Consider the following 86,081-nt stretch of genomic DNA (forward strand, 5'->3'; position numbering starts at 1 on the left):
TGCGGTCGCAGGTGGGCGTATCCGGGTGGACATAGACCATGGAAGCAAGAACACCCCAACCACAACAAACAACGCCGCTTCCCCCCCCCAGGGCCTGGGTCCGGGCGGAGTGCGACCTCGGTCGTCGTCCTGCCTTTCCTCGTCCTGCAGTTCATCTCCGGTGTCTACATATCGGTCGACACGCTGCCCGGCTGGATGCTGAACCTCGGGGCGCTGTTCCCGCTGAAGTGGATGTGCCAGGGCTTCCGCGGCGTGTTCCTGCCCGAGTCGGCGGCCGTCCTCGAACAGGCCGGGAGCTGGGAGTACGGGAAGGTCGTACTGGTCCTCGGTTGCCTGGTGCGTCGGCGGTCTCGTGCTGTGCCTGCTGACCTTCCGGTGGAAGGACCGGCGCGAGGACTGACCGGGATGCGCGCGCCCCGGGGCGACCGGCAGGACGGGGCCTGCGGAGCTCCGGGGTAGCCGGCGGACGGGATTCCGCCCGCCGGCCGCCCCGGACACGCCCTAGGGCAGGCGCTCGCGGATCGCCTCGGCCACATCGGCCAGGGGAACGGGCGTCTGCTCGCCGGACTCCATGTCCTTGAGCTGCACGACGCCCTCGGCCAGGTCCCGCTCGCCCGCGACGACGGTGAAGCGGGCTCCCGACCGGTTCGCGCTCTTCATCGCGCCCTTGAGGCCCCGGTTCCCGTACGCGAAGTCCGCCGCCACACCCTCGCGGCGCAGCTGCGTGACGATGCCGAAGAGCACCCGGCGGGCCTCCTCGCCGAGCGGTACCGCGAAGACGCTGGTGGCCGCGGGCAGTTCGAGCTCGATGCCCTCCGCCTCCAGCGCGAGCACCGTACGGTCCACGCCGAGCGCCCAGCCGACCGACGGGAGCGCCGGTCCGCCGATCATCTCGGACAGACCGTCGTAGCGGCCGCCGCCGCCCACCGCGGACTGCGAGCCGAGCCCGTCGTGGACGAACTCGAAGGTGGTGCGGGTGTAGTAGTCGAGGCCGCGGACGAGCTTCTCGTCGTCCTCGTACACCACACCTGCCGCGGAGAGCAGGTCGCGCACCTCCTCGTGGTACGCCTTGCAGGCGTCGCAGAGATAGTCGCGCAGCACCGGGGCGCCGGTCAGCTGCTTCTGCACCTCGGGCCGCTTGTCGTCGAGGACCCGGAGCGGGTTGATCTCGATGCGGCGGCGGGTCTCCTCGTCCAGGTCGAGCTCGCGCAGGAAGCCCTGGAGCGCGTCCCGGTAGACGGGGCGGCACTCCTTGTCGCCCAGCGAGTTGAGCAGGATGCGAAAGTTCCGCAGGCCCAGCGCGCGGTACGCCTGGTCGGCCAGGATGATCAACTCGGCGTCCAGCGCCGGGTCCTCGGCCCCGATCGCCTCGGCACCGACCTGCGAGAAGTGGCGGTAGCGGCCCTTCTGCGGGCGCTCGTAGCGGTAGTACGAGCCGGAGTACCAGAGCTTCACGGGCAGGTTGCCGAGCTTGTGGAGGTTGGCCTCCAGTGCGGCGCGGAGCACGGAAGCGGTGCCCTCGGGGCGCAGTGCCAGCTGGGAGCCGCCCTTGGTGGTGAGGGTGTACATCTCCTTGGTCACGATGTCGGTGGACTCACCGACTCCGCGCGAGAAGAGGGCGACGTCCTCGAAGCCGGGTGTCTCGATGTAGCCGTAGCCGGAGTTCTTCAGGGGTGCGGAGATGGCCTCGCGCACCGCAAGGTACTTGGCGGAGTCGGGCGGGGTCAGGTCGTACGTGCCCTTGGGGGCCTTGAAAGTGCTCACGGGATGTCTCTCGTCACATTCCTCGTCGGGGCGCGTCCATACCGTGCAGATACGGATTCGAGGCGCGCTCGCGGCCGATGGTCGTCTGGGGGCCGTGGCCGGACAGCACCACGGTCGAGTCGTCGAGCGGCAGGCACACACGGGCCAGCGACTCGAGCAGCTCGGCGTGGTCGCCACCGGGCAGGTCGGTGCGTCCGACGGAGCCGGCGAAGAGCAGGTCGCCCGAGAAGAGGATCTGCGGAACATCCGCTGCCTCGGGCATCCTGAACGTCACCGACCCCTTGGTATGGCCGGGCGCATGCGCGACACCGAACTCCAGACCGGCCAGCTCCAGCCGGGCGCCGTCGCTCAGCTCCTTGACGTCGTCCGGCTCCCCGATCGTCAGCTCGCCCATGAGCGGCATCCCGATGGAGCGGCCGAGGGCCTTCTCCGGGTCGCTCATCATGTACCGGTCCTCCGGGTGGATCCAGGCGGGGACGTCATGCGCGCCGCACACCGGGACGACCGAGGCGACATGGTCGATGTGGCCGTGGGTCAGTACGACGGCGACGGGCTTCAGCCGATGCTTCTTCAGTGCTTCCTCGACTCCGGCCGCGGCCTGGTGGCCCGGGTCGATGATCACGCACTCCTCGCCTGCGGCCGGGGCGACCAGATAACAGTTGGTCCCCCAGGCCCCTGCGGGGAACCCGGCAATGAGCACGATCGTCCTTAATGGTCGTCCGACGGCGGATTGCGACTGAGAAGGTCGCGGCGGTTCAGAGCCTACCGGCGCTCCTCATTCCACAGCTAACCCATATACGGTACGGGGCAGCCAAGGCCCCATCACACGACCTATCAAGGAGATCACCCGGTGGTCAGCAGCGATCAGCGGCGGCGGCAGCTCGCCAGGGAGAAGTTCGAGCGGCAGCAGCAGCGCCGGGAGGAGGCCCGCCGCAGGACGAGGCGGCTGACGGTCGTCATCGCGTCCGCGGTGGCCGTGGTGGCGGTCGTAGGTGTGGGCTCGTACCTCGCCCTCGACGGCGACGACAAGAAGGACACGGCGGACGCCGCCGCCAGTTCGACCCCGTCGGACCCCGCGTCGCCGTCGCCGAGCGAGAGCAAGGCGCCCGAGCCCGCGATGAAGATCGACAAGAAGGCCGGGTACAAGATGTCGCTCAGTACGAGCCAGGGCGACATCGCGTTCACGATGGACGCGGCGAAGACCCCGCACACCACGAACTCCTTCAAGTCGCTGGCCGACAAGGGCTTCTTCGACGGCACCAAGTGTCACCGGCTGACCACGCAGGGCATCTTCGTCCTGCAGTGCGGCGATCCCAAGGGCAACGGTACGGGCGGTCCCGGCTACACGATCCCGGACGAGAACCTGACCGCGCTGGGCAAGGCGGGCAAGGACGGCAGGGTGACCTATCCGGCGGGCACGGTGGCGATGGCGAACACCGGCCAGGCGCACACCGGTGGCAGCCAGTTCTTCCTGGTGTACAAGGACAGCAAACTGCCGCCCACCTACACCCCGTTCGGCACCATGGACGACGCCTCGCTGAAGGCCGTCAAGGACATCGGCGCGGCGGGCGCGGCCGGCGGTGCGCCCGACGGTGCGCCGAAGAAGGCCGTGAAGATCTCGAAGGCCGCTGTCGACAAGTCGTGACCGGCTCGGGGCGGCCGGACCGGGCCGGCCGGTGACGACCGGGGTCTTTCGTTCGGATCAGGCCGGATCATGCCGGGCACGCGAGCCCGGCATGATCCGAACGAGAGGCCCTGGCGCGGGCCGGATTTTTTTCGGCCGCGCTGAGTGCGGACAGCCGGGCGGCCGGTCGCCTAGATTGGCGTTGTGCAGGGCGGGCGCTGCCCGCCCCAGGAAACTGTGGACGATGCCAGGGGGGCGAACCCCCTCGCGGGCATCAGGTGGAGGAGGCGCTGTGAGCAGCGACCCGTGGGGCCGTGTCGATGAGACCGGCACCGTGTACGTGCGGACAGCCGACGGCGAGCAGGTCGTCGGATCGTGGCAGGCGGGTTCCCCCGAGGAGGCTCTGGCCTACTTCGAGCGCAAGTACGAGGGCATTGTGGTCGAGATCGGCCTCCTCGAACGGCGGGTGAAGACCACCGATCTGTCGGCGAAGGACGCGACGACCGCCATCGAGCATCTGCGTCTGCAGGTGGACGAGCATCACGCCGTCGGTGACCTCGACGCGCTGCGCAAGCGGCTCGACGCGCTCGTCGCGACGGTCGACTCGCGGCGCGAGGAGCGCAAGGCCCAGAAGGCGAAGCAGACCGACGAGGCGAAGCACGCCAAGGAGGCCCTGGTCGCCGAGGCCGAGGAGCTGGCGCAGAGCGAGCAGTGGCGCTCCGCGGGCGAGCGGCTCCGTGCGCTCGTCGACACGTGGAAGGGCCTGCCGCGGCTCGACCGCAAGTCCGACGACGAGCTGTGGCACCGCTTCTCGCACGCCCGCTCGGCGTTCTCCAAGCGCCGCAAGGCCCACTTCGCATCGCTGGACGCCCAGCGCGAGGAGGCCCGCAAGGCCAAGGAGAAGCTGGTCGTCGAGGCGGAGTCGCTCTCCGGTTCCACCGACTGGGGGGCCACGGCCGCCCGCTACCGCGACCTGATGACGGAGTGGAAGGCGGCGGGCCGCGCCCAGCGCGAGGCCGAGGACGATCTGTGGAACCGCTTCCGCGGTGCTCAGGACGTCTTCTTCGCCGCCCGCAGCGGGGTCTTCGCCGAGCGGGACGCGGAGCAGGGCGAGAACCTCAAGCTCAAGGAGGAGCTCGCGGTCGAGGCCGAGAAGCTGGTGCCGGTGAAGGACCTGAAGGCGGCCAGGGCCGCGTTCCGGGCCATCAACGAGCGCTGGGAGGCCATCGGCCACGTTCCGCGTGACGCCCGCCCGAAGGTCGAGGGGCGGATGCAAGCGGTGGAGCGGGCGCTCCAGGAGGCCGAGGAGTCGGAGTGGCGGCGGACGAACCCTGAGGCGCGTGCGCGCGCAGCGGGTCTGACCGGTCAGCTCCAGGCGGCCGTGGACAAGCTGCGTACGCAGATCGACACGGCCCGCTCCTCGGGCAACAACGCCCGTGCCGACAAGCTGGCCAAGGAGCTCGAGGGCCGGCAGGCGCTGCTGGACCAGGCGCTCAAGGGCCTGGAGGAGTTCGGCGGCTGACAGTCGCACATGAGGAAGGGGCTCCCGTACGTGATGTACGGGAGCCCCTTCCTCATGTGCGTTCGTGGTACACCGTTACGGCCTGCGGGCCGAGGTCACCCGGTAGACGTCGTAGACGCCCTCCACGCCCCGGACCGCCTTCAGTACGTGGCCGAGGTGCTTCGGGTCGCCCATCTCGAAGGTGAAGCGTGAGGTGGCCACCCGGTCCCGGGAGGTCTGGACGGCCGCCGAGAGGATGTTGACGTGCTGGTCGGACAAGACGCGGGTGACGTCCGAGAGCAGCCGGGACCGGTCGAGGGCCTCGACCTGGATGGCGACCAGGAAGACCGAGGACTGGGTCGGCGCCCACTCGACCTCCAGGATCCGTTCCGGCTGCTGAGACAGCGAGTCGACGTTGACGCAGTCGGCGCGGTGCACGGAGACGCCACTGCCCCGGGTGACGAAGCCGATGATCGGATCGCCGGGGACGGGCGTGCAGCAGCGGGCCAGTTTGACCCAGACGTCCTCGACGCCCTTGACGACCACGCCCGGATCGGCGTTGGAACGGCGCTTGTTGCGGCTGCGCGACGGCGGCGAGCTCTCCGCGATGTCCTCGTTGGCCTCGTCCTCGCCGCCGAGCGCCTGGACCAGCTTCTGCACGACACCGGCGGCGGCGACATGGCCCTCGCCGATCGCCGCGTACAGCGACGAGATGTCGGGGTAGCGCATCTCGTGGGCGAGGGTGACCAGGGAGTCGCCGGTCAGGATGCGCTGGATCGGCAGGTTCTGCTTGCGCATGGCGCGCGCGATGGCGTCCTTGCCCTGCTCGATCGCCTCGTCGCGGCGCTCCTTGGAGAACCAGGCCCGGATCTTGTTGCGGGCGCGGGGCGACTTGACGAAGCCCAGCCAGTCCCGGGAGGGTCCGGCGCCGGCCGCCTTGGAGGTGAAGACCTCCACCAGGTCGCCGTTGTCGAGCGTCGATTCGAGCGGTACGAGCCGCCCGTTGACCCGTGCTCCTATGGTCCGGTGGCCGACCTCCGTGTGCACCGCGTATGCGAAGTCGACCGGGGTCGCCCCCGCGGGCAGCGCTATGACGTCGCCCTTGGGCGTGAAGACGAAGACCTCGTTGCGGGAGAGGTCGAAGCGCAGCGACTCCAGGAACTCGCTGGGGTCCTCGGTCTCCTTCTGCCAGTCCAGGAGCTGGCGCAGCCACGCCATGTCGTTGACGGTGTCCTGGCTGCGGCCGGTGTTCTTGGGGACGTCGGTACGCACCTTGGAGGCACCCGCGACGGCCTCCTGCTTGTACTTCCAGTGCGCGGCGATGCCGTACTCGGCGCGGCGGTGCATGTCGAAGGTGCGGATCTGCAGCTCGACGGGCTTGCCGCTGGGACCGATCACCGTGGTGTGCAGCGACTGGTACATGTTGAACTTGGGCATCGCGATGTAGTCCTTGAACCGGCCGGGGACCGGATTCCACCGCGCGTGGACGGTGCCGAGCGCCGCGTAGCAGTCGCGGACGGTGTCGACGAGGACCCTGATGCCCACCAGGTCGTAGATCTCGGCGAAGTCCCGGCCCCGCACGATCATCTTCTGGTAGACGCTGTAGTAGTGCTTCGGCCGGCCCGTGACGGTGGCCTTGATCCGGGCGGCGCGCAGGTCTGCCTGGACCTCGTCGGTCACTATGGCGAGGTATTCGTCGCGCTTGGGGGCCCGCTCGGCGACCAGACGCACGATCTCGTCGTACATCTTGGGGTAGAGGATCGCGAAGGCGAGGTCCTCCAGCTCCCACTTGATGGTGTTCATGCCCAGGCGGTGTGCCAGCGGGGCGTAGATCTCAAGAGTCTCGCGGGCCTTCTTCTCCTGCTTCTCCCGCTTGAGGTAGCGCATGGTGCGCATGTTGTGCAGCCGGTCGGCGAGCTTGATGACGAGGACCCGGGGGTCCTTGGCCATGGCGACGACCATCTTGCGTACGGTCTCGGCCTGGGCGGCCTCGCCGAACTTGACCTTGTCCAGCTTGGTGACGCCGTCGACGAGCAGGGCGACCTGGTCGCCGAAGTCGCGGCGCAGGGTGTCCAGGCCGTACTCGGTGTCCTCGACGGTGTCGTGCAGCAGTCCGGCCATCAGCGTCGCCGGGTCCATGCCCAGCTCGGCGAGGATCGTCGTCACCGCGAGCGGATGGGTGATGTACGGGTCGCCGCTCTTGCGCTTCTGGCCGCGGTGCCAGCGCTCGGCGACCTGGTAGGCCCGCTCGATCTGGCGCAGCGTGGCCGTCTCGATCTTGGTGTCGTTGCTCCGGACGATGCGCAGCAGCGGTTCGAGCACCGGGTTGTACGGGCTGGAGCGCTGCACCCCGAGCCGGGCCAGCCTGGCCCTCACCCGGTTGGACGAGCCGCCGGAGCGGGTCGTGGGGGCGGTCGACGGCACCGGCCTGGCCGCGGGCTTCGCGGGAGGCTTCGGGGCGGACGCGGCCGGGGAGGCGGGTGCGGCCGGCTGTGCGGGGGAAGCGGGCGCGGCCCCGGGCGCCGGAGCACTCGCCCGGTCCGGGCCCTTGCCGGGCTCGGGGGCCGGGGGCTTCGGCTTGTCCGCGGGCTGCGTCTTCCCGGGCGTGGCTGGGGCCGCCGCGGGCTTGTCGGGCTGCGGGGCGGCGACTGGCTGGGCCTCGTCTGGCAAGAGTGCTCCTCGTGCGGATCCGGGTACCCGGAGAGGCCATCGTATCGACCCTGCGGCCGGTCCTCCCCCGGGGACCGTGAGACTCCTGACAACGCGGAACGGGCACCCGCTTGTTCCCGGGTGCCCGTCCTGCTCGCATGTGCCGTTGCCACGTACGGTCGGTGCCGCTCAGACCGTGATCAGAACCTCCAGCGGAGCGCCTCGCAGCCCCTGCTCCAGTCGGGCCCGTCCGGGCAGGAAGCCGAGCTCCATGAGGACCGCGACGCCCACGACCTCGGCACCGGCCCGCCGGATCAGCTCCAGCGAGGCCTCGGCGGTGCCGCCGGTCGCGAGGACGTCGTCGATGACCATGATCCGGTCGTCGGCGGACAGGTCCTCCGCGTGGATCTCGATCTCGGCGGTGCCGTACTCCAGCTCGTACGACTGGCTGAGCGTGGCTCCGGGCAGCTTGCCCGCCTTGCGGACGGGGACGAAGCCGAGCCCGGCCCGGACCGCGACCGGGGCGGCCAGGATGAAGCCGCGGGCCTCCAGGCCGACGACCTTCGTGGCGCCGTGCCGTACGCACAGCTCCGCGAGAGTGTCGGTGAGGGCCGCGAACGCCGCCGGGTCCGCGAGCAGCGGGGTGATGTCCTTGAACAGCACTCCCGGCTTCGGGTAGTCCGGCACGTCGCGGATCCGGCTGAGCAGGAGCTCGCGGGTGCTCTCGGTGGTGCTGGTCATCGACGCTTCCCCGAGGTCCGGCCGTGGCCCCTGGGGGGCTGCTGGCGCTGGCCGACGACCGCGGCGGCGGGTGCGGCGTCCTGCGGGGAGTCGTCGTCCGACGGCTCGTCCTCGGCGGACTCGCCCTTGGCGGCGGCTGCCGCGCGCTTGGCGAGGATCCGCTTCTTCAGGGCCTTCATCTGCGGGTCGCGTTCCTTGAGGTCGGCGACGAGCGGCGTGGCGATGAAGATCGAGGAGTACGCACCGGCGGCGAGGCCGACGAAGAGCGCCAGGGAGATGTCGTTCAGCATGCCGGCGCCGAGGACACCGCCACCGATGAACAGCAGACCGGCGACCGGCAGCAGTGCCACGACGGTGGTGTTGATGGAACGGACCAGTGTGCCGTTGATGGAGCGGTTGGCGATCTCGCTGTACGTCCACCGGGTCTGCTTGGTGATCCCCTTCGTGCCCTCCTTGAGGCTGTCGAAGACGACGACCGTGTCGTAGAGGGAGTAACCGAGGATGGTCAGCAGACCGATCACGGTGCCCGGGGTGACCTCGAAGCCGACCAGGGCGTAGACGCCGACCGTGATGGTGATGTCGTGGATCAGTGCGACCAGGGCCGCGATGGCCATGCGCCACTCGAAGGCGATGGCCAGGTAGATCACGACGAGGACCATGAAGATGCCGAGGCCGGTCCAGGCCTTGTTGGCGATCTGCTCACCCCAGCTGGGGCCGACCAGGTCGGCGGCGATCTTCTCCGCCGGGACGTCGAGGTCCTTGGAGAGCCGGCTCTTGATCTCGTCGGACTTCGCGGTGTCGACCTCGGTGATCTGGATGCGCAGACCGCCGTTGCCGAGCTTCTGGACGATCGCCTGGTGGCCGGACGCCTCCGTGGCAAGGTCCTCCGCCTTGGCGACGGTGACGCTCGTCTTCGGGGTGGTGAAGACCGCGCCGCCCTTGAACTCGATGCCCATGTTCAGGCCGCTGACCGCCAGGCCGACGATGGCCGTGATGGTGATCAGGATCGAGATCCCGTACCAGATCTTGCGCTTGCCGATGAAGTCGTAGCCGACCTCGCCGCGGTAGAGACGGGCGCCGAGAGTGCCGAGTCGCGACATCTCACGCCTCCTTCGGGTCAGTGGGGGCGTTGACACGGCGCGAGCGGCGCAGCGGCGGCTTGGCACCGAGCCGCTTCGGGTCCAGACCGGACCACGGGTGACCGCTGGCGAAGAACTTCGTACGGGCCATCAGTGTCATGACGGGCTTGGTGAAGAGGAACACCACGACCACGTCGAGCAGGGTGGTGAGACCCAGCGTGAACGCGAAGCCCTGGACCTTGCCGACGGTGACGACGAAGAGCACCGCGGCGGCGAGGAACGACACGAAGTCGGAGACCAGGATGGTGCGCCGGGCGCGCGGCCAGGCCCGCTCGACGGCCGGGCGGAGCGTGCGGCCCTCGCGGATCTCGTCGCGGACCCGTTCGAAGTACACGATGAAGGAGTCCGCGGTGATACCGATGGCCACGATGGCGCCGCAGACCGCCGGGAGGTTCAGCGCGAAGCCGATGGCCGGGCCGAGCAGCGACATGATCGTGTAGGTCAGGATGCCGGAGACCAGGAGGCTCAGGAGCGCGATGAGCGCGAGGCCCCGGTAGTAGGCCACCAGGTAGATGACCACCAGGGCCAGACCGATGGCACCGGCGATCAGACCGGCCTGGAGCTGCTCGCCACCGAGCGCGGCGGTGACCGTGGTGACGCTCTGCTCCTTGAACGAGAGCGGGAGCGCACCGTAGGAGAGCACGTTGGCCAAGTCCTCGGCGGACTGCTGGGTGAAGCTGCCGGAGATCTCGGCGTTGGCGCTCAGTGCCGTGCGTACGGAGGGCGCCGAGACGACTTCACCGTCGAGCGCGATCGCGAACTGGTTCTGCGGCGACTGCTGCTGAGCGAGCTGGCCCGTGATCTTCTGGAACTTCTTGGCGCCACCCTTGGTGAACTCCATCTGAACGATCCACTGACCGTTCGTCTGGTCGATCGCCGCCTTGGCGCTGTCCACGTCGGTGCCGGACACCTGGGCCGGGCCGAGGACGTACTTCGCGTCGCCCTCGGAGCTGCACGCGACGACCGTGTCGGTGGGCTTGACGCCCTGGGCGGCCTTGGAGCGGGACGCCTTGCTGGAGCAGTCGAGCGCCGCGAACTGCTTCTGCAGCTTGGCGGCGGCGGCCTCGTCGGCGGCGGATGCCGACGGCGTAGTGTCGGCCTTGGGCTTGTTGCTCGCCTTCGGCGTGGGCGTGGAGTCGGCCTTGAGGGCGCCGGTGACCGCGCGGCCCTGAGTGGTGGCGCTCGCGCTCGGCGACGCCGAGCCCTTCCCCTTGTCAGCGGCGGGGGCGCTCGGGCTGCCGGACGGGCTGGGCTTGCCGGACGGCGAGGCGCTGGGCGTCGGGGTGGGCGTGCCCTGGGCCACGGTCAGTACCGGCCGGAAGTAGAGCTTGGCCGTGGTGCCGACCTGCTCCCGGGCCTGGGCGGAGTTCGTGCCCTTGGGGATGTTGACGATGATGTTGCGATCGCCCTGGGTCTGGACCTCGGCCTCGGAGACACCAAGACCATTGACACGGCGTTCCATGATCCGGACCGCGGTGTCCATGTTGGTCTTGTTGATCGCCGATTCCTGGCCCGGCTCGCTCTTCGCCTCGAGCGTGATCGAGGTACCGCCCGCCAGGTCGATGCCCAGCCGTGGGGTCGGCTGATCGGCCAGGAACATCCCGCCGGTGAGCGCGACCATGGCGATCAGGATCAGAGCCAGGGAACGCCCCGGCCTGCCCTGACCGCCGGCCGGTCCTCGGCTCTTCTTCGGTGCTGCCACCTTCTCGTTTCTCCCTGTCCAACCGCCTCGCGCCGGGTACGCGCCCGAGCGGCCACGAAGTGTAGTGGGGACCCGCCCCCGCAGAAGATCGCACGGACCGGGGAATGCCGGACGCCGGTGGGCTCACGGCATCCCCGGGCGTGGGTTACTTCGCGTCGGACTCGCCGTCGTCCTTGCCCTCGGACTTCTTGCCGGACTCATCGTCCTTCGGCTCGGCGTCCTCGGTCTTCTTGCCGAGGTCGATCCGGGCCTCGTCCGAGGCGTCCTTGTCGGCGTCGTCCTCGGTCAGCGAGGAGGCGTCGTCGGGGACGACGGTGCCGTCGAGGTCGAGGCCGTTCTCGTCGTCGCCGTGGACGATGCGGTTGTACTCCGCGTCGTCGAGGACGGCGCCGATGGCGTTCTTGGCGTAGATGGCGTGGACGCCGGGCGCGATCTCAAGGAGAACCGTGTCGTCGTGCAGCTCCTTGACGGTGGCGTACATGCCCCCGATCGTCCGGACGCCGGTGCCGGGCTGCGTCTCGTTGCGCATCTGGGCGGCGGCCGCCTGCTTCTTCTTGGCGGACCGCGTCATCAGGAACATGGCCCCGATGAGCACGATGAAGGGGAGGAGAGTCACGGGATTCACGGGACGAGTTTCCTTCGCACGACCGCGCTCGAAGGCGGCCTGTATCTACGGGGGTGGGTACACCGACCTGTAAGGGCGGCATCGGCGGAGTCTAAGCGAGTCCGCATCGATGGAACAACGCCCAGCGACGCCGTGTGGTTCCTGCTCCGGTCAAGCTGTGACAGATCACGCCCCGAACAGGCCCTGTTGTCCCTTTCCGCCTTGCTGTGGAGGTACGAGCCCCAGATGGGCCCAGGCCGCGGGGGTCGCGACCCGTCCCCGCGGCGTCCTGGCCAGCAAACCCTCCCGTACCAGGAAGGGCTCCGCGACCTCCTCGACGGTCTCGCGCTCCTCCCCCACGGCGACCGCGAGGGTGGACAGCCCGACGGGGCCGCCGCCGAAGAGCTTGAGCAGGGCACCGAGCACCGCGCGGTCGAGCCGGTCGAGGCCGCGGGCATCGACCTCGTACACCCTGAGGGCCGCGGCGGCGACCGGGCGGTCGATCCGCCCGTCGGCCTTGACCTGGGCGTAGTCCCGGACGCGGCGCAGCAGCCGGTTGGCGATACGGGGGGTGCCGCGGGAACGGCCGGCGATCTCGGCGGCGCCGTCCGCGTCTATCTCCACGTCGAGGAGGCGGGCGGAGCGGTGGATGACGCGTTCCAGCTCGGTGGGTGCGTAGAACTCCATGTGGCCGGTGAAGCCGAAGCGGTCGCGCAGCGGCGGCGGCAGCAGTCCGGCCCTGGTGGTGGCGCCGACCAGGGTGAAGGGCGGCAGTTCCAGCGGGATGGCGGTGGCGCCGGGGCCCTTGCCGACGATGACGTCGACCCGGAAGTCCTCCATCGCCATGTAGAGCATCTCCTCGGCCGGCCGCGACATGCGGTGGATCTCGTCGAGGAACAGGACCTCACCCTCCTGGAGGGAGGAGAGGATCGCGGCAAGATCACCCGCGTGCTGGATGGCGGGGCCGGAGGTGATCCGGATCGGCGCCCCCATCTCGGCCGCGATGATCATGGAGAGGGTGGTCTTGCCGAGGCCGGGGGCGCCGGAGAGCAGGACGTGGTCGGCGGTGGCGCCGCGGGCCAGAGCCGCCTTGAGGACCAGGTCGAGCTGTTCGCGCACCTTCTCCTGGCCGACGAATTCATCGAGATCCTTCGGCCGGAGCGCCGCCTCGACCGCGGTGTCCTCGCCGTCCGCGTCGGCCTGGACGAGGCGCTCGTCGAGCCGCTCGTCGGTGTCGGGTCCGGTCTCGTCCCAGTTCATTCAGTCTGTCCCGCCTCGGGTGTTTCGGTGCCGTGCGGTGCCCGGCCCGGCGTCGGGGTGTTCCCCCGGGGTGTCGCGCTCCGGTCAGCGCGCGCGGTTGAGGGTCTGCAGTGCGGCACGCAGCAGCAGCGGCACAGGGGCCTGCCTGCCCTCGGCGAGGGCTGCCTCGGCCTGGGGGGCGACGGCGGTGACCGCTTCGTCGGCCTCGCGAGTGGCGTAGCCGAGGCCGATCAGGGCGGCCTGGAGCTGGTCGCGCCAGGAGCTGGTGACGGCGGTACCGATGCCCTGGCGGCCGATGTGGGCGCCGACCGGCTCGCCGAGCCTGTCCTTCAGTTCGAGGAGGAGTTTCTGCGCGCCCTTCTTGCCGATGCCGGAAACGGCGGTGAGCGCCTTCTCGTCGCCGGTGGCGACCGCGGTGCGCAGGGCGTCCGGGCTGTGGGTGGCGAGCATCGCCTGGGCAAGCCGGGGCCCGACCCCGCTGGCCGTCTGGAGCAGCTCGAAGACCTGCCGCTCGTCGTCGTCGGCGAAGCCGTAGAGGGTGAGCGAGTCCTCCCGCACGACGAGGGAGGTGGCGAGCCTGGCCTCCTTGCCGATCCGGAGGCCGGCGAGGGTGTTCGGCGCGCACTGGACGGCCATGCCGATGCCGCCGACCTCGATCACGGCCATGGTCGGGGCGAGTGCGGCCACGGGGCCGCTGACGAAGGCGATCATCGGGGGACCTTCCGGACGGGGACTGCGGGTGTACGGGGAACGCGCCCGGCGCGGGCCGCGGCGGCTGCCGCGTGGGCCTGCTGGAGGCGGTTGACGGCGGGGGCGCGCCAGATGTGGCAGATGGCGAGGGCCAGGGCGTCGGCAGCGTCGGCCGGTTTCGGCGGGGCGTCGAGCCGCAGCAGCCGGGTGACCATCACGCCGACCTGTGCCTTGTCCGCACGGCCGGTGCCGGTGACGGCCGCCTTGACCTCGCTGGGGGTGTGCAGGGCGACGGGAATGCCGCGGCGCGACGCGCAGAGCATGGCGACGGCGCTGGCCTGGGCGGTGCCCATGACCGTACGGACGTTGTGCTGGCTGAACACCCGCTCCACGGCGACGCATTCGGGCCGGTGCTCGTCGAGCCATTCCTCGATGCCGCGCTCGATGGCGACCAGCCGGTGACCGAGCTCCGCGTCGGGCGGGGTGCGGACGACACCCACACCGAGCATCGTCAGGGGGCGGCCGGCGACGCCTTCGACGACGCCGACACCACACCGGGTCAGCCCCGGGTCCACACCCAGTACCCGCATGGGACGCCCCCTCCGTACCGATCGGTCAACTGTTCCCGCAGGCTATCGGCTCGCACTGACAATGCGACGGGCCGACAGGGTGTGTCCCCGTCGGCCCGTCCATGAAGGCTGCGCTGGGCGCGGCTCAGGCGTCGACCTTCTCCATGACCTCGTCCGAGACGTCGAAGTTGGCGAAGACGTTCTGCACGTCGTCGCTGTCCTCCAGCGCGTCGATCAGCTTGAAGATCTTGCGCGCGCCTTCCTCGTCCAGCTCGACCTGCATGGTGGGCAGGAAGTTGGCCTCGGCGGAGTCGTAGTCGATGCCGGCCTCCTGGAGCGCGGTGCGGACCGCGACCATGTCGGTGGCCTCGCTGACGACCTCGTACGTGTCACCGAGGTCGTTCACTTCCTCGGCACCCGCGTCGAGCACGGCACCCAGGACGTCGTCCTCGGTCAGCTCGTCCTTGGGGACGATGACGACGCCCTTGCGGTTGAAGAGGTACGAGACCGACCCCGGGTCGGCCATCGAACCCCCGTTGCGGGTCATCGCGACACGCACGTCGGAGGCGGCACGGTTGCGGTTGTCGGTGAGGCACTCGATGAGCACCGCGACACCGTTCGGGCCGTAACCCTCGTACATGATCGTCTGGTAGTCGACGCCGCCCGCTTCGAGACCGCCACCGCGCTTGACCGCGGAGTCGATGTTCTTGTTCGGTACGGAGCTCTTCTTCGCCTTCTGGATCGCGTCCACGAGGGTCGGGTTTCCCTCGGGGTCCACGCCTCCGGTGCGGGCCGCGACCTCGATGTTCTTGATCAGCTTCGCGAAGAGCTTGCCGCGCTTGGCGTCAATCACGGCCTTCTTGTGCTTCGTCGTAGCCCATTTAGAGTGGCCGGACATCTGCCTTCTCCTTCGCGTCACCAAAAACGATTCGAACCCGAGAGATCCTACCGGGATCGAGTCAGCCGACTGCGCGCACCATGTCCACGAACAGCGCGTGAACGCGATGGTCTCCGGTCAATTCCGGGTGGAACGACGTAGCCAGGGCGTTTCCCTGACGTACGGCGACGATGTGGCCGCCGTGCTCCGCCACTACCTTGGCCTGCGCGCCGACCGATTCCACCCAGGGGGCGCGGATGAACACGCCCTCCACGGGGCCGCTCTCGATGCCGGCGACCTCGACGGCCGCCTCGAAGGACTCGTTCTGCCGCCCGAAGGCATTGCGGCGCACGATCATGTCGATCCCGCCGACCGTCTCCTGGCCCGAGCGCGGGTCGAGGATCTTGTCGGCGAGCAGAATCATTCCGGCGCAGGTGCCGTAGACGGGCATTCCGTCCCGCACCCGCTCGCGCAGCGGTTCCAGCATGCCGAAGAGGGAGGCCAGCTTGGACATCGTGGTGGACTCGCCACCGGGAATGACCAGGCCGTCGACCTCGGCGAGTTCCTCGGGACGCCGGACCGGCCTGGCCAGGGCATCAGCCGAGGCCAGGGCGATCAGGTGTTCCCGTACGTCGCCCTGGAGGGCCAGGACTCCGATCACAGGGGTGTCGCTCATCAGTGATTACCAGCCACGGTTGGCGTAGCGCTCGGCCTCGGGCAGGGTGTCGCAGTTGATGCCGACCATGGCCTCGCCCAGGTTCCGGGAGGCGTCCGCGATGATCTTCGGGTCGTCGTAGAAGGTGGTGGCCTTCACGATCGCGGCGGCGCGCTTGGCCGGGTCGCCGGACTTGAAGATCCCGGAGCCGACGAAGACGCCCTCGGCGCCGAGCTGGCGCATCAGCGCGGCGTCGGCGGGGGTGGCGACACCGCCCGCGGAGAACAGCACGACGGGCAGCTTGCCGAGCTCCGAGACCTCCTTGACCAGCTCGTACGGGGCGCGGAGCTCCTTGGCGGCGGCGTACAGCTCGTTGTTGTCGTAGCCGCGCAGGCGGGCGATCTCGTTCTTGATCTGGCGCAGGTGACGGACCGCCTCGACGACGTTTCCGGTGCCGGCCTCGCCCTTCGAGCGGATCATGGCCGCGCCCTCGGCGATCCGGCGCAGGGCCTCGCCCAGGTTGGTGGCGCCGCAGACGAACGGGGTGGTGAAGGCGAACTTGTCGCTGTGGTTGACCTCGTCGGCCGGGGTGAGGACCTCGGACTCGTCGATGTAGTCGACCCCGAGGGACTGAAGGACCTGGGCCTCGACGAAGTGGCCGATACGGGACTTCGCCATCACCGGGATGGAGACGGCCTCGATGATCTCCTCGATCATGTTCGGGTCCGACATCCGGGCCACGCCGCCGTCCTTGCGGATGTCGGCCGGCACCCGCTCCAGGGCCATGACGGCCACGGCGCCCGCGTCCTCGGCGATCTTCGCCTGCTCGGCGTTGACGACGTCCATGATCACGCCGCCCTTGAGCTGCTCGGCCATGCCGCGCTTGACGCGCGCGGTGCCCGTGGCCGGGGAGTCGGCGGACTGCGGGGTGGTGGGAAGCGTGGACATGGATCGACCTCACTCGGAGAAAAAGTTGCTGAAAAGCGCTGGTTGATGCAGTGCTGAGCAAACTCTCCGGGAACAGTCCACTGCAAGGGCCAATGGAAGGCCGGTGGATCGTTTTGAACGCGTACGTGGCGGGATGTGGCCCCCGTCACGCGTGAATACGGCCGTCCGGTCAGCTGACGGGGCGGTCCGCCAGGGCCACCGGGGGTTCGTCGTCCATCTCGAAGGCCAACGGGAACGGGGCGTGCCCGGCCAGCCGGAACCACCGCACCTTGCGGTGCCGGCGCAGCGCGCGCGCCGCGCGCACCGCGTCGTTGTGGAACCGCCGGGCCATGGGCACGCGGCGCACGGCGGCGGCGAGTTCGAGCGCCGCCTCCTCACCGCCGGGGATCTCCTTCACGGCCTCCACCTGCGCCGGCTCGCCGAAGACCGCCCGCAGCGCGGTGCTCAGCTCACTCTCCGCGACCTCGCGGTGCTCCTCCTCCGCCTGGCGGGCGGCGTGCGCGGCCTCGTACAGGACGATGGAGGCGGCCGGATCGAGGACACCGGACGTGGCCAGTTCCTGGGTGACCGACGCACGGCGCAGGAGTTGCGCGTCGAGGGCGGCCCGGGCGGCGTCGATGCGGGTGTGCAGCCGGTCCAGCCGTCCGGCGGTCCAGCTGAGGTACATACCGATCGCGACGATCGCGACGGCGATCCAGATGAGGGTTTCGATCACGGGCGGCAAGGCTACCGGTGAGGCCCGGACGGCGTGGCCGCCCGGCCCCGGCTCCCCGGCCCCCGGCCGGCGGCCCTCACTCCCGCGCCAGTCCGAACCGGGCCCGCAGCCCCGTGCGTTCGTCGGCCGCCACCGAGGCCGCCCCGTCCGTCACCGTCTCGTACACCGCGAGGATGTCCGCCCCGACCGTCGACCAGTCGAACCGCCGCACATGCGCGGCGCCCCGCTCGCGCAGCTCCGCACGCCGCTCCGGGTCGCCGAGCAGCCGGATCGCCGCCGAGGCCAGCGCGTCCGCGTCCTCGTTGGCGAAGAGTTCGCCCGCCGCACCCTGGTCCAGCACCTGTGCGAAGGCGTCCAGATCGCTGGCGAGGACCGGGGCGCCGGCCGACATGGCCTCGACCAGGATGATCCCGAAGCTCTCGCCGCCCGTGTTGGGCGCGACATACACATCGACGCTGCGAAGCAGCCGCGCCTTGTCCTCGTCGCTCACCATGCCGAGGAACTCGACGCGTTCGCGCATCGCCCTGGGCAGCGAGGCGACGGCCTCCTCCTCGTCGCCCCGGCCGGCGACCAGCAGCCTGGTGTCCGGGCGGGCGGCGAGGATCGCGGGCAGCGCCCTCATCAGGACGGGCAGGCCCTTGCGGGGCTCGTCGATGCGCCCGATGAAGCCGATCGTCCCGCCCTCCCGTCTCCCACCGCTGCCCTCGACCGTGCTTCGCGCCCCCCCTGATTGCCACTCGGCCTTGGGCTCGGCGGCGGCGAAGAAGCCGACGTCGACCCCGTTCGGGATGACGACCGCGTCGCCGCCCAGGTGCTCGACCAGGGTGCGGCGGGCGTACTCGCTCACCGCGATGCGCGCACTGATCTTCTCCAGCGCCGGCTGGAGGATCGGGTACGCCGCGATCATGGCCCGGGAGCGCGGGTTGGACGTGTGGAACGTGGCGACGATCGGCCCCTGCGCGGCCCAGCAGGCGAGCAGCCCCAGCGACGGCGAGGTCGGCTCGTGGATGTGGATGACGTCGAAGGTGCCGTCGTGCAGCCAGCGGCGCACCCGTGCGGCCGAGAGGAAGCCGAAGTTCAGCCGGGCGACGGAGCCGTTGTACGGGACGGGCACGGCACGGCCCGCCGACACCACGTACGGCGGCAGCGGTGTCTCGTCGTCGGCGGGCGCCAGCACCGACACCTGGTGGCCCAGCCGGATCAGGTGCTCGGCCAGGTCGCGGATGTGGAACTGCACACCGCCCGGTACGTCCCAGGAGTACGGGCAGACGATGCCGATCTTCACGTCCTGTCCTCCCGGGTCTCCAGATCGGCGAGCCAGAGCCGTTGCAGCATGTGCCAGTCCTCCGGATGGTCGGCGATCCCGACGGCGAAGGCATCGGCCAGCGCCTGTGTCATCGAGGACGTCTTCTCCGTGCGGCTGCCCGACTCGGGCGTCTCGACCGGCGGATGGATACGTACCTTCATCACGGGCGTCTCGTCGTAGCCGAGCGTCACGGGCAGCAGCAGCGCCCCGGTCTGCTGCGCCAGCAGCGCGGGCCCGGCGGGCATCCTCGCGGTGTCGCCGAAGAATTCCACCTCGACACCGGAGGCGGACAGATCGCGGTCGGCGACCAGACAGATCAGCCCGCCCGCGCGCAGCCGCCGCGCCAGGGTGCCGAAGGCCGCGCCGCCGCTGTGCGGCAGGACCTCCATGCCGAGCCCCTCGCGGTAGGCCACGAACCGGTCGTACAGCGTCTCGGGCTTGAGCCGCTCGGCGACCGTGGTGAAGGGCACCTGGAGATCGGTGGTGACCCAGGCTCCCGCCAGGTCCCAGTTCCCCAGGTGCGGCAGGGCGAGGATGACACCGCGGCCGGTGTCGAGGCCGTCGGTCAGCCGGTGCGCGTCGGCCACCTCTATGGACGCCTTGATCCGCGCCGGGCTCCAAGTAGGCAGCCGGAACGACTCCATCCAGTAGCGCATGTACGAGCGCATCCCGGCCTTGGAGAGCTCGGCCAGCCGGGCCGGTGACGCCCCGGGTACGACCCGTGCCAGATTCGACTCCAGCCGCAGCACGCTCTTGCCGCGCCGCTTCCACACCTGGTCGGCGATGGTGCGGAAGAGCGTCCGGGCGACCGGTTCGGGGAGCTTCTTGACGGCGGTCCAGCCGAGTCCGTACAGCCCGTCGGTCAGCCGGTCCCGCAGGCCGGTCCGCGCCTCCCCTGGGTCGTCGCTCACTGTGCGGTCCCGCTCCCCGGGCGGGCAGCGGCGGCGGCCTCGGCCGCGTCGGCCTCCGCGGACTCGCGGCGCACGGTCACGACCCGCTGCACGAGGGTGATCAGGCTGCCCACGGCGACGATCCACAGCGCGATCGGCAGCAGGATCTGGATCCCGGGGACACCGAACTTGTGCAGGCCGGCCAATCCGGCCGCGACCAGCGAGATCACCAGGCGCTCGGCGCGCTCCACGAGACCGTTGACCGCGACCGGCAGCCCGATCGACTCGCCGCGCGCCTTCGTGTACGAGACCACCTGGCCGCTGGCCAGACAGAAGATCGCGACGGCGCAGAGCACGTTGTCGTCGCCCTTGCCCGCGTACCAGAGCGCGAACCCTCCGAAGATCGCTCCGTCGGCTACCCGGTCCAGGGTCGAGTCCAGGAACGCGCCCCAGCGGCTGGAGATACCGGCCTGCCGGGCCATGTTGCCGTCGACGAGGTCGGAGAAGACGAAGATCGTGATGACGATCGTGCCCCAGAAGAACTCCCCCATCGGGAAGAAGACCAGCGCACCTGCCATCACCCCGGCCGTACCGATCAGAGTGACCGCGTCAGGGCTCACGCCGAGACGGAGCAACAGCGCGGCGAACGGTGTGAGGACACGCGTAAAAAATGCACGCGCGTACTTGTTCAGCATGGCCTTCCCGAGGGTCGGTGGGCCGAGCGGCCCCATCGGCCACCGGCTGGCCCATCGTAGTCACGCCCGCCGGACTCCACCGTCCGGGCACCCGGCCTCGCGCGGCGGCGTGCCATGTATGGACGCGGCCTGGCCCGAGTGGAAAGCTCGAATTACCGCGGGCGTCGCCGTAGCCGCCGCGGCGGCTCCCCGGTGCCCGTGCATCACTCCCCCACATCGCGTCGGTATCTCCTCAGCTCCGCGCCACTACCTGGGAGGCACGCATCATGGGCGACAAGGCACACGCACACACCGGGGCCGCCGGCAGGGCAGCGACGGCCGACCGGCCCTCATCCGTACGGAATGTGGTGCTGGTCGGCCACAGCGGCTCCGGAAAGACCACGCTCGTCGAGGCCCTCGCACTGACCGCGGGTGCGGTCAACCGGGCCGGCCGGGTCGAGGACGGCGCGACCGTCTCCGACTACGACGAGATCGAGCACCGCCAGCAGCGTTCCGTACAGCTCTCCCTGGTCCCCGTCGAATGGGACGGGTACCGGATCAATCTGCTGGACACCCCCGGATACGCCGATTTCGTCGGGGAGCTCAGGGCCGGTCTGCGGGCCGCGGACGCGGCCCTGTTCGTCGTGTCCGCGGCCCAGGAGGCCGACGCGGTGGCGGGCGCCACCCGCGCCGTGTGGGAGGAGTGCGCGGCCGTCGACATGCCGCGCGCCATCGTCGTCACCCACCTGGACACGGCACGCACCTCGTTCGACGAGATGACCCGGATCTGCGGCGAGATCTTCGGCGGCGACGACCCCGACGCCGTGCTCCCCCTCTACCTGCCCGTCCTCGGCCCCGAGGGCGCCGACGGACACGCCCCGCTCACCGGGCTCACCGGCCTCCTCACCCAGCGGATCTTCGACTACTCCTCGGGCGAGCGGCAGGAGAACCCGCCTGCGGAGACCCAGCGGGCGACGCTTCAGGAGGCCCGCAACCGGCTCGTCGAGGGGATCATCGCCGAGAGCGAGGACGAGACCCTGATGGACCGCTACCTCGGCGGCGCCGAGGTAGATATCAAGACACTCGTCGACGATCTTGAGCGCGCCGTCGCCCGGGGCGCCTTCCACCCGGTCCTCACCGCGTCCCCCGCCGCCGCGGGTGCCCGCCAGGGCATCGGCACCGTGGAGCTGCTGGACCTGATCACCGGCGGCTTCCCGACCCCGCTGGAGCGCCCGCTCCCCGGCGTCACCCCCCTGCACGGGGCGTCGCGACCGGTCCTGACCTGCGACCCGGAGGGCCCGCTCGTCGCCGAGGTGGTCAAGACGGCCTCCGACCCGTACGTGGGCCGGGTCTCGCTCGTACGCGTCTTCTCCGGCACCCTGCGTCCCGACGAGACCGTCCATGTGTTCGGCCACGGCCTCACCGACCCCGGCCACGAGACCCGCCCCTTCCACGAGGCCGAGGTACGAGTCGGCGCGCTCTCCTCCCCCTTCGGCAAGCAGCAGCGTCCCCTCACCGCGTGCATCGCGGGAGATCTGGCCTGCGTCGCCAAGCTGGGCAGCGCCGAGACCGGGGACACCCTGTCCGACCGGGACCGACCACTGCTGATGGACCCCTGGACCACCCCGGACCCGCTGCTGCCGCTCGCCATCGAGGCACACAGCAAGGCGGACGAGGACAAGCTCTCCCAGGGACTCTCCCGGCTGGTCGCCGAGGACCCGACCATGCGCCTCGAACAGAATCAGGACACCCACCAGGTGGTCCTGTGGTGCCTGGGCGAGGCCCACCAGGACGTGGCACTGGACCGGCTGCGCAGCCGCTACGGCGTCCAGGTCGACGCCGTACCGCACAAGGTGTCGCTCCGCGAGACCTTCGCCGCGCCGTCCACCGGGCGCGGCCGGCATGTGAAACAGTCCGGCGGCCACGGCCAGTACGCCATCTGCGAGATCGACGTGGAGCCGCTGCCTCCGGGCTCGGGCATCGAATTCGTCGACAAGGTGGTCGGCGGAGCGGTACCCCGCCAGTTCGTCCCGTCCGTCGAGAAGGGCGTGCGCGCCCAGGCCGCCCGCGGGGTCGCGGCCGGACACCCGCTCGTCGACGTGCGCATCACCCTGCGGGACGGCAAGTCCCACTCGGTGGACTCCTCCGACGCCGCGTTCCAGACCGCGGGCGCGCTGGCCCTGCGCGAAGCCGCCGCGGACACCCGCATCCAGCTCCTCGAACCCGTCGCCGAGATCCAGGTCCTGGTCCCCGACGACTATGTCGGGCCGGTGATGAGCGATCTGTCCGGGCGGCGCGGCAGAGTGATCGGAACCGAGCAGTCCGGCCCCGGCCGCACCCTCGTACGGGCCGAGGTGCCCGAACTGGAGATCGGCAGATACGCGGTCGACCTGCGCTCCCTCTCCCATGGCGCCGGCCGCTTCGACCGGGCGTACGCCCGGCACGAAGCCATGCCCACGCAGCTCGCCGAACGCCTCCGGGAGCAGCAGAAGAACAATCCGAACGACTCATGACCAGCCATGCCGCCCGCCTTTGTCCACAGGGCGGGCGGCGTAGCGATCCGGACGATACGCTTTGGTCCCAGCTCAGAAGGTGTGCCGGGCACGGCAGTTGGGAAACAGCCGCAGGAGCAGTTCCTCGGCGGTGAGTGGGGGCGACAGTGGCCAGCGACGGATTCGATTTCTCTCCCGGAGCGCAGATCCCGCTCCAGGGTTCGGGCGGACAGGCGGTGGCGACGAACGCCCTCGCCTCCGCCGCGTACCGGGACAGCCCGGTGGAGAAAATCCTTGACGCCAACAGCGAGTGGCACAAGTCCGAAGTCAAGGTGGGCCGTTCCAAGCTCTTCAAGTCCGACTACTTCAAGCCCAATCTCGGCGAGGCGTTCTCCCGCGCCGTCCAGGAACGCATGCTGGGCGGCGCCCGGAAGGCGCTCATCCAGTCGTTCGGGACCGATCCGCAGACGGTCGTCGAGCACTGCCTGTCCGCGAGCCGTCTCCGCAAGAGCCGCGACACCAAACTCACCGCCGTCACCGCCCTGTTCGGCTTCCTCTTCCTGCCCGGCATGATCCTGTGGGTCCTCGCGTTCCGCCTGCGCGACTTCCTCGGCAAGACCAAGGACAAGGCGCTCTCCACCCTGGGCAGCGCGCTGCTCCCGATCATCGGCATCGTGGCACTGATCTTCCTGGTCAAGCTGCCGCTCAACGGATTCCTGGCGCTCTACGTCCGCCTGATGATCATCGCCCCCGTCATCGGCTGGCTCATCGCCAAACGGATCGCCGAGTCCTCCGCCAAGGACATGCGTGCCCGCTGGGAGGGGCTGCTCTCCGGCGGCGGTGTCATCGCCAGGATCCCCGAGGCCGTGCCGAAGAACCCCAACGAGACCTCCCGCGAGGCGCTCCGCCAGGGCCTGGAGAAGCTCTCCGCCGAGCAGCAGTCCAACTCGGTCTTCTACGCGGGCCCCAAGGGCATCCTCGGCATGGGCACCCGCTGGGGCAGCTGGCAGCTCGCCGAGGAGCTCGTTCCCAAGGAGCCCGGCAAGGAATTCCACCAGTTCCGCAGCTGGGACCTGATACGGGCCATCCACGACCAGCTCAAGGTGCTGGAGCGCGGCCCGCTGAACACCGGGGGGTTCCCCACCCCGTCGGTCACCCACTGGATCGTGTCCCCCGTCGGAGAGAACGCCGACTCGGTCTCCCGCCCCGACGGCGAGGACGTCGCCACCTTCCAGGTCAAACCGCACGAGATACAGCGGATCTGCAACCACCAGCAGTTCGGCAGCGGTGACCGGCACTATCTGGGCGTCCAGTTCACCCTCTGGGAAGGCCAGTTGATCATCACGATGATGATCACGGTGACGGTGCTCCACGAAACCCTGCGCATCGAAGTCACCGGGCACGCGCTCGGTCCGGTGCACTCGCTCTTCACCAGCAAGCCCGCGGCCAAGACCAAGACGGTCAACAAGACCGTCCGGTTCTGGGAGACCCGCGACATCACCCTTCCGCTGGTCGAATCCAGCGAGGTCGTCCGCCTCGCCCTGCGCGCCCCGTTCACCTGGTACCCGCCGCTCCTTGACTACCTGGGCGGCAAGATCGCCCTGCCCGAGCCGTTCGGCCTGCGGCATGCCTGGGCCGAGAAGCCCTGGCGCCACCGCTTCATGGCGGACGACGCGATGCGCGCGGCGACGCCCGTCCTGCGCGCCGTCCACAGCGCGGCCCTGCGCGTCCTCAAGGAGAACGGCGTCGACATCGAGCGCTTCGACAACCGCTCGATGATACTGAGCGGCCTGGTACAGGACCCGACCCCGCGCAAGGCCGACCTGTACGACGCGTAGACGGACGCCCGGACGGACGAAGGCCGCCCCGGCAGATGACGGATGCCGGGGCGGCCCGCCGGAAGCGGCAGCCGGGATCAGCCGGCCGGCCAGGCGTCGGCCAGCATCTTGCGCGTATCGGCGAGCAGCTGCGGCAGCACCTTCGTGTGCCCGACCACCGGCATGAAGTTGGTGTCGCCGCCCCAGCGCGGCACCAGGTGCTGGTGCAGATGGGCGGCGATGCCGGCCCCCGCCACCGAACCCTGGTTCATGCCGATGTTGAATCCGTGCGCCCCCGAGGCCGTCCGCAGAGCCACCATCGCCCGCTTGGTGAAATCCGCCAGCTCCATGGTCTCCGGGCCGTCCAGCTCCGTGTAGTCGGCGACATGCCGGTAGGGCACCACCATCAGATGCCCGCCGTTGTACGGATACAGATTCAGCACGGCATAGACATGCTTGCCACGCGCGACGACGAGCCCGTCCTCATCCGAATTCGACGGGATCCCGCAGAACGGACAGCCGTCGCCGGCCTCCGGACCGGTCGGCTTGTTCTCACCCTGGATGTACGCCATCCGGTGGGGCGTCCACAGGCGCTGGAACGCGTCGGGCGTCCCCACTCCGATCTGCTGCTCCGGCTCACTCGTCATGGCGATCAGCATATTGCTTCACTCCCGGGGTGCGTGTCGCCGGGGCCGCACCCGTCGGCGTACGGCGATGCTGAGGCGATGAGCGACCAGTCCGCCGACTCCGCCCCTGTTCGCTTCCGGCGCTGGGAGCAACGCACGGAAGTGCCGCTCTTCGGCGCCTCGCTGCTCTTCCTGCTCGGCTACGCGGTGCGCGTCCTCGCACCCGAGGACGCCGAGACCTGGCGGGGCCTCGCCCTCGCCCTGGTCGGCGTCACCTGGCTGGTCTTCGCGGCGGACTACGTCGTACGGCTCCGGCTCAGCGGCCTCGGGCACCGCTTCGTCCGGGTGCACTGGCTGGACACGGTGGTGCTGCTGCTTCCGCTGCTGCGGCCGCTGCGCCTGATCCGGGTCTACACCGCGGTCCAGCAGCGCCGGGAGCAGCCACGGCTGAGCCTGTACGCGCGCGTGATCAGCTACGCCGGGGCGGCCGCCCTGCTGCTCGGCTTCTCCGCCGCGCTGGCCGTCTACCACCAGGAGCACAGGGTGCAGGGGGCTTCGATCCGTACCTTCGGTGACGCGGTGTGGTGGGCGTGCGCGACGCTGACGACGGTGGGGTACGGGGACGCGGTACCGGTCACGACGGGCGGCAGGGTCGTGGCGTCGGGGCTGATGGCCTGCGGGCTGGGGCTGCTGGGGGCGGTGACGGGCTCGTTCTCGTCGTGGCTGTTGCGGGTGTTCACCCGGGAGGACGAGAAGAGGCCCCCGGAGGGCGGATAGCTCTCCGGGGGCCTCTTCTCACGTGACCGTCAGACCTGGACGCGGTCCTCGACGACCTTCTGGATCTTGGCGATGGCGTCCTCGACCGGGATGCCGTTCTCCTGCGATCCGTCGCGGTAGCGGAAGGAGACGGCGCCGTTGGCCATGTCCTCATCACCCGCGATGATCATGAAGGGCACCTTGGCCTTCTGCTGGTTCCTGATCTTCTTCTGCATCCGGTCCGAGGAGGCGTCCACCTCGACCCGCAACCCCTTCTTCCGGGCCTTGGCCGCGAACTCCTGGAGGTACGGGATGTGCGCGTCGCCGATCGGGATGCCGACCGCCTGGACCGGCGCCAGCCACACCGGGAACGCGCCCGCGTAGTGCTCCAGGAGCACCGCGAAGAAGCGCTCGATGGAGCCGAACAGGGCACGGTGGATCATGACCGGGCGCTGCTTGGTGCCGTCCGGGCCGGTGTACTCCAGGTCGAAGCGCTCCGGAAGGTTGAAGTCGAGCTGCACGGTCGACATCTGCCAGGTGCGGCCGATGGCGTCCTTGCACTGCACCGAGATCTTCGGGCCGTAGAACGCGGCGCCGCCCGGGTCCGGAACCAGCGGCAGGCCCTGCTTCTCGGCGACCTGGCGCAGGGTCTCGGTGGCCTCTTCCCAGATCTCGTCGGAGCCGACGAACTTCTCCGGGTCCTTGGTGGAGAGCTCCAGGTAGAAGTCGGTCAGACCGTAGTCGCGGAGCAGGTTCAGGACGAAGGTGAGCGTACGGTCGAGCTCCTCCGCCATCTGCTCCTTGGTGCAGTAGATGTGCGCGTCGTCCTGCGTGAAGCCGCGCGAGCGGGTCAGGCCGTGCACCACGCCGGACTTCTCGTACCGGTACACCGTGCCGAACTCGAAGAGGCGCAGCGGCAGTTCACGGTAGGAGCGTCCGCGCGCGTCGAAGATCAGGTTGTGCATCGGGCAGTTCATCGGCTTGAGGTAGTAGTCCACCCCGTCGTCGAGCTGCATGGGCGGGTACATGCCGTCGGCGTACCAGTCCAGGTGGCCGGACTTCTCGAAGAGCTTGCCCTTGGTGGCGTGCGGGGAGTAGACGAACTCGTAGCCCTCCTCCTCGTGGCGCCGGCGCGAGTAGTCCTCCATGGCGCGGCGGATGATGCCTCCCTTGGGGTGGAAGACCGCGAGACCGGGGCCGATCTCGTCCGGGAAGGAGAAGAGATCCAGCTCGTTGCCGAGCTTGCGGTGGTCGCGCTTGGCGGCCTCCTCCAGGAACTCCAGGTGCGCCTTCAGCTCGTCCTTGGTGGGCCACGCGGTGCCGTAGATGCGCTGGAGCATCGGGTTCTTCTCGCTGCCCCGCCAGTACGCCGCGGCGTTGCGCATCAGCTTGAACGCCGGGATGAACCGGGTGGTCGGCAGGTGCGGGCCCCGGCAGAGATCCTTCCAGCACAGGTCGCCGGTCTTCGGGTCGAGGTTGTCGTAGATGGTCAGCTCGCCGCCGCCCACCTCGACGTCCGCGCCGTCGTCCGTGGACGCGGAGCCCTTGATGCCGATGAGCTCCAGCTTGTACGGCTCGCCGGCCAGCTCCTCGCGGGCGGCCTCGTCCGTCACGACCCGGCGGGAGAACTTCTGCCCCCGCTTCTGGATCTCCTGCATCTTCTTCTCGATGGCCTTGAGGTCCTCGGGAGTGAACGGCTTCTCGACGTCGAAGTCGTAGTAGAAGCCGTCCTTGACCGGCGGACCGATGCCCAGCTTGGCCTCGGGGAAGAGCTGCTGCACGGCCTGCGCCATCACGTGCGCGGTGGAGTGCCGCAGGATGTTCAGACCGTCCTCGGAGGAGATCTCGACGGGCTCGACGACCTCGCCGCCGGCGATGACGTACGCGAGGTCCTTCAGCTCACCGGCGACCCGGGCGGCGACGACGGTGCGCTCGCCGGGGAAGAGCTCGGCTGCCGTAGTGCCCGTCGTCACCACGCGCTCTTCCCGCTCGGAATCGCGTTGGATGATCACACGGACGTCTGACACCGGTCTCTCCTGACTCAGGGGGCGCACCCACATTCCTGTGGTGGGCACAATGGGAATCGTACCGAGCCGACGACCCCCTTAGCGAAAGGGCCGGTCCCGGCGGCCTCCGCCCCGCTACTCGCCCGTGCACGCCTCCTCGAATTGGTCGACGTTCTCCTGGAGGGACTTCATCAGCCGGTCCCGCTCCGCCTCGTCGACCTGTACGGGCACGACGTGCGAGGTCCGGGTCAGCCGCCGGAAGCCACCGCGGCTCTCCAGCCTGCCCTCCACCCGGATCGGCAGCCCCACCAGGTGGGCGTGGCCGGCGATCCGGTACGCCTCCTCGTCCAGCTCCAGCCGTACGTGCGACACCTCGGCGCCGGCCAGCACCCGCAGCCGCACGATCCCGGCGCCGCGCGGTGCCGGGCGGCGCATGCGGACGACGGCACCGGTGATCCGTACCGTCACGGCCGGCTCGTCCCGGAGGTAGCGGGCGCCCGCCCGGCGCAGTGCGGGCAGATCGCCCGGTGAGAATTCCACCGGCTCGGGACGGGCCGGGCAGGCCTCGGGGGGACCGGCGGCGGGCGCCCACTCCAGGGCGATCCCCGCCCCTTCCGAGCCCCGGACGAGTGCGACGACGGCCTCGGTCAGTTCCCGGCTGACGCCTGCCTCGACGGCCGTGTCGAAGGCCTCGAAGCCGCCGGTGGCCCGCTGGTAGTCCACGGCCTCGCGGGTGGCGTGCAGGGCCTGGTAAAGCCGTACGGCGACGGCGCGGCCCGGTTCGACCGGCACGAACGCGGCGAGCTCACGGCCGCCGGGAGCGGGTCCGACGAGGATGCCTTCGAGCGCCGCACGGGCCCTGCGCCGGTGTCGGGCGCCGTGGTAGCCGGTGTTTCCGCGTACGGCGAGGGCTCCGGCGAGCAGTATCTGCCGGGCGGCGGTGTGCAGGTGCTCCGCCCCCGTCCAGCCGGCCGCGCCCGCCGCTCCCGCGACCGGTTCGGGGACCTCGCGCCACCAGCGGATCTCGTCGCTGGGTACGGCGAGGGAGATCAGGACCTCGCGGGCGGAGGGTGCGGCGCTGCGGGCGAGCGCGGTCAGTGCCTCGCCGAGGAGGTCCTCGCTGTCGGGGAAGGCGGTGGTGTCGGGGACCAGGAGGCTCGTCCCGCCCCCGGGCGGGCCCGGTGGTCCCGGTGGGGTCCAGCGGCTGTAGCGCCCGGCAGCCCCTCCTCGGCGCTGCCAGCCGTGCCGGCCGAGCAGGGTGCCGAGGACGGCGGGGTCGACGCGGGCGGGGTCGGGGATGTCCCCGGGCGGCCGGGGACATCCCGGCCACGGTCCCGCGGATTCGGCGGGGTGCGGGCGGGTGGCTGACGGGATCGCTTCGTCGACGTACTCGTCCATCGGCCGGTGCATCAGGGTCTCCCTCCCGCCCCTACGCGGGTCATGATCTCGCAGAGCGCCCGGTCGTCGAAGATGCGCGAGGTCGGGATCCGCACGGTGGTCCGGTGCCGGCCCGTCACCGCGTGGCCGGCCAGGTTGGTCCAGTAGCAGCAGTGCCGCAGGTCGAGCCGGTCGTGTCCGGCGCGGAGCCAGTCGTCCTGGCTGCGCGGCACGATCATCACGACGAGGATCTTGTGCACCGACACGGGGGTCCGGGCGAGCTTCACGAGATGGGCGTTGTCGAGTGTGAAGGCGAACGTCGGTCCCGGTGGGTGCGGCGGGATCTGATAGGTGCATTTGAGCTGCACCTTTATGGTCACTTCGTCGTCCACGGCATGGCCGGGGGCGCCGTGGCTGACGTGCCAGTCGATGCCGTTGTCGGGGAAGGGCTGCGACAGGGAGCATCCCGCCGCGGCCGCCACCGCGTGCAGATAGCCCACCTGGAGGGTCTCCATGCAGGCGGTGGTTGCGAGTGTGCCGCGCAGCGGTTCGATCCGCTGGGACAGCAGCCCGCTCGGTTCGGGCTGCGCGAGCGCCATGGCTGCGTGTGCCTTCCGGGCTGTGCCGATCGGTTCTCCGGTGCGGGGGTGACGGACAACATCCGTTCCCCTCACCTGTGTTGTCACCGCACACGGCGGCCCGCAAACGGCGTATCAGGCAAAGGGCGCGGGTATCACCGAACCGGGCAGGGGAATCACACCATCTGCCGTTCGGGCACGAGGAGTTCGGGGATGACGCACTGGTACGAAGGGCCGCTGGCCGCTTTTGACACCGAGACAACAGGAATCGACGTCGAGGGGGACCGGATCGTCTCGGCCGCCCTGGTCGTCCAGGACACGGCGGGCGGGCGGACGCGCATCACCCGCTGGCTGGTGAATCCGGGGGTGCCGGTGCCCGTGGGGGCGACCGAGATCCACGGTCTGACCGACGATCATCTCCAGCGCAACGGGCGCTGGCCGGCGCCGGTGGTGGAGGAGATAGCCCGTGCGCTGGCCGAGCAGTGCGCGGCCGGGCGTCCGCTGGTCGTGATGAACGCGCCGTTCGACCTGACGCTGCTGGACCGCGAGCTGAAGCGTCATCGCGCGTCGTCGCTCGGGGCGTATCTGCAGAACTCCCCGCTGTGCGTGCTGGATCCGCGCGTGCTCGACAAGCATCTGGACCGCTATCGCAAGGGGAGGCGGACCCTCACCGATCTCTGCGAGCTGTACGGCGTGGTGCTCGACGGCGCCCATGACGCGGCGGCCGACGCGACGGCCTCGCTGGAGTTGGTACGGGCGGTGGGGCGGCGCTTCTCCTCCCGACTGGAACGGCTGACCCCACCGGAGCTGCACACCCTGCAGGCCGTGTGGCACGCGGCGCAGGCACGTGGACTCCAGGCGTGGTTCGCGAAGAACGGCACGGCGGAGATGGTGGATCCGGCATGGCCGCTGCGCCCGGATCTTCCCGCCGCGGCGTGACCGGGTGCCCGGAGCCGATGGACCCGGCGCCCGCCGCCGCTTCCGCACATGCCCTGGACACGCAGAAGCCGGTCCGTCGATTCTGCTGACGGACCGGCTGCTTCCGGGTGGGCGATACTGGGTTCGAACCAGTGACCTCTTCGGTGTGAACGAAGCGCTCTCCCACTGAGCTAATCGCCCGGGAACGGGTTGAACCATACAGGGCTCGGCGGGTCCTGTTCAAACTCCTTCCAGCCTGGCCGCGAGACCCCGCCGTCCGGCGCGCATCATCAGGGCGTGATTGGCCCGGAACACCGGGCGTCCGGGCACCGCCAGGAGCCGCATCAGCCGTCTGCGGACCTCGACCTCCTGCTCGTAGACGGCCCGGCAGCCACCGCCGTACGGGGTGACCGTCCAGCGGACCCAACCGTCGAGATCGCCGCTGAGCGTCGCCTCGATGACCCCGGCCCGGGGATCGCGGCGGCGTTCGCGGACGGTCATCACGAGGTCGTACGGGAGGAGGGAGCGGATGCGGGTGGTGCCGGTGGTCCCGTCGACCGAGGTGACCTCGCGGACCTGCGGCCACCACCGCGGGTAGTCATCGGCGCGTTCGAGGACCTCGTACACGGCGTCGGGCGGGGCGGGAAGGTCCCAGATACTCACAAATCGGTAGTGACTCCAGTCCATGAGCCCAGTCTGCGCGTACTCAGCCGGGGAACTGAGTATCCGAGCGCATGTCCGAGTCTGTGGCTCGCACCACACTCGCGTTCATGGAACATGTGCCGCCACCCGCCGAGGAATTGGCGCTCCTCGATAGCGAACTGGCCCGGCTGGACGCCCGCCGGTCCCAGTTGCTGGTTCGCCGTGCCTGGCTGCTGAGTGTGCTGACGCCACCCGCCGGGCCTCCTGCCGCGCCGCCGCAGTTCGCCGCCCCGTTCGGGCCGCCCTCGCCCGCCCGGCCGACGGCTCCGTTCGCGGCTCCTTTCGGACCGCCTGCCGCACAGGCCGGAGCGCGCAGTGCGCAGAATGTGCTGCTCACCCTGGGCGGTCTGCTGCTGACGATCGCGGCGATCGCGTTCACCCTGGTCAGCTGGGGCCACATGGGGATCTCCGGCCGCTCGGCGGTGCTCGCCGTGGTGACGATCGCGGCGCTCGCCACACCCGCCGTGCTGCTGCGTCGTGGGCTGTCCGCGACGGCCGAGTCGCTCGGCGCCCTGGCGTCCGTGCTGTTGATCCTCGATGCCTACGCGCTGCACCGGGTGGCGGCGCCGGACGCCGACGGTCCCGGATTCGCCGCGGTCGCCTCGGCGGTGCTGGCGGTGCTGTGGGGCGCGTACGGGCTGCTGCTCGGCCGGCTGCGACTGCCGCTGCCCCTGGCGGTGGTGAGCGCTCAACTGCCGCTGCTGCTGTGGGCCTGGTCGGCGGGCGCGGGCGCCTCGGTGTTCGGCTGGGCGCTGCTGCTGACGGCGGCGCTGGACTGCGCGATCGCGGTGTGGGGTCCGGGTGTCGCGGTCCGGGTGACGGCCTGTGTCGGATGCTGGACGACGGGCCTGCTGGGACTGCTGGTGGCCCTGGCGCAGTCGGTGTCCGCCGGTGCGGCGTCGGACGCGGTGGCGCCGGCCGCGCTGTTGCTCGCGGGTGCGGCGGTCGCGCTGTTCGGGGCGTGGCGTGCGCCCAGGGGTCTCGCGGTGGCCGGCGGCGTGCTGGCCGGGTTGTGCGGGGTGGCCGCGGTGGGCGGTGTGCTGCGTGCCGGGATGGACTGGGGCTGGTCGGTGCCGGTGTATCTGCTGTGCGGTGTGGTGCTGTTGGCCGCGCTGCGCGCGCCGCTGCCGCGCCCGGTCGGGCACGGGCTGGTGTGGGCCTCGTCGGCGGTGACCGCGGCCGCGGTGGTGTCCGCGGCGCCGCCGGTCGGCATGTCGCTGATGGGTACGGTGTCGCAGCTGGCCCGTGTGTGGTCCGGCGCTCCCGACGGCGGTGTCCGGGGCGCCCTGGGTACGGAGGGTCTGGCCTGGTCCCACCTGGCCGCGGCCCCGGTGGTGTTGCTGACGGTGGCCGGCCTGCTGGGTCTTGCGCACCGGTCGTGGGACCGGCTGGTACGGGCGGCCGGGCCGGTGCTTTCGCCGGGTACGGCCTGGCGGAGTGCGGCGGGGGCCGCCGCGTCGACCCTCTGCTGGGCGGGGCTCACCGCGTTGCCCGCGGTACTGGGGCTGTCGTACGCGGCGGCCGTGTCGGTGCAGTCGGTGCTGGTCGCCGGGGCGTTCGCGGTGGCGGTACGGGGTCTGCGCCGCGGGACGAGTGCCGTGGGGACGACCGCGCTGGTGTGCGGGCTGATCGGCGCGGCGAGCACGGGGTTCCTCGCGCTCGCGGCGGAGGGTGCGACGTACGCGGTGTTCGCGGTGCTGCTGGTGGTGCTCGGGGCGGCCGCGGTGCTGTTCGACGGCGCCGCGATCCAGGCCGCGCGGGCGCTGCCGGACGCTCGCGCGGTGCGCGCGGTACGGGCGCTGCGGATCGCGCAGACGGTGCCGGCGTGCGGGGCCGTGGTGTGCGGGATGGTGCTCGCCCGTGCGGCCGGGGCGTCGCTGGGGCTTGCCGGGTACCAGGCGGCGCCGCTCATGCTGGTCGTCCCCGGGATGACTGTGCTGCTCGGGGCCCGGTTGCGGGTCCGCCCGGCGGCTCTTCCGGTCGAGCTGACCGGGGCCTTGTCGGCTGCGGTGGCGTTGGTCATGGCGGTGCCGGACCGGCCGTTCCTGGCACTGGTGCTGGCGCTGAGCGGGGTGCTGGCGGCGGGCACGGCCGTACGGGCCGAACGGCGGCCGGTGGCCGGGTATCTGGCGGTGGCGCTGTTCGTCCTGGCGACCTGGGTGCGGCTCTCGGCCTCAGGGGTGTCGGACCCGGAGGCGTACACGCTGCCGGTGACGGTGCCCGCCCTGGCGGTCGGTGTGCTGCGCCGTCGCCGCGACCCGGAGGCGTCGTCGTGGACGGCGTACGGGGCGGGTCTCGCGGCGACGCTGGTCCCGAGCCTCTTCGCGGCCTGGGTCGATCCGCACTGGCTGCGCCCGCTGCTGCTCGGCGTGGCGGCACTGGCGATCACGCTGGCGGGCGCCCGGCTGCGGCTGCAGGCGCTGCTGCTGCTCGGTGGCGCGGTGCTGGCCATGGACGCCGTGCACGAACTGGCGCCGTACGTGGTCCAGGTCGTCGGCGCGCTCCCGCGCTGGCTGCCGCCCGCCCTGGCCGGGGTGCTGCTCCTGGTGGTCGGGGCGACGTACGAGCAGCGGCTGCGCGATGCGCGGCGACTGAAGGAGACCGTGGGCCGGATGCGCTGACGGTGCGTCGCACGGCCGGCCCGGAGCGCCCTGACGGGCCACGGGCCGGTCGGCGGACCCCCGGTCCGCCCCGAAGGCGTACCGGACGGCCACGGCGAACTCACCCGTGAAATCGAGCAGTTCGCACCCGTCGTCGCTCCCGTCGTCGCACCCGCGGAATTTTCGGCGGGAGTTCCGGAATCGTCGGGGGCATTGCCCTCGGATACCGACGGCCGAACCCTTTCCAGGAATTCTCGTGGTCGTGGAAGTACGTCCGGCCGCGATATCCGGATGCCTCTGCCCGATTAGCGGATCCCGCCCGTCCACCGCCACCCTGATTGAATCGTTCCCGAAAGCGCTTGTGAATCTTCTTCGAAGACACCGGCCGGGACCCGGCGGGCCGACCGGACGCGGGAAACGCAGAGGGCCCGTGAGACTCTGCGGTCTCACGGGCCCTCTGTCCGGGGTGGGCGATACTGGGTTCGAACCAGTGACCTCTTCGGTGTGAACGAAGCGCTCTCCCACTGAGCTAATCGCCCGGGCGCAGGCCAAACATTACCCCATGTCAGCGGCGCCCCATGACCACCCCCGGGTCACTCGTGGATCTTCCACGGCATGGTGATGCCGAACTTCCAGACGTAGATCCCCACCAGCACCACGATGATCACCAGGCCGATCGACGTGAGGATGATGTTGCGCCGCCGGACCTTGGGGTCGAGCGCCCGCTGGGCGGCCTCGGTGACCTTCCGCCTGGTCCAGCGGAGCACCAGCTGCGCCCAGACGAATTCGGTCGCCCAGATCGCCATGCCCCCGAAGATCACCAACCAGCCGGGGCCGGGCAGCGGCAGCATGATGATGCCCGCCACGACCACCGCGAAGCCGACCACGAAGACGCCGACCTGCCAGCTCAGGTGCAGCGCCCTGGATGCCTTGATGAACCCGGGCGCCCGGGAGCCGAGCTCCCGCTCCTTGGTCACACCCTCCGTGACCTCACCCGTCACGCTGTCCGCCCTGTCCCCCGCGGCGGACACCGGTGTCGCCGGTGCGGCGTCCCCGTCCCGCACATCACGCTCCGCATTCATAGCAGCCAACCTACCGGAACGGCCTTCATCACCGGAATGGCCGCATAACCGAAAGTTACACACCGCCGTACGAGCTACCTGAAGGAACACAAAAAGGTCAGAGGGGTTTACAACGCCACCGTAGGTGGCATGTCGATTTCGCCGACGTGCGAATCCCCGAGCGCACACTGAGCGAAAGGCCCTGGCGCTTATGAACACCACGGTCAGCTGCGAGCTGCACCTGCGCCTCGTTGTGTCGAGCGAGTCCTCACTGCCTGTACCCGCGGGCCTGCGGTATGACACGGCCGATCCGTATGCCGTGCACGCCACCTTCCATACCGGAGCGGAGGAGACGGTCGAATGGGTATTCGCCCGCGACCTCCTTGCCGAGGGGCTGCACCGGCCCACCGGCACCGGAGACGTCCGCGTCTGGCCATCCCGTAGTCACGGCCAGGGCGTCGTCTGCATCGCGCTGAGCTCCCCAGAGGGCGAAGCACTGCTCGAAGCCCCGGCGAGGGCCCTGGAGTCGTTCCTGAAGCGGACCGACGCCGCGGTGCCGCCAGGCACCGAGCATCGTCACTTCGACCTCGATACGGAGCTCTCACACATCCTGGCCGAGAGCTGAGCCAGGCCGAGAGCTGCGCGGCGCCGTCCGACTCGGGGCGACGGCGCCGCGCGGAAAACTTCATACGGCTGACACCGGCGCCGTCATCGCGGAATCCACCGTGGTGACGGCGCCGGTGCGCGCGCCCCGGGCACTTAGCACCCCCTCACGCCCCGGGCAGCCGCCCACCGGCCACGGGTACCCACCCGTGGCCGGTATCCGCTCCCCGCGCCCCCTGCGGGCCCTCTCGGGCCGCTGTGCGCCGCGGCCGAGCCAGTAGAGTCAGCCCGCATCGGCGGACACCGGCCCGCCGGAGGCAGGGAGCGAAAGCGTGCTGATCCCCCACGACACCCGGATCGCCCTCGACACGGTGGTCGACCTGGTGAACACCGCACCGGAGAGCGAACCACCGTCGAGCGGGCAGCCGGAAGGCGAGCGGAGCGACGGCCTCGCCCACATCGAAGCGCTGTACGACTTCGCGCGGCGCCATCGCATCAGCGGCGTGGGCGAGCTCCACGAGAAGGACCTGCGGGCCGTACGGGACGTACGGACGCGCTTCGCCGAGATCTTCGCGACGGACGACGCCCAGGCCGCCGCCTCGCTCGTCAACGCGCTCGTCGCCGCCGCCGGCACGACGCCGCAGCTCAGCAACCACGACGGCTACGACTGGCATGTGCACTACTTCGCACCCGACGCGTCGATCGCCGACCACCTCGCGGCCGACTGCGGCATGGCGCTGGCCTTCATCGTGGTGGCGGGCGAGCAGGAACGGCTGCGGCGGTGCGAGGCGCCGGACTGCCGGCACGCCTTCGTCGACCTGTCCCGAAACCGCTCCCGCCGCTACTGCTCCAGCCGCACCTGCGGCAACCGTCTGCATGTGGCCGCATACCGGGCACGCCGCAAGGAAGCGGCCGGCTGACCGCTCACAGCATGAAGAGATCATGCAACGCGGCCATCAGCAGCAGGCCGCCGACCACCGTGAGGAAGATCATCAAAGGGGGCTGGGAAAGCGCGAAGAGGCAGCCGCGCGGCTCTTCGGCAGGGGGTGCGGGGGCATCGCCCCGGGAGGTGTCCACCATCTCGGGACGATCATGACTCACTCGGGACCCCGTTGGCGATCAATACGCCTTTTCGCACCGGGAGTTCACCCACCCCGACCGGTCAGAATTCGCTCCTGCGTCCGATCGGCCGCCACGCATTCGGTACGACACCCGGAGCGCTCCCGTGCCGCAACTACGCGGAGCCGAAGGCCGATACGCCGACCTGCGAACGACCCGATCGGCCAACACCGTCCCGTACGCGGTGAATTCGGGATCCGGCGGGCAGGCAGGCGACCGGATGCAGCGCCGCGGCCTCAGCGTGGCGTCGAGCTGGAGGCCCGCACCACGAGCTCCGGCTGGAGCACCACACTGCGGTGCTCGTGGGTGCCGTCCTCGTCGTCCGACTCCTCCAGCAGGAGCTCCGCGGCCATCCTGCCCATCACGACCGCGGGCTGGCGGACCGAGGTGAGCGGGACGGCAGCGGCGGCGGCGAACTCGATGTCGTCGTAGCCGACGATGGCGATGTCGTGCGGCACCCCGACGCCCGCCGCGTACAGGGCCTGGAGCACGCCCAGGGCGAGCAGGTCGTTGGCGCAGAACACCGCGGTCGGCCGGGGCACGAGGCCGAGCAGCCGGGCTCCGCCATCGCGGCCCGCCGCCACGTCCAGCCGGTCGGAAGGGATCTCGACGAGCGCCTCGGGCGGCAGCCCGGCGTCCGCGAGGGCCGACAGGGCGCCTTCGCGCCGGTCCCTGATCTGATGGAGGTCGCCCGGTCCGCTGACGTACGCCACCGAGCGATGACCGGCCGCGACCAGATGACCGACGGCGAGCGCGCCGCCGCGGACGTCGTCGACGGAGACCGCGCAGGCCCCCGTGCCGGGCGCCACCCGGTCCACCAGCACGAAGGGGATCCGGTGACGGCTGAACGCCTCCAGGTTCCGGCCGGTCGCGTCGGCCGGGGTGACCAGGACGCCGCAGACCCGCTGCTCGGCGAAGAGTCCGAGATACTCGGCCTCCTCCGCCGGGCTCTGGTCGCTGTTGCAGACCATGACACCGAGACCGGCCGCACGGGCGGCGCGCTCGGCACCACGGGCCACGTCCACGAAGAACGGGTTGCCCATGTCGAGGACGAGCAGGGCCATGATCCGGCTGCGGCCCGCCCTGAGCTGGCGCGCCGACTCGCTGCGCACGTAGCCGAGTTCCTCGATGGCGGCGAGCACCCGGGCACGGGTCTCCGGCAGCACCGCCTCGGGCCGGTTGATCACGTTGGACACGGTGCCCACGGAGACTCCGGCCTGCCGGGCCACATCCTTGATCCCTGCCACACGCGCCACTTGCCCTGCCCCACTGATGACTTCGGCCGCACCGGTCCGCGGCGTGTCCCCATCGTACGGACGGCATTACGGGCCGGCCTCCCGGGCCGCCCACCCGCTGAATGAATTGTTTCAATCCGATCGGGACAAGCTAGCCCCGCGTCCGTACACCGTCAAGAATCATCGATGAATCGATTCACTCGCCATGGACACCCCCTGCCCCCGGACCGGGACGGGGGCAGGGGTCAGATGCCGTGCTTCTTCAGGATGGCCTCGATGTCGCTGAAGTCCTCGCCCGGCGCGTCGGACTGCTGCCGGGACTTCGCCTTCGGGCGCGCCTGCGCCCGGGACTCCGGGAGCCCCGACCCCAGAGAGGGTGCCGAGGCCGCGGGGGCGACCGCCTCGCCCTGTGCCGCCCGTGCGGCGGCCCTGCGCTCCTTACGGGTGCCGCCGCCTCGGCGCTCGATCGCGCGCGTGGTCGTGAACAGCAGCCAGGCCACCGCGAGCAGCCCGAAACCGAGCCAGACGCTCGGCTTGAAGGCGATTCCGGCGACCCAGTCCACGACCCCGGTCAGCACCAGTGCGATCGGGACCAGGGAGTAGGCGGCGATCCGGGTCGCGGCGAGGAAGCGCTTTCGCCAAGCGGTGACGGCGGCGATGCCCAGGCCCGCCGCTGACACCGCGGAGCAGATGGTCTCGGCAAGCATCGGTGCCTCCAGGCGCAAGGGGAAACGTCCCTTCCATCCTGCACCGGTGACCGGCCCGGCGGCCACGATCCGGAACCGCATCAGGGACATTTCAGGGCCGGGATCCTCCCCAGGTGTCGATCGGCGGTGCGCGGATCGTACGGAGCCGGGGCGGACCGGATGCCGATTGGGAGGCTCGCGCGGGCCCTGGGAGACTGGCCGCATGAGCGATTCCACCCCTGCGGCCCCCGTCGTCCTCGACATCTGGTGCGAGCTCCAGTGCCCCGACTGTCACCAGGCCCTCACCGATGTGCACGCCCTGCGGGCCAAGTACGGCGACCGGCTGGACGTACGGCTGCGGCACTTCCCGCTGGAGAAGCACAAGCACGCCTTCGCCGCCGCGCAGGCCGCCGAGGAGGCGGCGGCCCAGGGCAAGGACTGGCCGTACATCGAGGCGGTGCTCGCCCGTACCGCCGATCTCGCACGCACCGGCGAGCCGCTGCTCGTCGAGTTGGCGCGGGAACTCGGCCTGGACGCCGAGGAGATGGACACCGCGCTGATCGACGGACGCCACATGCTGATCGTCGACGCCGACCAGGCCGAGGGCAAGGCGATCGGAGTCACCGGCACCCCGACGTATGTGATCGGCGACGAGCGGCTGGACGGCGGCAAGAGCCAGGACGGGCTGCGCGAACGGATCGAGGAGATCGCCGACCGGCTGCTCACCGAGCGGGGCTGAGCGGCCCGGCCCTCAGAGACTCTTGGCCAGGTTGTACTGAGTCGTCCGGTATCCGAGCGACTCGTACAGCCGCAGGGCGGGCGTGTTGGCGGCGAACACATGCAGTCCGAGGCGTCGGGCGCCCGCGGCCAGGGTGATGTGCTCCGCCTGCTGCATCAGGGCACGCCCGTGGCCGCGGCCCCGGTACTCCTCGTCCACCTCCACGTCGTAGACGAAGCCGGTCGCCTCGCCGTCGTCACCCTCGCGCACCGAGACCCACACATGGCCGGCGACCACTCCCCCGGCGACGAGGACATGGAAGTGCATGCCCTCGGTGTCCATTCCGGCCGGCAGGTTACGTGCGTGGTCGGAGCGGGACTTGTGCATGGCCTGCTCGACCGGAACACCCTGGTCGATCCAGGACTGTGCGTACGTGTCGACACTGGTGCGCTGCCAGGCCGCGAACTCCTCGGCCGTCATCTCCCTGGCCACGACACCGTCCGGGAGCACGGGGGCCGTCGGGCCGAGGTCCTTGAGCATGTTGCGGCTTCGTTCGGTGTACCCGAGTGCGGCCGTCAGGCGCCCGGCCCCCTCGTTGCCCTCCGGCACCGACAGGTGCACCTGGCCGCAGCCCCATCCGCGCAGCACCTCCTCGGCGGCGAGCACGGCGATGGTGCCGCGGCCCCGGCGCCGGCTCGGTTCGTCGATGGTCAGGGAGCGCAGCTCGCCGGTGGCCGTACCGAACGCGGCGTCGGTGCCGATCTCCAGGGAGCCGACGGGCCGCCCGTTGTCGCACACGTCGTACGCGTGGTTCTTCGCACCGTCGGTGCCTTGCTGGATCGGCCCGGTCGGCCGGAGGGTGGTGGTCATCGGAGATGTTCTATCCGCTGGGGCCCTGCCCGTCACCCCGATTTACGGGTCGAGGTCGTCGCCGGCCCGCTCGTCGAAGATCCGCATGGCCTTGGCGGTCACCGGTCCGGGCCCGCCGGGCAGCTCCCGGCCGTCCACCCGGTGGACGGCCTGCACATCGCGCAGGGTGGAGGTCAGGAAGATCTCCTCGGCCCGCTCCAGGACGTCGAAGGGCAGCTCGGTCTCCTGTGCGCCCGTCCACTCCACGGCCAGCGCGCGGGTGATCCCGGCCAGGCAGCCGGAGGCGACCGGCGGGGTGTACAGCTGCCCGTCGAGGACGACGAAGACATTGGACCCGGTTCCTTCGCAGAGCTGCCCGGCCGTGTTGGCGAAGAGCGCCTCCGAAGCACCGTGCTCGTGGGCACGGGCGAGGGCGACGACGTTCTCGGCGTACGAAGTGGTCTTGAGCCCGGTGAGCGCACCGCGTTCGTTGCGCGTCCAGGGGACCGTGATCACGGCGGTGGTGTCGGGACGGCGGGCCGCCTCGCCGAGGGCGACGACCAGGCCGGGGCCGGCGTCGCCGCGGTCGGAGCCGAGCGGGGAGAGTCCTCCGGTGTAGGTGATGCGCAGCCTGCCGAGTGCCATCGGGTTGGCCTCGATGACGTCGGCGCAGGCGCGGCGGACCTCGTCGACGTCGGGGGCGGGGAGTCCGAGGCCGCGGGCCGAGCGGGTCAGCCGGTCGAGGTGGCGGGTGAGGGCGAAGGGCCTGCCGCCGACGGTCTTCACCGTCTCGAAGATGCCGTCCCCCACGGTGAGTCCGTGGTCGAGCACGGACACCCTGGCGTCTTCGGCGTCGCGCAGTTCGCCGTTGACCCAAATCCTCATCACGCGGTCCTTCCGGTTGCTTCGTGAGCGCCCGACGCTACAGCGAGCAGTCGGGACGCCTTGAGTTCGGTCTCGTCCCACTCGCGTTCCGGGTCCGAGCCCCAGGTGATGCCGGCCCCGGTACCGAAACGTAGGACCGGGGCGGTGCCGGTCCGGTCGATCCAGAAGGTGCGTATGCCGACGGCGAGCGATGCGGTGCGGCGGTCGGCGTCGACCCAGCCGATGCCTCCGCAGTAGGGCCCGCGCGGTGCGGTCTCCAGCTCCTCGATGATCCGCAGGGCGCTGGACTTGGGTGCCCCGGTGACGGAGCCGGGCGGAAACGCGGCGTCGAGGAGCTCGGGCCAGCCGACGCCCTCGGCGAGCTCGCCGCGCACGGTGGAGACGAGGTGGACCAGGCCGGGGTGCTTCTCGACCACGCAGAGGTCGGGGACGGTGACCGATCCGGTGGCGCAGACCCGGCCCAGGTCGTTGCGGACCAGGTCGACGATCATCACGTTCTCCGCGTGGTCCTTCTCCAGCAGATCGGCCTCGGTGCGGCCGGTGCCCTTGATCGGCCCCGACTCGATGGTCCGGCCGTCCCGGCTCAGGAAGAGTTCGGGGGACGCGGTGGCGATCTCCACGCCGTGCCCGGGAAGCCGAATCGTTCCTGCGTACGGGGCGGGGTTGCCACGGGCGAGCAGCGCGGTCAGCGCGTCCACATCCGCGGCGCCCGGGTCGGGCAGGGGCGCGGTCATCACCCGGCAGAGGTTGGCCTGGTAGACCTCGCCCGCCGCGATGTACTCGCGGATCCGCCGTACGCCCGCGATGTACGCGGCGCGGTCCAGCGACGAGTTCCAGTCACCGGCTGCGGGCCCGCGCCAGGCGCCCCGCACGGGTGCGGGTACCGCCCGCGTACGTACGGAGCCGAAGCGCGCGCAGACGAGTCGGCCCTCGAAATCGGCGGACACGGCCCAGAAGCCGGACGATTCGAGGGCTGTGGGATCACTGGTCACGTCCTGCAGATCGGAGGCGACGAGGCCGCCGAAGCGGGCCATTGGAGCGAGGTCGTGCACGCCGTCGAGTCTAGGGCGGCGCACGATGACCTGCGCCGGGTCGGGTGCACCTCAGCACGCTGCACAAACGCGTTTTTGTACTGGCCCGGGAATCCGCTAGAGTTCAACACGTCGCCGGGACGCGCAAGCGGACCGGGAAAGACAAGCGGACGTAGCTCAGTTGGTAGAGCGCAACCTTGCCAAGGTTGAGGTCGCCAGTTCGAACCTGGTCGTCCGCTCGCAGAAAGTGGGGGATCTTCCCGAGCCCCCACTCCTGGTGGAGTGGCCGAGAGGCGAGGCAACGGCCTGCAAAGCCGTCTACACGGGTTCAAATCCCGTCTCCACCTCCAAGGACGATTAGCTCAGCGGGAGAGCGCTTCCCTGACACGGAAGAGGTCACTGGTTCAATCCCAGTATCGTCCACTGATCCGCAAGGATCCCCCGCGCGATTAGCTCAGCGGGAGAGCGCTTCCCTGACACGGAAGAGGTCACTGGTTCAATCCCAGTATCGCGCACGCAGTATACGCAGGTTCACCCTGCGCGATTAGCTCAGCGGGAGAGCGCTTCCCTGACACGGAAGAGGTCACTGGTTCAATCCCAGTATCGCGCACCAGCAAAAGCCCCGGTCGTCCCGACGACCGGGGCTTTGTCGTTCCCGGCGTACGAGTGCCGGTACGGACGCACTGCGGGCCCGGACGGAAGGCGTCCGGGCCCGCGGTCGGGCGCCGACCGGTTCAGGACGAGAAGAGCATGCGGCCGAAGCTCTTGTGCCGGTAGTGACCGCCGTTGTGGCCGCCATGGTGCTGCGGGGCGCCCCAGGCGGGCGCCGGGGCGGCCGGGTAGGCCTGCGGGGCCGGCGGTGCGGGCGGGGCCTGCTGCGTCCACTGCGCCTCGATGCGGGTGAGGGACTCCAGCTCGCCGTAGTCGAGGAAGATTCCCCGGCAGCCGCTGCACTGCTCGATCTGTATGCCGTTGCGGTTGTACGTGTGCATCTGCGCGTGGCACTTGGGACACTGCATGGTTCGGCTCACTCCTCGCCGTCGGGTCGCCGTCGCCGGAATGCATGCCCGTCGACGGTCGGTTCAGCCTACGACGAGTGTTCGGCGCCCAACTCGGGCGGGAGGGATGCGATTCGGGCACAGGCGTCGATCATCGTCTGCTCCACGTCATCCGGATTCCGGTCCTCCGCCGCGGACTTGGCAAAGGCCAGCGCGGCGGCCTGGACGGTCAGGGCGCGGGCCGGCACATCCAGCTCCGGCCAGGGATCGCCCTCGGCCCGTACGGCGGGACCGCCCGCTGCCCGGTAGGCGTCCAGGAAGCGGAGCCAGACCTCGGGGGGCAGGATCCCGGCCGCGTACCAGGCGGCGGGGCGGGCGAGGTCCCAGGCGGGGTCCCCGAGACCGGCGTCGTCGACGTCGATGAGCAGCCAGGGTCCGTGCGGGGCCGGGTGGCGGACGAGCTGGCCGAGGTGCAGATCTCCGTGGCAGAGGAAGCGCGAACGGTGCGGGGGTGCGGCGGCTTCGTCGCGGGCCCAGGCCGGCAGGCGGTGCCAGGCTTCGATTACGGGGGCGGTGGCCGGGTCGGCCGGCCGGGCGGCGCGCATCCGGGCGACGGCGAGCGCGGCCTTCGCGGGGCCCCGCATGGGCGGGAGCGCGAGGGAGGACGGGGCCGGGGCCCGGTGCAGCCCGGCCAGCAGAGCGGCGGCCTCTTCCCAGGGGGCTCCGTCCGGGTCGCCGGGGTCGACGGGTCGGCCGTGCGGCCACAGCGTGACGGGGCGGTCGTGGAGGGAAGCGGACGGTGCGGCGGGGTGGGGTGCCAGTGGGGCGAGCAGGATGCCGGTGAGGTGCGGATCGTTGGCGAGGGTCAGGCGGGTGAGCAGGCCGGGGGTGTCCGTGCCGGGGGCGTGAGCCTTGGCGACGACGGCCCCGCTGCGGACCACCGTGCCGTCCGCACGGTCCGCGAGCACCGTCGGGGGCGGGCAGGCGCAGGGGTCCTCGGGGTGTGCGTGGGCGGCCCGGTGGGCGAGGGCGCCCAGCGCGCGTACGACTGCGGTGGTCACGGTCTCCCCCGGTGGCGGACAGGTACGGGTGGCCCGATCCGCGCGGGCCCGCCGATGAGCGTACGCGCGCCGTGCGGGGTCGCGGACGGGCAGATCGTCACGGCGGCGCCGATGCCGTCCGGTGCGATCACCGCTGCGTTGCGAACGGCCCCGGACAGCGCGATGTCCGGTCAGCTCCCCAGCTGACCGGACAAACGCTGCCGTCCGCCGCACCCCCGTCCCCACGGGGTTGTTGGCCGGATGTCCCGGTCCGGACCGCTCTTCCGGACCCGGGGCGCCGCTCAGCGCCCCAGCATCACGCCCACGGACGACGCCTGTGTGACCACTGCGTCCCAGCCGCCGAAGACGACCACGAGCAGGGCCGCCAGAGGAAGAACCATTGCCGTCGCCACGAGTGGGTGGCGCGTACCGGACGACGGGCGGCTGCCGAACGAGGCATGGCCCCTGCGTCCCGTGCGGATCATGGTCCGCGTTGCCGTGTCCGCCATGGTTCCTCTCCTGGCTCGATGTGGGGCGGCGGGCGTGTGACCTCGGGGGACGAGTGCTGCACCCGCCGCTTGACCTCAACATTAGGGACGCGCGGGGCGGAGGGCGTCATGCCCGCGTACCGATTGCCGGGCCTCCCGGAGGATGAGCCCCGGTCCTTCGGCGTACTCCCCTGGGTGGAGACCGGGCGCCTGATCCCGGGGACATCCCGGAGGGGGCGCGGCGAACTTCTCGCGGCGTCGGAGTCGTTGGACGGCGCGGCCCGCCGGTGCGCACGGCCACGGTCACCGTGACTTCACTCACCCTTCATTCCCCGGGTTCCCGGCCGTCGGCCCCGGGGCGCCGACGGGGGCCGCGCGCGTCCGTCCGGGCCGGGGCGCGCGAGGACCGGCCGGCCGACCGGTGCGGCTCCAACCTCCCGTCGCCGCAACCGCCTTGGGGTCCGGGCCTGTCCGGCAGGGGATCCGCTCCGGCCGGACGCCCTGTCATCGGCCGCGCCGCGCACCGACAATCGATCGACCGGCGAGGGCGCGGCCTCTGAGCACCCCGGGCGCCGGGTACGTAAGCTGTGCCTCGTCAGGCGGACCAGGCAGCGGGGATGGGCAGACATGGCGATGATGCGGCTCCGGCGCGAGGACCCGCGTGTCGTCGGCTCGTTCAGGCTGCACCGGCGGCTCGGGGCAGGCGGCATGGGTGTCGTCTACCTGGGTTCGGACCGGCGGGGCCAGCGGGTGGCACTGAAGGTGATCCGCCCGGATCTGGCGGAGGACCAGGAGTTCCGCTCCCGTTTCGCGCGCGAGGTGTCCGCCGCCCGGCGGATCCGTGGCGGCTGCACCGCGCGTCTGGTGGCCGCGGACCTGGAGGCGGACCGTCCGTGGTTCGCCACGCAGTACGTCCCGGGGCCCTCGCTGCACGACAAGGTGGCCGAGGAGGGGCCGCTGTCGGCGGCCGAGGTGGCCTCGATCGGGGCCGCGCTGTCCGAGGGCCTGGTGGCGGTGCACGAGGCCGGTGTCGTCCACCGTGACCTGAAGCCGTCGAACATCCTCCTCTCCCCCAAGGGCCCCCGGATCATCGACTTCGGGATCGCCTGGGCGACCGGGGCCTCCACCCTCACCCATGTCGGTACGGCAGTGGGCTCGCCGGGATTCCTCGCACCCGAGCAGGTGCGCGGCGCGGCCGTGACGCCCGCGACCGATGTGTTCTCGCTCGGTGCCACGCTCGCGTACGCGGCGATGGCCGACTCGCCTTTCGGGCACGGCAGTTCCGAGGTGATGCTGTACCGCGTGGTGCACGAGGAGCCTCAGTTGCACGACGTGCACGACGCGCTCGCGCCGCTGGTGAGCGCCTGCCTGGCCAAGGACCCCGAGGAGCGGCCGAGCACGCTCCAACTCTCCATGCGGCTCAAGGAGATCGCGGCGCGGGAGGCGCAGGGGCTGCACGAGGGCCGACCGCCCGTGCAGCGTTCGACACAGGAGCTGGACCGGCCGACCGGCCGTCTCGACGGCCCGTACACCGAGCAGCAGACGCGGCGTTCGGCTCCTCCCGCGCCCCGTCAGCAGAAGCAGAAGCAACCGCAGGGCAGCAGGCCGTCCTCGTCGTCGCGGGCGGGGTCGCCCCGGACCGGTGGTTCGCGCCCTCAGCAGCAGCGGCCGCCGCGCGACACCACCCGGCCCGGCAGGCGCCCGCAGGGGACGAACGGGACGAACGGTCGGCCGGGTACGCGGCCCGGGACCCGTACGACTTCGGCGGGGCTGCGTCCCGCCAATCCGCGGCTGCTGCGGCAGCGGCTCGTCGTCTTCGTCGTGGTGACGCTGCTGGTGGCGCTCGGCATCGCGGCGGCCCAGGGCTGCCAGGGGCCCTCGCGCGGGCTGGGCACGGATCCGGGGCGGAACGAGACCCGGACGCAGACCCAGGTCGAGGCCCCGCCCCAGAGCCGGCAGCTCCGGTAGCCGGTCAGTTCTGCGGGCGGCCCGATGCCACCGCGTAGAACGCGACCGCCGCGGCCGCTCCCACGTTGAGCGAGTCGACGCCGTGCGCCATCGGGATGCGTACCCATTCGTCGGCGGCGACCAGGGCCCGGGTGGACAGCCCGTCGCCCTCGGCGCCCAGCATCAGCGCCACCTTGTCCATCCGGTGCGGTGCCGCCTCGTCGATGCTTCCGGCCTTCTCGTCCGGGGTCAGCGCGAGGAGCCTGAAGCCCGCTTCGCGTACGGCCTCCAGGTCCTTGGGCCAGGTGTCGAGACGGGCGTAGGGAACGGAGAAGACCGCTCCCATCGAGACCTTGACGGAGCGCCGGTAGAGCGGGTCGGCGCAGTCCGGGGAGAGCAGTACGGCGTCCATGCCGAGGGCGGCTGCGCTGCGGAAGATCGCCCCGATGTTGGTGTGGTCGTTGACGGCCTCCATGACGACCACCCTGCGGGTCGTCGTCAGCAGTTCGTCGGCCGTCGGCAGCGGCTTGCGCTGCATCGACGCGAGGGCGCCGCGGTGGACGTGGTAGCCGGTGACGCGCTCGGCGAGCTCGGGGCTGACCGCGTACACCGGGGCCGGGACCTCATCGATGACGTCGCGCATCAGGTCGACCCACTTCGCCGAGAGCAGCATCGACCGCATCTCGTACCCGGCGTGCCTGGCGCGTCTGATCACCTTCTCGCCCTCGGCGATGAACAGGCCCTCGGCGGGCTCCCGCCTGCGCCGGAGTTCGACGTCGGTGAGTCCGGTGTAGTCGCGCAGGCGGGGGTCGTCGGGGTCGTCGACGGTGATGAGATCAGCCACGGGTTCGATACTGCCTTGTCCGGTGTGTGGTGCCAACGGCTCGGGAGAAGATCCGTTACCGCTGGTTACTCGGTGGGGGTGCGGAGGCGTCCTGGCCGGCTACTCGGCGGGGTGCGGTGCGGCGCCCGTGCCGACGGCGACGACGTCGCCGATGACGATGACGGCCGGGGGACGTACCTCTTCGGCGGCGGCCCGTTCGGCGACGGTCGCCAGGGTCGCGTCGACGCGGCGCTGGGATGCCGTGGTGCCCTCCTGGACCAGGGCGACCGGGGTGTCCGGGGACTTGCCGTGGGCGACGAGGGCCTTCGCGATGGCGCCGATCTTGTCGACGGCCATCAGCAGTACGAGGGTGCCGCGCAGCTGCGCGAGCGCCGCCCAGTCGACCAGCGAGCGCTCGTCGTCGGGGGCGACATGACCGCTGACGACGGTGAACTCATGGGCGACGCCTCGGTGGGTGACGGGGATTCCGGCCGCGCCGGGTACCGAGATCGAGCTGGAGATGCCGGGGACGACGGTGCACGGGATGCCTTCGGCGGCGAGCGCCTGGGCCTCCTCCATGCCCCGGCCGAAGACGAACGGGTCGCCGCCCTTGAGCCGTACGACGGCCTTGCCCGCCCTGGCGTGCTCGATGAGCGCCTGGTTGATCGCCTCCTGCGCCATGAAGCGGCCGTACGGGATCTTCGCCGCGTCGATCACCTGGACGTGCGGCGGCAGTTCGTCGAGCAGGTCGCGCGGGCCGAGACGGTCGGCGATGACCACGTCGGCCTCGGCGAGGAGGCGACGGCCGCGCACGGTGATCAGGTCGGGGTCGCCGGGACCGCCGCCGACCAGGGAGACACCGGGGGTGGGCCGGGTGCGGTGGTGCGGGGCGGTGAGCGTGCCGTCGCGCAGTCCCTCGACGATGGCGTCGCGGACGGCGGCGGAGTGGCGCGGGTCGCGGCCCTGGGCGTCGGTGGAGAGGACGGCGACGGTCACGCCCTCGCTGCGGCCGGTGGCCGGGGTCCATGCGGTGGCCACGTCGGCGTTGTCACTGCGCACGCACCAGGTACGGGTGCGCTCGGCCTCGGCGGACGCGGCGTCGTTCGCGGCGTCGTCGTCGGAGGCGATCAGCGCGTACCAGGTGTCGGTCAGGTCCCCGTCCGCGTACCGGCGGCGCTCCCAGCGGATCTCACCGGCGTCGGCCATCGCTTCGACGGAGGGGGTCGCGGACGGCGACACGAGGGTGATGTCGGCGCCGGCCGCGATGAGCGCCGGGAGGCGGCGCTGCGCGACCTGGCCGCCGCCGACGACGACGACGCGGCGCCCGCTCAGGCGCAGTCCGACGGGGTACGCGGGGTGATCGGCGTGCTCGGCCATGGCGGTGCGGACTCCTCGTGCGATGCGGGGTGCGGGCCGCTGCGACGGTGGAGCGGCTGTGACGTGCGGTTTTGCGGGGCGTGCGTCCACGATACGGGGTGCTTCGGGGCGCGGGGCGGGCCGGTGGAGCGGGCGGGGGCCGCTGCGCGGAGCTCGGCCCCTGCCCTGAACCGTGGCTCGGCCCGGACCGGGCGCCCGAGGCGCCGGTCCGGGCCGAGCATGGCCGTGTACTGCTTCTCGGTGACGTACTACTTCTCGGTGACGCCCGCCGAGTCGAACGTCGCCACCTCGTGCATCGCCCGCGCCGCGCTCTGCACGATCGGGAGCGCCAGCAGCGCGCCCGTTCCTTCGCCGAGGCGGAGGTCGAGGTCGACCAGCGGGCGCAGGCCCAGCTTGTTGAGCGCGGCGACATGGCCTGGCTCGGCGCTGCGGTGGCCCGCGATGCAGGCGGCCAGGGCCTCGGGGGCGATGGCACGGGCGACCAGGGCCGCGGCTCCCGCGCTCACGCCGTCGAGGATGACGGGCGTACGGAGCGAGGCGCCGCCCAGCAGGAAGCCGGCCATCGCGGCGTGCTCCAGGCCGCCGACCGCTGCCAGGACACCGATCGGGTCGGCCGCGTCGGGCTGGTGGAGTTCGAGGGCGCGGCGGACCACGTCCACCTTGCGGGCGTGCATCTCGTCGTTGATGCCGGTACCGCGACCGGTCACCTCGGCCGGGTCCATGCCCGTGTACACACAGATCAGCGCGGCCGACGCCGTGGTGTTGGCGATCCCCATCTCACCGGTGAGCAGGCCCTTGTTGCCTGCCGCGACCAGATCGCGGGCGGTCTCGATGCCGACCTCGATCGCCGCGAGCACCTCCTCGCGGGTGAGCGCGGGTCCGGTCGTGAAGTCGGCCGTTCCGGCGCGCACCTTGCGGGGCAGCAGGCCGGGCGTCGCGGGCAGCTCCATGGCCACGCCGACATCGACCACGCACACCTCGGCGCCGACCTGGGCCGCGAAGGCGTTGCAGACCGCGCCGCCGCCGAGGAAGTTGGCGACCATCTGGCCGGTGACCTCCTGCGGCCAGGCCGTGACGCCCTGGGCGTGCACCCCGTGGTCGCCCGCGAAGATCGCGACGGCCGCGGGCTCCGGGATCGGCGGGGGGCACATCCGGGAGAGCCCGGACAGCTGCGCCGAGATGATCTCCAGCATGCCGAGCGCGCCGGCCGGCTTGGTCATCCGCTTCTGGCGTTCCCACGCCTCGCCGAGCGCCTTGGCGTCCAGCGGGCGGATGTTGGAGATGGTCTCCTGCAGCAGGTCGTGCGGCTCCTCGCCGGGCAGGGCGCGGCGGCCGTAGGTCTCCTCGTGGACGACCCAGGACAGCGGGCGGCGCTTGGACCAGCCCGCCTGCATCAGCTCGGGCTCCTCGGGGAACTCGTCGACGTAGCCCACACACAGGTAGGCGACGACTTCGAGGTGCTCGGGCAGGCCCAGGGCGCGGACCATTTCGCGCTCGTCGAAGAAGCTGACCCAGCCGACACCGAGTCCCTCGGCGCGCGCGGCGAGCCAGAGGTTCTCGACGGCGAGCGCGGAGGAGTACGGGGCCATCTGCGGCTGGGTGTGCCGGCCGAGGGTGTGGCGGCCGCCGCGGGTGGGGTCGGCGGTGACGACGATGTTCACCGGGGTGTCGAGGATGGCCTCGATCTTCAGTTCCTTGAACTGCTTGGCCCGGCCCTTGGGCAGCGACTTCGCGTAGGCGTCGCGCTGACGCTGTGCCAGTTCGTGCATGGAGCGGCGGGTCTCTGCCGAGCGGATGACGACGAAGTCCCAGGGTTGCGAGTGGCCGACGCTGGGCGCCGTGTGCGCGGCTTCGAGGACGCGGAGCAGGACCTCGTGCGGGATGGGGTCGTTGCGGAAGCCGTTGCGGATGTCGCGGCGCTCACGCATGACGCGGAGCACCGCCTCGCGCTCGGCGTCGTCGTAGCCGGGGGCCGGCGGGCCGACGGGAGCCGCGGCCTCGTCGGACTCGGACGCCTCGGGGGCCTCCGCCTCGGCGGCTTCCTGCTCGGGGGCCTGGGCAGCCTCGGCGGGCTCCTGGGTCCGGGCTTCGGGCTGTACGGATTCCACGTGCCCGGCCTCCGGGGCCTCCGTGGTCTCCTTCGTACCGGGCGCCGCCGCTGCGGGCTCCGCGACAGGGGTGGCTTCCACGGTGTCCACGATGTCCGCGGTGTCCGAGGGGGCCGTGATGTCCGGGGTCTCGATGACCTCCGGTCCCTGTTCGGCCTCCGGCTCGGGCGCCGTCAGCACCTCGGCCTCGGGGGCGGGCGCGGGAGCGGGGACCGGCTCGAGGGCTTCGGCCGGCGCGGCGTTCTCGATGGCCTCGACGGCTTCGGCGTTCACGACCGGATCGACGGCCTCGACGACCTCGACGGGCTCGGCGGTCGCGACGGGCTCGGTGTTCGCGGCGGCCTCGGAAGGCTCGATGACTCCCCCGGCCGTGACGGCCGTCACGGCCGCCGCGACGTCCGGCTGAGGGGTCTGCACAGGCTCCATGGCGATAGCCACAGGCTTGGCCTCGGGCTCGGGCTCGGGCTCCGCCTCGACGGTCCGCTCCGCTGCGGGCGTCGGGGCCAGGTGCGGAGTCGTCGGCACCGAACCCTCGACGGGCACGAACTGGCCCATGGGAACGGCTTCCGCGGCGTCCTGCGGCACGACCGCTTCGACGGGCGCCCCGGCGTCGACGGGGTCTTCGGCGGGCGTCTCGACCGCGGCCGGTACCGGCTCGGCGGTGGGAGCGACCGCGGCCGGAGCGGCCTCGGCGTCCTGCACCACGGCCGGAGCGGCCTGAACCGGCTGCGCCGCCGGCATCGGCTCGGCGACCGGCTGTGCCGCCGGTACCGAGTCGGCGACCGGAGCCGGAACGACCGATTCTGCCGCCACTGGTGCGGCCTCCGGCTGCGGCGGCTGGGCCGCCCACGGGCTGCCGCCCTGCGGCAGGATCTCCCCGAGCTGCGGGCCCGGCAGCGCGGACGCGTCCTCACCCGGCGCCTCGAAGTACTCCGGGCCGGTGGTCGGCGGACCGGCGTGCCTCGCGGGGGCCGGGGTCCGGGTCTGCGTCCGGGGCGCGCCCGCGGGTCCGCGGTCGGCGAGCGAGCGCACCACTCCGCCGGTCGGCGTCCCGCCGTAGGACGGCGAGCCGTCGGCCGCGACCGGGCCGCGGTGCAGCGGTCGGCGCACCGGCGCCTGGGCCGCCGGAGCGGGGGCCGGGGTGGGCGACGGAATGCGTACGCCCCTCAGGTCGACCGAACCGGAGTCGCGGCCGCCGGACTCATGAGTCCCCTGGCCGGTCTCGGGCAGCGGCTCCGCCACCGCCTGCTGAGCGGTGTACGCGTCCGGGGCCTGCGTCTGGACGGGCTCCTGCACCTGGACCTGGACGGGTCCCTGGGGCTGCGCGGGGGTCTCGCCGGCCGGCTGGGCATAGGGCTGTGCCACGGCCTGGTAGGCGCCCTGTCCGGGCAGCGGCGCCTGGGCGGCGACGCCCTCGGGGTACTGGCCCGGGGCCGGTACGGCCTGCGGGTCGCTCCAGGCGCCCTGGGGGCTCGGCATCAGGAGGAGGTCGTCGTCCTCGGAGACATGCTCGGAGGGAGCGAGGTAGGTGTAGGCATCCGGGGCGGCGATGCCCGGCTGCTCCACCATGCCTGCGTTCTCCGGCAGTCCCTCACCCGGGATCTGGCCGGTGTCACTCATGCGTACCCCTCGCCCATCGTCAGTGCTCCTTCGGCCCATCGCCCGGGACGCCCGACCACGGCACGCCGACGCTCGTCAACAAGAACGAGCGGGCGCGTCGCGCGGCACGAAACGGTCGCGGACATACTGCATTCTCGCGGCCGTTCGCCGCCGCGGCAGCTCATTTCGCCACGGCCCGCTGTGGACTGCGCCACGTCGCGCATCCCCCGGTTCTGCCGTACCACAACGGGGGCCAAAACGGTCCCCTTTTTCGGACATTGACGAACGAAGCGACGAACGTCCAGCCGCGGTGCAACGATCGGCCAGCCTACCTCGCGCTGTACGCCGACCGGGTCAGGGGGCGAGGTCCGAACGCAGCGCCGAGAGCAGGAACACGACCGCGCGTTCGCGCTCCGACCATGCGGCCGTGTCGAGTTCGACGGACTGGAGGAGCGAGCACCGGACGGTGTATCCGTTCCCGCCCAGGGCAGCGCCGAGCGCCTCGGCCTCGTCCCGCGTCGAGGCATGGGTCACGATGCGCTCCGGCCGCCGTTCGGTGACGGCGGTGACGACGGGGACCCCGCCGCCCCCGATCCGTACGACGTCGGGTTCCGGCAGCCGTTCCAGCACATGGGGGGCCCGGCCCTCGACGACCTGGAGCTGGACCCCGAACGCCCGTGCCGCCGCGGCGGTACGGGCACAGGCGGCCGGGTCGCTGTCGACGGCCAGGACCGCCGCGCCGAAGCGGGCGGCCTCCACGGCCAGGGCCCCGCTGCCGGAGCCGATGTCCCAGAGGAGGTCGCCGGTCCGGGGCCCCAGGCGGGCCAGTTGGGCGGCGCGCAGCCCCGGGGACTCGCCTTCGCCGCTCTCCCCGCCGCCCTCGGCGGCAGCGCCCGGGTAGGCCTCCGCGGGCAGTGCCCAGCCGCGTACGCCGTGGGGGTGGGCGGGGTGACTGCCGGCGATCCAGGCGCCGGTGGCCTGCGGTTCGGGGCCGCCGCCGATGACGATGACCACGTTGGGGTCGCGCCAGACGTGGTCGGCGGCCTTGTCGGAGGTGACGACGGTGACCTGTTCGCGGGCGGTGCCGAGTTCCTCGCAGATGACGAAGGTGCGGTGGACGCCCTCCAGGAGCAGGGCGAGTTCGGCGGGGCCCGCGCCGGGCGAGGTGAGGACGGCGACCTTGTGGTGGGCACGGCAGACGTTGACGGCGCGGCGCAGGGTGCGGGGGTGGGCGACGACCGTCCGGGCGTCCTCCCACGGCATTCCCGCGCGGGCGAAGGCGGCGGCGACGGAGGACACGGCCGGGACGACCTCGACCTCCAGGCCGTGTTCGGGTGCGCGGAGGTTGCGGACGACTCCGAAGAAGCCGGGGTCTCCGTCGGCGAGGACCACGGCGCTGCCCCGGTGGCCGGCGATCCGGCGGGCGGCCAGGTCGATGGAGCCCAGGCGGATCCGTTCGGCGTTCGCCGGGACTTCGGGGAGTGCGAGGTGGTGGGCGGCTCCGGCGACGAGCGTGGCGGCCGAGAGGGCGGCCGTGGCCGCTCCGGTCAGTGGCGAGCCGTCCCAGCCGATCACGGTGACCCGATCGGCCATCTGTCGTCAGTCTCCTGGAGTCGTCGCAGGTGGGGATGTTGGTGAGGGGCGGGCAGGGTGAGAGTACCCGGTCCGTGCCGACCTGGGGTCAGGGCCCCTTCGCGGGGTCAGTTCCAGTCGTTGTAGGCGCCGTAGCCGCCCGCGTCGGCGAGCTGCTCGGCGACGCCTTCGAGGTCCTCGGGAAGCAGGCCCCAGACGATCAGGTCGGTCCGGATGTCGGTCCAGCCGCCGTCCGTGCCGTTCTCGGTCCGGGTGCGCGCTATGCGGGCGTTGCGCAGGACTCCCTCGCTGATGCAGCCGAGCTTCTGGGCGACCTGCTGGGAGGCGGTGTTGTCGGCGGCGGTGCGCAGTTCGATGCGCTCGAAGCCCTGGTCCCGGAAGAGCCACTGGGCCACCGCCAGCACGGACTCGGTGGCGTATCCCTCGCCACGGGCCCAGGGGGCGGTGATGTAGGCGGCCTCGGTGGCGAGGGTGCGCCAGTCGGTGTTGCGGAGCCGGACCGAGCCGACGAGCCGCTGGGTGAGGAATTCGGTGACGGCGAGGACGATGCCGTCGCCGGTGGTGCGCTGGGCGGGAGCGATCCGGCGGACCCAGCGTTCGGCGTCGACCTGGGTGTAGGGGTGGGGGGCCTCGGTCCAGGCGACGACCAGCTCGTCGTTCATCATCTCGATGTACGCGGGGACGTCCGCCATGTCGAAGGGGCGCAGCACCAACCGATCCGTGCTGATGGAGATGTCCGGAAAGGTGGAAGTCATGCGCAGCTCCATGCCGAAGACCGTTAAAGGCACAGCATGCAGCATCGGCCCGATGTCGCGCATGGGCGGGTCCGTACGACGGAGCCCCGCGCCCCCTCGGTGGGGTGCGCGGGGCTCCTGGGACAAATGCCGTGCGGGTGTCAGGACTTGGCGGCGGTGCCGAAGGCCGGGATGACGGAGCCCTGGTAGGTGTCCTCGATGAACTTCTTGACCTCGTCGGAGTGCAGGAGCTTCACGAGCTTCTGGACGCGGGGGTCCTTCTCGTTGCCCTTCTTCACGGCGATGATGTTGGCGTAGGGGTTGCCGTCGGCCTTTTCGAGCGCCAGGGCGTCCTTGGAGGGCTTGAGGTCGGCCTCGATCGCGTAGTTGCCGTTGATGACGGCGGCGTCGACGTCGTTCAGGGCACGGGGCACGGTGGCGGCCTCCAGCTCCTTGAACTCCAGGCCCTTCTTGTCGGTGATGTCGCTCAGCTTGGCGCTGGTGCCGACGCCGGCCTTGAGGGTGATGAGGCCGTTCTCGGCGAGGAGCTGGAGCGCGCGGCCCTCGTTGGTGGTGTCGTTGGGGACGGCGACGGTCTGGCCGGCCTTGATGTCCTTCAGGTCCTTGACCTTCTTGGAGTACAGGCCGAGGGGCTCCAGGTGGACGGTGCCGACCGAGACGAGGTGGGTGTTCTTCTTCTTGTTGAAGTCGTCGAGGTACGGCTGGTGCTGGAAGAAGTTGGCGTCGACCTGGCCGGTCTCGGTGGCGGTGTTCGGCAGGACGTAGTCCGTGAACTCCTTGACCTCCAGCTTGAGGCCCGCCTTCTCCGCCAGGTTCTTCTTGACGAAGTCCAGGATGTCGGCGTGCGGCGTCGGGGACGCGGCGACGACGAGCGCCTTGGAGGTGTCGGCCTTGGCACCGGTCCCGCTCTTGGCGCCCGGGTCGGACGACGTACCGCAGGCGGTGAGGCCGAGGGCGATGGCGGCGGTGGCTGCGGCAGCTGCGGTGATCTTGATGTTCTTACGCACGAAAAGTGCCTCTTTCTGGTGGTGAGGGTGGTGCGCCCGGACAAGGAGTTCGGGCTTGTGAGCGGAGAGGAGGTCTCAGGAGGTGGTGCGGCCCCGGCGGGCCAGCAGGCGTACGGCTCCGTCGCCGATCAGCTGGATCACGGTCACGATGACGATCAGCAGCGCGACGGTGATGAGCATGAACTGGTTGTCGAAGCGCTGGAATCCGTAGGTGACGGCCTTGGAGCCGAGCCCTTCGCCGCCGACCGCGCCGGCCATCGCGGAGTAGCCGATGAGCACGATGACGGTGGTGGTGACGCCCGAGATGAGCGAGGGCAGCGCCTGCGGCAGCAGGACCTTGCGGACGATCGTCGGGATGGATCCGCCCATCGACTGGACGGCCTCGACGAGTCCGTGGTCGACCTCGCGGACGGCGGTCTCGACGAGCCGGGCGAAGAACGGGACGGCGCCGACGGAGAGCGGAACGATCATCGCGGACGGGCCGATGAAGGTGCCGACGACCCAGGTGGTGAAGGGGATCAGGGCGATCAGCAGGATGATGAACGGCAGCGAGCGGCCGATGTTCACGATCGCGCCGATGACCTTGTTCACCGGGGTGTTCCGGAGCAGTCCGCCCTTGTCGGTGAGGACCAGCAGGACGCCGAGCGGCAGTCCCACGAGCACGGTGACGACCGTGGACCAGAGCACCATGTAGAGGGTGTCGATGGTCCCCTGGGTGAGCAGCGGCTGCATTTCGGACCAGGTCACTTCGCCACCTCCTTGGTGAGCGGGGCGGGGGTCTGTACGGGGATGGCGGTGCCGTCGTTCTCCACGACCTCGGCCTGGAGGCCCTGCTCGCGCAGGAAGCCGATCGGGACGACGTTCTCCTCGAAGCGGCCGGGCAGCTCGATGCGCATCCGGCCGATCTGCTTGCCGCCGACGGTGTCCATCGCGGCGCCCAGGATCGAGATGTCGATGTTGTACGTGCGCGAGAGCTGGGAGATCACCGGCCGGCCGGCCGCGTCGCCGTGGAAGGTGACGTCGACGACCGTGCACTCGGGGCCGGAGGCCGTGCCACCGACGGGGAACAGCTCGTGGGCCAGTTCGGAGCCGGGGGTGGCGAGCAGTTCGCCGACGGTGCCGGACTCGACGACGCGCCCCTTCTGCATGAGCGCCGCGGAGTCGCAGATCGTCTTGACGACGTCCATCTCGTGCGTGATGAGCAGGACGGTCAGGCCGAGCTGCTGGTTGAGGTCGCGCAGCAGTTGGAGGATGGAGCGGGTGGTCTCGGGGTCGAGGGCCGAGGTCGCCTCGTCGGAGAGCAGGATCTTGGGGTCCCCGGCGAGGGCGCGGGCGATGCCGACGCGCTGCTTCTGGCCGCCGGAGAGCTGGCCGGGGTAGGCCTTGGCCTTGTCGGCGAGGCCGACCAGGTCGAGGAGTTCGAGGGCCTTGCGGGAGCGGTCCCGGCCGGAGACGCCGAGGATCTCCAGCGGGAGTTCGACGTTGTCCTGGACGGTGCGGGAGGCCAGCAGGTTGAAGTGCTGGAAGACCATGCCGATGCGGCTGCGTGCCTCGCGCAGTTCCTTGCCGGCCCGGCGGCCGCGTCCGGCGAGTGCGGTGAGGTCCTGGCCGCCCACGGTCACGGTGCCGGAGGTGGGGCGTTCCAGGAGGTTGATGCAGCGGATCAGGGAGGATTTGCCGGCGCCGCTCTGTCCGATGACGCCGTACACCTCGCCCTCGCGGACGTGCAGGTCGACGCCGTCCAGGGCGGTGACCTGGCGGCCGCGCGACTGGTAGACCTTCGTGAGGCCCGAAGTGGTGATCACAGGGGTTTCCGTCACTGTCGAGTGCGCGGCGCGGTGGCCGCCGGGCACGGGGCATTCGTCTGATGAGACGGTCTGGACGTTTCGATCGGACGTTCCAAGCGGGGGTCTCGGCACGGCTCGGGGCGGCGGGTGGCCGGGCGGCGGTGCTGGGGCAGGCTCTTTCCGCTGGATGCGGACGGCTCGGGCTCGGGCTCGCTTCGGGGCGCGAGGCTCAGGCGTGGGCCCTCAGAAGGTGCGCATTCGACACATACAACGAGCACCGGGCGTCGTGATCGCCTCGGTCGCAAGGATGCGGTTGCTCGTCGTGGTCATGCCCCAAGTAAAACAGACGTAACGTTCCGCCCGACCCGCCTGTCCGAATAGCGGACAGACGTGGATGGCGGTGCGAGCCGGTTCGGCCGGTCGCCGGGATTTCCGCTCCCCCGGCTGTGACCTGCATCGATACGGCGGACAGGGCTTCGGTGGCCGCATCCGCGACCGGTTCGGAACGGTCGCGGGTTGTGGCCAAGGCCACGACTCCCGTCCCTGCCGCCCGTCGGGCCCGCGGTCCGGCGGGCACGGGGGCGCACGCAGGGGGTCGTTCGGTCCGTAATACCCTCGGCTCATGCTTGACGCCCTGACGGTCGCGGTCGCCGTGGCTGCGCTCGCCCTCGCCGCCTGGTGCGGATTCGCCGCGTACCGGGACCAGCCGACCAAGGACTGGCACTTCATCGGGATGGCCGTGGTCTCGCTGCTGGGGCTGGCCCAGCTGGTGGTGGGCATCGTGCAGCTGTCCCGGGGCGAACGGCCCGAGCAGGGCATGACGATCTTCATCGCGTATCTGATCGGGGCCTTCCTCGCGGTGCCCGCGGCCGGTTTCCTGTCGCTGACCGAGCGGACCCGGTGGGGTTCGGTGACGGTGGCGGCGGGCGCGATCGTGCTGGCCGTCCTCGAAGTACGGCTCTACGACATCTGGGGAAACTGACCGTGACCGACACCGATCGCGCCCCCGCGGCGGCCACCGGCGAGAAGCAGCCCTTCGACCTCGGCACGGGACCCGGCCGGGTACTGGTCTGGTTCTACGGGGTGTTCACCGTCGCGGCCGCCTCCCGCTCGATCGTCCAGATGATCCTGGACTTCGGCAAGGCCCCGCTCGCCTATGTGCTGTCGGCCGTCGCCGCGCTCGTGTACGGGTTCATCACGTACTCGCTGGTGCGCGGGGGCGAGAAGGCGCGCAGGACGGCGCTGGTGTGCTGCGCCGCCGAGCTGCTGGGTGTGCTGGTCGTCGGGACCTGGACGATGGCGGAGCCCTCGGCGTTCGCGGACGCCACCGTCTGGTCCGACTTCGGCATGGGGTACCTGTTCATCCCGGTGATCCTGCCGATCACCGGGATGATGTGGCTGCGCCGGGCGAGGAAGGCGTAGCGGCTCAGAGGCTGTCGGGTGACGTCCGCTTTCCGATCGGAGGTCACCCGACAGGCTCTCAGGCGCTGGCCACGTACGCGGGCTTGGTGGCGTCCTTCTCCAGCAGGATCATCAGGACGCCGTCCCGGCCGGTCTCGTTGCCCACGGGGGCGTAACCCGCCCGCCGGTAGAGCCGGAGATTGCTCTCGCTGCGATGACCGGTGTGCAGCCGGAACCGGGTGGCCGACCGCTCGTCGGTGAGTCCCGCCTCCGCCGCCCGCAGCAGCCGGGCACCGAGACCGTGGCCCTGGAGCCGGGGGTGGACGCAGAGCCTGCCGATCTCCCCCGCGCCGTCCTGACCGATGGTTCCCCGGACCGAGCCCACCACCTCGTCACCCAGCCGCGCCACGAACACCAGGTTCGTGGCGATCTCGGCGTGCAACGAGTCGAGGGTCTGGACGAGCGGGTCGATCCGGTAGTTCCCGTACAGCTCCGCCTCGCTCTGGAAGCAGAGGTACTGGAGTTTCAAGATCTGTTCGGCGTCCTGTGCCGTCGCCGCCGAGATGATCACGCTCATGCCCATGTGCGCATGCCTCCGCCCACCTGATCCACCGGTTGTCTAACGCTCCTTTCCCCGCAGTTCAGGAGCCGCAACCTCCGCCGCGAGCATTCTGCGCAGACATCCAAGGCAACGGGAACGGATCGGGCCCAAACTCCCCTGTGACATACCCAACTTCCCTGCGATTTCCCGGTAGGTGGGATCGCCGGGCGCAAGCATCGCCGCCAGCAGCCGGGCGCACCTGCCGGGCAGCCGGTCCACCGCCGCGCGCAGCGCCCTGCGTTCGTCGGCGCCGAGGGCGAGCCGCTCGGGGCAGCCGGCCGGATCCGCGGCGGAGTCGTCGCGGTAGGGGCGTTCGTGCCGGGCGGTGCGGCGGGCCCTGCGGGCCTCTCCCCGTACGGCGTCCCGCACCCAGCGGGCCGGGTCCACCGGCGGCCCCTCTCCGGCGAGTCGCTCCAGCAGCCGCAGCCAGACGGCCTGTTCGAGATCGGCCGGTTCGATCGCCGCGCCCGTCAGCGAGGCGGCCGCCTCGGCCATAGCCTCGGCGCTCACCAGCGGATACAGGGCGCGGATGACGGAAGCGGGGGCCGGGGCGGGTCCCGCGGGAGCAAGATCGAGAAGCGTCATGCCCCGGCCGACGCGCCCGCGCCCGGGGCCGGTTGCCGTACCGGGCGAGCACCACCCGACCGGGGCACGCCCCGGCCGGGTGCTGACGCGGGTGTCACTTCCCGGCGAAGTCCGCCGCGGCGAGCAGGGCCGTGTCCGGGTTGTCGGAGAAGACGCCGTCGATGCCCGTCGCGAAGTACGTCTGGAACGCGCCGAACGCGTCGCCGTAGGCGTTGGGGTCCGTGCCGCGCCGGAAGTCGGCGGGAAGGAAGGTGTTCTCGTTGCGCATGGTGTAGGGGTGCAGGACCAGGCCCTGGGCGTGCGCGTCCTTCACCAGGGTGGTCGGTGCGGTGAGCCGCCCCGAGGCGTCCTTGGGGATGACCAGGTCCAGGGTGGGGCCGATGCCCTGCGCGAAGGAGGCCATCCACTTCAGCCCCTCGGGCTTCACCAGGTCCGCCACGGTGCGCGGGTCACCGGACGTCACGAAGTCCCAGGGGCGCTCGCCCGCGCCGGAGAGCAGCACGACGCGCGGGGTCGCGACGAGCCGCGCCAGCCGCTGGATGCTGCCGAGCTCGAAGGACTGGAGGATGAGCGGCGACTGCTGACGGTGCCGGTTGTAGCGGCGCAGCAGCTTGGCGAGCGGCTCCTCGAGTCCGAGGCCGAGGCCGCGGAAGTAGGTGGGGTGCTTGGTCTCGACGTACAGCCAGACGGGCTTTCCGCGCCTGCGGCCCTCCCGGTCGGCCCAGCGCAGCACCTCCTCGAAGGTGGGGATCTCCCAGCGGCCGTCGTAGAGCGTGTTCTTCTGACGGGTGCCGGGGATGCGCTCCTTGGCCCGCAGTGTCTTCAGTTCGGCGAGGGTGAAGTCTTCGGTGAACCAGCCGGTGAGGGAGACGCCGTCGACCTTCTTCGTGGTCCTGCGGCTCGCGAACTCGGGGTGGGCGGAGACATCGGTGGTGGCGGTGATGTCATTCTCGTGACGGCATACCAGGTGGCCGTCCTTGGTCGGCACCAGGTCCTGCTCGACGATGTGCGCGCCCATGTCGAGGGCCAGCTGGTAGGAGCCGAGGGTGTGCTCGGGCCGGTAGCCGCTGGTGCCGCGGTGTCCGATGACGGTGGGCACCGGCAGGTCGAGGCGGAAGCCGTGACCGCCGTGGCGTCCGGCGGTGTTCGCCGCGTTGTCGGCGGCGGCCGGGCCGCCGGCCAGGCCGAGGGCGGCCGTGCCCAGTACGGCGGCTCCCGCTCCCAGCATGGTTCTGCGGCCGGGACCGGCCTGCGCGCGCTCAGTCATGAATGCTCCTCGCGTGTGATGTCTGGCACCTGTCGGGCGAGGCCCGAGCGTAGGCAGCGGTACCGTCGTGGGGGCAGCTCCTGGACGAACATGGCGCAAACTCATGTCAACACCGCGTATCCGCTCCATGAACCCGATGTGCGATCAGCGAGTACCCGCGAGTATCGTCCTCACCTGCATGGACCGTCACGATCCCCGCACCTCGGCCGGCCCGGCCACTACACCGGAGGAACCGTTGTCCCGACACGCACTCATCAAGGCAGTGCTCGGACCGATCTTGCGCCTGATGTTCCGCCCCCAGGTGGAGGGTGTGGAGAACATCCCCGGGGACGGTCCGGTGATCCTCGCGGGCAACCATCTGACGTTCATCGACTCGATGATCATGCCGATCTGCTGCCACCGGCCGGTGTTCTACATCGGCAAGGACGAGTACGTGACGGGCAAGGGGCTCAAGGGTCGGGCGATGGCCTGGTTCTTCACCGGCTGCGGCATGATCCCGGTGGACCGGGACGGCGGCCGCGGCGGTGTCGCGGCGCTGATGACGGGCCGTCGGGTGCTGGAGGAGGGCAAGGCGTTCGCCATCTACCCCGAGGGCACCCGCTCCCCCGACGGCCGTCTGTACCGGGGCCGCACGGGCATCGCCCGGCTGACGCTGATGACGGGCGCGCCGGTGGTGCCGTTCGCGATGATCGGCACGGACAAGCTGCAGCCCGGCGGGGCCGGCCTGCCCCGTCCCGGCAAGGTGACGGTCCGCTTCGGTGAGCCGATGGAGTTCTCCCGCTACGAGGGCATGGACCGCGACCGCTATGTGCTGCGGGCGGTGACCGACTCCGTGATGGCCGAGGTGATGCGGCTGTCCGGTCAGGAGTACGTCGACATGTACGCCACGAAGGCCAAGGCCGCGTGAGCTGAGGCGCGAAGCGCCGACGGCAGGACATGCGGAAGGGCCCGTACCCCGGTTTCCCGGTGGTACGGGCCCTTCCGCGTGTCCGGACGACCCGGGCGGCTACTGGTGCACGATGCCGTCCTCCAGCTTCTGACCGCGCAACAGGAACCAGGCGGCGACGGCCGTCGCCAGCAGGACCGCCGCGCCGACACCCGCGGCTAGCCGCAGCCCTTCGACGAACGAGTCCTGCGCCGCGGCGACCAGCGCCTGTCCCTGCGGGGCCGGCAGACCGTGGGCGGCCTCGACCGCGCCGCCCAGCGATTCGTGCGCCGCGGCGGCATTGGCCGACGGGGTCCCCGCGGGCGATTCGAACTTCTGGTAGACGCCGGTGACGATGGAGCCGAGCAGGGCGATACCGAGGGCCGCGCCGAGTTCGTACGCCGTCTCGGAGACCGCGCCGGCGGATCCCGCCTGCTCCTTCGGGACGCTGGAGAGGATCACGTCGGAGGTGACGGTGAAGGCGAAGCCCGCGCCCACACCGACGATGAGCAGCACCGCCCCGATCAGCGGGTAGGCGGTCTCCTGGTGGATCAGGGTGACCGCGGCGAGCGCCAGGCCGATCGCCCCGAGACCGCCGGTCACCACCGAGCGCACCGAGAAGCGACGGGCCGCCCGGCCGGCGAGCAGACCTGCGGCGACGGCGCCGACGGCCGCGGGCAGTTCCGCGAGACCGGCCTCCAGCGGCCCTCGGCCCTGCACCAGTTGGAGGAACTGGGAGAGGAAGAAGACCAGCCCGGACAGGCCGAGGATGGTCAGCAGGTCGGCGAGGACCGCGCCCGAGAAGCCCCGGTGGTGGAAGAGCCGCATGTCCAGCAGGGGTGCGGGGAGCGTGAGTTGCCTGCGTACGAACCAGCAGAGCGCGGCCACGCCACCGAGGCCGGCGAGGACGGTCCCCCAGCTCGGGCCGTGCGCCGCCAGTTCCTTGACGGCGTACACGACGCCGATCATGCCCATGAAGGAGAGCGCGACGCTCACCAGGTCCCAGGGGCCCGGGGCCGGGTTCCTGGACTCGGGGATCATCCTGGCGCCGACGACCACGAGGATCGCCATGACGGGCAGGTTGATCAGGAAGACCGAGCCCCACCAGAAGTGCTCCAGCAGGAGTCCGCCGACCACGGGGCCGACGGCTGCTCCGGCGGAGGCCATCGCTCCCCAGATCCCGATGGCGAGGCTGCGCTCGCGCGGGTCGTGGAAGAGGTTGCGGATCAGGGCGAGCGTGGACGGCATGAGGGTGGCACCCGCGACACCGAGCAGTGCCCGCGCCAGGATCATCATCTCGGGGGTGTGCGCGTAGGCGTTGAGCACCGAGACCGCGCCGAACGCCGTCGCACCGCACAGCAGCAGCTTCTTGCGGCCGATACGGTCGCCGAGGCTGCCCATCGAGACGAGGAGTCCGGCGATGACGAAGGAGTAGACGTCGCCGATCCACAGGAGCTGGGTACCGGTCGGTTCGAGGTCCTCGGTGAGGAAGGGGGTCGCCAGGCCGAGGACGGTGGCGTCGATCGCCACGAGCAGCACGGCGAGGACGAGCACGGCCAGAGCGATCCACCGCCCCGGACGGTGCAGTTCGTCCGAGGTCTCCACCCGCTGTTCGATACGGCTCATTGCTCCACGCTCCGGCGTGCACCGCCGAGCAGCAACTCGACGATCATGTATTGGAAGTCCTGGCTCGCGACCCGGCCGTCCTGGACGGCCCAGGCGGCGGAGGAGATGAGGCCGTAGAGGGCCTCGGTCAGCCAGGCGGGGGTGAGGTCGATCCGGAATTCGCCGCGCTCCTGGCCGCGCCTGAAGAAGGCGGAGACCCGGGCGTCGAGGCGGCTCCAGCCCTCGTTCACCTCTTCGCCCTCGAAGAGCTGGTTCTCGGTGACGAGGAAGGAGAGCAGTCCGGCGCTCGGCTCGACGGCCGCGACGAAACGGCGCAGTGCGTCCTGCGCGGCGCCCTCGTCGAGCGCGGCGGCGTCCAGAGCCGCTTCGACCTCCTGGATGCCCAGGTTCTCCAACGCTCTGACCAGGGCGTCCCGTCCGGCGAAGTGCCGGTGCAGGGTGGCCCGCCCGATGCCTGCGGCTCTGGCGACCTCGTCCATGGTGGCGGTCGATTTGCGGGTCAGCAGAACGGCGGCGCTGCGCAGCACCTGCTCACGGTCGAGACTCATGAGACAAGCATAGACCATATGAGACATCAATGTCTCACTGGAAAGCTGTGTCCTCCCCCGGAGGGAGGGAGGACCATGGCGCCATGAAGCCGCTGCTGCTGATCGACATCGACGGTCCGCTCAATCCCTACGCGGCGCTCGCGCACCTCCGGCCACCGGATGGTTATGCGAAGCATCTGATGCGGCCGACGGGGTGGGACTACGGGCCGCCCCTGCCCGTCCTGCTCAACCCGGAGCACGGGACGGCGCTGCGGTCCCTGGCCGGCCGGTACGAGCTGGTCTGGGCGACGACCTGGAAGGACGAGGCCAACATCTGGATCGGGCCGCGCCTCGGGCTGCCCCCGCTGCCGTACATCGACTGGCCGTCGATGCACGGCAGCACGCCGGACGGCACGTACTGGAAGACGCGGTACGTCGTGGAGTACGCGGCCGGCCGGCCGTTCGCCTGGGTCGACGACGAGATCACCGGGCAGGACCGGGAGTGGGTCCTCGGCCAGGGGGCCGGCGAGGCGCTGCTCCGGTGGATCGACCCCGGGATCGGTCTGCTGCCGTCCGATTTCGCGGCGCTCGCGGCGTGGGCGGACGGCAGTCGGCGGGACGGGCCCGTCAGTCGTCGAGGACCGTCAGATCGAGGCCGGGCAGGCGGGCCGGGTCGTTGATCACGGACATCTCGACGACCTTCCCCCGGACGACCGTGAAGACCATGACCGAGAACCGCCGACCCTCGCGCGTCGCGATGACGGCCGGTTCCCCGGCGACCAGTGCCCGCTGCGACGACCGCGCGAACGGCGCGAACATCATCGCCCGACGGGCCACGGCCTCGGCGCCCCGCACCAGGGCCGGGGCACCGGCACCCCCGGCGCCGGCGTCGGACCGCACCACCACGTCCGGATCGAGCACGGCCACCAGGGCCTCGAAGTCGCCGTCCCGGGCGGCGGCCAGGAAGGCGGCGACGACCTCGCGCTTGCGGGCCAGACCGGGGTCCGGGACCGGTTCCACGCCCTGCACCCGGCGCCGCGCCCGGCTGGCGAGCTGCCGGGTCGCGGCCGGGGTGCGGTCCACGACGACGGCGATCTCGTCGTAGGGCACGGCGAACATGTCGTGCAGCACGAAGGCGAGCCGCTCGGCGGGGTCGAGCGTTTCGAGCACGACGAGCATCGCGAGACCCACCGAGTCGGCCATCAGCGCCTGCTGCTCGGGGTCGGCCTCCGGCCGCTCGCCGAGGTCCGGGCCAGGGGCATGCCCCTCGGGCGCCCCGGTGTCGAGGGGTTCCTCGCGGCGGGAGCGGCGGGAGCGGAGCATGTCCAGGCACACCCGCCCGACGACCGTCGTCAGCCAGCCGCCCAGGTTCTCGATCGCCCGGTCGTCGGAGCGGCTGAGCCGGATCCAGGCCTCCTGGACGGCGTCCTCCGCCTCGCTCGTCGAGCCGAGCATCCGGTAGGCCACGGCCTTCAGCCGGTTCCGGTTCTCCTCGAAGCGCTCTGCCAGGAACTCATGTCCGTCCACAGTCACATTCCTCCGTCGTGTTCCGTCACAGCACTGACGGACGGAACCCCGTCGATGTGACGGACGGCCCGCGCCGCTCCCGGTGGCGTCCGGTCAGCTCCAGGGCAGCCCGGCGCGGTGGCGCCAGTACGCCTCGGGCTCCTCCACCAGCGCGTCGAGCCGGGCGCGCCGCTCCTCGTCGAGGTCGACGACGGCCGCGTGCAGGTTTCCGGCGAGCTGGTCGACGGTCGCCGCGCCGGAGAGCACCACCCCGGCCCAGGGCTGGTGCAGCGCGAGTGCCAGGGCGACCGCGTCGCTGCCGACACCGGTATCGGCGGCGATCTCCTGGACCACGGCGGGGGCTTCCGTTCCGGCGAGCCGTCCGTTGGCCATGGCTTCCTTGACGATCACGGTGAGGCCGGCGGCACTGGCCTCGGCGAGCGCCGTCCCGGCGGAGGTCTCCAGGGCGTTGTAGGTGGCCTGGACCGTACGGAAGAGCGGCTCGCCGTCCACGGTGACGGTCAGGGCGGCCCGGATCGCATCGGCCTGGGCGGGTCCGCTGGTCGAGAGGCCGACGCTGACGCCCTCCTCGGCGAGCGCGGCCAGCCGTGCGTGCAGTTCCTTGTCCGTGAGGGCCGGGCTGTCGGCGGTGACCGAGTGGATCTGGTAGAGGTCGAGGCGGTCGCCGAGCAGTGCGTCGGTCTCGGCCCGCTGGCGCAGGAACGTGGCGAGGCCGTGGTCCTTGACCTCGTGCGCCTCGGCTTCGATGCGCCAGTCGGCGGTGTAGGTGTAGCCCCATTTGCTGCCGATGACGACGTCGTCCGCCTCGGGGTGTGCCGTCAGCCAGTCGGCCAGGAACTCCTCCGAACGGCCGTAGGAACGGGCCGCGTCGACGTAGCGGACGCCCTGTGCGTAGGCGGCGTCGAGCAGCTCGTGGGTGCGTTCGCGCATCGCCTCGACGCCGCGGTCGGCGGGCAGATCGCGGTCGCGGTGGAGATTGATGTAGCCGGGCCTGCCGACCGCCGCCAGGCCGAGTCCGATGTGGGCGGTCGGCGTCGTCGCTGTGGCCAGCCGGGCGAAAGGCATCGTTGGGCTCCTCGTCGATCGGGTGCGCTCCCCCGTCAACGTAACCCAGCTCACGGAAACCGGAAGGCGGGGAGCGTACGACCGCTCCCCGCCCCGATGCCGCTCTCGTCGCGGTCAGCTCTTCGCGGTGGCCCAGGCCTGCTGGACGGCGAGGTCTGCCTTCACCTCGGCGAGCTGGACGGCCACGGCCGACGGGGCCGTGCCGCCGCGGCCGCTGCGGGAGGCGAGCGCACCGGCGACGTCGAGGACCGTGCGGACCTCGGGGGTGAGGTGCTCGGAGATCTTGGCGAACTGCTCGTCGGTCAGCTCGTCGAGCTCGATGCCGTGCTGCTCGCACTCCTTGACGCACTCACCGGCGACCTCGTGGGCGACGCGGAAGGGCACGCCCTGCTTGACCAGCCACTCGGCGATGTCGGTGGCGAGCGAGAAGCCGGCCGGGGCCAGCTCCTCCATGCGTTCGCGGTGGACGGTGAGGGTGGCCATCATGCCGGTGAAGGCGGGCAGCAGGACCTCCAGCTGGTCGCAGGAGTCGAAGACCGGCTCCTTGTCCTCCTGGAGGTCGCGGTTGTACGCGAGGGGGAGGGCCTTCAGCGTGGCCATCAGGCCGGTCAGGTTGCCGATCAGCCGGCCGGACTTGCCGCGGGCCAGCTCGGCGATGTCCGGGTTCTTCTTCTGCGGCATGATCGAGGAGCCGGTGGAGAAGGCGTCGTGCAGGGTGACGAAGGAGAACTCCTTCGTGTTCCAGATGATGACCTCCTCCGCGATCCGGGAGAGGTTCACGCCGATCATCGCGGTGATGAAGGCGAACTCGGCGACGAAGTCGCGGGAGGCCGTTCCGTCGATGGAGTTGGCGACGGACCCGTGCTCGAAGCCGAGGTCCGCGGCGACCGCCTCCGGGTCGAGTCCGAGGGACGACCCGGCCAGGGCGCCGGAGCCGTACGGCGAGACGGCGGTCCGCTCGTCCCACTGGCGCAGCCGCTCGGCGTCCCTGGACAGGGGCTGCACATGGGCCAGGACGTGGTGGGCGAAGAGCACCGGCTGGGCGTGCTGCAGATGAGTACGGCCGGGCATCGCGACGTCCGGGTGTGCCTCGGCGAGGCCGACCAGCGCGCCCTGCAGTTCGGCGATCAGACCGCCGATGATCCGGGCGTGGTCGCGCAGGTACATCCGGAAGAGCGTGGCGATCTGGTCGTTGCGGGACCGGCCGGCCCGCAGCTTGCCGCCGAGGTCGGGGCCGAGGCGCTCCAGCAGTCCGCGCTCCAGCGCGGTGTGGACGTCCTCGTCGGCGATGGTGCCGGTGAAGGAGCCGTCGGCGACATCGGCTTCGAGCTGGTCGAGACCGGCGATCATGCGGCTCAGCTCGTCCTCGGTGAGCAGGCCCGCCTTGTTCAGGACGCGCGCGTGGGCGCGGGAGCCGGCGATGTCGTACGGCGCGAGCCGCCAGTCGAAGTGGACGGAGGCGGACAGCTTGGCCAGCGCCTCGGCCGGACCGTCGGCGAAGCGGGCGCCCCAGAGGCGTACGTCGCTGTTGCCGTTGCCGTTGCTCACTGCGTGCTCCTCGGGAAGAACAGGGTGGTGGGTGTGCGGCCGCCTCCCCACGCGGAGGGCCGGGGAGGCGGAGACGTAACTGCTGGGGGTCGGGCGAGGTCACGCTTCCCGGGCTTCCGCCCGGTCACGGGTCTCTCCTCACGGCGCGATCACCGGTAGGCATAACTATGCAGACCTCTGCATGATTTGTCAAAGGTGCGACTGCCGCCCCGTACCCCCGGAATGGACGTCCCGCCAGGTGGAATCACCTCGCCATCACCCGAGTCGGCGCCGACAATGGTCGCCATGGGGAAAACATATGAACGCATCGAAGGACGGATCAGGACCTTCATCGAAGAGCAGCACATCTTCTTCACGGCGACGGCGCCGCTGGCCGGCGAGGGCACGGTCAACCTCTCTCCCAAGGGCGTCAGCGGTTCGTTCGCCGTCATCGACGAGCTGACCGTGGCCTACCTGGACTTCGCCGGCAGCAACGCCGAGACCGTCGCCCACCTCCGCGAGAACGGCCGGATCACGCTGATGTGGTGCGCCTTCCAGGGCCCGCCGAACATCGTGCGGGTGCACGGCCGCGGTGAGCCGGTCTTCCGTGACGATCCGCGGTTCGGCGCGCTGCTCGCCCACTTCCCGGACGTGGACCCCGACCTCCACGGGCTGCGCGCCGTCGTCGTGGTGCGGGCCGAGCTGATCCGGGACACCTGCGGCTACGGGGTGCCGTTCATGTCGTACGACGAGGACCGGTCGCTGCACGCCCAGCGCTTCGCCCGCGAGGACGACGCCTCGCTCGGTGCCTACTTCGAGAAGAAGGAGCACATCGCGACGAGTATCGACGGGCTTCCGGGGCTGCCGCTCCCGCTGCCGGCGATGCCCCGGACGGACCGGGGACCGGCGGATCGTCTTTGAGCCGTACGGAGCAGAACCGCGGGTGGCGCCCGGCCGGCGGGTCTACCGTCCGGACATGCGCAGATCTCTGGTGACCTTTTCGGCACTGCTCGCGCTGGCAAGCTCGGTCGCGGCCCGGCCCGCCGCCGCGCCGCCGCTGCCGGGTCGAATGGCCGACACCGGCGGCGGCACTCAGCTGATCACGGCCGAGGCCCCGGCCAGGGGCTCCACCACGGGCACCGTCACCTGGTGGAATCTGCGCCGGGGGGTCTGGGTGAAGGGCGGGTCCACGCCCGCCAGGTTCGGTGCGAAGGGCCTGGCCGAGGGGGCGACTCGCAAGCAGGGCACGAACACCACACCCACCGGCCTGTACGACCTGCCGTACGCCTTCGGGATCAAGCCCGCACCGGCCGGCACCGTCCATCCGTACCGCCGGGTCGGCGACCGGTCGTGGTGGTGTCAGGACAACGCGGCGCGGGCCTACAACCGCTGGGTGGAACCGCGGCCCAAGGACTGCCGGGCGGGCGAGGCGGAGCACCTGATCGCGTATCCGACCGAGTACGCCCGCGCGCTCGTCATCGGGTTCAACTACGCACGGCCGGTACGGGGTCGCGGCGCCGGGATCTTCCTGCACGTCAACGGGCGTGGCGCGACCGCCGGTTGTGTCTCCGTACCGGCGGCCGCGATGGACCGGATCCTCGACTGGGTGGACCCGGCCCGTCGTCCGCACATCGCGATCGGGACCCGGTCGGGCCCGACCGCGATCACGCGCTACTGACGGGACCCGGCAACACCGGTCCGCTCAGCGCTCGTTCTGGGCCAGTCGCAGCAGATGGTCGGCGAGCGCCTGACCGCCCGCCGGGTCACGGCTGATCAGCATCAGGGTGTCGTCGCCCGCGATGGTGCCGAGGATGTCGTGCAGTTCGGCCTGATCGATGGCCGAGGCGAGGAACTGGGCCGCGCCCGGAGGAGTGCGCAGCACCACGAGGTTGGCCGATGCCTCCGCGGAGATGAGCAGTTCGGCGGAGAGCCGCCGCATCCGCTCCTCCTTCGCCGACCCGCCCAAGGGTGCCTGCGGGGTACGGAATCCGCCCTCGCTCGGCACCGCGTAGATCAGCTCGCCGCCGGTGTTGCGGATCTTCACCGCGCCCAGCTCGTCCAGATCGCGGGAGAGCGTCGCCTGGGTGACGCTCAGCCCGTCGTCGGCGAGGAGCTTCGCCAACTGGCTCTGCGAGCGCACCGGCTGCCGGTTCAGGATGTCCACGATCCGGCGGTGGCGTGCGGTGCGGGTCTGCGGCACGGACGGCCCGCCGTACTCGGTTTCCTGCGCCTCGGTCATCGTCGTCGCCTCATTCTCCGGATCGTCCGTCCCCTTGTGCCGCGTCGAGAGCGCCGGGCAGTGCCCGGAGCAACGCGTCCACTTCCGCGTCGCCGATGATCAGCGGCGGCATGAGCCGCAGGACATCGGGGGCGGGTGCGTTCACCAGGATTCCGGCTCCCTGAGCCGCCTGTTGCACCTGAGGCGCGAGGGGCTCGGTGAGCACGATACCCAGCAGCAGTCCGGAGCCGCGGACATGGGAGACCAGCGGGTGACCGAGGCCCTCCACGCCGTCCCGGATCTTCTCGCCGAGCCGCTTGACCCGGTCCAGGACGCCGTCGGCGGCCAGGGTGTCCAGGACGGCGAGACCGGCGGCGCAGGCGATCGGGTTGCCGCCGAACGTCGTGCCGTGCTGGCCCGGATGCAGCAGCTCGGCCGCCGGGCCGAAGGCCACGGTCGCGCCGATCGGCAGTCCGCCGCCGAGGCCCTTGGCGAGGGTGACGACGTCGGGCTCGATGCCCTGGTGGGCCTGGTGCTCGAACCACTGGCCGCAGCGGCCGATGCCGGTCTGCACCTCGTCGAGGACGAGCAGGGTGCCGGTGGCCCGGGTGATCTCCCGGGCGGCCTCCAGGTATCCGGCGGGCGGTACGACCACACCGTTCTCGCCCTGGACGGGTTCGATGATCACCAGCGCGGTGTCGGTGGTGACGGCGGCCCGCAGGGCGTCCGCGTCGCCGTACGGGACGTGCGTGACGTCGCCGGGCAGCGGAAGGAACGGCTCGCGCTTCTTGGGCTGGCCGGTGAGTGCGAGCGCGCCCATGGTCCGGCCGTGGAAGCCGCCGTCGGTGGCGACCATGTGGGTCCGCCCGGTCAGCCGGCCGATCTTGAAGGCGGCCTCGTTGGCCTCGGCGCCCGAGTTGGCGAAGTAGACGCGTCCGGTCCGGCCGAAGAGCTGGAGCAGCCGTTCGGCGAGGGCGACGGGCGGTTCGGCGATGAAGAGGTTGGAGACATGGCCGAGGGAGGCGATCTGGGTGGAGACGGCCTCGACGACGGCGGGGTGGGCGTGCCCCAGCGCGTTCACCGCGATCCCGCCGACGAAGTCGAGGTACTCGGTGCCGTCGGCGTCCCACACATGGGCGCCCTCGCCGCGGACCAGGGACAGTTGCGGAGTCCCGTAGTTGTCCATCAGCGCGTGGCTCCAGCGCTGTGCGAGCTCCTGGTTGCTCATGACTCCCCCTGCGCGTCGGGCTGTGCGTCGGGCACGACCATCGTGCCGATTCCTTCGTCGGTGAAGATCTCCAGCAGGATCGAGTGCTGGACCCGGCCGTCGATCACGCGGGCGGTCTCGACGCCGTTGCGCACGGCGTGCAGGCAGCCCTGCATCTTCGGCACCATGCCGCTGGAGAGTTCCGGCAGCAGCTTCTCCAGCTCGGCCGCGGTGAGACGGCTGATCACGTCGTCGCTGTTGGGCCAGTCCTCGTAGAGGCCCTCGACATCGGTGAGGACCATCAGCGTCTCGGCGTTCAGCGCGGCGGCGAGCGCCGCGGCCGCGGTGTCGGCGTTGACGTTGTAGACGTGGTTGTCGTCGGCGGAGCGTGCGATGGAGGAGATGACCGGGATCCGGCCGTCGTCCAGCAGCGCCTGGATCGCCCCGGTGTCGATGGCGGTGATCTCGCCGACCCGGCCGATGTCGACGAGTTCGCCGTCGATGGTCGGCCGGTGCTGGGTGGCGGTGATCGTGTGGGCGTCCTCGCCGGTCATGCCGACGGCGAGCGGTCCGTGCTGGTTGAGCAGGCCGACGAGTTCCCGCTGGACCTGTCCGGCGAGCACCATCCGTACGACGTCCATCGCCTCGGGCGTGGTGACGCGCAGACCTGCCTTGAACTCGCTGACCAGGCCCTGCTTGTCGAGCTGGGCGCTGATCTGCGGGCCGCCGCCGTGCACGACGACGGGCTTGAGGCCGGCCTGGCGCAGGAAGACCACGTCCTGGGCGAAGGCCGCCTTCAGCTCGTCGTCGATCATGGCGTTGCCGCCGAACTTGATGACGACGGTCTTGCCGTTGTGCCGGGTCAGCCAGGGCAGCGCCTCGATGAGGATCTGCGCCTTCGGGAGTGCGGTGTGCTTCCGCGCCGCGCTCATGAGCTGTACGCGCTGTTCTCGTGGACGTAGTCCGCGGTGAGGTCGTTGGCCCAGATGACGGCGGACTCGGTGCCGACGGCGAGGTCGGCGGTGATCTTGACCTCCCGGTAGCGCATGTCGACCAGGTCGCGGTCCTCGCCGACGCCGCCGTTCTTGCAGACCCAGACGTCGTTGATGGCGACGTTCAGCTGGTCGGGCTCGAAGGCGGCCTTCGTCGTGCCGATCGCGGAGAGGACCCGGCCCCAGTTGGGGTCCTCGCCGTGGATGGCGCACTTGAGGAGGTTGTTACGGGCGATGGAGCGGCCCACCTCGACGGCGTCGTCCTCGGTCGCGGCGTTGACGACCTCGATCCGGATGTCCTTGGAGGCGCCCTCGGCATCGCCGATGAGCTGCCGGGCGAGGTCCGCGCAGACGGTCCGTACGGCCTCGGCGAACTCCGCCTGATCCGGAGTGATTCCACTCGCCCCGGAGGCCAGCAGCAGCACGGTGTCGTTGGTCGACATGCAGCCATCCGAGTCGACCCGGTCGAAGGTGGTACGGGTGGCGGCGCGCAGCGCGGAGTCGAGTCCGGCGGCGTCGACATCGGCGTCGGTGGTGAGGACGACCAGCATGGTGGCGAGGCCCGGGGCGAGCATGCCCGCGCCCTTGGCCATGCCGCCGACGGTCCAGCCCTCGCCGCCCGCGACGGCGGTCTTGTGGACGGTGTCGGTGGTCTTGATCGCGATGGCGGCCTTCTCGCCGCCGTGCTCGCTGAGGGCGGCGGCGGCCTGCTCGATGCCGGGCAGCAGCTTGTCCATCGGGAGCAGCGTGCCGATCAGCCCGGTCGACGCGACCGCGATCTCGCCCGCGTTGTGGCCGGTGAGTACCTCGGCGGCCTTCTCGGCGGTGGCGTGGGTGTCCTGGAAGCCCTTCGGCCCGGTGCAGGCGTTGGCGCCACCGGAGTTGAGCACGACGGCGGTGACCTCGCCGCCCTTCAGTACCTGCTCCGACCAGAGGACGGGGGCGGCCTTGACACGGTTGGAGGTGAAGACGCCCGCGGCGGCGCGACGCGGACCGTGGTTGACCACGAGGGCCAGGTCCGGGTTACCGCTCTCCTTGATTCCCGCGGCGATGCCCGCCGCGGAGAACCCCTGTGCTGCCGTGACGCTCACGGTGCGACTCCGATCGTGGAAAGACCTGTGTCCTCGGGAAGTCCGAGGGCGATGTTCATGCTCTGCAGGGCGCCGCCGGCGGTGCCCTTGGCGAGGTTGTCGATGGCGCTGATCACGATGATCCGGCCCGCCGCCCCGTCGTGGGCGACCTGGATCTGTACGGCGTTGGAACCGTAGACGGACGCCGTGGCGGGCCACTGCCCCTCGGGGAGCAGGTCGACGAAGGGTTCGTCGGCGAACGCCTTCTCGTACACGTCACGGACGGACGCGGCGCTCACCCCGGGCTTCGCCTTCGCACTGCAGGTGGCGAGGATGCCGCGGGGCATCGGCGCCAGGGTCGGCGTGAAGGACACCGTGACCGGTTCACCGGCCGCCGCGCTGAGGTTCTGGATCATCTCGGGGGTGTGCCGGTGGGCGCCGCCGACGCCGTACGGGGACATGTTGCCCATCACCTCGGAGCCGAGCAGATGCGGCTTGGCCGCCTTGCCCGCCCCGGAGGTGCCGGACGCGGCGACGATCACGGCCTCGGGCTCGGCCAGCTGGGCCGCGTACGCCGGGAAGAGCGCGAGGGAGACGGCGGTCGGGTAGCAGCCGGGCACCGCGATACGCTTGGAGCCGGCCAGCGCCGAACGTCCGCCCGGCAGTTCGGGCAGACCGTAGGGCCAGGTGCCGGCGTGCGGCGAGCCGTAGAACCTCTCCCAGTCCGCGGCGTCCTTGAGCCGGAAGTCGGCGCCCATGTCGACGATCAGCACCTCGTCACCGAGCTGCTCGGCCACGGCGGCGGACTGTCCGTGCGGGAGGGCGAGGAAGACGACGTCGTGCCCGGCGAGAACCTCGGCGGTGGTCGGCTGGAGCACCCGGTCGGCGAGCGGCCGCAGGTGCGGCTGCAGCGCGCCGAGCTTCTGCCCGGCGTTGGAGTTGGCCGTGAGCGCCCCGATCTCGACCTGGGGGTGAACCAGCAGGAGACGGAGCAGCTCCCCGCCGGCGTATCCACTCGCCCCTGCCACTGCTGCGCGTACCACCATCGAAACCTCCTCGTCGATGGCATGACTATACGCAGCTATGCACTTTTATGCAAAGCTTTGGGGGGCGGTTCGGCGGTCGGCATGCCGGGGTGACCCGCATGGCCGTCCTCTGCCGGGGCCTTGAGCTCCACCGGGAATCACGCCCGGAGCACGCCTTCACGACGAAGCCCGATTCGCGTCCGCCGCGGCCGGGCCGGCGAACGGCGCTCCGTGGCCGGGGGCTCGTACATCAACTACCGTCCCGTCGCCCGATCTTGAGGAGCCACCGGTCCGGGTGCTCGGCTCCCCCGGTGACGGGAATCGAAGAAGTGGACGCGTTCGACGGCCTCGGCCCGGTGGTCCACCGGCACGCGGTGGACCACCGGAAGCGGTGGGTGAACGCGGGTTGTGCCCTGCTCGTCGCCGTCCCGTCCGGCCGGCTCGGCGTGTGGGTCCCCTGGTACGGCAGGGCGGGCGGCCCGCTGCTCGCCGGGGCGGCGGCCTGCGTGGCGGCTGTCGCGGCGATGATCCTCTTCATCGTGGACCACCCGGACAAGGAGTACCGGGTCTCCGCGGGCGAGGGCATGACCATGGTGCAGTGCATCGAACCGGGCATCAGCTCGGCGGGCTACGACTTCCTGGCCGCGGGCATGCTGGTGTGCGCCGTCACCGCGATCCCCCTCGTCGTCCTCTATGTACAGGGCCGGGCCTATCGCTGAACCACCCGGCCCGTGGCACCCGGTCCGGCGTGGAACGGCCGCTCCGCACCCAGCAGTTCCCGGGTGTGCTGGCCCAGGGCGGGGGCCGGGTCGCGGAAGGTGTCCAGACCCGCTCCGAAAGTCACGGGGAAGCGGGCCTGCGGGCAGGCGGCGGGGTCGGCGGGGGTGCTGAACAGCTGCCGGGCCGTCGTGTGGGGGTCGGCCAGGAGTTCGCCGGGGGTGGTGAGGACGGGTGCCCAGGGGGCGTCGAGATCGCTCAGCCGTTCTTGCCACCAGGCGTAGTCGCGGGCCCGGAAGATTCCTCGCAGCAGATCGCTCACCGCCTGCCGGGCGGCGGTGCGGGATGCCCGCAGGTCGTAGGCGGGGGTGTTCAGCGCGGGGAAGTCGTCCGCCAGTCCGGTACGGAAGCGGTGCCAGAACTTGTCCTCGAACGTGGCGAGGGAGAGGCCGCGTCCGTCGGCGGTGGTGAAGGTGTCGTTGTCGCCCTGGACCAGGCCCGCTTCGAGGGGGTCGGGGACATCGCGCAGCGGCAGCGCGAAGAGGGAGCACCAGGCGGTGATGGACTCGCTGAGGGATACGTCGATGTGCTGGCCCTCGGTCTCGGCGCCGAGGGCGGCGGTCAGGGCGAGGGCCGCGTGCATGGCTCCGGCCATGTCGCCGATCCGTACGCCGGGGCGTGTGATGTGGCCGTCCAGGCCTCCGGGGACGGCGAAGAAGCCGGACAGGCCGAGGAAGTTGAGCTCGTGGCCGGGCTTCTGTGCGTACGGTCCGCTCTGCCCGTAGCCGCTGAGCGAGCACAGCACCAGGCGCGGATTGGCCTCGTGGAGCGTGGCATAGCCCAGGCCCATCCCGTCGAGGACACCGGGGCGGAAGCTCTCCACGACGGCGTCGGCGGTGCGGACCAGGTCCAGGAAGGCGCTCCGGCCGTCCTCGTCACGCAGGTCGAGGACGATCGATCGCTTGTTGCGGTTGAGCGCGTCGAACAGGTCGGGGGCGATCCGCAGGGGGTCGCCGGTGTGGGGGGATTCGACCTTGATGACGTCGGCGCCGAGGTCGGCGAGCAGGGACGTGGCGTACGGGCCGGGCAGGAGCCGGGAGAGGTCGAGGATGCGTTTGCCCGTCAGCGACGACCAGGCGGGGGCTGCGGGGTGGGCGGGGGTGGTCATCGGGTGCACCTGTCCTGCGGTGTGAGAGGTGTCTTGCGGTGTGAGGGGTGCCTCGCGGCGCGAGGGGTGGGAGGCCGGTCAGGCCATGAAGGCGAGACCGTGCGCGATGCCGTTGCGCTGGATCTCGGAGGTGCCGGTCAGGATGCGGAACATGCGGATCTTGCGGAACAGGAACTCGATCTCGTTGCCCTGGGTGAGACCTTCCTTGCCGTGGATCTGGACGGCCTGGTCGAGGATGCGGAAGGCGGACTCGGCGACGAACAGCTTGCTCATGAACGCCTCGGTACGTACGTCCTTGCCCTGGTCGAGGGCGGCGAGCGCGGCGTAGGTCATCGAGCGGGCCGCGTACAGATCGGTGGCCATGTCGGCGACCTTGTGCTGGATGGACTGCAGGGCCAGCAGGGGCTGTCCGCCGGCGACCTTTCGGGTGCGGGTGCGCTCCAGGGTGAGGCCGAGGGCGCGGCGGGTGGCGCCGATGACGGTGGGGCAGTGCAGGAGCCGGTTGGTGGTGACGCGACCGAGCGCGATCCGCATGCCCTTTCCCTCCTCGCCGAGGAGGTTCTGGGCGGGGACGTGGCAGTCGTCCAGCACGATGTCGCTCTCGATGTGCTCGCCGGACATGGGCGTGGCTCCGTCGGCCACCCGGCAGCCGGGGCTGTCGAGGTCGATGAGGAAGGCGGAGAAGGTCGGCTTCTCGCCCTCCTGTTCGCCGGTCCCCGCCATCCGGGCCACGACGATGGCGAAGTCGGCGAAGGGGCCCGCGGAGCTGAAGACCTTGTGGCCGCTCAGGCGGTAGCCGTCGCCGTCGCGGACGGCAGTGGTGCGCATGGACCGGACGTCGGAGCCGGCATCGGTCTCGGTCAGCGAGAAGCAGCAGGCGCGCTCGCCGCGCACCAGGGGCAGCAGGTACTTGTCCAGTTGGTACTCGGTGGCGTGGTCGAGGATGTCACCGGCACGGAGCGGGCCGCCCATGTCGCCGAGCACGCTGTGTCCCAGCACGCGTCCGCAGGCGCCGACTTCCTCCTTCAGGGCGGCCAGGGCGGTGTAGGAGAGGTTCTGACCGCCGTACTGCTCGGGCAGATGGATGCCGTAGAAGCCGAGTTCGCGGCTGCGCTGCCAGACGGGTTCGAGGTCGGAGCGGGCGAGGCGGCTCTCGTGGGTGATGCCGCGGTCGCGTTCGTAGTCGGCGAGTTCGCCGTCGAGGTAGGTGCGGAGCCGGTCGACGAGGCCGGAGACCTGGGGGTCGTCGTAGCTGGGGCGCAGGGAGAAGGTCATGTCGTGGTGATCCTTGCGGTCGGGAGGGCAGGGTCAGTTCACGCGGCGGTCGGCGCCGGCCCAGAACGGTTCGCGCACGGCCTTGCGGTCGAGCTTTCCGTTCCGGTTGTGGGGCAGTTCTCCGACGAAGTCGATGCTCTTGGGCTTCTTGAAGCGGTCTAGGCGCTCGGCGCAGAACGCGGTGATCTCGTCGGCGCTCGGCGCGTGGCCGGGGCGGGGCACGATGACGGCCTTGACCGCTTCGCCCCACGTCTCGTCCGGCACTCCGATGACGCAGACCTCCTGGACACCGGGGTGTTCGTAGAGGGCGGCCTCGACCTCGGTGGAGTAGATGTTGAACCCACCGGAGATGATCATGTCTTTCTTGCGGTCGACGAGGAACAGGTAGCCGTCCTCGCGCATCCAGGCGAGGTCGCCGGTGTGGACCCAGCCGTCGCGGAACGTCTGCGCCGACAGTTCGGGCTCCTGCCAGTACTCGCGTACGCAGTCGGGGCCGCGGACGATGAGTTCACCGACCTCGCGGGGCGGCAGCGGCCGGCCGGCCTCGTCGACGATCCGGATCTCGGTGTCGTACATCGCCCGTCCGCAGGACTGGAGCAGTTCGGGGTCGTCCGCGACGGCGTGGGCGATCTCCTGGCTGCTCAGGCCCGCCACCACGCTGGTCGTCTCGCCCAGGCCGTAGCCCTGCGCCACGACCGGGCCGAAGAACCGCACGGCGTCCCGCAGGCGTTGGGGCGAGATGGGCGCGCCTCCCACGCGCACGCCGGTCAGGCTGGACAGGTCCCGCCCGGTCGCGTCCGGGTGGGCCAGCACCATGTTGACCATGGCGGGGACGAGGAACGTCGCGGTGATGCGTTCCCTCTCCACCGTCTCCACGAACGCCTCCGCGCTCCAGGCCGGCAGCACATGGGTGGTCGCCCCGGCGAACACGTTGGCCAGCAGGGTCATGCCGGTGGCGTGGGTGATGGGGCCGCAGGCGAGGTAGCGGGTGCCGGGCCGGGGCCGGGACTCGTCGCTCATCAGCAGTTTGCGCATGTTCGCGAGGCGGTTGCCGAAGGTCTGGACGGCGGCCTTGAGCGCTCCGGTGGACCCGGAGGTGAAGTTCAGGACGCACGGAGCGTCCTCGTCCACGTCGGTGGCGACCGGGCCGGCTCCCGTCTCCGCTCCCGCCTCGCCGAGCAGGGCCCGGTAGCCGAGGACCGCGGCGGCATCCGGTGTCGCGCCCGACGCGGCGGCCGGCTCGTCATCGAGGAGCACGGGAAGACAGCCGGTGCCCGACGCCTCGACGGCGGCCAGCGCGTCCTCGCGGTGCGCCGCGTCGAACAGGAGGGCGCGCACCGGTGCGTAGCGCAGGATGTGCTCGATCTCGCCGCGCCCCAGACGGGCGTTGATCGGTGCGCGTACCAGTCCGGCCTTGTAGAGGGCGAATTCGACCTCGACCAGCTCCCCGCGGTTCCAGGCCAGGGAGGCGACCGCGTCACCCGGGCGCAGCCCGCGGGCGATCAGGGCCGAGGCGAGCCGGTCGGTCGCACCGTCCAGCTCCGCGTACGTCCAGGAACGCTCGCCGCAGACCAGAGCGGTCGCGTCGGGCCAGTAGCGGGCGCTGCGGGTGAGGTAGGTGCCGAGGTTCATCAACGATCTCCAGCCTTGCAGTCTGGCCAATTGAATACAGCAAGCATGTTTACGGACAGAATGTTTTGTATCTTGTGGGCTGTCAAGAGCCATCTAGACTGTGCGCGAACCACGACAGGGCGAAGGGGGCCGCATGGCCGAGGACAGGCGCACCAGGCGCACCCGCAGGGCGCTGGGCGGCGCGCTGGTGGAGCTGGTACTGGAGCGCGGCTTCAGCGCGCTCACCGTCGAAGACATCACCGAGCGGGCCGATGTCGCGCGCGCCACGTTCTACGCGCACTTCAAGGGCAAGGACGACCTGTTCGCGCGCGTGACCACCGACCTGCTGGAGCAGCTCGCGCAGCGCCTGGAGCCGGCGGTGTCCGGCAGCGCCGTCGGGTTCACCGGCAAACCGCTGCTGGAGATGTTGCGGCACGTGAGCGACGAACGGGACGTGTACCGGGTCGTCCTGCGCGGCGAGGGGGACGGCAAGCCCCTGCAGATGTTCGTGGACTCCTGCGCCGCCGCGACGGCGCAGGAGTTCAAGGCCCGCGCCGAACGCAACAGCGTCCAGCCGCGCATCGACGCCGACCTGCTGGCCCGCGTCTGGGTGGGCGAACAGATCGCCGTACTGCGCTGGTGGGCCGAGCAGGACACCCCGCCGATGCCCGCCGAAGAGGCCGTCCGCATGCTCCTGGACCTGGCCCTGCACGGCCGGTACTGGGCCAGCGGCTTCACCGCACCGGACCGGGCCCAGTTCTAGGGCGTGTTGAGTCGCGCGGCGTCCCGGGCCGGGCGGATACAGCAGACGGCCACCACACCGCAGGTGATCATGACGCCCGCGGCCAGCGCGAACGACTGCGCGTAGCCCGCGCTCGCCGAGGGCGCCGTGTCCAGCAGGCGGCCGGTCAGGGAGGGGGCCAGCAGCCCCGGAAACGTCCCCGTCGCGGCCACGATCCCGAAGAGCGCGCCACGCTGGGAGGCGGGCACGACCGCCGCGGCCGTCATGTAGTGCAGCGGGAAGGCGATGGAGTGCACCGCGAAGGCGACCGCGATCAGAGCGAGCCGCACCGGCAGCGAGCCGACGAAGGGGAGCACCGCCATCGCCGTCCCCGCACACGCCACCGCCAGGCCCTGCGGCACACCGCTGGAAAGGCGCAGCGACACGCCGCGCCGGGTCAGCCGGTCGACCATGGGGGACAGTGCCAGCAGCAGTACGAAACTGAAGGCGGACACGGCACTGAGCACCGCCGCCGCCGTCCCCGGGCTCATGGTGAGCTCGTTCCTGAGATACGACGGCAGCCACGCCTGACTGAGGGCCATCGCCCACGATGCCCCGAAGGCGCTGGTCACGCTCCCGATCACCGTGCCGGAGAGCAGTAGGCGACGATACGGGACGTGCGCGGGCCCGACGGTCCCGGCCGGTGCGCGCACGGAAGGCCGGTCATAGGGCCCGTCGCGCCCGACGAACCACCACACCGCGCTCCACACCAGGCTCGTCACGGCCAGCGCGGCGAAGGCCGAACGCCACCCGAACCGGGTGATCAGCCAGGTCACCACGGGCGCCGCTATGAGGGTGCCGAGCGCGGCACCACTGATCTGCAGGGCCGAGGGCAGACCGCGGCGGCCCACCGGAAACCACTTGTACAGGGCGTGCATCGACATCGGCGTGGCCGGTCCCTCCGCCGCACCGAGCAGCACCCGGCCGGCGACCAGCGCCGGCACGGCCGAGACGATCAGGACGGGCAGCTGGGCCAGGCCCCACGCCACGCACATCACGAACAGCAGGACCCGGCTGGAGATGCGTGCGGCGAAGAAGCCGACGACCAGCCCGGAGAGGCTGAACAGGATCGAGTAGGAGCTGGAGATCAGGCCGTAGGTGCTGTGGCTGATGTCCAGCTCGTCCATGATCGGGTCGGCCGCCAGTCCGAGCACCGACTTGTCCGCGAAATTGACGATCATGAACGTGACGATCAGCGCGGTGACGAGCCAGGCGCGGCGCCGGTCGAACGCCGGCGCCGCGAGGTCGCCGGGCGCGTCGAGAGCCAGCGGCGGTGATGGCTGCGAGGACATGGGGAGACTCCTGCGGTTCGGGAGAAGCAGGGGGCGAATGCTCTGCGACGGGAGGCACGGCATCGGGCTGACGCGGGTGGCGGCGCCGCTCCCGTCCGGGCACGCCCTGTTCGGGGTGCGACGGCAAGCGATTGAACACAGCGTCCATTAATGGGCTGTTGATTCGGCAACGTAACGTGCTGGCCACTTCCGGTCAATGCTTCTATGGCAAGCGAGGCGATGCACCACGAGTCGATCACTGGAGGAGGCAACGAACCAGAACGCGACAGTCATGAAATTAGACGGTGTGTATGGTAGCGATCGGAACGTCACTCAATTTCGAGGAGCGCGCATGACCGAGGCACCGCTGGCGAATCTCCACTGGTCCCGCGGCTATACCGACCCGGCATGGGTGCGCCGCTACACCACGTCGGGCCGGGAACTGCTGCCCAGCCGGCGGGTGTGGCACGGACCGGGCCCCGCCCGCAGCCTGCCGACCGGCACCGCCGGCATCGAACAGCTCACGATCACCGCGCCCGACGGCCGCACCCTGACCCTCCAGGACCTCTTCGCGGCCGCCGAGACCGACGCCCTCCTGGTGATGCACCGCGGCACCGTCGTCTACGAGAACTACCCGCACGGGCTGCGGCCCCACGACGCCCACTTCAACGCCTCGGCGGCCAAGTCGTACATAGGCCTCCTGGCGGCCACCCTGGCCCACCGGGGAACCCTCGACCGCGACGCGACAGCCGCCACGTACATCCCCGAACTCGCCGGCACCGCCTTCGGGGACAGCACCGTCGACCACCTGCTGCACATGGGGACCCATGTCTCCTACGCGGGGCGCCCCTTCGACAAGCCCGTCGAGGCCCAGCGCTACTTCGCGGTCGTCGCACCGCCCCTGCGCCCCTACGGCTACAGCGGCCCCACCAGCATCCGCGAACACCTCACCACCGCACGCGCGACCGCCGCACCGGGGACCGAGTTCCGCTACGAGAACGGCAACGTCGAAGCGCTCGCCGAAATCCTCCGCCGCGGCACCGGCACCACCACCTCGGCCCTGCTGAGCGACATGATCTGGTCCCGGCTCGGCGCCGACGAGGACGCCTACTACGTCCTGGACGGCGAGGGCACCGAAGCCGCCTGCGGCGGATTCAGCGCCACCGCCCGCGACGTGGCCCGGCTCGGCGAGATGATCCGCTGCGGCGGTGCCGTCGCGGACCGGCAGATCATTCCGAACGCCGTGACCGCCGCCATCACCGACGCGCCGGAGGGCTACCCCAAGCGCGTCCGCTTCCCCGCCGCGCCGCCCAGCGCCCCCGCCACCCTCTCGTACCACGACTTCTGGTGGATCCTGAACGACCCCTACGGCTCCTTCATGGCCAGCGGCATTCACGGCCAACGTCTCTTCATCTCACCCCAGTTGGAAACCGTCATCGTCCATTACGGATCCCAGGCGATGTCCCCGGTCGCCCCCGCGGCCCCGCTCGTCCCGGCGTTCCTGCAGATCGGCGCCCACCTCCAGCGCACGAGCTGACCCCGGCGCCACGGGCCCGGCGCCGCGGCAGGGGCCAGCTGCTCCGGATCCCGGTGATCACGCCGTTCCGGAACCCGGTGATCGCGGCGGAAGCCGAGCTCCGCCGGGCCAGGAAGCCCGGACGGGAACGGGTCGTCGCACGCAGGCGGGAGCGCACACGAGCGGGCGGACGCCGCCCGAGCGCGCGTGTCACCCGTGCCCGCCCGTCAATGCCGAACGAGTCGATGTCAGGATGGTTCCATGACGAGCAAGGTTTACTTCGACATCACCATCAACGACGAGCCCGCCGGGCGGATCACGTTCAAACTGTTCGACGACATCGTTCCCAAGACGGCGGAGAACTTCCGCCAGCTGGCGACGGGCGAGAAGGGCTTCGGTTACAAGGGGTCGTCCTTCCACCGGATCATCCCCGACTTCATGCTGCAGGGCGGCGACTTCACCCGGGGCGACGGCACGGGCGGCCAGAGCATCTACGGCGCCAAGTTCCCGGACGAGAACTTCAAGCTCGCGCACACCAAGCCGGGCCAGCTGTCCATGGCCAACAGTGGCCCCCACTCCAACGGCTCGCAGTTCTTCATCACGACGATCGTGACGTCGTGGCTGGACGGCAAGCACGTGGTCTTCGGCGAGGTCGACGACGAGGACAGCATGAAGCTGGTCAAGAAGATCGAGTCCCTTGGCTCCCAGAGCGGTCGCCCGCAGGCGAAGATCACCATCGCGGACAGCGGCACCGTCTGACCCGCACACGCAATTTCTGGAACGAGCGCGCCGCCCGGCAGTCCCGTCGGGCGGCGCGCTCCGTCGTACCGGCGGCCGAACAGCCCCGCTCCGCCGATACGGTGCCGGGATGGGAAACTTCTTCCACGGCGGGGGCCGCAGTCTGTCCATGTCCAACGGGGGCACGGACGTCTTCGTCGACGTGCTCATGCTGGCCGTGTCCGGTCTCGCCGAGAGCGTCTGGGAGTACCGCTTCGCCACCCTGCTGACCTTGCAGGACCAGGGCGCCGTGGGGCGCGGGGTGGTCGGATTCGACCTGGAGGAAGTCGACTGGGGCAGCTCCCCGGGCGAGCAGGCCGCGGCGAAGGGCTTCGTGCTGCGGGTGCTCGATCTGGCCCTGCGCAGGCACCGGTGGGACGAGCTGGGCTACGAACCGCCGTTCGCCGAGGGATATCTGCGGCAGTACCGGGAGATGGTCGAGGCGTTCGACCCCGCCGGCACCGAGCTGCGGAGCGGCATTTTCCCCTTCCCCGGTCCGGAGGAGGCCGCCATGGCCTCGTGCGTACGGCACCGCGTGCTGTGCGCGCCGGCGTACTGGGAGGCATGCGTCTTCTGCAATGCGTCGCGCCACTGACCCCACTGTCAACTGACGGTTGACACCTCGGGACTGTCAACCTACGGTTGACACATGGTGAATCCCGTACGCCCGACCCATCCCGTGCGCCTCGACGATCTGATCGAGGCCATCAAAAAGGTGCACACCGACGCCCTCGACCAGCTCTCCGACGCGGTGATCGCCGCGGACCACCTCGGTGACATCGCCGACCATCTGATCGGCCACTTCGTGGACCAGGCACGGCGCTCGGGCGCCTCCTGGACCGAGATCGGCAAGAGCATGGGGGTGACCAGGCAGGCGGCCCAGAAGCGGTTCGTGGCCAAGGACCCCGGCGAGGTGTCGGATCTCGACCCCAGCCAGGGGTTCAGCCGCTTCACCCCGCGGGCCAGGAACGTCGTGATGGCCGCGCAGAACGAGGCCCGCACGGCACACAACGACGAGGTGGGCACCGCGCACCTGGTGCTGGGGCTGCTCAGCGAGCCGGAAGGGCTGGCCGCGGCGTTCGTCAAGGCCCAGGGCATCACGCTGGAGGACGTCCGCCGGGCCGCGACCGAGGCACTGCCACCGGCCGTGACCGGCGAGCTGCCGGAGATCGTCCCGTACGACGCCGGGGCCCGCAAGGCACTGGAGCTGACGTTCCGGGAGGCCCTTCGGATGGGCCACAACTACATCGGCACCGAGCACATCCTGCTCGCGCTGCTGGAGCAGGAGGACGGTACGGGTGTGCTGACGGATCTCGGCATCGACAAGGCGACCGCCGAGACGGGTATCGCCGAGGCCCTCACCCTCCTCACCGGCTCGGGGGAGGACGGCTGACCGAGCCGCCGGGTCCGCCGGACGCCGCGGGGGGAAAGGTGTGCGGTGGGGGTTATTGGGGCTTGGGCCCGCCAGGGGAGGTTCGGGTAAGGTGGTGCGAGAAGGGGGGGTGAGAGAAAC

At 71.0% G+C, this 86,081-nt stretch carries 80 protein-coding genes, 7 tRNA genes and 1 pseudogene; 29 read left to right on the plus strand and 59 right to left on the minus strand.

What is annotated here, in order from left to right; translation table 11 throughout:
• Positions 1-93: 93 nt before the first annotated feature.
• Positions 94-400, plus strand: a pseudogene (locus tag ACFVX4_RS10520) (ABC transporter permease); the annotation flags it as partial.
• Between the two features lie 101 nt (positions 401-501).
• On the opposite strand, the gene hisS reads toward ACFVX4_RS10520, so the two are convergent.
• Positions 502-1,764: a histidine--tRNA ligase gene (gene hisS / locus ACFVX4_RS10525; RefSeq protein WP_389974232.1), complete on the minus strand. Its 1,263-nt coding sequence runs from the start codon at positions 1,762-1,764 to the stop codon at positions 502-504.
• A 13-nt stretch (positions 1,765-1,777) separates the two neighbouring features.
• The gene (locus tag ACFVX4_RS10530) at positions 1,778-2,464 is read right to left on the minus strand and encodes an MBL fold metallo-hydrolase (RefSeq protein WP_266421932.1); all 687 of its coding nucleotides are present in this window, start codon (positions 2,462-2,464) and stop codon (positions 1,778-1,780) included.
• 150 nt (positions 2,465-2,614) lie between these two features.
• On the opposite strand from ACFVX4_RS10530, the gene ACFVX4_RS10535 reads away from it, so the two are divergent.
• On the plus strand, positions 2,615-3,409 hold the full coding sequence (locus ACFVX4_RS10535; protein WP_389974235.1) for a peptidylprolyl isomerase: 795 nt from the start codon (positions 2,615-2,617) through the stop codon (positions 3,407-3,409).
• Between the two features lie 271 nt (positions 3,410-3,680).
• Positions 3,681-4,910 (plus strand): DUF349 domain-containing protein, encoded by a 1,230-nt coding sequence (locus tag ACFVX4_RS10540; protein ID WP_389974238.1) that lies wholly within the window; start codon positions 3,681-3,683, stop codon positions 4,908-4,910.
• Positions 4,911-4,985: 75 nt separating this feature from the next.
• Here the strand turns inward: ACFVX4_RS10540 and ACFVX4_RS10545 are convergent, their stop codons facing one another.
• The 15 genes from ACFVX4_RS10545 to pgsA form a co-directional block, all read right to left on the minus strand.
• Positions 4,986-7,559 (minus strand): RelA/SpoT family protein, encoded by a 2,574-nt coding sequence (locus tag ACFVX4_RS10545; RefSeq protein WP_389974241.1) that lies wholly within the window; start codon positions 7,557-7,559, stop codon positions 4,986-4,988.
• Between the two features lie 168 nt (positions 7,560-7,727).
• A complete protein-coding gene (locus ACFVX4_RS10550) occupies positions 7,728-8,279 on the minus strand; it encodes an adenine phosphoribosyltransferase (protein WP_389974243.1) in 552 nt (183 codons plus the stop codon).
• Positions 8,276-9,379, minus strand: coding sequence for a protein translocase subunit SecF (gene secF / locus ACFVX4_RS10555; RefSeq protein ID WP_266421917.1), 1,104 nt, complete (start codon positions 9,377-9,379; stop codon positions 8,276-8,278). Before secF ends, ACFVX4_RS10550 begins: the two co-directional genes overlap by 4 nt.
• Before the next feature lies 1 nt (position 9,380).
• A complete protein-coding gene (gene secD, locus ACFVX4_RS10560; RefSeq protein WP_389974246.1) occupies positions 9,381-11,120 on the minus strand; it encodes a protein translocase subunit SecD in 1,740 nt (579 codons plus the stop codon).
• A 145-nt stretch (positions 11,121-11,265) separates the two neighbouring features.
• Positions 11,266-11,745, minus strand: coding sequence for a preprotein translocase subunit YajC (gene yajC / locus ACFVX4_RS10565; RefSeq protein WP_389974249.1), 480 nt, complete (start codon positions 11,743-11,745; stop codon positions 11,266-11,268).
• Positions 11,746-11,910: 165 nt separating this feature from the next.
• Positions 11,911-12,984 carry a Holliday junction branch migration DNA helicase RuvB gene (ruvB, locus tag ACFVX4_RS10570; protein ID WP_389974252.1) on the minus strand — a complete coding sequence of 358 codons (1,074 nt, stop codon included), beginning with the start codon at positions 12,982-12,984 and terminating at the stop codon, positions 11,911-11,913.
• Between the two features lie 84 nt (positions 12,985-13,068).
• Complete coding sequence (gene ruvA, locus ACFVX4_RS10575; protein ID WP_389974255.1) at positions 13,069-13,695, minus strand: Holliday junction branch migration protein RuvA; 627 nt, start codon at positions 13,693-13,695, stop codon at positions 13,069-13,071.
• Positions 13,692-14,264: a crossover junction endodeoxyribonuclease RuvC gene (gene ruvC, locus ACFVX4_RS10580; RefSeq protein ID WP_389974258.1), complete on the minus strand. Its 573-nt coding sequence runs from the start codon at positions 14,262-14,264 to the stop codon at positions 13,692-13,694. The genes ruvA and ruvC overlap by 4 nt, the downstream gene beginning before the upstream one ends.
• Positions 14,265-14,388: 124 nt before the next feature.
• The gene (locus ACFVX4_RS10585; RefSeq protein WP_389974261.1) at positions 14,389-15,141 is read right to left on the minus strand and encodes a YebC/PmpR family DNA-binding transcriptional regulator; all 753 of its coding nucleotides are present in this window, start codon (positions 15,139-15,141) and stop codon (positions 14,389-14,391) included.
• A 61-nt stretch (positions 15,142-15,202) separates the two neighbouring features.
• Positions 15,203-15,796 carry a pyridoxal 5'-phosphate synthase glutaminase subunit PdxT gene (gene pdxT / locus ACFVX4_RS10590; protein ID WP_266421899.1) on the minus strand — a complete coding sequence of 198 codons (594 nt, stop codon included), beginning with the start codon at positions 15,794-15,796 and terminating at the stop codon, positions 15,203-15,205.
• Between the two features lie 6 nt (positions 15,797-15,802).
• Complete coding sequence (pdxS, locus tag ACFVX4_RS10595) at positions 15,803-16,723, minus strand: pyridoxal 5'-phosphate synthase lyase subunit PdxS (RefSeq protein WP_266735913.1); 921 nt, start codon at positions 16,721-16,723, stop codon at positions 15,803-15,805.
• 169 nt (positions 16,724-16,892) lie between these two features.
• Positions 16,893-17,390 carry a hypothetical protein gene (locus tag ACFVX4_RS10600; protein ID WP_124719377.1) on the minus strand — a complete coding sequence of 166 codons (498 nt, stop codon included), beginning with the start codon at positions 17,388-17,390 and terminating at the stop codon, positions 16,893-16,895.
• Between the two features lie 124 nt (positions 17,391-17,514).
• On the minus strand, positions 17,515-18,723 hold the full coding sequence (locus ACFVX4_RS10605; protein ID WP_389974264.1) for a glycosyltransferase family 4 protein: 1,209 nt from the start codon (positions 18,721-18,723) through the stop codon (positions 17,515-17,517).
• Positions 18,720-19,655: a phosphatidylinositol mannoside acyltransferase gene (locus ACFVX4_RS10610; protein ID WP_389974266.1), complete on the minus strand. Its 936-nt coding sequence runs from the start codon at positions 19,653-19,655 to the stop codon at positions 18,720-18,722. Before ACFVX4_RS10610 ends, ACFVX4_RS10605 begins: the two co-directional genes overlap by 4 nt.
• Positions 19,652-20,329, minus strand: coding sequence for a phosphatidylinositol phosphate synthase (pgsA, locus tag ACFVX4_RS10615; protein ID WP_389974269.1), 678 nt, complete (start codon positions 20,327-20,329; stop codon positions 19,652-19,654). Before pgsA ends, ACFVX4_RS10610 begins: the two co-directional genes overlap by 4 nt.
• Before the next feature lie 266 nt (positions 20,330-20,595).
• On the opposite strand from pgsA, the gene ACFVX4_RS10620 reads away from it, so the two are divergent.
• Together ACFVX4_RS10620 and ACFVX4_RS10625 are read left to right on the plus strand one after the other, a co-directional pair.
• Positions 20,596-22,821 (plus strand): elongation factor G-like protein EF-G2, encoded by a 2,226-nt coding sequence (locus ACFVX4_RS10620; RefSeq protein ID WP_389974272.1) that lies wholly within the window; start codon positions 20,596-20,598, stop codon positions 22,819-22,821.
• A gap of 146 nt (positions 22,822-22,967) precedes the next feature.
• Entirely contained in the window at positions 22,968-24,638 is a 1,671-nt protein-coding gene (locus ACFVX4_RS10625; RefSeq protein WP_389974275.1) for a hypothetical protein, read from the plus strand.
• Between the two features lie 77 nt (positions 24,639-24,715).
• Here the strand turns inward: ACFVX4_RS10625 and ACFVX4_RS10630 are convergent, their stop codons facing one another.
• Positions 24,716-25,276, minus strand: coding sequence for an HIT family protein (locus tag ACFVX4_RS10630; RefSeq protein ID WP_385326661.1), 561 nt, complete (start codon positions 25,274-25,276; stop codon positions 24,716-24,718).
• 66 nt (positions 25,277-25,342) lie between these two features.
• Here ACFVX4_RS10630 and ACFVX4_RS10635 point away from each other — a divergent pair, with 66 nt between their 5' ends.
• On the plus strand, positions 25,343-26,020 hold the full coding sequence (locus ACFVX4_RS10635) for a potassium channel family protein (RefSeq protein ID WP_389974278.1): 678 nt from the start codon (positions 25,343-25,345) through the stop codon (positions 26,018-26,020).
• Between the two features lie 29 nt (positions 26,021-26,049).
• Here ACFVX4_RS10635 and thrS read toward each other — a convergent pair whose 3' ends face one another.
• The 3 genes from thrS to ACFVX4_RS10650 form a co-directional block, all read right to left on the minus strand.
• A complete protein-coding gene (gene thrS / locus ACFVX4_RS10640) occupies positions 26,050-28,026 on the minus strand; it encodes a threonine--tRNA ligase (RefSeq protein ID WP_389974281.1) in 1,977 nt (658 codons plus the stop codon).
• A gap of 114 nt (positions 28,027-28,140) precedes the next feature.
• Positions 28,141-29,415: a hypothetical protein gene (locus ACFVX4_RS10645; protein ID WP_389974284.1), complete on the minus strand. Its 1,275-nt coding sequence runs from the start codon at positions 29,413-29,415 to the stop codon at positions 28,141-28,143.
• The gene (locus ACFVX4_RS10650) at positions 29,415-29,981 is read right to left on the minus strand and encodes a DUF4365 domain-containing protein (protein ID WP_266421872.1); all 567 of its coding nucleotides are present in this window, start codon (positions 29,979-29,981) and stop codon (positions 29,415-29,417) included. The genes ACFVX4_RS10645 and ACFVX4_RS10650 overlap by 1 nt, the downstream gene beginning before the upstream one ends.
• Positions 29,982-30,173: 192 nt before the next feature.
• On the opposite strand from ACFVX4_RS10650, the gene ACFVX4_RS10655 reads away from it, so the two are divergent.
• Positions 30,174-30,899: a 3'-5' exonuclease gene (locus tag ACFVX4_RS10655; protein WP_389974287.1), complete on the plus strand. Its 726-nt coding sequence runs from the start codon at positions 30,174-30,176 to the stop codon at positions 30,897-30,899.
• A 108-nt stretch (positions 30,900-31,007) separates the two neighbouring features.
• Here ACFVX4_RS10655 and ACFVX4_RS10660 read toward each other — a convergent pair.
• Both ACFVX4_RS10660 and ACFVX4_RS10665 read right to left on the minus strand, forming a co-directional pair.
• Positions 31,008-31,079, minus strand: a tRNA-Val gene (locus tag ACFVX4_RS10660).
• Between the two features lie 39 nt (positions 31,080-31,118).
• Positions 31,119-31,565 carry an SRPBCC family protein gene (locus tag ACFVX4_RS10665; protein WP_389974290.1) on the minus strand — a complete coding sequence of 149 codons (447 nt, stop codon included), beginning with the start codon at positions 31,563-31,565 and terminating at the stop codon, positions 31,119-31,121.
• Positions 31,566-31,648: 83 nt separating this feature from the next.
• Here ACFVX4_RS10665 and ACFVX4_RS10670 point away from each other — a divergent pair, with 83 nt between their 5' ends.
• Positions 31,649-34,201, plus strand: a complete 2,553-nt coding sequence (locus ACFVX4_RS10670; protein ID WP_389974293.1) for an SCO7613 C-terminal domain-containing membrane protein — start codon at positions 31,649-31,651, stop codon at positions 34,199-34,201.
• A 446-nt stretch (positions 34,202-34,647) separates the two neighbouring features.
• On the opposite strand, the gene ACFVX4_RS10675 is transcribed toward ACFVX4_RS10670, so the two are convergent.
• Positions 34,648-34,719, minus strand: a tRNA-Val gene (locus ACFVX4_RS10675).
• A gap of 54 nt (positions 34,720-34,773) precedes the next feature.
• The gene (locus ACFVX4_RS10680; RefSeq protein WP_389974296.1) at positions 34,774-35,262 is read right to left on the minus strand and encodes a TIGR02611 family protein; all 489 of its coding nucleotides are present in this window, start codon (positions 35,260-35,262) and stop codon (positions 34,774-34,776) included.
• A 190-nt stretch (positions 35,263-35,452) separates the two neighbouring features.
• Between ACFVX4_RS10680 and ACFVX4_RS10685 the strand changes: the two genes are divergently transcribed.
• Together ACFVX4_RS10685 and ACFVX4_RS10690 are read left to right on the plus strand one after the other, a co-directional pair.
• Positions 35,453-35,866, plus strand: a complete 414-nt coding sequence (locus ACFVX4_RS10685) for an SsgA family sporulation/cell division regulator (RefSeq protein ID WP_003959770.1) — start codon at positions 35,453-35,455, stop codon at positions 35,864-35,866.
• A 310-nt stretch (positions 35,867-36,176) separates the two neighbouring features.
• Entirely contained in the window at positions 36,177-36,764 is a 588-nt protein-coding gene (locus ACFVX4_RS10690) for a CGNR zinc finger domain-containing protein (protein ID WP_389974299.1), read from the plus strand.
• A 4-nt stretch (positions 36,765-36,768) separates the two neighbouring features.
• On the opposite strand, the gene ACFVX4_RS10695 is transcribed toward ACFVX4_RS10690, so the two are convergent.
• The 3 genes from ACFVX4_RS10695 to ACFVX4_RS10705 form a co-directional block, all read right to left on the minus strand.
• Positions 36,769-36,924 (minus strand): hypothetical protein, encoded by a 156-nt coding sequence (locus ACFVX4_RS10695; protein WP_266421860.1) that lies wholly within the window; start codon positions 36,922-36,924, stop codon positions 36,769-36,771.
• 275 nt (positions 36,925-37,199) lie between these two features.
• Positions 37,200-38,219 carry a LacI family DNA-binding transcriptional regulator gene (locus ACFVX4_RS10700; RefSeq protein ID WP_389974302.1) on the minus strand — a complete coding sequence of 340 codons (1,020 nt, stop codon included), beginning with the start codon at positions 38,217-38,219 and terminating at the stop codon, positions 37,200-37,202.
• A gap of 224 nt (positions 38,220-38,443) precedes the next feature.
• Complete coding sequence (locus ACFVX4_RS10705; protein WP_266421856.1) at positions 38,444-38,905, minus strand: hypothetical protein; 462 nt, start codon at positions 38,903-38,905, stop codon at positions 38,444-38,446.
• Positions 38,906-39,107: 202 nt separating this feature from the next.
• On the opposite strand from ACFVX4_RS10705, the gene ACFVX4_RS10710 reads away from it, so the two are divergent.
• The gene (locus ACFVX4_RS10710; RefSeq protein ID WP_389974306.1) at positions 39,108-39,623 is read left to right on the plus strand and encodes a DsbA family protein; all 516 of its coding nucleotides are present in this window, start codon (positions 39,108-39,110) and stop codon (positions 39,621-39,623) included.
• Between the two features lie 12 nt (positions 39,624-39,635).
• On the opposite strand, the gene ACFVX4_RS10715 is transcribed toward ACFVX4_RS10710, so the two are convergent.
• From ACFVX4_RS10715 to ACFVX4_RS10725, 3 genes are read right to left on the minus strand one after another with little or no spacing between them, the layout of a single operon-like run.
• Entirely contained in the window at positions 39,636-40,472 is an 837-nt protein-coding gene (locus ACFVX4_RS10715; protein WP_389974308.1) for a GNAT family N-acetyltransferase, read from the minus strand.
• Positions 40,473-40,514: 42 nt separating this feature from the next.
• The gene (locus ACFVX4_RS10720; RefSeq protein WP_389974311.1) at positions 40,515-41,336 is read right to left on the minus strand and encodes an aminotransferase class IV; all 822 of its coding nucleotides are present in this window, start codon (positions 41,334-41,336) and stop codon (positions 40,515-40,517) included.
• Positions 41,336-42,370, minus strand: coding sequence for a chorismate-binding protein (locus ACFVX4_RS10725; protein WP_389974838.1), 1,035 nt, complete (start codon positions 42,368-42,370; stop codon positions 41,336-41,338). Before ACFVX4_RS10725 ends, ACFVX4_RS10720 begins: the two co-directional genes overlap by 1 nt.
• 163 nt (positions 42,371-42,533) lie before the next feature.
• On the opposite strand from ACFVX4_RS10725, the gene ACFVX4_RS10730 reads away from it, so the two are divergent.
• The 5 genes from ACFVX4_RS10730 (at position 42,534) to ACFVX4_RS10750 (ending at position 42,980) form a co-directional block, all read left to right on the plus strand.
• A tRNA-Gly gene (locus ACFVX4_RS10730) sits at positions 42,534-42,606 on the plus strand.
• Positions 42,607-42,643: 37 nt separating this feature from the next.
• Positions 42,644-42,717 (plus strand) — tRNA-Cys (locus tag ACFVX4_RS10735).
• A 1-nt stretch (position 42,718) separates the two neighbouring features.
• Positions 42,719-42,790: transfer RNA gene (locus ACFVX4_RS10740), tRNA-Val, on the plus strand.
• A gap of 20 nt (positions 42,791-42,810) precedes the next feature.
• A tRNA-Val gene (locus ACFVX4_RS10745) sits at positions 42,811-42,882 on the plus strand.
• 23 nt (positions 42,883-42,905) lie between these two features.
• Positions 42,906-42,980: transfer RNA gene (locus ACFVX4_RS10750), tRNA-Val, on the plus strand.
• 121 nt (positions 42,981-43,101) lie between these two features.
• Here ACFVX4_RS10750 and ACFVX4_RS10755 read toward each other — a convergent pair.
• The 3 genes from ACFVX4_RS10755 to ACFVX4_RS10765 form a co-directional block, all read right to left on the minus strand.
• The gene (locus tag ACFVX4_RS10755; protein ID WP_389974313.1) at positions 43,102-43,386 is read right to left on the minus strand and encodes a zf-TFIIB domain-containing protein; all 285 of its coding nucleotides are present in this window, start codon (positions 43,384-43,386) and stop codon (positions 43,102-43,104) included.
• A 68-nt stretch (positions 43,387-43,454) separates the two neighbouring features.
• The gene (locus ACFVX4_RS10760; protein WP_389974316.1) at positions 43,455-44,426 is read right to left on the minus strand and encodes a phosphotransferase family protein; all 972 of its coding nucleotides are present in this window, start codon (positions 44,424-44,426) and stop codon (positions 43,455-43,457) included.
• 281 nt (positions 44,427-44,707) lie between these two features.
• Entirely contained in the window at positions 44,708-44,914 is a 207-nt protein-coding gene (locus tag ACFVX4_RS10765; RefSeq protein WP_385326634.1) for a hypothetical protein, read from the minus strand.
• A gap of 606 nt (positions 44,915-45,520) precedes the next feature.
• On the opposite strand from ACFVX4_RS10765, the gene ACFVX4_RS10770 reads away from it, so the two are divergent.
• Positions 45,521-46,861 (plus strand): serine/threonine-protein kinase, encoded by a 1,341-nt coding sequence (locus ACFVX4_RS10770; protein ID WP_389974319.1) that lies wholly within the window; start codon positions 45,521-45,523, stop codon positions 46,859-46,861.
• Positions 46,862-46,865: 4 nt separating this feature from the next.
• On the opposite strand, the gene ACFVX4_RS10775 is transcribed toward ACFVX4_RS10770, so the two are convergent.
• From ACFVX4_RS10775 to ACFVX4_RS10810, 8 genes are all read right to left on the minus strand, one after another.
• On the minus strand, positions 46,866-47,684 hold the full coding sequence (locus ACFVX4_RS10775; RefSeq protein WP_266421840.1) for an RNA methyltransferase: 819 nt from the start codon (positions 47,682-47,684) through the stop codon (positions 46,866-46,868).
• Positions 47,685-47,783: 99 nt separating this feature from the next.
• On the minus strand, positions 47,784-49,040 hold the full coding sequence (cobA, locus tag ACFVX4_RS10780; protein WP_389974323.1) for a uroporphyrinogen-III C-methyltransferase: 1,257 nt from the start codon (positions 49,038-49,040) through the stop codon (positions 47,784-47,786).
• A gap of 248 nt (positions 49,041-49,288) precedes the next feature.
• Entirely contained in the window at positions 49,289-52,768 is a 3,480-nt protein-coding gene (cobT, locus tag ACFVX4_RS10785) for a nicotinate-nucleotide--dimethylbenzimidazole phosphoribosyltransferase (protein WP_389974326.1), read from the minus strand.
• 333 nt (positions 52,769-53,101) lie between these two features.
• On the minus strand, positions 53,102-54,340 hold the full coding sequence (cbiE, locus tag ACFVX4_RS10790) for a precorrin-6y C5,15-methyltransferase (decarboxylating) subunit CbiE (protein ID WP_389974329.1): 1,239 nt from the start codon (positions 54,338-54,340) through the stop codon (positions 53,102-53,104).
• Between the two features lie 107 nt (positions 54,341-54,447).
• Positions 54,448-55,095: a GNAT family N-acetyltransferase gene (locus ACFVX4_RS10795; RefSeq protein ID WP_266421830.1), complete on the minus strand. Its 648-nt coding sequence runs from the start codon at positions 55,093-55,095 to the stop codon at positions 54,448-54,450.
• A 140-nt stretch (positions 55,096-55,235) separates the two neighbouring features.
• A complete protein-coding gene (locus ACFVX4_RS10800) occupies positions 55,236-56,102 on the minus strand; it encodes a MetQ/NlpA family ABC transporter substrate-binding protein (protein ID WP_389974332.1) in 867 nt (288 codons plus the stop codon).
• A 75-nt stretch (positions 56,103-56,177) separates the two neighbouring features.
• Positions 56,178-56,849 (minus strand): methionine ABC transporter permease, encoded by a 672-nt coding sequence (locus tag ACFVX4_RS10805; RefSeq protein WP_389974335.1) that lies wholly within the window; start codon positions 56,847-56,849, stop codon positions 56,178-56,180.
• Positions 56,846-57,907: a methionine ABC transporter ATP-binding protein gene (locus tag ACFVX4_RS10810; RefSeq protein ID WP_389974338.1), complete on the minus strand. Its 1,062-nt coding sequence runs from the start codon at positions 57,905-57,907 to the stop codon at positions 56,846-56,848. The genes ACFVX4_RS10805 and ACFVX4_RS10810 overlap by 4 nt, the downstream gene beginning before the upstream one ends.
• Positions 57,908-58,511: 604 nt before the next feature.
• Between ACFVX4_RS10810 and ACFVX4_RS10815 the strand changes: the two genes are divergently transcribed.
• Together ACFVX4_RS10815 and ACFVX4_RS10820 are read left to right on the plus strand one after the other, a co-directional pair.
• Positions 58,512-58,871 (plus strand): hypothetical protein, encoded by a 360-nt coding sequence (locus ACFVX4_RS10815; RefSeq protein ID WP_266421820.1) that lies wholly within the window; start codon positions 58,512-58,514, stop codon positions 58,869-58,871.
• Positions 58,872-58,873: 2 nt separating this feature from the next.
• Complete coding sequence (locus ACFVX4_RS10820; protein ID WP_389974341.1) at positions 58,874-59,311, plus strand: hypothetical protein; 438 nt, start codon at positions 58,874-58,876, stop codon at positions 59,309-59,311.
• Positions 59,312-59,369: 58 nt separating this feature from the next.
• On the opposite strand, the gene ACFVX4_RS10825 is transcribed toward ACFVX4_RS10820, so the two are convergent.
• The 3 genes from ACFVX4_RS10825 to ACFVX4_RS10835 all read right to left on the minus strand — a co-directional run bounded on the left by ACFVX4_RS10825 (position 59,370) and on the right by ACFVX4_RS10835 (position 61,743).
• Positions 59,370-59,873, minus strand: coding sequence for a GNAT family N-acetyltransferase (locus tag ACFVX4_RS10825; protein WP_389974344.1), 504 nt, complete (start codon positions 59,871-59,873; stop codon positions 59,370-59,372).
• Positions 59,874-59,909: 36 nt separating this feature from the next.
• Positions 59,910-60,476 (minus strand): sigma-70 family RNA polymerase sigma factor, encoded by a 567-nt coding sequence (locus tag ACFVX4_RS10830; RefSeq protein WP_389974347.1) that lies wholly within the window; start codon positions 60,474-60,476, stop codon positions 59,910-59,912.
• A gap of 94 nt (positions 60,477-60,570) precedes the next feature.
• Positions 60,571-61,743 carry a glycerophosphodiester phosphodiesterase gene (locus ACFVX4_RS10835; protein ID WP_389974349.1) on the minus strand — a complete coding sequence of 391 codons (1,173 nt, stop codon included), beginning with the start codon at positions 61,741-61,743 and terminating at the stop codon, positions 60,571-60,573.
• 235 nt (positions 61,744-61,978) lie between these two features.
• Here ACFVX4_RS10835 and ACFVX4_RS10840 point away from each other — a divergent pair, with 235 nt between their 5' ends.
• Entirely contained in the window at positions 61,979-62,650 is a 672-nt protein-coding gene (locus ACFVX4_RS10840; RefSeq protein ID WP_389974352.1) for a lysophospholipid acyltransferase family protein, read from the plus strand.
• 99 nt (positions 62,651-62,749) lie between these two features.
• Here ACFVX4_RS10840 and ACFVX4_RS10845 read toward each other — a convergent pair whose 3' ends face one another.
• Complete coding sequence (locus ACFVX4_RS10845) at positions 62,750-64,294, minus strand: MFS transporter (protein ID WP_389974355.1); 1,545 nt, start codon at positions 64,292-64,294, stop codon at positions 62,750-62,752.
• Positions 64,291-64,842, minus strand: a complete 552-nt coding sequence (locus tag ACFVX4_RS10850; RefSeq protein ID WP_389974358.1) for a TetR/AcrR family transcriptional regulator — start codon at positions 64,840-64,842, stop codon at positions 64,291-64,293. The genes ACFVX4_RS10845 and ACFVX4_RS10850 overlap by 4 nt, the downstream gene beginning before the upstream one ends.
• Positions 64,843-64,925: 83 nt before the next feature.
• Between ACFVX4_RS10850 and ACFVX4_RS10855 the strand changes: the two genes are divergently transcribed.
• Entirely contained in the window at positions 64,926-65,501 is a 576-nt protein-coding gene (locus ACFVX4_RS10855; protein WP_389974361.1) for a hypothetical protein, read from the plus strand.
• Here ACFVX4_RS10855 and ACFVX4_RS10860 read toward each other — a convergent pair.
• The 3 genes from ACFVX4_RS10860 to argH form a co-directional block, all read right to left on the minus strand.
• Positions 65,449-66,348 (minus strand): sigma-70 family RNA polymerase sigma factor, encoded by a 900-nt coding sequence (locus tag ACFVX4_RS10860; protein WP_389974364.1) that lies wholly within the window; start codon positions 66,346-66,348, stop codon positions 65,449-65,451. The genes ACFVX4_RS10855 and ACFVX4_RS10860 overlap by 53 nt on opposite strands.
• Before the next feature lie 93 nt (positions 66,349-66,441).
• Positions 66,442-67,413 carry an aldo/keto reductase gene (locus ACFVX4_RS10865; protein WP_389974366.1) on the minus strand — a complete coding sequence of 324 codons (972 nt, stop codon included), beginning with the start codon at positions 67,411-67,413 and terminating at the stop codon, positions 66,442-66,444.
• A gap of 114 nt (positions 67,414-67,527) precedes the next feature.
• Entirely contained in the window at positions 67,528-68,961 is a 1,434-nt protein-coding gene (argH, locus tag ACFVX4_RS10870) for an argininosuccinate lyase (protein ID WP_389974368.1), read from the minus strand.
• 285 nt (positions 68,962-69,246) lie between these two features.
• Between argH and ACFVX4_RS10875 the strand changes: the two genes are divergently transcribed.
• Both ACFVX4_RS10875 and ACFVX4_RS10880 read left to right on the plus strand, forming a co-directional pair.
• Entirely contained in the window at positions 69,247-69,861 is a 615-nt protein-coding gene (locus ACFVX4_RS10875) for a pyridoxamine 5'-phosphate oxidase family protein (RefSeq protein ID WP_389974370.1), read from the plus strand.
• A 55-nt stretch (positions 69,862-69,916) separates the two neighbouring features.
• Positions 69,917-70,618 carry a L,D-transpeptidase gene (locus ACFVX4_RS10880; protein ID WP_389974372.1) on the plus strand — a complete coding sequence of 234 codons (702 nt, stop codon included), beginning with the start codon at positions 69,917-69,919 and terminating at the stop codon, positions 70,616-70,618.
• A gap of 24 nt (positions 70,619-70,642) precedes the next feature.
• On the opposite strand, the gene ACFVX4_RS10885 is transcribed toward ACFVX4_RS10880, so the two are convergent.
• Genes ACFVX4_RS10885 through argC form a run of 5 tightly spaced genes read right to left on the minus strand, consistent with a single transcriptional unit; the run spans position 70,643 to position 75,473 of the window.
• Positions 70,643-71,179, minus strand: a complete 537-nt coding sequence (locus ACFVX4_RS10885) for an arginine repressor (RefSeq protein ID WP_072484461.1) — start codon at positions 71,177-71,179, stop codon at positions 70,643-70,645.
• A gap of 10 nt (positions 71,180-71,189) precedes the next feature.
• A complete protein-coding gene (locus tag ACFVX4_RS10890) occupies positions 71,190-72,386 on the minus strand; it encodes an acetylornithine transaminase (protein ID WP_266421785.1) in 1,197 nt (398 codons plus the stop codon).
• Positions 72,383-73,297, minus strand: coding sequence for an acetylglutamate kinase (argB, locus tag ACFVX4_RS10895; protein ID WP_389974374.1), 915 nt, complete (start codon positions 73,295-73,297; stop codon positions 72,383-72,385). Before argB ends, ACFVX4_RS10890 begins: the two co-directional genes overlap by 4 nt.
• The gene (gene argJ, locus ACFVX4_RS10900; protein ID WP_389974376.1) at positions 73,294-74,448 is read right to left on the minus strand and encodes a bifunctional glutamate N-acetyltransferase/amino-acid acetyltransferase ArgJ; all 1,155 of its coding nucleotides are present in this window, start codon (positions 74,446-74,448) and stop codon (positions 73,294-73,296) included. The genes argB and argJ overlap by 4 nt, the downstream gene beginning before the upstream one ends.
• Entirely contained in the window at positions 74,445-75,473 is a 1,029-nt protein-coding gene (gene argC, locus ACFVX4_RS10905; RefSeq protein ID WP_389974378.1) for an N-acetyl-gamma-glutamyl-phosphate reductase, read from the minus strand. The genes argJ and argC overlap by 4 nt, the downstream gene beginning before the upstream one ends.
• Positions 75,474-75,763: 290 nt before the next feature.
• On the opposite strand from argC, the gene ACFVX4_RS10910 reads away from it, so the two are divergent.
• Positions 75,764-76,171 (plus strand): hypothetical protein, encoded by a 408-nt coding sequence (locus ACFVX4_RS10910; protein ID WP_389974380.1) that lies wholly within the window; start codon positions 75,764-75,766, stop codon positions 76,169-76,171.
• On the opposite strand, the gene ACFVX4_RS10915 is transcribed toward ACFVX4_RS10910, so the two are convergent.
• From ACFVX4_RS10915 to ACFVX4_RS10925, 3 genes are all read right to left on the minus strand, one after another.
• Positions 76,162-77,337: a CaiB/BaiF CoA transferase family protein gene (locus ACFVX4_RS10915; protein ID WP_389974383.1), complete on the minus strand. Its 1,176-nt coding sequence runs from the start codon at positions 77,335-77,337 to the stop codon at positions 76,162-76,164. The genes ACFVX4_RS10910 and ACFVX4_RS10915 overlap by 10 nt on opposite strands.
• 78 nt (positions 77,338-77,415) lie before the next feature.
• Entirely contained in the window at positions 77,416-78,612 is a 1,197-nt protein-coding gene (locus ACFVX4_RS10920) for an acyl-CoA dehydrogenase family protein (RefSeq protein ID WP_389974386.1), read from the minus strand.
• A gap of 33 nt (positions 78,613-78,645) precedes the next feature.
• Positions 78,646-80,244 (minus strand): AMP-binding protein, encoded by a 1,599-nt coding sequence (locus ACFVX4_RS10925; RefSeq protein WP_389974389.1) that lies wholly within the window; start codon positions 80,242-80,244, stop codon positions 78,646-78,648.
• Between the two features lie 133 nt (positions 80,245-80,377).
• Between ACFVX4_RS10925 and ACFVX4_RS10930 the strand changes: the two genes are divergently transcribed.
• Positions 80,378-80,986, plus strand: a complete 609-nt coding sequence (locus ACFVX4_RS10930) for a TetR/AcrR family transcriptional regulator (protein ID WP_389974392.1) — start codon at positions 80,378-80,380, stop codon at positions 80,984-80,986.
• Here the strand turns inward: ACFVX4_RS10930 and ACFVX4_RS10935 are convergent.
• Positions 80,983-82,296 carry an MFS transporter gene (locus ACFVX4_RS10935; protein ID WP_389974395.1) on the minus strand — a complete coding sequence of 438 codons (1,314 nt, stop codon included), beginning with the start codon at positions 82,294-82,296 and terminating at the stop codon, positions 80,983-80,985. The genes ACFVX4_RS10930 and ACFVX4_RS10935 overlap by 4 nt on opposite strands.
• A 331-nt stretch (positions 82,297-82,627) precedes the next feature.
• Between ACFVX4_RS10935 and ACFVX4_RS10940 the strand changes: the two genes are divergently transcribed.
• The 4 genes from ACFVX4_RS10940 (at position 82,628) to ACFVX4_RS10955 (ending at position 85,961) form a co-directional block, all read left to right on the plus strand.
• Positions 82,628-83,812, plus strand: a complete 1,185-nt coding sequence (locus tag ACFVX4_RS10940; RefSeq protein ID WP_389974398.1) for a serine hydrolase domain-containing protein — start codon at positions 82,628-82,630, stop codon at positions 83,810-83,812.
• Between the two features lie 240 nt (positions 83,813-84,052).
• Entirely contained in the window at positions 84,053-84,550 is a 498-nt protein-coding gene (locus ACFVX4_RS10945) for a peptidylprolyl isomerase (RefSeq protein ID WP_266421761.1), read from the plus strand.
• Between the two features lie 109 nt (positions 84,551-84,659).
• Entirely contained in the window at positions 84,660-85,163 is a 504-nt protein-coding gene (locus ACFVX4_RS10950; protein WP_389974401.1) for a hypothetical protein, read from the plus strand.
• A 54-nt stretch (positions 85,164-85,217) separates the two neighbouring features.
• On the plus strand, positions 85,218-85,961 hold the full coding sequence (locus tag ACFVX4_RS10955) for a Clp protease N-terminal domain-containing protein (protein WP_389974403.1): 744 nt from the start codon (positions 85,218-85,220) through the stop codon (positions 85,959-85,961).
• The last annotated feature ends 120 nt before the right edge of the window (positions 85,962-86,081 follow it).

This window comes from Streptomyces sp. NPDC058240 (assembly GCF_042882135.1).
Classification (GTDB): Bacteria; Actinomycetota; Actinomycetes; order Streptomycetales; family Streptomycetaceae; genus Streptomyces.

Coding starts and splice junctions, on each gene's coding strand:
- ACFVX4_RS10550 (WP_389974243.1), bottom strand. CDS start 8,279: ATGACCAGCACCACCGAGAGCACCCGCGAGCTCCTGCTCAGCCGGATC.
- secF (WP_266421917.1), bottom strand. CDS start 9,379: ATGTCGCGACTCGGCACTCTCGGCGCCCGTCTCTACCGCGGCGAGGTC.
- ruvB (WP_389974252.1), bottom strand. CDS start 12,984: ATGAACTGGGACGAGACCGGACCCGACACCGACGAGCGGCTCGACGAG.
- ruvA (WP_389974255.1), bottom strand. CDS start 13,695: ATGATCGCCTTCGTCAGCGGCCCCGTGGCCGCACTCGCCCCGACCATG.
- ruvC (WP_389974258.1), bottom strand. CDS start 14,264: ATGCGGGTACTGGGTGTGGACCCGGGGCTGACCCGGTGTGGTGTCGGC.
- ACFVX4_RS10585 (WP_389974261.1), bottom strand. CDS start 15,141: ATGTCCGGCCACTCTAAATGGGCTACGACGAAGCACAAGAAGGCCGTG.
- pdxT (WP_266421899.1), bottom strand. CDS start 15,796: ATGAGCGACACCCCTGTGATCGGAGTCCTGGCCCTCCAGGGCGACGTA.
- pdxS (WP_266735913.1), bottom strand. CDS start 16,723: ATGTCCACGCTTCCCACCACCCCGCAGTCCGCCGACTCCCCGGCCACG.
- ACFVX4_RS10600 (WP_124719377.1), bottom strand. CDS start 17,390: ATGTACCTCAGCTGGACCGCCGGACGGCTGGACCGGCTGCACACCCGC.
- pgsA (WP_389974269.1), bottom strand. CDS start 20,329: ATGCTGAACAAGTACGCGCGTGCATTTTTTACGCGTGTCCTCACACCG.
- ACFVX4_RS10620 (WP_389974272.1), top strand. CDS start 20,596: ATGGGCGACAAGGCACACGCACACACCGGGGCCGCCGGCAGGGCAGCG.
- ACFVX4_RS10630 (WP_385326661.1), bottom strand. CDS start 25,276: ATGCTGATCGCCATGACGAGTGAGCCGGAGCAGCAGATCGGAGTGGGG.
- ACFVX4_RS10635 (WP_389974278.1), top strand. CDS start 25,343: ATGAGCGACCAGTCCGCCGACTCCGCCCCTGTTCGCTTCCGGCGCTGG.
- ACFVX4_RS10645 (WP_389974284.1), bottom strand. CDS start 29,415: ATGCACCGGCCGATGGACGAGTACGTCGACGAAGCGATCCCGTCAGCC.
- ACFVX4_RS10650 (WP_266421872.1), bottom strand. CDS start 29,981: ATGGCGCTCGCGCAGCCCGAACCGAGCGGGCTGCTGTCCCAGCGGATC.
- ACFVX4_RS10655 (WP_389974287.1), top strand. CDS start 30,174: ATGACGCACTGGTACGAAGGGCCGCTGGCCGCTTTTGACACCGAGACA.
- ACFVX4_RS10665 (WP_389974290.1), bottom strand. CDS start 31,565: ATGGACTGGAGTCACTACCGATTTGTGAGTATCTGGGACCTTCCCGCC.
- ACFVX4_RS10670 (WP_389974293.1), top strand. CDS start 31,649: ATGGAACATGTGCCGCCACCCGCCGAGGAATTGGCGCTCCTCGATAGC.
- ACFVX4_RS10680 (WP_389974296.1), bottom strand. CDS start 35,262: ATGAATGCGGAGCGTGATGTGCGGGACGGGGACGCCGCACCGGCGACA.
- ACFVX4_RS10685 (WP_003959770.1), top strand. CDS start 35,453: ATGAACACCACGGTCAGCTGCGAGCTGCACCTGCGCCTCGTTGTGTCG.
- ACFVX4_RS10695 (WP_266421860.1), bottom strand. CDS start 36,924: ATGGTGGACACCTCCCGGGGCGATGCCCCCGCACCCCCTGCCGAAGAG.
- ACFVX4_RS10705 (WP_266421856.1), bottom strand. CDS start 38,905: ATGCTTGCCGAGACCATCTGCTCCGCGGTGTCAGCGGCGGGCCTGGGC.
- ACFVX4_RS10710 (WP_389974306.1), top strand. CDS start 39,108: ATGAGCGATTCCACCCCTGCGGCCCCCGTCGTCCTCGACATCTGGTGC.
- ACFVX4_RS10715 (WP_389974308.1), bottom strand. CDS start 40,472: ATGACCACCACCCTCCGGCCGACCGGGCCGATCCAGCAAGGCACCGAC.
- ACFVX4_RS10720 (WP_389974311.1), bottom strand. CDS start 41,336: ATGAGGATTTGGGTCAACGGCGAACTGCGCGACGCCGAAGACGCCAGG.
- ACFVX4_RS10725 (WP_389974838.1), bottom strand. CDS start 42,370: ATGGCCCGCTTCGGCGGCCTCGTCGCCTCCGATCTGCAGGACGTGACC.
- ACFVX4_RS10755 (WP_389974313.1), bottom strand. CDS start 43,386: ATGCAGTGTCCCAAGTGCCACGCGCAGATGCACACGTACAACCGCAAC.
- ACFVX4_RS10765 (WP_385326634.1), bottom strand. CDS start 44,914: ATGGCGGACACGGCAACGCGGACCATGATCCGCACGGGACGCAGGGGC.
- ACFVX4_RS10770 (WP_389974319.1), top strand. CDS start 45,521: ATGGCGATGATGCGGCTCCGGCGCGAGGACCCGCGTGTCGTCGGCTCG.
- cobA (WP_389974323.1), bottom strand. CDS start 49,040: ATGGCCGAGCACGCCGATCACCCCGCGTACCCCGTCGGACTGCGCCTG.
- cobT (WP_389974326.1), bottom strand. CDS start 52,768: ATGAGTGACACCGGCCAGATCCCGGGTGAGGGACTGCCGGAGAACGCA.
- cbiE (WP_389974329.1), bottom strand. CDS start 54,340: ATGGCCGATCGGGTCACCGTGATCGGCTGGGACGGCTCGCCACTGACC.
- ACFVX4_RS10795 (WP_266421830.1), bottom strand. CDS start 55,095: ATGACTTCCACCTTTCCGGACATCTCCATCAGCACGGATCGGTTGGTG.
- ACFVX4_RS10815 (WP_266421820.1), top strand. CDS start 58,512: ATGCTTGACGCCCTGACGGTCGCGGTCGCCGTGGCTGCGCTCGCCCTC.
- ACFVX4_RS10825 (WP_389974344.1), bottom strand. CDS start 59,873: ATGGGCATGAGCGTGATCATCTCGGCGGCGACGGCACAGGACGCCGAA.
- ACFVX4_RS10830 (WP_389974347.1), bottom strand. CDS start 60,476: ATGACGCTTCTCGATCTTGCTCCCGCGGGACCCGCCCCGGCCCCCGCT.
- ACFVX4_RS10835 (WP_389974349.1), bottom strand. CDS start 61,743: ATGACTGAGCGCGCGCAGGCCGGTCCCGGCCGCAGAACCATGCTGGGA.
- ACFVX4_RS10845 (WP_389974355.1), bottom strand. CDS start 64,294: ATGAGCCGTATCGAACAGCGGGTGGAGACCTCGGACGAACTGCACCGT.
- ACFVX4_RS10850 (WP_389974358.1), bottom strand. CDS start 64,842: ATGAGTCTCGACCGTGAGCAGGTGCTGCGCAGCGCCGCCGTTCTGCTG.
- ACFVX4_RS10855 (WP_389974361.1), top strand. CDS start 64,926: ATGAAGCCGCTGCTGCTGATCGACATCGACGGTCCGCTCAATCCCTAC.
- ACFVX4_RS10865 (WP_389974366.1), bottom strand. CDS start 67,413: ATGCCTTTCGCCCGGCTGGCCACAGCGACGACGCCGACCGCCCACATC.
- ACFVX4_RS10875 (WP_389974370.1), top strand. CDS start 69,247: ATGGGGAAAACATATGAACGCATCGAAGGACGGATCAGGACCTTCATC.
- ACFVX4_RS10880 (WP_389974372.1), top strand. CDS start 69,917: ATGCGCAGATCTCTGGTGACCTTTTCGGCACTGCTCGCGCTGGCAAGC.
- ACFVX4_RS10885 (WP_072484461.1), bottom strand. CDS start 71,179: ATGACCGAGGCGCAGGAAACCGAGTACGGCGGGCCGTCCGTGCCGCAG.
- ACFVX4_RS10890 (WP_266421785.1), bottom strand. CDS start 72,386: ATGAGCAACCAGGAGCTCGCACAGCGCTGGAGCCACGCGCTGATGGAC.
- argB (WP_389974374.1), bottom strand. CDS start 73,297: ATGAGCGCGGCGCGGAAGCACACCGCACTCCCGAAGGCGCAGATCCTC.
- argC (WP_389974378.1), bottom strand. CDS start 75,473: ATGGTGGTACGCGCAGCAGTGGCAGGGGCGAGTGGATACGCCGGCGGG.
- ACFVX4_RS10915 (WP_389974383.1), bottom strand. CDS start 77,337: ATGACCACCCCCGCCCACCCCGCAGCCCCCGCCTGGTCGTCGCTGACG.
- ACFVX4_RS10920 (WP_389974386.1), bottom strand. CDS start 78,612: ATGACCTTCTCCCTGCGCCCCAGCTACGACGACCCCCAGGTCTCCGGC.
- ACFVX4_RS10925 (WP_389974389.1), bottom strand. CDS start 80,244: ATGAACCTCGGCACCTACCTCACCCGCAGCGCCCGCTACTGGCCCGAC.
- ACFVX4_RS10930 (WP_389974392.1), top strand. CDS start 80,378: ATGGCCGAGGACAGGCGCACCAGGCGCACCCGCAGGGCGCTGGGCGGC.
- ACFVX4_RS10935 (WP_389974395.1), bottom strand. CDS start 82,296: ATGTCCTCGCAGCCATCACCGCCGCTGGCTCTCGACGCGCCCGGCGAC.
- ACFVX4_RS10940 (WP_389974398.1), top strand. CDS start 82,628: ATGACCGAGGCACCGCTGGCGAATCTCCACTGGTCCCGCGGCTATACC.
- ACFVX4_RS10945 (WP_266421761.1), top strand. CDS start 84,053: ATGACGAGCAAGGTTTACTTCGACATCACCATCAACGACGAGCCCGCC.
- ACFVX4_RS10950 (WP_389974401.1), top strand. CDS start 84,660: ATGGGAAACTTCTTCCACGGCGGGGGCCGCAGTCTGTCCATGTCCAAC.
- ACFVX4_RS10955 (WP_389974403.1), top strand. CDS start 85,218: ATGGTGAATCCCGTACGCCCGACCCATCCCGTGCGCCTCGACGATCTG.